Below are 112413 nucleotides of genomic sequence, written 5' to 3'. Positions count from 1 at the left end.
AGGCAAGTTTGCCAGTTGCTGTCGCAGAATCATATGCGCATGACAGATGCTCAAGCTCTTACCACGAGGATTGATCAGCTTGAACAACCCGTCGAAGCCAAATTGATGCTCGTTCGCCGAGGTTGACAACAACACAGGTTGTTGAGGCATCGTCCGATTTCATGCGGACGATGCTCCTTTTTATATTGGAGCATTTTCTCTTACCGAGAAGTCGACGCAGTCGACGCTTCGTTTGCCCTTGCCGTCAGACTGTTCGCCTAGATCATTCACATTTTGCCGTTCAATCTCCATCGGGAGGATAGGCACCGGGTTGAAAAGGCAGATGACCACTCCGTGTGGAAACTGCTCCGGGTATGCTCGCGCATAGCTCCACGCGTTGCGACGCAAGTTTGGCGGGTGGGCGGCAGCTTGTCACAAGCTGTTGCGTCGGTATGGAGAACTCCATGGACTCTGCCCGCATCACAAAGCGAAAGCTCGTCTACGACGATTGGTACAAGCTCTACCAGATTGTCATCCAGCTTCCTGACGGCGTGCTTACGCCGCGCCACCTCCTAGATAGCGGCTCAGCTGTAGCAGTATTGCCGTACGATCCAGATCGGCGAGTCTGCATGCTAATCAAGCAACCGCGGGCACCCGTGCTGGCAGCTGGTGAAGCGTCTCTCTATGAAGCCATCGCTGGACGTTTAGATGGTGCTAGCCCTGAAGACCGCATTGTGGAAGAGGCTCTGGAGGAAGGCGGTTTGCGCCTTTCAAAATTTTTGGAACCGATCACAAACATGTGGTCGCTGAGCCCGCTCTCGACCGAACGGGTCCAGCTCTACCTATCAACCTATCGTGCCGACGATCGGGTAGCCGAAGGCGGTGGCGCCCATGACGAAAACGAAGCGATCTCCGTTCATGAGATAAGTCTCGATTCGCTTCGTCAGATGGTGCTTTCCGGTGAGTTGACCGACGCGAAGACGCTCATCCTCGCTCAAGCGCTTCTCCTGCGTCATCCGGACCTATGGAACTGACGTGGGGCAGAGAGTGTGCTCAAAGATGGTTAGACACAGCCCGTGGGACGCCGCAGGAACGCGTGGGCAGTTCAGGCACCGGGGCCGGCGGAAATCCCCTACGCCATTCGATGGTGCTGTAATTATGACATAGAACGCGCCGTCGGTATCGACGCCATCGCCGCTTTCTGAGCCATAAAAAGCACCAATGATCGCGCCGTAGAGAACTCGTATCGGCTGCTTTCAGGTAGCTCATCTGAGGAGAGCGATATTTTTCTGGTTCATGCAGTCTACATATTGGATTTTCGCCATCTACTCAAGACGACCCGGGATAAAGTTATAATATAGATTTAATGAATTTAATCGTCGGTAAGCATTGTAAGGTATGGGTTATACCCCGACAGTTACGATTTGCTTGTACCGTCTTTCACAAAGGCCTGCGCTTACTTCCGTTAATGTGGTTTCATCCCGTCGACGATCGTAAAGCTGGGTGCCCTTGTTGAGCTGTGGTTTGCCGTGGCAGCAGCGGTCTCCAAGGTACCGCCATTTTTGAGAAATGTCGTAACGCCGCGGCAGGCTTGCCGTTGATGCCGCGCTCGATGGCAAAGAGCCGGTTCGATGATTTCGCGCGCTTTACTCGCCAGCAGCGAGATCAGCGGCGTAGCGCCCTTTTGACGGCGTTTGAGTTGCTGCCTGATATCGACGAGCTTGGCGAACTTCCGGGCGCGTGAACCCAGCAGTTGGGGCGGGTCATGGGGTTGTCCGCTTGGCCCTACTCGAACAGAGCATTGAAGCCAGCATACCGGTCGACCTAGGGGTGCGGATTCCGATGATCCCGGTCGCCTGTTCCAATCTGATCCCGGCCATCATTCCGATTTGATCCCGGCCGGGTAGAAGCCAGATCGTTTCGCTTGATGGCATTAGGGATTGACGGTGGTCAAGCGGCGGTTTGGGTCGCAGGCCGGCGCATGGATTCACCCTCGAGTTCGAGGCGGTGTGCATTGTGAACGAGGCGGTCCAGGATGGCGTCGGCGTATGTCGGATCGTTTATGGTCTGATGCCAGCGGGCCACGGGAAGTTGGCTGGTGACGAGGGTGGAGCGCTGACCGTAGCGGTCTTCGAGGATTTCCAGGAGATGATGGCGGGCGTTGCCGTCGAGCGGCTGAAGGCCCCAATCGTCCAGGATCAGTAGCTCCACCCGGGCGAGGCTTTTCAGGCGGGCGGCGATACGGCCGTCACCTTTGGCCAGCGTGAGCTCGTCGATCAGCCGCGGCAACCTCGTGTAGAGAACCGAACGATTATCACGGCAGGCCTTGTGGCCGATCGCACAGGCCAACCAACTTTTGCCGATGCCGGTCGGGCCGATGATGGCCAAGTTCTCGTGCCTGGATATCCAGTCACCGGCGAGCAGCGTTTCGAAGAGCCGGCGATCAAGGCTGCGGCGTGTTCGATAATCAACATCCTCAGGCACGGCGCGGTGCCGCAGTTTGGCGTGACGCAGGCGCAAAGCGAGGCGTCTGTCATTTCGGTAGGTGGCCTCGTGGTCGAGCAGCAGCGCCAGCCATTCGGCATGGCTGAGGCCATCTGCATCGTCGTTGCCTTCCATCTCGGCGAAGGCCTTGGCCATGCCGGCCAGGCCAAGCTGGCCCAGAAGGTCCAGAGTGGGATGCTTCAGCATTCTTGCTCCTTCAGTTGTAGTAGCTCGAGCCGCGGATGTTGGAGTGGATGATCGGCTCTTGCTCGGGGGATTGGGGAACAGGCACCTGATCGAGCCCCTTCTCGAGGATCGATTTGACCGACGGATAATTGCGCGCCTGGATTTCCAGCGCGCGCAGCGCCGCGGCTTCGAGCCGCTGGGCACCGAAGCGTTTCTCGAGCCCGATGATGCCCAAGCATGACCGGTAGCCCTGTTCGGGATGGGGCTTCGCCTCGATGACCTTCTCCACCAATAGGGACAACATCGGCCCGATCCGGCTTGCCTCTTCGCGGATCTTTGCCGGCGTCCATTCGCCGTAGCGCCGATGGCTGGAGGGCATGTGCTCGGGGACCGTAGTGTGCCGGCCATTCCCGCTGCCGCGCATGTGCACGGCGATGCGCTCGCCTCCCAGGAAGATCTCTACCGTGCTGGCAGTGAACCGAGCTTCGACCTCGCGGCGGGCGAAGCGATGCGGGACGGAGTAATGATGCCGATCGATCGCGATATGATAATCGAGCCCGACGCGGCAGCGGCGCCATTCGGCATGAACCCACGGCTCTGCCGGCAGCGGCTTGAGGTTTGGAACATCGACTTCGTTGAACAGCTGGCGGCGTGTCTTGCCGAACTGGCGCAGCACCCGCCGATCATTGAGATCGGCAAGGCATTCGGCGATCGCTGCGTTCACCTCGGCGAGGCTGTAGAAGATCCGGTTACGTAAGCGGCCTAATAGCCAGCGCTCGACGATACCGACGCAGGCCTCGACCTTGGCCTTGTCCCGCGGCCTGCGCGGCCGGGTCGGCAGGATCGCCGTGCCGTAATGCCGGGCCATGTCCGTGTAACTGCGGTTCACCTGAGGATCGAAGTGACAGGCCTTGATCACCGCCACCTTGGCATTGTCGGGCACCAGCAACTGGGGCACGCCGCGGAAGAAGGCGAAGGCAGCATTGTTACCCGCGATCCAGTCAGGAAACTGCTCGGTCCACGTCGCCAGCGCAAACGACAGGCTCGATCCGCCCATCACGGCGACGAAGATGTGGGCACCGCGGACTTCCCCGGTCCGCCGGTCCACCACGACCGGCACCGTATCGCCAGCGTAATCAAGGAACAGCTTCTCGCCCCCGGCATGGCTCTGGCGCATGACCAGCGGCAAGCGGCCTTCCCAGCGGCGGAACAGATCGCAGAATCTCGAGTAGCGATACCCGTCCGGATGCTCGGCCCGATACTCCTCCCAGAGCACCTGCAGCGTCACGTGTTTGCGCTTCAGTTCGCGCGCTACCACCGGCCAGTCCGGCTCCGGAAGCTTGCGTCGTCCCGGCTTTACGCCGGAGGCGCCATACAAGCGTCCCTCCAGATCTATGTCGCCGATCTCCGACGGAACCGGCCACGCCAATCCCGAGCGATCGAAGCGCACGATCATGTCGCGCACTGTTGATCGAGCAAGGCCAGTCAGTCGGGCGATCTCGCGCATCGGGACACAAGCCTCCCGATGCATTCTCATTACTTCGCGCACATGGCGCATCTTCGGCCTCCTCGTCGGCATCTCCATCCTCCGGCTGCTGCGCCGATAAGATGGACCCAACGATCGGGCTTCTCACTCCCTCCCGGGTGGCCGGGAATTGCTCGGAATGGTGGCCGGCATCATCTCGGAATCCCGGCCGGGATCAAATCGGAATGGTGGCCGGGATGACCCCGGAATCCGCACCTAGGGGATCCCGGCATAGCCTGTAAGGTGAGGGCGAGCATGCTCACCTCTGCGATCGCTTGAGTAGTCGTATAGCGCCGCCGGCGGAGCCGTGCCGCCGAACGGGCGATCGTCACGCACATAAACCCATATTCGCGCCACTCTGGTCTCGAGCTTCGCCAGAAGCGGGGCGGTGGTGTCGTCGGCATGCAGGTGATCTGCGGCAACCCATGAGCTTCCAGCAGCACGCATAAGGGGTTTACCGCTACGCAGATTGCGCCGATCTGATCGCCAAGGATCAAAAGGCTCAAGGGGATGCCTTCGGCCTCTAGCCTGTCCCGCTGGCTGTTGGGGAGCTGATGCAGGCCGTGCTTCTAGAAGGCAAGGTTGGTCAGGAAGTGCGGCTCGAACATTCCGCTCGGGGTTACGTGGAAGGGCGCGGATGGCTGGCTGATCTTCTCGTACTGGCGGCAGGAGCCCTTCTCGCGCACGGTCTGGACCACCTTGTACCGGGCCGGAACGCGCTTGAGCGTTCCGGTGACCGCCGCAGGCAGATGGCTCAGATCGTCCGAGCCGCAGCACGGACACAATTCCGGCGCGGGGATGACGACCTGCTCGCGCGGGAAAGTCGCGGCGGATGGATTGCTTGCGGATGAGCGCCTGGACCGTGGTGGTCTTGGCAGCTGCGATCTAGCTGGGCAGCTCGGCCTCGCTGGCATTGGCCTCCAGTTCCTCGAAGGCCAGTTCGAGCTGATCCAGCAGGCGCCGGCTGCGCTCGGAGCGCGCACCATATTTGTCGCGGCGCATCCATTCGTTCATCAGTTCGAGATGGGCGTTGCGGCCAGCAGGTCGGAATTGATCGCCCAGACTTTGGCGACCTCGGCCTCTGTCACCAGTACCTATTCACGCACCATGGCAAGTTCGGCGCGAAGCTGCACAACCTCATCGGCTGCGTTGCTGGAGACCATGCGCGGATCACAACCAGCAAGTCCTCAAGAACCCACCATCTATAAAATTTTGTGTCGGTCCTACTGCCGTTTTGACGGGGCCGGCATCACCCGACCTCCGTCGGGCGCCAGGTCTCCTGCGGGTTGCGCCAATCCACGCCTTCAAGCAGGCACGCCATAGCGAAAGCCGAGATTGCGGTCGTCCCGTCCTTTGTTGATGGCCAGACAAAAACACACTCTTTCCAAGCGTTTTGCATATAACGACATCTTAAGTCCGTCATGCCACGAGATCTTGCACAGCGAACCGCTTCTTCTCCTGAAGACGTACAGATCGCCGCCACGGGCGTGGGCACGGAGCTCTTGTCTTCCAGCACGGCAGCTTCGATGAGGCCATGGCCTTCCCGCGACGAGCGCCGCGCTCAGCTTGCGCCGCCAGGTATAGACTAACGCAGCGGAAACGTCATGCCGCCGAGCAACCTGCGCGACACACGCGCCCGGCGCAAACGTCTCTTCCAAAATACGCCACCGTTTCTCAGCATTCCAGCTACGGCGGCGTTCAGGCCCGCCGAGGACCGTGTTCCGGCCGCAAACACCGCTCCTGAATTCGCAAATAACTGCGACCTCAGGACCGATCCGATATCCTGCCGGCAAGGCGCCGCTCTGCGGATACGTACGCACAGGACACCGCTTACTCTGGATCAGAACTATGCCGCCGCTTCACCGGATGATTGTCACTCTCCTGACGGTAGGGCGGCTGCGAATGCAACGCCCTGCCGTCGGATTCTTGGAGATCGCTCTCCAGCGCCCACCCAAATGGTTTTCATTGGACCGCCGCGAAATGCCACGCCGATCTACCGAGAGCGGTTCCGATCCGACTACATTTGGCTCGGCCTCTCTAGTCTTCAATTTGTTACATTTTCCGATTCATCAGGCGACTTCACCTGATGAGAAACCCTCTAGCGATTGACGGTCTCCAGTACGCGCTTGTTGAGCGTGGCGGCCCGGTCCAGCGTAGCACTTTCGGTATAGCAGCGTAATTCAGGTGCGTTGCCGCTTGGGCGCAGGTGAATGATATCCCCGCCTTCAAACGTGATACGCAAACCATCGGTCTTATCAAATGCGGATGCCGGACCGGCCAGTCCTCCGAACATCTGAGTCGCTCGCGCCAGCACCTCAGCCTCGTTGCCCTCCTGAAACCGCGCGAGCAGTGCCTGACTTTCAGCGGTCGGAAAATCTTTCAGGCGATCACTAAACGTGTAGCGCGGCGGCAGCGCGGCCTGCAGCCCAGAGAGGGTTACATTCTTCCGTTGCGCGTCGGTCAAAATCGCAAGCATGGGCAGCACGGCATCCCGTGTAGGGAGCGCAGGCAGCTTCCGCCCATTGGCCGTGACAGGCGTAGCAAGCAGGAAACCGCCGTTCGCTTCGTAACCGCAGACCGAGATCGATTCATCGTTCAGGTCATTCATCGCCTCAATCACAAACGGCGAGCCAATGCGGGTTCGGCGCGTTTCACGGAACGCATTTGATAGCTCAAGCGCGGTATTGCAACTCACCGGTGTCGCTACCGCATCAATGCCCAAGGCTTGGGCGCACAAGATACCCATTACATCACCGCGCATCCACGCGCCGGTCTCGTCCGCCAGCAAGGGTCGATCGGCATCACCATCGGTGGAAAGGATCGCATCAAGGCCAAACTCAGAAACCCACTGGGAGGCCAGAAGTTGATCCTCGGGACGGATTGCCTCGGTGTCGACGGGAATGAACGTCTCCGAACGGCCAAGGCGAACCACCTCACCACCCAACTGGCAAACAATCTGTACCAGTAGATCGCGACCAACCGCAGAATGCTCGTATATGCCTAGCTTTTGGCCTTCCAGAGCGTTTGGCCCGAAGAAGTTGACATAACGAGCAACATAGCCGGTTTCGACGTCAATCAAGTCTCCGCAATCCGATGAAACTTGGAACATGTCCGCTTCGTCGAAGATATCTGGAAGCACCACGCTCTGCGCGCGCATCGCGAGTTCATCAGGCTTGAGTATCTCGCCATCGACCCGATTGAACTTGATGCCATTGCGGTCATCTGGAATATGGCTGCCAGTGACCATCAGCGAAGGTATCCCCTCCGAAAAACCATAGGCGGCAACCGCCGGTGACGGCACAAAGCCACAAAACGCAACCTTTCCCTCGTTGTGCCGGATCGCTGCGGCACACGCCGCCAGAATGCTCGGTGTGGAAGGTCGCAGGTCTCCCGCGATCGCCACCGCCTTGCCAGGCGCGAACTGTCCAATGCTCTCGAGGTGTTTCAGGAAGGCGCAGGTATAAGCGAAGCACACAGCGTCGGTCATCGCACTCACCAAGCCGCGCGCGCCGCTTGTTCCAAATGCGACGCCTGAGCTTTCCATCAAATCGGCGATGGAGACGGTGCGTATCATGATCTCACTCCGCGGCCTGCATTGCTGCATTTTTTAGCGCTTCAGTTACCTTGCGCACCTTTTGGGATTCGCCACGGCGCAGGATCATCACCTCGCCTCCCGAAACAACAACAATCAGATCGTCGACGTCGACCAGCGTGACACGGGGTCCATCGGTGTGGACTAGGCAGTTAGTTGCCCCCAGCGGCAACGCCTGGCCGCGCACCGCATTGCCGTCAGCATCCTTTTCACTGATGGCATGCAGAGAGTCCCAACTGCCAACATCAGACCAGCCCATGTTGACCGGCACGCAAGCAACCTTTGCCTCACGCTCCATGATGGCGTAATCGACCGAGTCCGACGGACAGTCATGAAATGTCTTCGGATCGGGGGAAATATGCCTGCCACTGCGCTGGGCGCCTGCAAGTGAGGCTTGAACCGCCGCCAGCATCTCGGGCTGATGGCGAGCGAGAGCGGCCAGATAGGCCTCGGCGCGGAACAAGAAAATGCCTGCGTTCCAGGCGTGACCGCCCTGAGCCAGCATTTCTGCCGCCCGTTCAGCATCCGGTTTTTCGACAAACCGGTCAACTTCGTGCACCATCTCGGCGCAAGTGGCGCCCATCTTGATGTAGCCGTACCCGGTTTCTGGGGAATCTGGCGTGATGCCAAAAGTGACGAGCCAACCTCGCTCAACGAGCGTCAACGCGCGGGAGATGGCCTCATGGAAAGCAGGCAGATCAGCAATCGTGTGATCGCTCGGCATGACCAGCAGAGCATCCTCCGGCCCGGCCTCAAGCGCAGCGAGCGCGATCGCGGGAGCTGTGTTACGGCCAAATGGCTCCAGCAGGACCAAATAATCCTGAATGCCGGCATGCTCGAGTTGCTCGTCAATGATCGTGGCATGCGCCGCATTGGCAACGAGGATTGGGCGACCGACCTGTCCCGCCGTACAACCTTGGGTCCGCAGGATAGTGAGCTGGAGCATGCTCTGCTCTGCGGTCAACGCAAGCAATTGCTTCGGGCGTTCTGGCCGCGATACGGGCCAGAGGCGAGTTCCCGACCCGCCGGACAAGACAACAGGAACGATCTTCGAGGTGCTAGTCATATAACTCACAATGCCGAGAGGGTCGCGGCTATGAACCGAAACTTGGAGAAATTCTCTCTAAAACAAGCGTCAAGCCTATTTAACAGCGTTCCCAATACTGACGATGGAGAAAGCCGTTGACGAAATGACCGTGACGAATTTCTGGATGTCAATAAGCGGTGCATTGGAGACATAGAGTACGTCTTGGTTCTGGATGTGGAATCCCTGCGCGACGAAGAAGGTCGCCGGATTGGACATGTCCACACGATAAATCACCGGGACCTTGCCGTCGGGCGTCGTTCTGGTTGCCGGCGTCACCAAGTCACCGAGAACCGCAGGGTCTTCGAGCCTGAAAATGAAAACGCCTTTAACATCGGCACGGTTGTCTTGGAGGCCGCCGATCCGGCCTAAAGCTTGGGTAAGGGTAAGGCCAGTGGCTTCGAAGTTGATTTCCGCGTTGATATTGAAAGCGCCCAGCGCCTGAAAGCTATAGGGCTGATACAAGGCAGTGATGACATCGTTCGGCCGTAAGAGGATGTTTTCCTGAGGCTTGCTGATCACTTCAGCCAAAGGTTCGGAGGCGACGACGCCGCCTCGCGAAACCTGGATTGTCATCTTGTTTACCGGTTGCTTCACTCCGCCCACGCTTGCGATAGCATCGAGCAGGCGTTCGCCCTTCGTCGTGAGCGGCATCAAGCCGCTTTTGTCCACCTCGCCCACCACCGTCACGTTTGCAGCTTGGTTATTGGCAATCCGCACAATGACCTGAGGGTCATGCGCCTTACCTCTGAGGCGCAGAGTGATTTCCCGCGCAATGTCGCGCGGAGTACGACCAACCGCGGTGACGACTCCTACGAAAGGCACCATGACCTGGCCGGAGCTATCGACCATCTGTTCCGGAATGTCAGCCGAACGCGCCATAGCAGGGGCCGTTGTAACGTTCTCTGCCAAACGGCTATCTACTGATAACGTACCAAAAAGTGCAGCGGGTGGAGCTTCCCATATCGCTATATCGAGAACGTCGCCGGGACCAACGATCTGTTGCCCAGTCGCCGTATCTCCGAAGACCTCGTTGAAAGTCTTCGGGCGACGATTTTGGAAAACCTGCCGGGCCACCTGATCATTAAGATCTACCAGCATGATACCGGCAGCATCGCTTTCGACACTCTTTACCGACCTCGCTGAAGGGCCGGAACTTCCCAATGACGTACAGGAGGCAAGGAGGAACGGTACGGTCAGCAATGCTGCCGTTTTGATCCAGCGACGATTTCCAATGCAGTTCAAGTCAAGCCTCTCGCGTCTGATCCGCGGCCTATAAGCCGATCGGCAAACCACGACCAGTGGTTTGCTTCAGGCTTCACGCAAATCAGCGTGATGCTCCAAAAACCAGCGGTAGGTCTGCCTCACGCCTTCCTCAAGCGATATTCTTGCCCTCCATCCCATGGCCGCGAGTCGGCTGACGTCCATCAGCTTGCGCATCGTCCCATCGGGCTTGGTGGCATCAAAGCCGATGCGGCCCTGGAAGCCGGTGACTTCAGCAATCAAGCTCGCCAGTTCGCCAATTGTAACGTCATGCCCGAAGCCGACGTTGATATGACTGAGCATTGGCTCCGTGTTTGCGAGATAGGTTTCCTTGTCGAGGTCCAACACGAATAGGGAGCCGGCTGCCATGTCCTGCACATGCAGGAATTCGCGTCGCGGAGTCCCCGTCCCCCAGATGACCACCTCGTCGCGCCCGTCGTGAGCCGCCTCATGGAAACGGCGCAACAATGCCGGTAGCACATGGGAGTTTTCCGGGTGGAAGTTGTCACCGGGACCGTAGAGGTTGGTCGGCATCACGCTGCGATAGTCGGTGCCGTACTGCCGGTTATAGCTCTCGCAAAGTTTTATGCCCGCAATCTTGGCAATCGCGTAGGGTTCGTTGGTAGCCTCCAGCGTCCCGGTCAGCAATGCATCTTCGCGCATCGGCTGCGCGGCATCACGCGGGTAAATGCACGAGGAACCGAGGAAAAGCAAGCGTTCCACTCCAGCCGCATAGGCTTCGTGCACCACATTGCATTCCATCATCAGGTTTTCGAAGATGAACTGAGCGGGGTAGGTATTGTTTGCGAGAATGCCGCCCACCTTAGCGGCAGCCAAGATCACCGCATCTGGACGTTCGGAAGCCATGAAGGTGCGAACAGCACGCTGATCGAGCAGATCGAGCTCCGAACGCGAACGAGTGATAACGTCATCTCCGCGAGCGGCGAGCTGGCGCGAAATGGCGCCTCCCACCATGCCCCGGTGCCCGGCAACGAATACCTTCATGGCCTTATACTCACCCTTCCGAAGCGACTGGAATTTCCAGACCGTGCTGCTTGAGCAGGGCATGCCGCCTAGCCGTCTTGAGATCCTCGGCCACCATTTCCGCACACATCTCTTGCGCGGTGATTTCCGGAACCCATCCCAACCTGTCCTTGGCCTTCGTCGGATCGCCCAGCAGGGTCTCGACTTCGGCGGGGCGGAAGTAACGTGGATCGATACGTACGATAACGTCTCCCACGGCCAGCGCAGAGGCCTTGTCCCCCTCAATGGCAGCCACCACACCCACTTCGTCGAGTCCACTGTTCTCGAAGGACAGAGTCACGCCCAGTTCGGCTGCAGACCATTGGATAAACTCACGGACAGAATACTGCACGCCTGTAGCAATCACGAAATCCTCTGCCACATCCTGCTGCAGCATCATCCACTGCATGCGTACATAGTCCTTGGCGTGTCCCCAGTCTCGCAACGCGTCGATGTTGCCCATGTAGAGGCACTGCTCCAGGCCTTGGCTAATATTGGCCAGCCCACGAGTGATCTTGCGCGTCACGAAAGTCTCGCCGCGGCGGGGGCTCTCATGATTGAACAACACACCATTGCAGGCATACATGCCGTAGGCCTCACGGTAGTTGACCGTGATCCAATAGGCATAGAGCTTCGCGACCGCATAAGGCGACCGCGGATAAAAAGGCGTCGTTTCGCGCTGCGGGATCTCTTGGACCAAACCGTAGAGCTCCGAAGTCGAAGCCTGATAGAAGCGCGTCTTCTTCTCCAGGCCGAGGAAGCGGATGGCCTCCAGCAATCGTAGAGTGCCGACGGCATCGACATCCGCAGTATACTCCGGTGCCTCAAAGCTGACGGCAACATGGCTCTGCGCGCCGAGGTTGTAAACCTCGTCCGGCTCGATCTCAGCGATCAAGCGGGTGAGATTGGATGTGTCGCTCAGGTCGCCGTAGTGCAGACGAAAACGCGCCGATTCCACATGAGGATCGGCATAGATATGGTCGATACGCTGCGTATTAAAAGACGAGGCCCGGCGTTTGATACCATGGACCTCATAGCCCTTCTGAAGAAGAAATTCCGCCAGGTAGGAACCGTCCTGCCCCGTGGCCCCGGTAATGAGAGCCTTTTTCTTTACCATAATACACTAGTCCACTATCTGAAGAGAGCAACTTGCGGACAAGTCCGTGATGGTGCCACTGCACAATCCGAACCGCCCGGTCGAGCCGATAATTTGCTATCCGGCGGAAAATTCGAACCGCTTAAAGCATACGGACAGCAAGCGAGTATCGGTCGGCAGCGTCGTCGCCTTGTCAAAACATAGGATGAGATCGTTTTCATCGCGCAGCAAATCCGCATCAAAGTCAAAATGGTAATCGGACCAGCCAGATGTCACCCGTCCTTCGAAAACCACCTGTTCGTTGAGCAGGATAGTGCACTGCACCCATTTGCCTAACTGCGATAGAGCCGAAGCAGCAAAGCGGGCCTTAACCCTCCCCTGCGCCACATCAAGGCCAGAAAAATGCAGTTCTGAACGATAGCCCAGCGCCCAACGCCACTCCTTTTCGGTACTGCTCCAGCCCCTGCCTCCAATGAACCGATCATCTTCTCGCGTAAGATCCAGCAGGCCCTCGCTTTCAAGCTCACAGTCCCGGGCAGGCGGCAAACTCACGATCTCCTCAGGCCGTGCCTCGCCGATTACGTCCAGCAGCTTTTCGAACGGCAAGTCTGTCAGCTGCGCAAGCAAGCTGAGATTGCGCGTCAGAAACGAGATGTAGGCATCAAGCGAGGCATAGTAGCTGTGCCACAACTCCTTGAAGAAGGCTCCGTGATCCATCTCGATGGCAGGGCTTGGCTGCACGCCATCAATCCAGTCAAGAATGGCAGGCTGCGAAGCCAGCCACTGCTTGCGCCCTTCCACAACGGAACGCCAGCCCAGCTTTGCCATCTGCGCAGCATGACTGCGAATCGAGATCGGTCGCGCGTGATTCTTGTCAAACAGGATGCCGTTCGACCAGTTGCTGACGTACTCGCTGTTGGTCGGTGCTCCGTGGGCGAGCACCAGCTTCCCTTCAGCCATCGCTTCGAGCAGGGCCATGCCGATGCCCTCGGCGACACGAGGAGCAACGAAGACATTGGCCCGGCCCAGACACTTGGCATATTCTGCCTTGTCCCTAAACCAAGTGCTCTGGGTATATTTGTACGGCGCATCGCGGCGCGGCTTAGGCGAAAAGTTTCCCGGAATGTCCGCGACATTGTGGACATGTATGCTGTCCACTTCGTTTCCGATCAGAGTATCAACCAGCTTGAAATCGATCCCATGATCGGGCCGGCGTTGCCAGAAGAACGCATGCAGCTCGTCGAAGTGGGGAAGTGTTGCCTCGTCCGCCGCTTCCGGGAAATAGCGCAACAGCATGGTCTTGCCGCCAGCCATACGGATGCGCTCATTGAGCACGAGACAGAAGTTGAAAAAGCGCGCCTTGTGAGCGAACAGCCAATGGATATCGGGCATGCCGCCCGAACCATCGAACATCGGAATGACGATTACCGACTTTCCCATCGACAGAAAGACGGGGGCCAGAAAATCCATCTGCCACAGGATGACAACATCCGCGCCCCTTGCCGCGCGCAGGACGCCCTCATCCGGCCGCTGTTCAGGCGCGAGGTAGTAGGTATCGACGTGAAAGCCCGTGCGAAGGACATCGACGAAAAAGTCTGCCGAACGCGTCTTCTTGTGAAAATGATGATCTACGAAGAGAGCTTTCTTCATCTCAGATCACCCAATCCCGATAGCTTGTCACAAGGTCCCGAACGAACCGACCCCGCGCCTGGCGCGCGCTTGCATACCGCCTGACCGGTGACTCCTTGCTGTAAGCGATGACCTTATCCGCCATTTCCGCGATGCTAGAGCAAACCGTTCCGGCACCAAAATAGCGCATCTGGTCGACGAACGCCGGACCTTCCAGCGCCAGACAATGACGCCCACTCAGCATCGCTTCGATCAGGACCGCAGAACCGCGGAATTGATAGACGTCATGAGCATAAGGCAGAAGAACGAGATCGGCATTTTCGTACATAGTCACCAGTTCCTCGGCAGGCAGCTGCGAAGGCAGGATTGTCGTTCCCGGGACAGCATAAAGCCGGATCAGATAGTCGATCTGATGTTTCAGATCCCGATCCGGCAGGACCTGGGTGCGGAAGCGAATCCGCATTTCGGGATCACGCTGGCGTACGCTGGAAAACAGATCCGCCAGATTAAGGAAACCTTTATCGTAGCGTGCAGAACCTGGGCAAATCACCGTAAAATGCTCACCTTCCGGAAGGGGAGACTGTTCACGCATTTCGATGTTCGCGGTAACCGAGACCGGGCGATCCAATTGCATCGCCAGATATTCTGCATAGCGCGGAGTCTCTGCAGCAAGCCTCACAGGGAGACCGGCCTCGCACAGACGATTGATGAGAGCCAGTGCCACAGTGAGAGGCTTAGCGTATTGCGCCGTCGAAGCGGTTTCCATAACGCCGATCAATCGGATCAGTAGCTTGGGACTGCCGGCCTCTTTCAACTCGTCAATCGCCTCAGCCAGCGCAAGCAGTGAGTAGAAGTCGATTGAAGGATAACACAGCGTGTCGGCGGAGCCGACTTGCAAGCGCTTAAGTAACCGCGTCAGGTCTTCTTTTGCCGCGACCGCCTTTTGGGCGTGCGTACGCAAGATCGTTGCATCCATTTCAGATTTCGGCAGAGGCATAGCGTCATTGTAATAATATTCAAACGCTTGCTCGATGCCGTAACGGCCGGAAATATCGTTAGGCAGCCGCCGACAACCGAAGCACAAGACTTCGTCATAATATTTACCGACAAATTGTTTGAAATTTTCCATAGCAGCCACATTATGGCCGTAAGGAAATACACAAACCGGATCACATATCAGCAACCTCGAAGAATATTCTGAAAATCCATCCTCAGTGGAGGAAAGATTTTCATTGAGACTTCCAATAATATCACCTGACATACACTAAAACCACCCATTGCGACTTTGACCGAACCAGCATGGATAAAATCTAATTTTTCGCATGCAGAAAAGCCTTCGCAAGCGCAAAACTCCTAGACGTTTCCACACTCCCGCGGCAAGCGGAAAATACGCGGATAAGCCTTACACCAACCGTTAGATTTTCAAGAAAGAAGCGGAGGCGGAGTGTCCGCCAGGAAAGATGAGGGGAGCATCGCAGAACCTACGCCCCATCCTCTTCACGGCACAGAATTACGATCTGACTAACTGCTTAATTTGGTGACCTCGACCCGCTGAAGCGTCGTCATCGACGGATTGCCACACAGGCCGAAAATTCGGAATTCCACCGCGCTCTCTGGATGGTCATGCGCAAATTCCATAGACACGCAAAAATTTGCCAACTCAATTCCAGACCGCTCCTGGGCCGCATATCGACGCGTGCCCAATTCGGACGCAATCTCAAAAAGAAACCGCGTCATTTTAGGCGCCTGATCCGACCTTCCGATGAATGAAGCGTGATAGCGACCAGCAGGGAGCGTCAAATAGGGACCAAAAACAAGCGCGTGATCTGCCGAGTAGATTGCCCCGAAAGTAATGCCTTCAGCCGTCTTGTGCGATCCAGGCCCTCCGGTGAGTTGCTCACCATGAATTTCCCATCGCTCCCGCTTCGGCACGATAGCACTTAATTCCCGAGTGATTTCGAAATCATCGACAATAGCATCTTTGATCGACGGAAGCATATGCCACTGATAGCTTCTCAATGCCTCAAATAAGGCCCGTCGCGGCTGTCCATCCATGATCTCCTTAACGCTTTCTACATTCAGGTTACCAAGCGGTTGGCGTCGTAAAAAATCATCACACTTGGCGAGGACCACCCCATCCCAATCCACGACCAAGATGTCTAAGAGATCCGCATCCCAAAAGCCGCCCGTAGCAGCGAGATTAACTCGCTTCGCGAGCGTTCGATCCGTAGACCTTGTCTGTAGGGGCAGGAACCTGACATCCGTCCCGCGACGCGACCATCGCTTCTTTAGTCGGGTAACCTCGTGAAGTTTGGCTTGATGCAAGGGTGTTGTCACAGCGATTTTCGACCCAAATCGCCGGATTAAATTATCTACATGCGGGAAAACATCGCGCGCTTTTAGCGGCGACATAAGCTTGTCGTATAATTCCGACGTTGCCGCCTCTACGTGTACAGAAATTCTTCTTACAAATTCAATTATATCAGAAACTCTATCAAATGTTTGCAAGTATTCCATTTGTTGTGATATCGATATTGTTATCTTGACGAATATACTTAGTAAGTTTTATCTTTTTTTCTAGCAGAGGATCTTCAAAAGGATCGCCAAAAACGCCAAATAATATACCATCACTCGCAGCTATATCACTCAAACCTCTGATTATTTTCATATATCTTTATGCTCATAAAGCCACGTTCAAGATGAGACGTTATCTTTTTGTATGTAGGGCAGTGCGGGCAGTTGGCATTGCAGATATTTGTCGACCCAACGAACACAGCTTTTAACGCTCGTGCATTGAACCTGACACTATCATCTTGAAACGTATTAAGTAATATCGGCCCTTTATCACGTAAATTAATCACCTTCAAATGCCTCAACCTGATGGATGAAGGAGATAAGGACGTCCTTGCCAAAATCTCAACAGGCGCCGTAGAACTTAAATTTATCTCTATAATTATTTCATCCAAATCTTTAGATTTGGAATTACTCAATCGACATTCACCTTTGCTTCGATTTGATTAGACATTAAATTTACGACCATTAATTCAAGTTGAGCATGCTCTAATTTCATTTCATCCAGTTGTATTTGCACGAGAATTCCGCTCCGCCCCATTGGGACAACGAAAGCCGAACGAAAAATAGAATATTTGCAAAAAGAATTATCTTCAAAATCGGCGATGAAGTGTTTTTTTGAAATTTGGTGTATTACACTAATTGATCGATGATCGCCTCCCAAATTTGATAAATTAAATTTGTTCTCCTTGGCAACAAAATCGGAAATTACGTTACCAATAAACTCGGATTTCATCGCTACAGAAGAAATAATACTCATGTCAGCGCCTCGATAACTAATGCTCAGTTATCACTTTGTTAAACAACAAACTACTTATTCATATTTTTCTAAAACGCAAATTTTTGAGCGCCCCGTTATCATAGTAGAATTTTCAAAAGATTGATTATGACTCGATCGCATCTTGATTTGAACAAAATCCGATTGGCTGGCTGGCTTGCCTTCCCCCCCGTTGCCTAAATAATGAGCGGTGATATTCCCCAAAACCGTGGGCAGGGAGATAGAAGCCCTCTCCAGAGTACAAAAATTTTAAAGCAAGGGTGCGGCATGCTAAAGCGGTTAATCAGCTTTCTTGATCGGAATAGGATTTTCAACAATCGGGATACCGACGCCGATTGGAAGTTAATTGGGGAAGATGAGCCCTATTTCGGCGTATTAACTTCTGAAGAATTCAAAAGATCTAACTTCGATAACGATGCCCGAATAAAGTTTTACGGCAGTGGCTGGCATGACGTTACAAACGATCTCGAACACATGCGGAAACTGTTTGGCGAATTTAATCCTCGGTCAGCTTTGGACTTTGGCTGCGGAGTTGGCCGGCTCACTATGCCACTCGCTGAAATCACCGGCGATGCGGTTGGGGTTGATATCTCTCCGGGGATGTTGGCCGAGGCACGGGTGCACGAAGGGCCACGCCTCGCTTTTATGGAAAAAATTCCGGATAGGAAATTTGCCTGGGTCATGTCCCGTATTGTCCTGCAGCATATTCCTCCAGAACGAGGCTATGCGTTATTAAAACAACTGCTTACTAGCGTTGAGAATGCAGGTGGTGCGACCATTCAAATCGTTTTTGCAAGAACCCAAGTTCATGCGCGCTCGGCCGGGGCGCGCTTGATTCATAGTAATGACGATTCGTATTACGCCAGGCCACCTCGCCATCACCAGATACCTCCGGGATCTATGCTGATGCATGATTATGATCTGTCACTGGTGGTCTCGTTGTTTTTCGCTGCGGGCTTTCGGAGTTTACACCTTGAACACACAGATCATGGCGGCATGATAGGAGCCGTGATATATGCGCGAAAGTTCTCTGACTAACAGGCAAGTGGCTTCTAACGTGACTTCCGGAATTCCAAAAGCGCGGGCTAGAGCCGGGCAGCTTTGTTGCGCCTGAGCGCGGGTTGAGCAATGGCCTGCGCAGCTCCGCTGCGCAGGCCATTGCTCATGCAGTTCACCGGCCAAGGCGGCATGGGTTTCATAGCCAAGGAAAGAGTGCGGCCTCTCTTGGTTGTAGTCCCCTACCCAGGCGGAGATCACCACGCGAACATGCTCCAGGCTCAGGAACAGCGTCTTATTGGGCAGCTCGTCGCGCGTGCGACCGTTAAAGCTCTCGACGTAGCCATTTTGCATCGGCTTGCGCGGGGCGATATAGTGCTACTACCCCCCAACTTCCCCGCACCAGGCGAGGACGGCGTTCGAGGGCAGCTCGGTCCCGTTGTCGCTGACAATCATCCCCGGTGCGCGCATTGCCTCACCCATTTTGCTCCCGAGTGATGGGCTGTTGCCTCATCTAGAATGCTCCCGGCAATGGTCGGGAGGGAACGATGAGGAAGGTGAGCATGGCAACGCGGAAAGAATTGATCGAGGCGGTCGGCACGCGATACCGGGCATGCGATCGGTCGAGTAAGGGCAAGGTGCTCGACGAGTTCGTTGCGGTCACGGGGTTCCATCGCAAACATGCGATGCGGGTTCTCCGGCAGGAGGCATTGGACCGAACTGGACACCTCGAAGAACCCTCTGATTTCGGCATGGTGGGTCGTGAAGGCTCACGAGCGAAGTACGGGCCTTGGTTTTGGAGGCTGATCTGCTCATTTTTGTAGCGGGGGCGCTTGCGCAGGCCGTTTTCGGCGTCACGCGGGCGCAATTCGTCCCTCGAGCCAAGCCAGTCGCTGGAAGTTATAGGCGAGGTTCGCCATCCCGATCTTGATGCGGGCGCGAGCGATGCCAATGGTGCGCACCATGAGGCCCATGCGGTGCTTTTGCCCGGCGAAGACGTGCTCGACGGCAGAGCGAACCACCGACCGTTTCGCATTGGCCCGTGCAATACGCTCGGGCATCGGACGGCGATGCGGCTTGCGCTGGTGGATGTGGCTGGTGAACATGCCCTTGGCCAGCAACGCCTCGTTCTTCTTGGATCGGTAGGCCGTATCGGCCCAGACGCCGGAAGCCGTGTTGTCTGGACTGATCAACACCGGCAGCCTTGCGCCATCGTGGGCATTGGCGGCGCTGGCATCCCAGGTGCGGATCAGGCCATGGGTACGATCGATCCCTATGTGGTTTTTGTAGCCGTACATCGGAATAGCGAGATCGACCGGTTTGAACGCCTTGGGATCCCCGCCTTCCTTCACCTTCGCCTTGGTATACTTGACGCTCCAGCGGGCATCGCAATCCTTCTGCCGGACCTTCGCGGGATTGCCCTTCCAGCGCTCGGGTATCCGGCCTTCTTTGATGGCCGCCTTCTCCTCCTCGGTGTTCCGCTGCTTCGGGGCCGGCACGACGGTCGCGTCGATGATCTGCCCGCCCATGGCAAGGTACCCCCGCTCGGTGAGCGCGGCATCGAAGCGGGCAAATAGCCTGTCGATCGCCTTGGCCTTCACCAGACGCTCCCGGAACAGCCACACTGTCGTTGCATCGGGCACCGTACCGTCGAGGCCCAGCCCCAGGAAGCGCTGAAACGAGAGCCGGTCCTTGATCTGAAATTCTGTCCCTTCGTCCGAAAGCGAATAAAGCGCCTGCAGGATCAGGATCTTGAACATGAGCACAGGGTCGAATGGCGGACGGCCACCCTTGCCGCGAGGACTGCGACGCAGCGCCGCCACCAGCGCGCCCCGGAAAACCTCGAAGTCCACGACTGCCGCCAGACGCTCCAGCGGGTCGCCCGCCGCGCTCAACGCTTCATATCGGTCCGAAAGATCGAAGAAACCCGGCTGTCCTGCCATCATCGCCTCCGCTGTCGCGCAGAGGTAGTGAATCACTTCACGCCGTCAGACGCCACAAGTTTTTCGAGGTGTCCAACTCCTGCGCGTGCCGGGCGCAGGATCTACGATGAGGCCGTGCGCACTGCGCTAGTGGTGTTGTGGGAGGCGAGCGACCGCCTATGCGGCAAGCGGCTAAGGCCGCTCATTCCGATTCTTGTCGAAGCGATGGAAGGTCATGGCCACCTCGATCTGGCACCGCAGGTCAAGGCCAGTCTGTTCCAGATGAGCCCGGCGACGATCGACCGTTCACTGCGCGCCATACGCGAGGCAGGCCAGACGAAGGTTAACGGTGCGAGCGCCCCACGTAGACGGCGCTGATTGCTGAGCCAATGACCCTGTCTTTGCAATGGCAGCGGAGATGGCAAGATGTTCGATAATGGCGACAGCGGCTTGAACGGCGATTTAAACAGTGCCGCACAGTGTGCGAATACGCATTGGGACGGTGTGCGGCACAGTGCGAAGTCGGATTTAGCCGAAGCGACAATCCTTTCCCCGCAGAAGCGCAACCGACGGTGGGATCCACGCGAGAAGGCGCGGATCACGGCGGAGAGCTTTGAGCCGGGCGCCAATATCAGCGCGGTGCCGCGGCACCATGGTGTGAGCCCTGGACTGCTCCATTATTGGCGGCGAACGGTGCGCGACCGGGCAGCGATGGAGCCGATCTCGTTTGTGCCGCTGGAAGTCGATGACGGCGTGCAAGCTCCAGAAGGAAGCCTCGAGATTGACTTCGAAGGTGCCCATGTCCTGGTGCGCGGCGCGGTGGATGCGGGTGTCTTGAAAATTGTGTGCGAGGCGCTGCGGCAGGGATGATCGGAGGGCATAGCGATCTGAAGGTCGTGCTGGTTGCGGGACCGATCGACTTTAGGGCCGGTATCAACAAGCTCGCATCTCTGGTGGCCAACGAGTTGGGCCGCGATCCCTATTCCAACGATGTCTTCGTCTTCCGGTCGAAGCGGATGGACCGTTTGAAGCTCCTGCATTTTGACGGATCGGGAACCATCATGGTGACGAAGTGGCTTGAGGCTGGAAAGTTTTTCTGGCCCCCCGTGACAGGCGGGGTGATCAAGCTGACCTCGGCGCAGATGACGCTGCTTCTGGCGGGAATGGACTGGCGCCGGCTCGAGCAGAACCCTGTAAAAAAGCCCGAGATGGCGGGCTGAAAGTGCCGGATTTATTGGGTTTTGACACGATTTTGTGGTAACAAAATCAAGTGACCCTCCCTCCGGAAAATCAGGCTGCCGCACTGGATGCGATGACCCGCCGGGTGGCGGAACTGGAGGCCGAACTCGAGGCGGCCTCCAAGCTGCTGAACACCTACAAGGCGATGCTCTTCGGCTCGCGCTCCGAGAAAGCGCGCATCGTTCTGGACGGCCAAGGCAGCCTCGATCTGGATGACCTGAGTGCCGTTCACGTGGCTCCCGCGGCCAATGACGATCCGATGCCCAAGGGGACAAAGCCTCGTGCCAGGCGCAACATCGGCGCTCTGCCCAAACATCTGCCCCGCCTCGTTCACGTCATCGAACCTGAAAGCACGCAGTGTGCCTGCTGTCAGGGCGGCATGCACAGGATCGGCGAAGACGTAAGCGAGGCGCTCGACATCGTGCCCGCCATCCTGCGGGTGATTGCCACCGTCCGTCCCAAGTACGCTTGCCGGACCTGCGTGAGCGGCATCGTCCAGGCGCCGGCGCCGCGCAGGATGATCGAAGGCGGAATGGCAACAACCTCGCTGATCGCCTGGATCGTGACACAGCGCTTCGCCTGGTACCTTCCGGTTTATCGCCAGGCCCAGATGCTGGCAGGGCATGGCCTGCAGATTGATCGGTCGACGCTAACGCGCTGGCTGAAGTGCGCGGCCTGGTGGCTGGAAGGTCTCTACGATCTGCAACTGCGGGCAATCCATAGTCACCCCCGCATCCACGTCGACGAAACCCGAATGCCCGTGATTGGCGGTGGCAACGGCAAAGTCCGCATCGATCAGTTCTGGGCCCACGGCACGGACGACCGTCCCTGGAACGGGCCGGCGCCACCGGCAGTGTGCTACGTCCACGCCAGATCCCGAAGCCATCGCACGATATCCGAGCAGCTTGGCCGCTATCAGGGCGTGCTCCAGGTCGATGGCTATACTGCTTACAAGGGCCTGGAGAGCCCGGACGGGTTATCCGGAGGCATCCGGCTCGCGTTCTGCCTTGCCCACCTGCGTCGGCGCTTCGTCGACCTGCATAAGAGTACCCGATCGCCGATTACCGCCCAGATCATCGCCCTGTTGGGCCACATCTACCGGATCGAGGCGGAAATCCGTGGCACCAGTGCCGAGCACCGGCTGCTCACGCGGCAGGAGAAATCCAGGCCTGTCATGGAAGAGCTCAAGGCACTGCTCGACGATACCTTGCCGCGCGTCTCGCAGGTCTCGGATCTGGCAGGGCACATCCGCTATGCTCAGGGCCACTGGCGCGGCCTCACCCTGTTCCTCGAAGATGGCCGCGTCGAGGTCGATAACAATATGATCGAGAGGCAAATGCGCCCGATTGGAATCGGGCGCCGCAACAGCCTATTCGCTGGCAACGAAGGCGGGGCCCATACATGGGCGGTGCTCGCTTCCTTGCTCCAGACAGCAAAATTGAACGGGATCGATCCGTTCACCTGGCTGAGCGATGTGCTGACCCGGATCATATCGGGCGAGGTCCTTAACAACGATCTGGACCAACTCCTGGCGTGGAACTGGCGGCCTGCCGAACCTACGGTTATGCGACTGGCCGCATGAGCAGCACCAATCGCTTCAAGCGCCCAAAGAAGCCCAGAAGAGCGCGCATCCTCACGCATGAAAAGCTTGAGGAATGGCTGGCCACTCGCGAGCATCCGATGCCGGGAGTATCGATGATCGACGGCTATCTCGCGGCACTCGTCGTATCGCCCCAGTTCATTCCTCCTGAAGACTGGCTGCGTCCCATAGTCGGAGACGGCATCGCCTGGGCGCCGGACGGCAGTATCGAGGAGGCCGTGCGCAACACGATCTTCCAGCGGTATAGCCAGATTGGCGCGACCCTGTCCGGTGGTCCGAAGCGCTATGCCCCCATCTACATGCGCACGGACGCCGGCGAAGTTCTCCTGGAGGACTTCGCCAATGGCTTCTACCTCGGCATGCGGCTCAGCATCGACGACTGGAAGCCGCACATATCCAATCCGGAAATCGGCCACCCACTGACCGCCATCCTCGGCCATTGCACGACCATGATGCCTGAGGATAAACGCCAGAACGCACTACGGGGCCAGGCCGGTGAAATCCTGACCCAGTCCTGGAAGGTCGTTCCAGAGCTGGTCGAGATGCTTCACGTCAGCATCGGCGGCGCGCGAAACGTCGAAATCCGATAATCAGCAGCGTCCACGTGGGGTTCTCGCACCGCTCTGATGTCCGCTGTCAACGTTTCAAGCACGCGGAAGCGTTCGCCCTGGTGAGCGGCCTATAGTCAGCCGCGCATAGGTGGGGGAGGGACCTGAGAGACGTCGGTGATCAAGCTCTGATACGCGGGTTGGATACCGCATTCCCGATTTTGCGTCCGGGGCTTATCCTGTCTAACATCGGGCGTCGGCGATGCCGGCCACATAGCGCTGACGGATGTTCCCCTGCCGTGGTCCCACCCCCGCCTGTGCGCGGTGGTGGCGGTCTATCTCAAGCGGGCTGCGCCTCCCGGGCGACTGCCCACATAAACCCCGCCAGTTCGCGGGCGATCGCTGCACACACGACGGTCGATTTCTTGCCTCTGGCGCTTAGTGTCCGATAGCGGGAGGTCAGCCGGCTCTGGGCCTTCCATGCGATCTCACGCACCTCAGGGGTGGTTTGTTCGAGGCGGTAGAGCTTCTTAGGTCCAATCCGTGGGGGCATGCGATAGCTCCACGCGCTTTCCACGAGCATGTGACGGACGCGTTTATTGCCAGCCTTTGTGATGCCGCCTCGCCGGATTGTATCGCCCGTGGAGCGTTCGCTCGGTACCAAGCCGACATAGCCCATCAGTTGGCGGGGACTGTCGAAGCGACGCACATCGCCAATCTCGGTTGCGAAGGTGACGGCAACAATCAGGTCTACGCCGCGCAAGGCTTGAAGAGCTCGAACAACCGGCGCTAGCGACCAGGCAGGCAGGAACTCCTCTATTGCCGCTTCAATCCGTTTGATCCGTTCCGTGGACACCCGAACAGCATCAACGAGTTCCTGCAAAGCGAGTTGGTGCGCAGGATGATCGAAGCGTTGCTCCTGAAGCCAGCGGAGGTAGCGCATGCTCCACGCAACCTTGCGCGGATAAATCCGCCCATGCTTCAACATGAAACCACTGACCTGTTGGCGGTTCACGCGCTGAGCTTCGACCGCCGCAGTGCGCGTGCGAACCAGATCGCGCATCGCTTCATGGCCCTCGTCTGGGACCCATACTGGCGTAAGTTCTCCCGCGCGAAGCAGCTTCGCCAGACCCACCGCATCCCGCCTGTTGGTCTTTATCCTGTCGCCCGGCTTTCTGGGGATCAATGATGGCGCCACGACTTCGCACGGATGGCCCATGGATCTGATGAGGCGGTAGAGGCCGTAACCCGTAGGCCCCGCCTCGTAACAAAAATGGGCGCCACCATGCTTGTCTACAATCCGCTGTATGACACGCCGCATCGAGTCAGGCGACGCGTCAACTTCGCCCAGATACCGAACTTCACCTCCTCGCTCGTTATCAGCGATCGCGATCGCATTGCGCGACTTGGCGGCGTCGATTCCGACGAAAACACCTGTATAGTTCTCCACGGCTCGTCCTCCTGCGATGAGGATCGGCTCGGCCGGCCCGAGCAACCCTCGGAAGCACAGTGTAGGGCGAGCCACCCTGCATGCCGATGGCGGACATACGGTCTAACGTTGAAGGCGTGGTTCGAGGAGGAGCCATGGCGCACCGGTCGGCAGTTGCTCGAGAAGCTACAGGCTGAGCAGCCTGGCGATTATCCGGATGGTTTGCTGCGGACCGTGCATCGCCGGTTGAAGGTGTGGCGATCAGATCAGGCGCGTGCCTTGGTATTCAAGCCGTCAGCTAACCCCGCTGGCAGGCGCTTGGGGGCAGAGACCGTCTCTTCGTTGCCGCGCGACTGGGTACCGCTCCGCGTCACCTCCGGCTCCGCAGCGCGGCACCCAGTCGCGCAAGGAATAGTCCGTGAGGCCGATCTCCTGTAGGGAGCATTTACGTGAGGCAATGACTATGCCGCTCGGGAACATCGCTTCATGAGGCAACACGACCGGACTCTGTAATCGTCGCGCTACACCCCGGTTTGCCGCGTTCGGCGATCAGATTGCGGAGTTCGCGCACCATCCGACGCCCCGAGATCGAGGTGTCCGGCACCGCGCGCAGACACTCGCGGGTTACATCGTCGACGATGTTGAGCACTCGGAACGGGCGTCCCGTAGCCAGCTGATCATGGACGAAGTCCAGGCTCCATCGCTGGTTGGGTAGCACCAGCACGCGTGATCTGATCCCATGGCACTACGGCGGTTTACCTCGCCGTACTTCTAATTCAAGCGTATGCCTTAGAATCGAGCGTCTGTGCGCATCAGGTTCGCGGGCAGTACATAACAAGCCCGAGAATGTGCCATCCCCTCAGCATAGTTCAATGTGGCTCGGTGCCTCAAAGCGATCAAATTCGTAGGGCGTAAAGGCCAGTGAAGACTCAAAAGCATCCATAATGCGGTTACTGTGGCTGCGTGTTCGGGCGACATCGACGAAGCTCGGGACACCAATTCGAAAGCCGCTTTTTTCACGAACTGTGAGGGGGTGCTTCGGGATACCCGTTTCGTGCGAGATCGCGTTCAAAGATTCCTCGAGATGTTCATACCGGAAAATTCGCTTCACAAGCAGAGCACCGTTCCTGTCGACGTATTTTGGCGTGTCTACAGGAAATTCACCGCGCTCCACGTATTCATCCCAAGTTTTCGGATTGTCAGGAGATTGATGGGAAGGGGAATTTTTAAGCATAGCGAAATATGACAAGCACTTACTAATTGGATGCCTTTCAAAACAAAAAGAAAATAATCCTACAAAATCGGCGCCCAACAAATCTCTTATTTCAACAATAGGCATATGATTGTAGAATAAATTTCGTCCATTTGACTCAAAATTTCTTGGATGATGATTTGAATTTGGCGGAATGATAGGAGTAACTATATCCAAATCATTCATCCACTGCGACAAATGAACCTCTAACGATGACCCTGCAGTTTTTGTCGTTTTAATGAATATAAACTTCTTACTTAACGCTATAAGAGCCATTCGCCAAAAAACCTATTAAATCGCAGGGTAATCATTTTTATTAACGGGTATATTATATTTAATTAATACATACATCAATAATTTTTAACAAGGCCCTTACTGTAATAGAATTCTATAAAACGAACATACCAATTTTCATTTTCGCCAGCGGCCACATTAACATGAAGACTTTTGACTTTTCCGTCTGCACAGCGGAGCGTTAAGCTTAGCTCACGCGGCTTTTGAGCATTGTCTCGAAGAGTTAGCTGGCCAAGCGTCTTTCCAACTCTTGCCTCATGCGCTCTGCCTGGATGAGCCGCCCGGTTAGATCGAGATGCGCCGCATCGACATTAGCAAGACTGTTTTCAAGCTGCTGAATCCGGACCTGCAAGCCAGCTGCGCGCGTTTCGGACGCGTCAAGCCCAGATCGAAGATCTTCGATTTCCCTCAACGCTGCTGCGATTTCGTCTTCCCGGCGCATTGCCTGCGCTCGTTCAGCCTCAAGTTCACCCTGGGAACCCTCCAGCGTCTCGCGGGTGTCCTTTAATGCGTTGCAGATGGATGCGAGATCTTCCCGGGCCTTAATGCCTTCCGCAAAAAGCGTCGCCTCCCGCTCCTTCAGGCGCGCTTGCATTTGCGCTAGTTCGGCCTCCCGCCCTTCCCGACTTTGGGCCAGTTCAGAACCTAAGGCGTCAAACGCCGCCGCCAATGCTTCACGTTCAGCACCTGCATCCGCCGCCTGTTGCGCAGCTTCATGCTGGGCGATCTGCAATCTGTGTTCGAGCAGGGCGATATACTCAACGGCTCCAGCCGTCTGGCGCGAGAACATCGCCTGCTCCTCCCAGAGCTCTGCAACGAGACCGTCGATGAAGGCCTCTTCGTTCGCACTTAAATCGCATGATGATTTGATGATGGCCGCAATTTCGTCGATTAGAATGGTGCAAGTCTGCCGATCAGAAACAGGATAAATAGGAAAATCACTACGCTCGCTTGCGTCTTCGAGATCCAGTTCGATATCAATGCCCTGAGAAATCTTTGCGACAATCTCTCGTCGATACTGCGGATCGGAAGCCGCCAATCTATTTGCATGCACAACCAGATCAGCTGATCGCTTCGCCAAAGTAAGAAAATACAGGTGAAAACCGACAAAATAGCAGAATACTCGATCAAAATTACCTTGCGCCACCCATGTCTCAAGACTGACACATGTTTCTTTTGGGAAGAATTTGACCAAGCGCGCAATTATCGGGTCTCGTTCGGCTAGTCCCAACGTTTCAAATAAGCTCTGAAGAAAATACCAATTCCCAAATCGAGCTTGTCCAGCATAAGAGTTCCATTGATGGAATAGATTTCGCACCAACAAAATGTGGTAGCCCCCGAACGCTTCCTTCAGGCCTTGGGTGCGACCTAGCAAGCGGGTACAAGCTAGAACTGGCACCCGTCCGCGCTGATGGGCGTGATCAACAAGTCCCTGAACGTAAGCTGTAACGTCGTCGTCCAAGGGACCCTTCACACCTAACGTGCTAATATAGCGCTCACCAAGATTCTTGGCTACCGGAAAGCCGGGAACGCCCGCTGCATCTCCCAGCATACCCGCATATTCTAGCACATATGGAGCGCCATTCGGATGGTGAGACCGCCAACCGTCCGGGCGATCCATTCCTATGTTAGGAAGAGTCAAGCCGACGAGCTGCTCATTGAAAGGCTCATAGAAGCACAGCAGCTCCTCGTGAACACGGAATTTACTCCAAAGCCACGTGCTGGAGGCGCGAAAACCGGAGTAGATAAAAATTGGAGCCGGACGCGCCTTTGCAGACAATTTCTCCTTGCGGACCCGCGTCGATGGCCGTGCACTTCCCGATACTTGCCCTTGCATTTACGTTTCCCATCTGTGTCATTGTCACCACACTCGTTGGTGTAATGACCCTTTTTTTGCTAAGGGCGACCAGCTTGCCCGCCTCATCAACGACTAATCAATCTTCCTAGCACGAGTTATGGCTTGTGCGGTTGCAATGGACCGAAATTGGTGCAAAGGCCCCCGTCTAGTGCAGTCGTCATTGCAAGGGTGGCAACGCTTATCCTGCTGACTGAATTTTGAAACAGGCAGGATATGTATCAGAATAAGTTTACCAATCTCCTCAAGAAGATCGATTGGCTTTTCCTGCTCTCCGTAATCCTTCCGACTACCCTCGCCATAATTTACTATGGGTTGCTGGCTTCGGATGTATACATTTCGGAATCTCGCTTCGTAATTCGCAGTCCAGAGAAGCCCGCTTCCTCAGGTTTAGGAATTATTCTTAAAACCGCTGGATTTTCGAATGCCGGAGATGAAACCCAAGCGGCCAAATTCTATATCAATTCACGGGATGCCTTAGCAAGCATTAACCGCAACGGAGCCGTGGCCAAGTCGTATGCCGCACGCTCTATTTCAGTCTTTGATCGTTTCGACCCTCTTGGAATGGGTGGCTCCTTCGAGGACCTTCACAAATATTTCAGTGGCAAGGTCAGCGCCGAGTTCGATTCGGGATCCTCAATCACGACGCTGATGGTCAAGGCCTACAACCCACAGGATGCACAACGCTTCAATCGGGAGTTGCTGGAGCAGTCTGAGAGCTTGGTGAATCGGCTCAACCAGCGTGGCCGCAAGGATTTGATCGAGTATGCCCAAACCGAGGTGAGCGAAGCTCAGCACGAGGCTGGGCAATCTGCCGCGAGGCTTGCCGAATACCGTAACAGTACCGGCGTGGTCGATCCCGAACAGCAGGCCACGGTCCAGCTGCAAATGATCTCAAAGCTGCAGGACAAGTTGATCTCGGCACGCAACCAGCTCGCAGCACTGGAATCTAGCGTTCCCGATAATCCGCAAATTCCCAGCATTAAAACGCAGATTGTAGCTCTGTCGCGAGAAATCGACCGTGAAATGGGCAAAGTTGCCGGCGACCGCTCCTCGCTTTCCGCCAAGGCTGCTCGCTATGAACGCTTGGTCCTCAACAACGAGATGGCTACAAAGCGACTGGCAGTCGCGATCTCTGCCTTGCAGGAAGCACGCAGCGAAGCTTTGCATCAGCAGGCCTACGTCGAGCGGATTGCCCAACCTAACCTGCCGGACGAGGCGCTCGAGCCCCGACGGCTGCGCGGTATCTTCGCCGCTCTTGCCCTTGGCCTGATTGCATGGGGTGTGCTCAGTATGCTCTTGGCGGGCGTACGGGAGCATCGCGAATAATGTCTGGTTCGGTTCGCGAAACCCCGTTCCGGACCTCGCTTGCGATCCAGGGGCGGGTTATCTGGGCACTCCTCATGCGAGAGGTGCTGACCCGCTATGGACGCCACAACATCGGATTTTTGTGGCTGTTCGTGGAACCAATGATGTTCACACTCGGCGTCACGGCACTGTGGACGGCAACCAAAGCCGTCCACGGGTCGGACCTGCCGATCGTCGCGTTTGCAATCACCGGCTATTCCTCCGTGCTATTGTGGCGCAACATGCCAGCACGGTGCATTGATGCAATCCTGCCCAACGCCTCCCTACTCTACCACCGGAATGTCCGGGTAACAGACATTTTCTTTTCGCGGATTCTGTTGGAGGCTGCGGGCGCAACAAGCTCGTTCCTGGTGTTGAGCACGTTCTTCATTGTGATCGGTCAAATGGGCCCGCCAGAGGACATTTTGCAGGTGATCGGGGGATGGCTGATGCTTGCTTGGTTCGGCGCGGCGCTTGCCATTTTCCTGGGCGCGGCATCCGAGAAGTCGGAGATGGTCCACAAGCTGTGGCACCCGGTGTCCTACATCATGTTCCCACTGTCTGGCGCAGCCTTCCTCCTCAGCGCTATGCCCCCGCAAGCCCAGGCGATCCTCAAATATCTGCCCATGATCAACGCAACCGAATATTTACGCGAAGGGTTTTTTGGTTCAAAGATTCACGCAATGTACGACATGTCCTATCTGGCTGGCTTCAATCTTCTTCTCACTGCACTGGGTCTTGCCATCTTGCGTGTCGTAGCTAACGAAGTGACACCTGAATGATCGAAATCGGTAACGTCGTTAAGGAATACCAGACCCGTTCGGGACCGGTCCGTGTGCTCGACAACATCGATCTAAAGGTTCTCCCGGGGCAGCAGCTTGGCATCTTGGGAAGTAACGGTGCGGGTAAGTCGACGATGATCCGCCTTATTTCCGGTTCCGAGCTCCCCACCTCCGGATCTGTACGGCGGTCCATGAGTGTTTCCTGGCCGTTAGCATTTGGTGGCGCCTTCCAGGGGACGCTGACTGGCTACGACAACCTGCGTTTCATCTGTAGGGTCTACGGTGTTGATCCCGATAGCTGTGTCAATTTCGTTGAAGAATTCTCCGAGCTCGGGAGATATCTGCGCGAGCCTATCCGATCCTACTCGTCCGGTATGAGGGCGCGCCTAGCGTTCGCTATCTCGATGACAGTGGATTTTGATTGCTATCTGATCGACGAAATCATTGCAGTGGGTGACGCACGCTTCCACGCGAAGTGCATGACTGAGCTTTTCGAAAAACGAGCCGATCGGGCAAAAATTATCGTTTCACACGATACCAGTTACGTCCGACAGCACTGTGACAACGCCGCCGTTTTATCCGGCGGCAAGCTTACTTATTTCGAAGACCTAGAAGAAGCCTTCGAATTCTACGCGAAGGCGGCCGCCATGCAGGTCCCCCGCTAGGCGATGGCCAATATCTTTAGCCGCGTGCAAGCGAAGTTAACGGATCTACGCTGGCGGCAGCGAGACGTTATTGACCGCCTGATGTTTCCGCATTGGTTGGAGGCTTGGAAAGTAGCGCGAACCCGCGCTGTGCTTTCGTCGCCGCCACACAGGCCAAAACGACTGCTGGTCGATCTGTCCGTAATACACAAGCACGATGCGGGTACGGGCATTCAACGGGTCGTTCGCTCAGTTCGAGACCGCCTGCCTTCGGCAGTGCGGAGCGACGTGGCTATCGAACATGTCGTCGTGCAAAAATTGCGCGAGGGCTATGTTACCATGTCCGGTGATGAACTTCCTGGTGGTCCCGAGAGTTTGTTCCTAGGTTTGGATTTTGCCACAGATGCGGTTCACCGCGCACGGCATCAGCTTCGTGCCTTGCGGCGCACAGGAACCCCGATGTGGTTTTTGATCCACGACATCTTGCCGATAAGCCATCCACAATGGTTTACTTATCCTTCCCGCCTTAAATATCGGCGCTGGATGCGGACCTGCGCGGCACTGGCCGACGGCATTTTCTGCGTATCTCCGGAGGTGGCACGTCAAGTTACCGATCTGATGATCAACCGCTATGGCCGCAAGGATCTTCCCAAGATCGTCACGGTCACGCCAGGCTCCGATATCACCATGGCCAACCGGCAGGTCAGTCCCGACAGATTGCCTCGCGCTTACGGCCTTGATGCAGAAGCTTTCGCACGCTCGGTTTTAATCGTGGCCACGCTTGAACCACGTAAAGGCCATGCCGACGCACTTGCCGCCTTCGACTTGCTCTGGCGACAGGGTCATGCCGTCCCGCTGATTCTGATCGGTCGTCCCGGGTGGAATACCGCCAATCTGCAAACCGCAGTCAGGCAGCACCAACAATATGGCCGCTTGTTGTTCTGGTTCGATGATGTGTCGGATGAAGCGCTTCATGCCGCCTATCGTTACTGCCGACTGACACTGGTGCCCTCGTTAGCCGAGGGCTATGGCCTGCCGCTCGATGAAGCGCTTGCTCTCGGTTCTTCGGTCTTGGCGCGGGATATTCCGGTGTTCCATCGCCATCGGGAAAGTGGCATCCGCTATTTTCCGGAGCACGCGGATGCCCCATCCTTGGCCGAAACAATCCTTTCATCTCTTTCCGAACCCGTTGGGAATCGCTGCACGTCGGTGCTTCCCGACTGGGACGCAACCGCTCACGAATTTGCAAGAGCTATTGACTGCGCGGCGTCGTCCCCCGCCCCGCTTTCACATCAGGATAACAAACGATCAGGAAACTTGGGCACGAACCGGGAAGGTGTGCAAAGGGCATAGTTGCGCGCCACGGCCTCTATCAGGGCCGCTTCGGTCCAGCGCATAGACATCGTCTCGCTTTCCTGGTCCAGCCATTCAGCCAGCCTCACAGCGTAGGCTGCGGGATCTGCAGATGCTAGACACTCGCTCCCCCGCTGCGCGATCGCCGGAAGATCTATCCGACCGGCAGCCAAGGCTTCAAGCAACTCCAGCAGATCATCATGCTCGCGTTCGATACTTATTCGCAATGCCGAACCTTCCGGTAGCAAGCCATACCATCCAGTATCCGAGACGACGGAAGGCGCTCCATTCGCCCAGATGCGCATTTGCGAACCAGACGCCTCGCCCATCGTGGGGTTTCGCAAGTTGAGCACCAGGTGGGCTTGCCCTATCAATGCGTCCAGTTGGTCGTCGGGAAGGAAGCCGTGATGGCGGATCTGTCTGTCCAGCGCCGTTTCCGCCATTACCGCCCGAACCTCTGGTCCGTTGTTCATCTCCCCGGCAAGATCCAGTTCGAAACGCTCTCTCCAAGGCGAGCATGCCCACGCCCGCAGGAAATCACACAAACGGCGGTTGGGGTTGAGATAGCCGAACATGACCAAACGAATGGGGCTATCTGCCGACAATACTGGCCTAGCCTGCATGGACGGCGCCTTAATGTCGTAAGGCAAGCTCAGCGTGGCAACAGGCATACCGGGGAAGCGCTCCGCGATTTCCGCTGCGACTTCGGGGTTGTGTGTCACGGCGCCTAAGGCGCCTTGGAGCGCAAACTCGAACAACGGGAATTCCTGGGCAAGATTAGAAACAGGAACTTCGCCGGCCAAAACCGCCCGCGCCGCCTCGCGGCCTGCACATCCATACCAATGCGACATTGCGGTCTGGTAGGAGCCAACGCCATCCTCTGTGTACGCATCGTCGAAGAAGGCATGACAAAGATCCTGCAACGAACGATCGTGCAGGACTACGACCCCCGGATGTTGCTTGGCCAAGCGAAAGATCTGCCCATGGAAAAGCGGGTTATTTCCTATATTATAAATGCTTACCCGGGATGCATTGAGGCTGCGTAAGGTTAAGCCAGTCGCGGGTCGCGAAATTAGTTCCTGCTCCCCTTGCCCAACTGTCTGATTGTCAGGACGAATGACCTCTAGATCGATTAGCCCATCCAGATGGGGAACGATGCGGCGACAATACTGGGCTATGTCAGTACGTGCCGGAGGCACGGGGCTGAACCAGAATGTACGACTCATGCTGTCAGAACCTCGACCACCCTGTCCCATGATATGCTGAGCGAATCATAAAACCCCCGCCCCGCCTCTCCCATCCGGGCCGCGATGCTGCGGTGTCGCCACAATTCGTCCATCTGTGCGGCCAATGCTGCCGCATCAGGCGCGCAGACCAGACCGGTCCGATCATGCTCGACAAACTCGAGCGGCCCACCCGAGTCGAGGGTCGTGATCACCGGCTTGCGCGATAGCATGGCTTCAAGCGTTACGTACCCGTAGTCCTCATCTACCGGAGGATATATGATCCCTAGACTCTGGGCATAAAGATCTAGCTTTTCCGCATCCGACGTAAAACCCTTGAACGTGACGCGTGCCCCTAGCCCTGCCTCGCGGCAGAGTTGCTGGAGTTCCGCCATATACGAGGCGACTTCGGCAGCACCGGCGAAGACCACCCGTACCGGTTCTTTGCACAAGGCCATGGCTTCAATCACTAGGCGCTGCCGCTTGAGTGGAGTGATGCGGCTTGGGAAAAAAAAGTAATCTTGCGCGTCGGCGGACCGGAAATGCTCCGCTCCGTTTGGTGGATGGTACAGCGGTTTCGCGGCGATGTTGTTGTAGCGCGCCAGCCTGTCTGCAACATTGCGCGAATTGGCATAAATCGCTGCGGCTTCTGGAATGAAGCGCCGATCGGCATGATGCACGGCAGCACGCACGGCTTGGCCATGTGGCAGGTTGATCAGATCACCGTGCTCAGGATGATCCCAAAGATCGTAAGCCGAGCGGTACTGGTGCAAAATCCACAAGACCTTGTCCGGGTGCGGGGCAAGATAGATCGGAAATTTCAGACCGATCAGCCGATCAATCCGGACGCCGTTGGCTTCTGACAGGTCCAACATGCGCGCTATGGCGATGCTTTCCAGCAATCGCTCAGGCGGATACCACTTGAATGGGATCGTGATGAGTTCCGTCTCGAAACCGCGCTGGCGCAGTTGCTTGACAAGGTTGTCTGCATGAACTTCCGCGCCGCCATGGACGAACGGAACCTGGACATTAGCTACCCCGATACGCACGTCTGGAATACCGTCCTATGTTTCGCGTGCCGATTCCGATGAACCCGGCCGCCTGTTCCAATCTGATCCCGGCCGGGCAGAAGCCAGATCGTTTCGCCTGATGGCACTCGGGATTGGCGATGGTCAAGCAGCGGTTTGCATTGCAGGTCCGCGCAGAGATTCCCCCTCGATTTCGCGCCGGCGCGCGTTGTGAACGAGGCGGTTTAGGATTGCGTCGGCGTAGATCAGATCGTTTATGGTCTGATGCCAGCGGGCCACGGGAAGCTGGCTGGTCACGAGCGTAGAACGCCGACCGTAACGGTCCCCGAGGATTTCGAGGAGATGATAACGGGGCGTGGCCGTCGAGCGCTTGAAGACCTCAGTCGTCCAGTATCAGCAACTCGACCTTGGCGAAACTTTTTTTTCATGCAGGCGGCGATACGGCCGTCAACTTTGGCCAGCGTGAGTTCGTCAATCAGCCGCGGCAGCCGGGTTTAGAAAGCCGAACGGTTGTCGCGGCAGGCCGTATGGCCGATCGCACAAGCCAACCAACTTTTCCGATGCCGACCGGGGCGATGATGGCCAAGTTCTCATGCTTCGATAGCCAGTCACCGGCGAGCAGCGTCTCAAAGAGCCGTCGATCAAGATTACGGATGGTTCGATAATCAATATCCTCAGGCATGCCGGGGTTCCGCAGCTTGGCATGTCGCAGGCGCAGAGCGAGGCGTCTGTCATTTCGGTAGGTGGCCTTATGGTCGAGCAGCAGCGCCAGCCATTCTGCGTGGCTGAGACTGGCTGCCTCATCATTACCTTCCATCTCGGCGAAGGCTTGGCCATGCCGGCGAGGCCGAGCTGGCCCAGGAGGTCCAGAGCGGAATGCTTCAGCATCCTTGCTCCTTCAGTTGTAATAGCTCGAATTGCGGATGGAGTGGATAATCGGCGCTTACTCGGGGGATTGGGGAACCGGGACCTTATCGAGCCCTTCTCGAGGATCGATTTGACCGGCGGGTGATTGCGCGCCTGGATCCCAGCGCGCCCAGCGCCGCGCGTTCGGGCCGCGGGGGAAAGCGTTTCTCGAGCCCGATGATACCTAGACAGGATCGGTAGCCCTGTTCGGGTTGGAATATTTGCATCGATGACCTTCTCCACCAGCAAGGACAGCATCGGCCCGTTCCGGCCCGCCTCTTCGCGGATCTTCGCCAGCGTCCATTCGCCGTAGCGACGATGGCTGGATGGCATGTGCTCGGGAATTGTGGTGTGCCGGCCATTCGCGCTGCCGCGCATGTGCACGGCGATGCGCTCTTCGCCTGCGAAGATTTCGACCTTGCTGGCAGTGAACCGGGCTTTGACCGGGCGGCGCGCGAAGCGATGAGGGACCGCGTAATTATGCCGCTCGATCGCGATATGATAATGGAGCCCGACACGGCAGCGGCGCCATTCGGCGTGAACCCAAAGCTCTGACGGCAGCGGCTTGAGGTCTGGAACATCGACTTCGTCGAACCGCTGGCGGCCCTTCTTGCCAAACTGGCGCAGCACCCGCCGATCATTGAGCTCGGCAAGGCATTCGGCGATCGCTGCGTTCACTTCAGCGAGGCTGTAGAAGATCTAGTTACGTAAGCGGCCCAATAACCAGCGCTCGACGATACCGACGCAAGCTTCGACCTTGGCCTTGGCCCGCGACCTGCGTAGCCGGGTCGGCAGGATCGCCGTACCGTCATGTTGGGCCATGTCAGTGTAACAGCGGTTCACCTGAGGATCGAAGTGACAGGCCGTGATCACCGCCACCGTGGCATTGTCGGGCACCAGCAATTGGGAATCCGCGGAAGAAGGCCATGGCGGCATCGTTGCCCACGATCCAGTCAGGAAACTGCTCGGTCCATGTCGCCAATGCCAACGACAGGCTCGATCCGCCCATTACAGCGACGAAGATGTAGGCACCGCGGACTTCCGCGGTCCTGCGGTCCTGCGGTCCTGCGGTCCAACACGACCGGCACCGTATCGCCAGCGTAATCAACGAGCAGCTTTTCGCCCCCGACATGGCTCTGATGCACGACCAGCGACAAGCAGCCTTCCCACCGGCGGAACAGATCGCAGAACTGGCTGTAGCGATATCCGTCTAGATGTTCGGGGGGGTTCTCCTTTCAGAGCACCTGCAGCGTCACGTGTTTGCGCTTCAGTTCACGCGCTACCACCGGCCAGTCAGGTTCACGCAGCTAACGTCGCCCGGGTTTGACGCCGGAGGCGCTACACAAGCGCCCTTCGGATCTTTGTCACCGATCTCGGACGTAACCGGCAATGCCAATCCCGAGCGATCAAACCGCTCGATCGTGTCACGCACTGTAGAACGAGCACGGCCAGTCAGTCGGGCGATCTCGCGCATCGGGACACAAGCCTCCCGACGCATTCTCAGCACTTCGCGCACATGGCGCATCTTCGGCCTCCTCGTCGGCATCGCTATCCTCCGGCTGCTGTGCCGATAGGATGGACCCAATGATCGGGCTTCTCACTTCCTCCGGGGTGGCCGAGAATTGCTCGGAATGGTGGCCGGCATCATCTCAGAATCCCGGTCGGAATCAAAGCGGAATGGTGGCCGGGATCACCCCGGAATCCGTTTTTCGCGTCGAGCGCGGATGAGGGCGTTCTCAAATATCTTGTCGCCTCTTTCCCCACCCTTTGTCTCACCGCCGTCCTGGACTTCAGATATGAAGCCAAATGGTTCTGCAGCACCCAAACTGGCCATTTCCTCTCGCAGGTTGGCGACCTGCTGCGCCAGTAGGTGCTGGTTCAACGCAATTTGGTCGAACCGCTGACGAATCCTGCGCTGTCTTGAAAACCATCGCCCTGCAATTGGAAGGCGTGTGGACCAGCCAGTTCTCGCATAAGCACGCAAAGCCTCGATCCGGGCCAGCCTTCCTCCGCTTTTGCGAACAGCTTCCCCGGACACCTGCAGGTTCGCAACCACCTTACGTCTACCATTCCGTTTGGACGCGATCCGCCGGTAAGTGGCAAGCCCCTCCTCATCCGGCCATCGTCCCAGAATGTCTTGGTAGACACGATTGACGAAATCATCGACCGGCAGGCCGGGCGCCTCGATCGATGAATGTCGATACTCGCGGGAGCGCAACAGGCGCTGTACAATGACGCGTCGCGACATGCCGCCGCGAGCCAACTGGCGGTAGTGGGCTAGGCCTTCGCGATCAGGATCTCGTTTCAGGAGAACGACGTAGACGTATTCTAAAAAGCGGTCGAAACGGACAAGGTCGAGCAGGATACCAATTTGGTCTGCCGGGCAGCGGCGCAAATCGATATCAGCTTCGCTGTCTCCAAAAACGTCCAAATTGATCCCTTTCATCGCAACCCTCTTCCACGACATGCCTTGAATACGCAAGCGGGGCGCAGCCGGGCAGTGTGGACAGCCGCTCACGCACGCCCGCCCTTTTCCTGAAAGTCGGTTCGGGAATGGTTTAGGAGGGGCCTTCTGGCGCCCTCCTTTCAAGCATCCGCTGCTCAGAACCCCGCCATCCGAACAGGGGTCGCTCGGCTTCAGTTCATTGCAAATGGTCTGTGATGATGTCCTACAACGGGCAGTTTGCCTGATTGAAAGCTGACCCGGTTGACGTCCAGATCACGCACCGAAACTGCCCGGAATACCATTCCGCCTCGAAATCATCGCGGCCATCGTTGTTGGGATCGGAGACAAAGATCTTATCTACCGCGCCATAGCCATAGATCCATTGACTTTCCTGCAACAGTCCATTCGGACCACCAAGGGCAACCAAGTACGCCAGGCGCGATGGATCCACCCGCATCCGGTCGATCCAACCATCGCCATTGAAATCGCCCCAGAAATCCGCGTCGTTGCTCGCGCCCAGCGCCGTCTGGCAATAATCCAGAACGAAACGTCCGTCTTGTGGGAATGACCGCATGTTGAGACAGAGGCCATTGTCATTAGTCGCCTGAATATACAGCGGCGCCGAAGCCGACGTGCGAGGAAGAGTCGTGAAAGTCGTTGCGCTGCCTACCCGACGCGCCCATTCCCCTTGTGTATCTTGAAGGCCTCCGCTGACCCGGATTGAGACCCAGAGTGAGCCGGCAGCATCAAGATCAACGATATCTTTAAAGCCATCGCCGTTCAGATCGGCGTCCAGCACATTCAGTTTTTCATCGACAAGGGTGAGCCCCTTGTCGGCAAAAATAAAAGCAGCGTAATCGAAGACGATCGCCTTTTGGGGCGTTATCTTGCCGCGCACAGAGAGCACGTCCCCAGGCTGAAGCAATACGTCGATCGGCACGATGAAGGGATCGAGCGGAGTACTAGTGCCTGGTACATGAGGGCTAAGCGGCACACTCACCTTCAGTGCACCGTTTACATACACGTCGGTTTGATGCTTGGATGGCTCGGAGTCGGTCAAGTTGCTAATGAAGGTCGTGATACCATAGACCTTGATCGGCTGATTAGTCGTATTTTTGAAATTGGTGAATGGCGCCGTCGTTCGCGCGGGATCGGCCACATAGGAACGATCACGGTAAGGGGAGCGATAGCTGGCCACTTCGGGTTCGGCGACGAGGTCCGAACGAACGATCTCTGCCGAATAACACATTCGCATGAACTTGCCGTCTGCGATGCGATCGTCGGGCAATTCAACCGCACCGCCACCCGTTTGCGGGAAAATGCCGCTGACGGATCCGGCAGACAGGCGAGAATCGTTCGGAATTGCGATGCCACCCTGCTGCAGCGTCATTGTCGAGACGCCCCGATCCATGGGAGCGGCGTCATATTGGTGCGTAATCAGCGTCTCTTCGCCACTGTTCAAAGCGACCACCTCGGTGCTTGGGAGGATGGTGAAGCCGATGTCAGATTCAGCTGACTCCCCGGGCAGAAGACCGCTGTTATCAAGAATGTAGCTGAATTTCGTTACTCTATATTCGATGCCACTTTCGTTCGTCATAAAGTGCGCAGCGCCAAGAACCCGACGATCACCGGTCTTCTGCTTGACCAGACAGCCAGAGAAAGTGAAGCGTCCAGGTTGCTGCCTCAGGGTCATCGTACCGGAACCCGTACTCGCCATCGCGATGAACTCCGCCGTTGTTTGTGCCGGCGTAGGTGTAGGGGTCGATGTTGGAGATGCGGTTGGATTTGGAGTCGGCGATGAAGTGCTTTCGTCTCCGCCACACGCGCTGAGACCAAGAAGCAGCATCGCTGCGATAGGACTGTAACAGTGCTTCAACATTCCCCCCGGGATTCAGATTATTTTCAGCTCACTTGGGCGAGTTTCATTCAAATCGCAACAAGCATGGCCAACAGGCACCGCGTAAGCAAAGCGATAAAGGTCGTCATGATGCGCAAGTACGAGACCTGAAACTAAAATTATAAATATCAAATAGATCGATCTTACACCGGAGTTTCTCGAATGACAGGTATTCGCATGGTCTTCGCCCCCCGTTTCCGGCGATCCTTAGCATGCCTTGGCCGGACACTTTGGCGGCACCCGCCCCAACCGAGAATGCCCCCTTATGCCCGTTGAAAAATGCGCACGGGAGTTGTTTCTACTTTTTCGTATATTCCAGATTTCCGGAAATAGTCGAGGTAGACGAAAAATTGCCTCTAGTTAGCGCGACCGGCCCGGCTTCACCCTGACTATACAACTTGGCGGCAGCATCGCCTGGAACGACTTGTAAAATGATCGTTCCTTTCACGCCGCTCATGCCGCTTGCCAGGACGGCGCCCACAGCTCCGTCCTGCCCTTCACCTGCGTCAGCTGCAAACGGCAGGGCGTTTAGCACCGCCGCGCCAGCGTAAGATCCGAGCGAGGAAGGACTCAAACGAAAGGTCATGCGCACTTGCCGGCCCTGGACCTCATATTGGCAAGACCGGACCGCATAGGTGAGTCCCTCTTTTCCTCTGCTTCCATCCCCAAAGGCAAGTTTAGGATCGCAGGTAGACACCCCCCCCCATATTGAATTGCCATGATATGGACCAATTTCAGATATTCCGTTATACCCCGTTGGGTATTTTGACTGATTATTAGTCGCCCAAACGGTGTTATCTGCTCCGCCATCGATCACTACGGCATAAGATTTATTGTTTCCATTATTATAATCAGCCACATTTGTGCTAATTTTTACGTTATTGCTGTTGTGGAGATAAACTCCATTGTCCGCCCGAGTGATATGAATTTTATCGAATTGACTATAGGTAACACCCGCCAGGTAAAGGGCCCGGCCAATGGAACTGCCAATCCATACATGATCGAACATTATGTTGTTTGCCGGATTAGCGTTTACACCTTGATCCACCACGATGCCTGGCCCGGTAGTTGTATCCGCAACGATATTTGCGAAATGCCCGAACTGGCAGGTCTGACTAGAAATTATGTAAGATTCTCCACATAATTTCCATCCGGTCACTCCATTCATAGCTTCATCATTAATAAATTTTGATCCAGCAAAATACACCAACTCATACCCATATTGCTCGACATTTTGCATCGTCGAATTCGACATAATGACCGCATTATTGGGCGCCTTATTTGCTACATCCGTAGGCGGCCCCATATACACTCCAACTTTGTTCTGTTGGGTGCCACGGCCATCCGCCGTGACGTTGTCAATGCTTGTCTGCCATTGATCGTAAAGATCCAAGGCATGATAACAGCCGTTGAAATATAGATCTCTCAGCTTGCCTCGGTTTACATAAACCATTCTCACGCCCATGGCGTTTGCATTCGACATCCCCGCACAAACGACGCTCATGTTCTGCACGCCGACGCCGGTGAGGCCATGAGCATAGGTGCCGATCGCGGAAATCGCCGGGAAATTCCCGCCTGGCACGATCTTCGTCGCCCGCATCGAAGCCCCAACCAGTTCGATATCCGAGGGCAATGTGATCGTTGCCGTAGTCCGGTAGCATCCATCGGGCAGGACCACCCGGCCGGAGGTGCTGGCCGCTGCAGCCCCTACCGCTGCTTGGATGCCGAACGTTACATCGCTGGCAAGACGGCACGAGCGGACGTCATCTCGCTGCTGCGGACTTAGATAATCAAAAACATTTACGCCCCCGCGGACGAAATCAATCCCGTGTTCGGCGTCGGCGCCAAGCGCTTTGGGCGCCGCCGCTCTGTCAGGCGAAGCATTTAACGTAAATTGGTTGTTGGCAACAGATGTCGCCAGCGCCAACGGGACAATCAAGTGTGTTTTCATCTGCGCCGGTTTACCTTCAGCAGTCAGCAGATCAAAGGGTAGAAAATGCCACCTCCGGGGTATCAGTCCCGCCGGTATCCCTAATATATGATCGGTCGAACGCGCCGTGTCCCGCGACACTGGGGACAAGACCAGCGCCATCGACATCGCCCGCATCGAAGCGCCCGCTCTTGCTCCATACCTGCCAGAGCGTTCTCTCGAACGCGGCCGGTGAACGTTGCTTTTACAAAGCACCGCCGCAGACAGGCGGCCGAATTTGCTTCATCGGCCGGGATTAATCCCGGCCGATGAAAAGCCGGATCTCTCATTCTACCGGGTGACAGAACTGGGACAGCGCCAAAAGCCGCGAGACACTAATCTGCGCTGGTGGAAGCCCGGGATCACGTCAGAAAAGGTCAATCCCCTCATCCTAATGGCATTCTGCAACCGGAGTACTATGGACTATTCACTGTCCTAGAAAGCACCAATGCCAAAAGGAGTTATACTGTGTTTTCATATTCTCGCCTTTGAGACGGCATTAAGAGTCGCACGGAGCCGATGAGTGGAGATCACGACTCTCAACATGTCCGGTTTGGCGTTGATCTTGCCTCAGCGCATCGGCGACGAACGAGGCTCGTTCGCGGAAATCTTTCGCCGTGATTGGCTCACGCAAAACATCGGTGATTGGACCTTCGTGCAGGAGAACGAAAGTCACAGCCGGAAAGTCGGCACCATTCGCGGTTTACACTTCCAAACGATGCCGCGCTCACAGGGCAAACTGGTGCGCTGCACTGCTGGCGCGCTGTTCGATGTGGCGGTGGACATCCGAAATGGATCACCGACGTTCGGACAATGGTTTGGAGCAACACTGACTGCCGGGGATGGTAAGCAAATCTGGATCCCTCCAGGTTTCGCCCACGGGTTTTGCACAATCGAGCCAGATACGGTCATCTGCTACAAAGTCACGGACTACTATGATCGCGAATGCGACTGTGGCCTGGCTTGGGACGATCCCTTGATCGGTATCGCTTGGCCGGACGTTGCCGACCCGGAAACTCTTTCAATTAAGGACTGCAGGCAACCTGCATTCAATAAGTCGCTTGATTATTTCAGCTGGAGCCCGTGATTCCATGTCTTTGCGCGTTATCGTCACTGGCGGTGCAGGCTTCATCGGCTCGGCTCTAGTTCGTTATTTGGTTCTGGAAAAACTGTATGATGTTCTCACCATCGATGCGCTAAATTACTCGGGCTCTGAGGCCTCTTTAAGGGCGGTCAAAGAGGCGGCCAACCATCAGTTTTGCAAAATCGATATTCGCGACCGCGCAGCGCTTGAAGCAGCTATTGTTAAATTCCGGCCTAGTCGCATTATGCATCTAGCTGCCGAAACTCACGTAGACCGCTCGATCACCGGAGCAGCTGACTTCATCGAAGCTAACGTGCTGGGAACCTTCACGCTGTTGGAAGTCGCCCGAAGCTATTGGAACAATCTCAGCGGAGCCGCAAGGACGGCGTTTCGGCTTCTTCATGTTTCCACTGACGAAGTGTACGGGTCGCTCAGCGATGAAGGCCTGTTCACTGAGCAGACGCCCTACGATCCCAGTTCTCCCTATTCCGCCTCCAAGGCAGCCTCGGATCATTTGGCCAAAGCATGGCACCGGACCTATGGATTGCCCGTGGTCGTTTCCAATTGCTCGAACAACTACGGGCCGCACCAATTCCCGGAAAAGCTCATTCCACTAACAATCGTCAACGCCCTCGCGGGAAGGCCCCTGCCCATTTATGGTGACGGCAAAAATGTCCGCGATTGGCTATATGTAGACGATCACGTTCGCGCCTTGGAAACCATCATTGAGAGGGGACGGCTCGGCGAAACCTACAACGTGGGCGGCCGTAACGAGCGCCGGAACATAGATGTGGTACGCCGCATCTGCAAATCCCTTGACGCTTTTGCTCCGGCCCAGGCTCGATATGAAGATTTGATTGCATTCGTAGCGGACCGGCCCGGCCATGACGCCCGCTATGCGATTGATGCCACCAAGCTGGAGAACGAACTGGGCTGGCGAGCTCGCGAAACTTTCGAGAGCGGTATCGAGAAGACGGTACGGTGGTATTTGGAAAATTCCTGGTGGTGGCAGCCATTGCAGGAGCGCTATGATGGCGAGAGGCTGGGGCTTGCTGCGATTGGAGTTGCTGCGTGAGATTTGCCGTCACTGGCAAGTCCGGGCAGGTCGCCACGGCGCTGCAAAAACTTGGCAGCGTTTACGGACATGAAGTGATCGCATTGGGGCGGCCTGAGCTGGATTTGCTTCATCCATCTTTCGTCTTTCGCGCCTTGGAAGCGGTTGCTCCTGATGTCATTGTCGCCGCAGCAGCCTACACGGCAGTCGATATGGCAGAACGTGAAAGCGAGCTCGCTTTCGCCATCAACGAAGTGGGAGCTCGAGCAGTGTCCAGAGCAGCAGCAGCTCTTGGGGTGCCACTGGTCCATCTCTCGACCGATTATGTTTTCGACGGTCAATTGGATCGCCCCTATGTCGAAAGCGATGCGCCTCGTCCCACCAGCATTTATGGAGCTTCAAAGCTGGCGGGTGAACGGGCTGCGCTGCTGGAGCAGCCGGATTCAGCGGTGCTACGTGTGGCTTGGATCTACAGCCCATTCGGCGAAAATTTCGTAAAGACCATGCTCCGCCTCGCGAGCCAAAATGGCGAACTGGCGATCGTAGCCGATCAGGTTGGAAGTCCGACCAGTGCCGAGGATGTCGCTCATGGTATCCTGTCCGTGGCCAGCAATCTTGTGAGACGCCGTGATGCTGCGCTGCGCGGAATATTCCACATGACCGCGGCCGGCGAAACCAGCTGGGCAGATTTTGCGAAAGCAATTTTTGCCATTTCGTCCCAGCATGGCGGCCCGTTCGCCCGCGTCAGGCCGATTGGCACCGCAGATTACCCCACCGCAGCTGCGCGGCCAGCCAATTCGCGCCTCGACTCGACGTTGATTGAACGCAGGCACGGCATCGCTCTACCAAACTGGCGGACGTCGCTGGAAACGGCCCTGACATGCCTTTTGCCCGCATGAGGCTGAAAGAAGGACTATCATGAAGGGCATCATTCTGGCTGGCGGCAGCGGAACCCGTCTTTACCCCATGACGCTGCCCACCTCGAAGCAGCTCATGCCGGTCTACGACAAGCCGATGATCTACTATCCTCTGAGCGTGCTCATGCTCGCAGGCATCCAAGAAGTTCTGATTATCTCTACACCGCGTGACCTGCCGGCTTTTCGCGCGCTGCTGCGGGATGGATCACAGTGGGGCATGTCTTTTGAATATGCAGAACAGCCAAACCCTGACGGGCTGGCACAGGCCTACATAATCGGCGCGGATTTCGTGTCCGGAGAGCCTTCGGCGCTTATCCTCGGAGACAATATCTACCACGGCCATGGCCTGCCTGACCTGCTAAATCACGCAGCGGCGCGCCCGCGTGGAGCGAGCGTGTTCGCATATCATGTGAACGACCCAGAGCGATATGGCGTGATAACCTTCGATCAATTTTCGAAAGCTCTTGATATCGAAGAAAAACCGGAAAAACCACGTTCCAACTGGGCAGTAACTGGCCTTTATTTCTACGATACACAAGTGGTGGATATTGCCGCCAATCTAAAACCCTCGTCACGAGGTGAACTTGAGATCACAGACGTCAACCGGGTTTACTTGGATCGCGGCCAACTTTCGGTAGAGATCATGGGGCGAGGCTATGCTTGGCTCGACACTGGCACTCCCGACAGCCTGCTCGACGCCGCCGAATTCGTGCGTGTCCTGGAAAAGCGGCAAGGTTTCAAGATCGCCAGTCCTGAGGAAGTTGCCTTCCGACAGGGATTCATCAGCGCTTATGAGCTGGAAAGGGCGATCGGCCATCTCGGCAACTCCGATTACGGTCGCTATCTCCGCGGAGTTCTGTCCCAAAGCATGGCCATTCACGCATGACGTGATGTGAACGTAAGAAAGTACCAGGACGATCCGGCGTGCCGATGCTTCGCGGCAAAAAGGCCTGCTTTAAAAATTCGTAGCTAAAACGTTAACACTGTTTTGATGGTGTCTTCAACGGTTATGGTTTAAGCGCTGGCAGTTTACGAGACGCCGCGCAATGTTACTATCGAGTGCGCGATAATACTAGGCATAGCTGCCGTCCAATACACTTTTCGATTTCAGTCGCGCTTGCCCTTCCTGTTCCACGTGAATCAGACCTTAGATCGGCATGGGGAATCGATCTGACCGCCCCGTGCTGCGCACGGCCGCGCTCTACCCTCGCTGACGCTCGGGCCGAGCCGCCTCCAGCGTCTCGTCGGCATAGCCGTGACGATCGCTGGCGGGGCTGGACGCGCTTGCGCGTCTCGTCAGCGGTCTCCGCGGCTGCGCCGCGTCGGAGCTTGCCCTGCTCCTGGCTGGCGGGGGGCGTCACGGCCCCTTGGCCCCGCCATGGCGCGCCGCAAGGCGGGCTCTGCCCGCCTCCTCCATTTCATTTCGGCCCTGCGGGTGCGCCCCGCCATTCGAGGCGAGGCCTGTGGTCCGCTCCTGCCGCCCCCCGCCACCCCGGCGCCGGTCAATGGCGGTTGGAGAAAGGAAGCAGGAGAAATGAAAAGGACCGATCGTCAGAGCCTTTACGGCGAAGTGACCGCACGGATCATTGCCGAGCTCGAGGAGGGCAGGCTTCCCTGGGTGCAACCGTGGGACAGTTCGCGGTGTCCCTGCATGATGCCGTGTAATGCGGCATCGGGGCGAGCCTACTCCGGAATCAATATTCTCATCCTGTGGTGCGAGGCAGCGGAGCGGCAGTTCACGTCGCAGCGCTGGCTGACCTACCGGCAGGCCCTGGCGGCTGGCGGGAATGTGCGGCGGGGCGAGAAAGGCACGGTGGTGTGCTACGCGGATCGGTTCACCCCGAAGGACGAGGCAGAGAAGGCCGCAGATGGCGACCGGGAGGCGAGGACAATCGCGTTCCTGAAGCGCTTTGTGGTCTTCAATCTCGATCAGGTGGAGGGGCTGCCCGAGCGCTTGATGGCGGAACCCAGGCTGCCAGATCCGGTGATGCAGATTGCCGAGGTGGACCGGCTGATCGCTGCCAGCGGAGCAGACTTCCGGATCGGCGGCGATGAGGCGTTCTATTCACCGGCGCAGGATTACGTGCAGGTGCCGCCGCAGGCTGCCTTCCATGAACCGATAAACTGGTTTCGCACGGCCCTTCACGAGCTGGGTCATTGGGCTGGCGGGAAGGCAAGGCTGAACCGGGATATGTCCGGAAAGTTCGGCTCTGCCCAATATGCGAGGGAGGAACTCGTTGCCGAGATGACGGCGGCGTTCTCCTGCGCGTCGCTCGGTATCCAACCAACGGTGCGGCACAGCGATTACCTGGGGGCGTGGCTCGAGGTCATGCGCGCTGACGAAAAGGCGATTTTCCGGGCGGCGAGCGCGGCCAGCAAGGCGGCCGATTTCCTCCTCGCCTTTGCGGAGGACGCGGCATGAGGTGGCATCTCTACAGGATCGAGCAGTGGGTTCGCGAGGCTTTCCTGCGGGATGCCTTTGCCCAATACGAGGATCCGGAACTGCGCCGGCTGGCGCGGGCGGTCTATTCGCTTCCCTGGCTACCCAAAAATGTGTTCGGCATGCTGCGGTACGATGGGCTCACTTATGAGCAGATTGCCGAAAAGCTGCGTATCAGTCCCCGGCGGGTGCAGACCGAGGTGGGGCGAGCCATGGCCCTGATCATTCGCTCGCGAGACCGGCAGCAGCGCAAGGGATGGTGAAGACATTGGGGCGCGCCCGCAAATGCGGGCGCGCCCTGGTTATGCTCGTCGACGACTTAGCGTTCAGGGCCGAGGCGCGATGTCATCGACCGAATAGGAGATCGGACTGTTCATCCATTCGTTGACGGCGCTCTCGCGCCAGCCGCAGCACCTTTCGGCGAGGCGGACCTGGGCCGGGAAGGTCCCGGTCTGGATCTTGCGATAGAGGGTGGCACGCGACAGGCCCGTGCGGTTGAGCACGGCTTCGAGGCGCAGGAAGCGTTCAGGGGGCGTCATGTTCATGTGGCATGTCCTCGCATTAAGTGAAGTGGACTGGCCGGCCACGAGTAAGTTTGGCTCAGATCTGCGGGCTTACAAGTGCGCTGAACAGCGCTGAACGGCGCGGAACAGCGCGGAACAGGTAAAAAACGGGTCCCAGTTCACCGGGTGGCACCAGCGAGGATCTTGCGTGCCCCGAATCGACCCCGCAAAAAAATTTGCGCGTCGGAGCCTTGGTTTTTCGCATTTCACTCTCATGCCGTCTCGGCGGCCCCCTGACGCGAAGGTCTGGCCCTCGCGCGAGGAGGATCGGCAGCCGAATCGCATCGGGCTACCGCTATGCCCCTAGCCTTCGGCCTTCGCCGATCGCCTCCAACACGGGCGAGATCAGGACGGTGTCGTTCGACGCCGCGAACGGGCATGGCCGGTGACGTGGCAGACATGATCGACGAGCCCGCCGACCAGGGTCCGCACCTGATCCCCAGTGAAGCCGCCATCGTCAGGATGCTTGCCGTTCATGAGGTGCCGCCGGTTCCATTTCCAATACGGCGCCAGCACCTGGACCAGCCGCGCCGTCTCGGTGCAATCGTAGCCGAACGCAGTGACGTTGGCGTAAGCCAGCGAACGGTCGACATTGAGGCTGATGTGCCGCGCGCACCAGCTGTCCGGAAAGCCGACATCGAGCAGGTGTGAGGACAGCGCGAGTTGGACGACGATGCCGGTCGAGTAGAGGAAGTCGGGCCAGTCACCGGGCGCTTCAGGCGCCAAGCTGCCCATGAATTCCTCAGCGCGATGGTAGCGGGCGAGGCTGAGCTTGCGGCCCTCCTGCGTACGGACGAGGCGCACCGGCTCGGCGCCATAGATTTTCCACAGCGCGGCGAGCGCGGAATTGTCATGCGGCAGGGAGTTCAGCGCCGCCGAGACGGCGGCCATTTCATCGGGTGAAGTCGCAGGAACAAGATTGTTCATTTAGCACCTCCGGGTCCGCATCTGGGCGGGCTGGCGGAAGGCTGAGGACCATGCGGACCAGTCCCGAACTCCCGCACGCTAACGCGCGGGAGCCGCCGGAGCTGGTAACATGCGAAAGCACATGCGCCGCCGTCTTTCACCCGAAGGTTTGGACATGCACGACGGCACCCCGGAAAACCTAGTTTTCCGAGTTCGTTTGCTTTCGCAGGATTACCAGTCCCGGCGCTGCCCTTTGCGCAGCGCCTTGGCAGGATAACAGACGGGAATCCCTAGGCCAAGGACTGACTGGATCGCGCCGATTGTGCGTGCCTCGGACAGGTATCTGGGAAGTCGCGCTTGCACACCGATTAGAAGTGAAAGCGCATCCTGCGCCGATGCGAAAGATGACCGCGATAAGGCTCGCAAGCAGTGCCATCTCCGTCGGCATCGAGCTCGGCGCGGTACCCCGGCTCTCCAACATGAATCGGCGCCTGGCCGGCTGCGCGCGCCGCGTCGCAATCGGCATAGAAGACCCAGCTGTCAGGGGCGGCTGAGGAGCGGCCTTCCGGCAGCAGGCGCGCCGCGGCATTGCCGATGTCGCCGGCGTGCAGGCTGATGTACCCAGCGCCCCCGCCTACAAGCCCGGCGAGCATGAACCACGAGCAGATTTTACCGACATTCGTCTGCCGCTTTCTAATGAGGCGACGCTCCCGAAACCGCCGGCCGCGCTCAATTGGGATCGCTCGAAACGGCCTGTCTTTTGCCATCGGTCTTCCACCCCGCTGTTCGCCCCCTCGAGAGTGCGCGGCTACGCGCGCACGCCGAGGCGCCGAACCTGGTTTTGCCGCTAACTGCCTAACGGATCGCTAAACGCCCGAAGTCCTCGCCGCCGCCATAGCGTCAGCGCCTGGTCGCGATCCTCGCCGCGCAGCCTGGCTGCCGCTTCGACCAGCAGGCCGAGGATCACGGCACGGTCGTCGTCGGTCAGCTCGACCAAATCGGCTTTGACGACAAGCCCGCCGAGCTCGATGAGCTGGCGGGTGCGTTCGCGCCGCTTCACTTGCCACGCGCGGCGGTCATGCCGGGCCCGGCTCGCCGAGAGGCAATTGTGCGCTGCCTGGCTGCGTCGCAGCGCCGCGCGGCTTGTTGCCAGTTCCTGCGCCAGGGGTTTTGCCGCCTGCAGAAAAGAACGCGGCGCCGCGCCCCCGCCACGCCTCCTTCCTGGCCGCGTCGCTCATGGAGGCAGCCTCGAGCAGAGCGCCGGCCAGCACCTCGGCGGCAAGGGCATCGGCGCCGGTTGCATTTACCAGCTCGCCGAGCTGAGTGATCCTGCGAAGTTTAAGTTGCCGCGCCTTGTCGGTAAGGGCTTTGAGCTCGGCATCATAGTCACGGGGTTTGCGCATTGTCCGTCCTTTCGTTGATGGAGGCGGACAGTTCAGTTATCGGGAGTCTCATGCCCAAACAATAGCGTGAAATCTTCTGGGATTTCGTGTTCCCGAGAGCGATGAAATCGTTCGAGGGCGCGCTTATACGTCGTGCCGACGCGCTCTTTGCAGTGTAAATGGTATGCCGTCATGGCGATCTACCATTTCTCGGCCAAAGTCATTTCCCGCGCCGCCGGCTCTTCGGCGGTGGCGGCTGCCGCCTATCGCTCCGCCTCGCGGCTGCACGATGAGCGACTTGAGCGCGATCATGACTTTTCGAACAAGGCGGGCGTCGTCCACTCGGAGATCCTGCTGCCCGAGAACGCCCCCGAACAATGGCTCGAGCGCGAGCGTCTGTGGAATGACGTCGAGGCGGCCGAGAAGCGCAAGGACGCGCAGCTGTGCCGCGAGGTCGAGTTCGCCATTCCCCGCGAGCTCGACCAGGCCGAAGGCATTCGTTTGGCCCGTGACTTCGTTGCCCGTGAGTTCGTGGCGCGTGGCATGGTCGCCGATCTCAATGTGCATTGGGACATGGGAGAAGACGGAAGCCCCAAGCCGCATGCCCATGTGATGCTCGGCATGCGCGAGGTGAGTGAGGAGGGGTTCGGTCCCAAGGTGCGTGAGTGGAACCGCACCGAGCTCCTCACCCATTGGCGCGAAGCCTGGGAGATCCACGTCAACCAGCGGCTCGCCGAGCTCGATATCGACGCACGGATCGATCATCGCTCGTTGGAAGCCCAGGGCATCGACCTCGAGCCGCAGCACAAGATCGGCCCTGCTGCCTCGCGCATGGCGGGACAGGGGCTGGAGAGTGAACGGCTCGAAGAGCATCACGCGATTGCCCGTTCCAACGGCGAAAAGATCCTTGCCAACCCTGCCATCGCGCTCGATGCGATCACGCACCAACAGGCGACCTTCACCACCCGTGACCTTGCCAGGTTCGTGCACCGGCACAGCGACGGGAAAGAGCAGTTCGACCAGGTGGTGGGGGCAGTCCGCTCCTCGCCCGAGCTGGTCGCGCTGGGCAAGGACGGGCGCGGCGAGGATCGTTTCACTTCCCGCGCCATGATCGAGACCGAACAGCGGCTCGAGCAAGCCACCATCAGGCTCGATGCCGGCCGGCGGCACGGCGTCAATCGCGCTATCCAGGAAAAGGCCCTCGCACGCGCCGAAGCACGCGGGCTTGTCCTCTCAGGCGAGCAGCGCGGCGCCTTCGAGCAGGTGACTAACAACCGGGGGCTTTCCTCGGTGATTGGCTACGCCGGCACCGGCAAGAGCGCGATGCTCGGCGTGGCCCACGATGCCTGGCGCTCGGCAGGTTACGAGGTGCACGGTGCTGCGCTCTCCGGGATCGCAGCCGAGAACCTCGAAAGCGGTTCGGGAATTGCCAGCCGCACTATCGCCAGCCTGGAGCGGCAATGGGGGCAGGAGCGCGAGCTGCTTACCGATCGCTCGGTGCTGGTCATTGATGAAGCCGGCATGGTCGGTACCCGGCAGATGGAGCGGGTAATCCGCGAGGCGGAAAAGCGCGGTGCCAAGGTCGTGCTCGTCGGCGATCCCGAGCAGCTTCAGGCGATCGAGGCAGGGGCCGCCTTCCGCAGCATTGCCGAGCGGCACGGCAGCGTCGAAATCATGGAAGTGCGCCGTCAGGGCGAGGAGTGGCAGCGTCAGGCCACGCGCGATCTGGCCACCGGGCGGACCGGTGAGGCGCTGCTGGCCTACGAGCGGACCGGGCATGTCCATCATGCGCCGAGCCGTAATGCTGCGCGAAAGGCGCTGGTCGGGCAATGGGACCGCGATCGCCAGGCGCATCCCGAAGCCAGCCGGATCATCCTCACGCATACCAATGACGAGGTCGGCGAGCTGAACCAGGCAGCACGCGCTCGCCTGCGGCAGGCCGGCGAGCTTGGCGAGGATGTGACGCTCAAGGTCGAGCGCGGCGAGCGCAGCTTCGCGGTGGGCGACCGGGTCATGTTCTTCCGTAACGAGCGCAGCATGGGCGTGAAGAACGGATCACTGGGCACACTGCGCAGTGTCTCGCCCTTCAGCATGGCCGTCATGCTCGACGATGGTCGCTCCGTCGTCTTCGATCTCAAGGACTATGCCGATGTCGATCACGGCTACGCCGCGACCATCCACAAGGCGCAGGGCATGACCGTCGACCGCGTCCAGGTGCTCGCGACGCCCGGGCTGGATCGGCACGGGGCCTACGTGGCGCTATCGCGCCACCGGGGCGAGGTCGAACTGCACTATGGAAAGGACGACTTTGCCGACCGCGCAAAGCTGGTGCGGGCGCTGAGCCGTGATCGCTCGAAGGACATGGCCTCCGATTACGGCCCCGCCTTCGAGAAGAAGCGCGAGCCGGAACCCGCCATCGCTGAGAGGCGTGACCCCTTCGCCGGGCTCAGGCTGAAAGCGCCTGGGCAGGTGCGGCAGGCAGCGCCGCTCGAGATCGCGGTGCAGCGCTATGGGCGCGCGGCGCAGGACATCTTCAGGATGCGTGAGCAAGGGCTGAAGCCGATCGGTCTGCAGCATCAGGAGATGACCAGAGCGGCCGACAATCTCGACCGCGTGCAGGAGCACGGCGCGCGCGATCTCTATGCCGCGATCCGGAAAGAGCCTGAACTCGCCGATGAAGCCGGCAAGGGACAGACCCGGCGCGCTATCCAGGCGATGATGGCTGAAAGCGAGATTCGCATCGCGGCCGATCTGCGCGCCGACCGCTTCGTGAACGAATGGCAGACCCAGACCCGGCAGTTCATGCGTATGCAGAAGATGGGCAACGCGCGCGGGGAAGAGCAGGCCATGGCGCGAATCGATCACCTCGCCAAGAGCCTTCACCGCGACCCTGAACTCGAGTCGCGGCTGCGCAAGCGCGGCGCCGAAATGGGTTTCGGATCCTTTGAGAAAAAATCGCTATCTCAGGAAATCCAGGGTTGGGTAGACCGCTGGCGTTCGCGCGGCCTCGGGCTTTAGGCTGGCTGGATGCCCCAGAACCAGACCCCCGAAGAGCTCGATCCTGCCGCTGCGTTTGAAGCCATGGGCCAGCGCCTGGCAGGACTTACCGCCGCCATCGACGGCCTCGCCGTCAAATTCCAGGAGGTGAACGGACGTGACTATAGCCCGGAACTAGCCAAGATTGATGCGCGGTATGAGTCCGTGCGCGGCTTTGTTGACCAGCTGATGCAGAAACCGGCGATGGCGCTGACTCCTCAGAAAATAGCGGATCAGATCGAGGCGGCTGCGCAGCATGGACGGCTAGCGGATCACGCGGCGTGGCATCAAGCCCAGACACAACTGAATGCTGCGGCGAAATCCATCAGCAGGGTCGTTGGTTCTGCGCTGGAGAAACAGAGGCAGTTCAAGTGGCTCATGATTGCCGCTGGCGTTGCCCTTATCTCAGGCTTCTTACTTGGGGGTATCGTGCCGCCTATGATCGACCGCCAGATGCCCGAGAGTTGGCAGTGGCCGGAGCAGCGGGCGGCGGACATCCTCAAGCGGGACCGCTGGGCAGCTGGCGAACGTCTGTTGGAGGTTTCTGATCCGGCGCGGTGGATTAAGGTAAAAGCTGCCATGGAAAGGGCGGAGGACGAAAGTCCGGAGATTAAAGCGAGAGGCGAGCCGAAGGCAGCGCGTCGCAAGGGCCGCACTGCCAAAGATCATGGTCACGCGTCAAAGTGACACGAGCCGGTCTTGAAGGGACTGCCGCTTCAAACCCAGGACATCCATCGTGCCGCAATCAATACTCAGGCGATGGCGTTGCTAAGACGCCTTGCCGAGAGGAAGCGAAAAGGGCCGTGCGGCCTTGACTTGACGCCCTTAGAATGGGTCCGGCTAACGTCTGCCGCAGAGCTTTTGGCGTTAACATGGCGCGACACGGATTGATCCACTTTGGCCGCGCAACGGCCTAAATACCTACAGACAGGGAGACAGTACGGTGCCGAAATTCAGCAGCTTCCGGAAGGATCATGGTGCCGGCATATCAATCAACAGCGCCATGGCCGTTGCGAAACACAATCAGATCATCTCGATTAAAATTCTGCAATGAGGTTAGGCACATTGGGATATCGTCAATTTTAATATTGACCATTGTTGATGAATTTTGATGCCGACCAGAAATAACGGGACTTTTAATAAATATCCAAGCTCATTCAGCTTGATTTGCAGGCCTCAAATAATAGGGATCGCTCACCGACAATCGGCGGCACTTTTTTTTGGGGACTTACATTGAAAAAGCATATCGCAGCAGCGACACTCGCGCTGATCGCCTCACCGGCTTTTGCGCAAGACGTTACCACCGCAAGCGGCGTTAAGGCCGGTGTCGTGGTGGGCTACGACAGCACCAATCTCAGCTACGATGATCTGGACGAAAGCAAAGGCGGCTTTCTGTATGGCGCAACGCTTGGTTACGATTATGACACTGGTCCTGTAGTCGTAGGCGTTGAAGGCGAGATCACCGGCGCGACAACCAACCAGAGCTATGACAATCTGCTGTTTGCCGACGACCGCTGGAAGCTTTCGGCGGGCCGCGATCTCTACGTCGGCGCGCGCATCGGCTTCCACGTTTCCCCCAGCGTATTGCTTTATGCCAAGGGCGGCTACACCAATGCACGGGCCAACCTTAGCATCCGCTACGAAGGCGAGAAGTACAAAGATCACGATAATCTTGATGGTTTTCGGCTCGGCGCAGGAGCGGAAGTCGCGGTCACGCAGTCGACTTTCGCTCGTATCGAATACCGCTACAGTGACTACGGCAACTACGGCTACGATGATGTAGATAGCGGCATCGGCGTCTCCCGCCATCAGGTAGCTTTAATCAGCGGCTTCCGCTTCTAAGCCGGGCAATTAGTTTGAAGCTGGGCGGGGGTGAATGCGAGATTGCAAATTCGCTCGTCCAGCCTCAGCCTCCGTGCGGCGCTTTCGTGGCGCCAAATTGAGATATGCAGACTATAGGCAAGCTTCCGCGGCAATGAAAATGAGTTTTCAATGCTTCAGAAATCTTAAACGACCCAAAATGGTGTCCGTGCGACTAGCTTTGCAAGAATTTAACCCGGAAAGCTGACCAGCAGGAAGAGCTCCATGGCGGCCATAAGGCTAAGTTGCAGCTTCATCCGGAAGCTGCCATTGAGTCGTGCATGTTTGAGCGCGTGCTTACCCAACAATATGGAAAAAGGCTTCGATTGACGGGGCTTTTGCTCATCTGGGCTTCATCGACGTGGATTGTCGGCTATTTCGCCAACGAATTAAGCAACCCGATCCACTTCGCAGCGGTCATTCCCGTATGCGCGATCTACATTCTAGAGAAAGCCGGATTTATTTCGTGGTTCTCGGGGATGACGCTTCCCACTTTGGCAGTGGTCATATCCTCTCACCTGTTTCTTTGGACAGGGCACAAGGTTTCGTACAGCCCAACGTGGGCGATTGTCGGAACAGGCATCGCTCTGGCTTTATCTCTCTGCTTCCTAATTGTCCGCCTATGGACATGGGACAGCAGAAACCAGCAGGTCATCTAACCACCCATTCCTATTCGGGAAGACGCGCAGCGGCGGTCTCAAACTGGAATGGCAGATTTGCCAGATTTCAATTCAAAACCGGCCCGGCGTCAGACGCCAACAAAGCCGCCATTGACTCAGGCCCTATGCTAACCAGAAATCACGTCATGCCCCTTCAAACCGTAGCAATCTGGTTTGCTGTCACGGCGACACCTTTTTGGCCTGTTGTTTCATGATGGTTCGTCTTCATTCTCAGTCGGTGACGCCCCCGCAAAATTTGGCACGAGTAAGCCATTGACTCCTGCAACCTTAGGGTCTCTGTGAAAATTTAAGTATGAACCACCTCAAAGGCCTTCATTTGACCTCGCCATGTCGAGTCGGATAGACCCGACAGGCACTCCCAAATTTTTCGAGTTTAGCTGGATCGCAGCCGTCGAGAATACCCTTGATATTGGCCTCGTAGGAAACGACCGTCGTCGGTTGCAAATCCCCAACCTGATTTGCCTCCTGGATCGCTGTCTGAAACGACGTGCGAGATCGAGAGCCGCTGTTCCCTTGGGTTTGAAGCAGTCGCCATTGATCTCGGCGCCACGGCCGGAAAACGGCTCACACGCGTAGATCGGGTTCAACGCCCTATAAAGCTTGCCTTGGTAGTTCATTGAGTAGGCTAGGCGTAAACGCCCGTATCCACCGCATCTATGTATTCGAGCACTTCGTTGACCCTACCTGCCTGGACAAGCTCCATCGCGGTCTGGCCCGAAAAGCCCGGCAGCGGTTCAGATCGATACCAAGCGTAGGCGATAAGGTTCGACCCGAAGCGAGGGGTCGCCTTGTTGATGACTTCGATCATTTCCCGCAGCCGGCGCTGGGTTTTGTCGGAACGCAGCCGCTCCTTGCGCTGAACGGCGTCACGGCCGAGGCCTGCGGAACGAGCTACTTCGCCGCTGGTCGTGCGAAATTCCGCCGCGATTTTGCTCGGAGCAAAAAGCCCGTGATCGGTATACTCCAATAGACCCATGACACGTGCCTTACGCAATCATTTCGCCCATCGTAGCGTCACCCATGGCGGCATCCAAGGTTTGAAAGCATTTGAGGCCTGAGCGCGCCTTGATTTTCAAACCGAAACCTTGGTCGCCGCTACTTGGCCTAACACAAAATGCTGCAAACCTTCGCCCAGACGCTGCGCTGCGCCCGATGCGGCGTCCCGCGGACTGCACCTGTCTACACGAGCGTCAGCTTCGGCCCTCTCCGACCGAAGTCAGGGCGAATGACCTCAGCGCCTCCCCGCAGCTGATCAAGGTAATCCGACCAATGCTGCATCATTCGAACCCGCTCATCCCAGTGCTGGCCTCGCGTGTAGGCCCTGCGAACGGAATTCGGCTCCGCGTGGGCAAGCTGGCGCTCAATTGCATCCGGGTTCCAAGTGCCCATTTCGTTCAGCAAAGTGGCCGCCATCGCGCGGAAGCCATGTGCGGTCATCTCATCCTTTTCGTAGCCCATCCGCCGCAACGCCGCATTGATCGTGTTGTCCGACAGTGGCCGCTTGGTCGAGCGCATTCCCGGGAATAGATACATGCTGAAATTCTCCCCGTGCTCGATCTCGCCGATGATTGCGAGCGCTTGACGGGAAAGTGGGATCGTATGCGGGCGGCGCATTTTCATTTTGTGCGGCGGGATAATCCAGACAGAGCGGTCAAGATCGAGCTCCTTCCATTCGGCATGCCGTAGTTCGCCGGGACGGACGAACGTGTGGGCAAGCAGGCGCAGCGCAATGCTGGTGTACTTTGCGCCGTCATAGTCGTGGATTGCCCGCATGAGCGCTCCGACTTGTTTGGGTGCCGTGATGGCCGGCCGGTGCACGACCTTGGGGGTCACGAGGGCGCCGCGCAGGTCGACACACACGTCCCGCTCCGCTCGCGCCGTCGCAACGGCATAGCGAAAGATCTGGCCGCACAGTGCTCGCAGGCTGGTCGCAGTGTAGAACTTTCTCGTGCTTTCGATTTTCTTGAGTGACAGCAGAACCTCGTGCGCAGTGATCTGCGAGATCGGGCGATTGCCGATATCGGGCATGACGAGGCTCAGCTGCCATTCGCACTTCCTGATCGATTTGGCCGATTTTTCTTCCAGCCGCATCTTCTCCAACCACTCCTCTGCCACGGACCGGAACGTGTGGCCTGCTGCGATCGAGGCGGCCATTTTGTTGAGCTTGGCTTGATAGACCGGATCGATGCCCTGCTTGAGCTGCCGGCGTGCTTCAAGCAGCCGCTGGCGCGCCTCCGCAAGGCTGACTTCCGGATAGCGTCCGAAAGAGGCCGTGCGTTGGAGCTGATGCAATTTGAAATTCATCCGCCAGTAGCGGGCGCCGGAAGGCTTGACGAGCAGGTAGAGCCCGTCACGGTCAGACAGCTTGTAAGGTTTTTCCCGCGGGCGGGCGCGATCGACCGCCGTGGCCGAGAGACCAGATCTTTGTGATTCGCGCGTCATCGCGATGGTACCTCCAACAGCTCAACAGAACCGCAGGGCCATTCATGGCGCCAACTCTGACTGAGATGTTGGTGAACATATCCGGAACTGCCCGGACATTATAACACCCAGGAATGGCGGAAAACAGCCATTCCCGAGCCCTTTTGGGCACTTGTGAGAAACGCAATGGAGCGGGTAGCGGGAATCGAACCCGCATAGCCAGCTTGGAAGGCTGGAGCTTTACCACTAAGCTATACCCGCCCATCTCAGGGCCAGTCCGGATCGAGGGACTGTGTCCAGCGTCGTGGCAGCCGCTTGCCACGACAGGACCGGCCTCGTCAACGTCTTCCTTGCAACTTGTTGCGAAGGAAAACGGGCTTCGGCCTTAGTGGCCGGGAAAATTCAGGAGTGCGTGAGGCGTGATGCCGGCGGTGCGCAGGCGTTCCGCACCGCCAAGGTCGGGCAGGTCGATGGCGAAGAGGGCGTGGTCGACCGTCGCTCCCGCGCGGCGGAGCAGTTCGACGGCGGCCAGCGCGGTGCCGCCCGTGGCCAGCAAGTCGTCGATCAGGATCACGCGGTGGCCCTCTCCCACGGCCTCGGGATCGACTTCCAGCGTGTCGGTGCCGTATTCCAACGCATAGTCGATGGCGATGACGGGGACCGGCAGTTTGCCCGGCTTGCGGATCGAGACGAAGCCCAGGCCCAACCGCGCCGCAATGGCGGCGCCGAAGATGAACCCGCGGGCCTCGACACCGGCGATGACCTCGGCGCCGGAAGCCTTCACGGTCTCCGCCATGAGTTCCACGGCCGCGGCGAAACCGGGGCCATCGCCGACCAGCGTCGTCACATCGCGGAACAGTATGCCGGGCTTGGGGAAGTCCGGCACGGTGCGCACCAGCGCCTTGATCTCGTCGAGGGTCATGACCCCACTCCTTAGGTGGCTTGGCGGACAAACGAAAGAGGCCCCCGCCATCGCTGGCGGGGGCCTCTTTCCTCAGGGTTCTGGCGGAAGCCTCAGTGCTTCTTGCCGGCCCAGATGTTGCGGTAGGACATATAGCCCAGGATCGTCGCGAAGAGCAGGAAGCCGAGCACCGGCCAGCCGGTCTGCTTGCGCTTTTCGAGCTTGGGTTCGGCCGTCCAGATCAGGAACGCCGAGACGTCCTTGGCCATCTGGTCCTTGGTGGCCTTGGTACCGTCGCTGTAGGTCACCTGGCCATCGGCGGTGAGCGGCGGCGGCATCGCGAGGTTGAGGTTCGCGAAGTAGGGGTTGTAGTGAAGGCCATCGGGCGTCTTCGAATCCGGGAACTTCTTCAGAAGCTCGGCCGGCTGGTTCTGATAGCCGGTCAGCAACGAATAGACGTAGGCCGGGCCTTCGTGGCGAGCCTTGGTGATCAGCGACAGGTCGGGCGGGGTGCCCTGGCCGCCGTACATCACCGGCGGGAAGTAGTCGGTCGTCATGCCTTCGCGGGTGTTCACTTCGCCGGTCGCGTTATTGTAGACCGGAACCTGGAAGCCCTTGGCGATGGCCTTCACTTCGGCGTCGTTGTAGCCGAGCGCAGCCAGGTCACGGAAGGCGACGTGGCGGATCGCGTGGCAGACCGAGCAGACTTCCTTGTAGACCTGGAAGCCCCGCTGAAGCTGCTGGCGGTCGAACTTGCCGAAAGCACCGTCGCTGGCGAAGCTCACTTCCTTGGGGAGGAGGTGGAACTCGTGCTCCGCGGTGGCGGCCGGCGGTTCGGTGATCTGCTGGTAGGCCCCTTTGCCGAAGGACCACGCCAGGGCTACCGTGAAGAACAGCCCGACGAGGATCGAGAGAATGCGTGCCATGTCTATCGTCTTTCGCTCTAGCTGTTGATCACGCTTCGCCGTGAACGGCTTCGGTGGCGCCATGGGCAGGGCGCAATTGCGCGCCTTCGTCATGGCCCAGCACCGATTCCGTAATGGAGAAGGGCAGCGGGTCGGGCTTCTCGATGGCCGAGACGATCGGGATGACGATCAGGAAGTGCGCGAAGTAGTAGAGCGCCGCGATCTGGCTGAACATCACGTAGGGTTCGGCCGCAGGCGCACCGCCGCAGTAGAACAGCACCGCCATGGCCGGGATCAGGCCGAAGAAGAAGAACTTGCGATAGAGCGGCCGGTACGAGCCCGAGCGGACCGGCGAACGGTCGAGCCAGGGCAGGAAGAACCACACGAGGATCGCGCCGAACATCGCCAGCACGCCCATGAGCTTGGCCGGGATGAAGAAGAAGTCCTGGGTGAAGGCACGCAGGATCGCGTAGAACGGCCAGAAGTACCATTCGGGAACGATGTGCGCGGGCGTGCTCATCGGGTTGGCCGGAATGTAGTTGTCCGGGTGGCCCAGCGCGTTCGGGAAGAAGAACAGCGCGGTGCAGAACAGGATCGCGAAGACGCCGATCGCCCAGCCGTCCTTGGCTACGTAGTAAGGGTAGAAGGGAACCGTATCGCTCTCGGTCTTCACTTCGACGCCGGTCGGGTTCGAGGAGCCCGGGATATGCAGCGCCCAGATGTGCAGGATCACCACGCCCACGATGACGAAGGGCAGCAGGTAGTGCAGCGAGAAGAAGCGGTTGAGCGCGGCATTGTCCGGGGCGAAGCCGCCGAGCAGCCACTGCTGGAGCGGTTCGCCCACGAAGGGAATCGCGCCGAACAGGCCGGTGATGACCTTGGCGCCCCAGAAGCTCATCTGGCCCCAGGGAAGCACGTAGCCCATGAAGGCCGTGGCCATCATCAGCAGGAAGATCACGACGCCGAGCAGCCACACCATCTCGCGCGGGGCCTTGTACGAACCGTAGAAGAAGCCGCGGAAGATGTGGACGTAGATGACGACGAAGAAAGCCGAGGCGCCGTTGGCATGCGCATAGCGCATCATCCAGCCCCAGTTCACGTCACGCACGGTCTGTTCGACAGTGTCGAAGGCGACCTGCGTATTGGCCGCGTAGTGCATGGCCATGACGATGCCGGTGACGATCTGCAGGACGAGGCAGAGCGCGGCGAGGAAGCCGAAGTTCCAGAAATAGTTCAGGTTGCGCGGCACCGGATAGCCGCCGCCGACCGAGTTGTAGACGAGGCGCGGCAGGGGCAGCCTGTCGTCCATCCACTGCATGAAGGGATGGCTCGGTTTGTATTCCTTGGCCCAGGGAAAGCTCATGTTCTTGATCCTCTCTCTTGGCCTCAACCGATCTTTACGACCGTGTCGGTGGTGAACGCGTAGTCCGGAACTTCGAGGTTCTTGGGCGCGGGGCCCTTACGGATACGGGCGGCAGTGTCGTAGGAAGAACCGTGGCAGGGGCAGAAGTAGCCACCGAATTCACCGCGTGGCTCCCCTTCGCCGGCGCCGAGCGGGACGCAGCCGAGGTGGGTGCACACGCCCATGGTGATGAGCCAGTTTTCCTTGCCTTCCTTGGTGCGTTCCTCAAGCGTCTGCGGGTCGCGCAGCGAGGAAACGTCCACCTTGTTGGCTTCCGTGATTTCATGCGGCGTCAGGTTCCGCACGAAGACCGGCTGCTTGCGGAAGATTGCCTTGATGGCCTGACCGGGCTGGATCGACGAGATGTCGATCTCGGTCGAAGACGCCGCGAGAACGTCCGCGGATGCGGACATCTGGCTGACCAGCGGGACGACGATGCCCACGCCGGCGACACCCGCCGCGCTTACCGCGGCGATATTGATGAAATCGCGCCGCCGCACGCCATCTGCTTCTGCCATGATTGCCCTTGCCTTGTTATTGACAACCTACTCCCGGGATTCCGGTAGCAAGCCCAGATTCCTGACCAATTCTATTTTTTGTCTGGTATCCCCGTAAACGGCCCCCCGTTGACGGTTAGATGCCTCGGGAGCGACCCGAAACGAATACCGACTTTGCGGCCCTGATATACAGGGAAGCCAGCCCTGCCAACCGCCTTTTTGGTTGGGCAGGGATGGATCGTCATCAACAAATTCAAGGTATAACTGTTCGGCGACGCCCTCTGTCGGGCCGTGAACGGGGCAAGCTCAGGCCAGTCCGATCACCGAAATCTGGCGTCCGTAGCTGGCCTCGGCCCGGTGGGTGGCCCTGCGGTAGGAATAGAAACGCTCCGGCGCTGAATAAGTATCGAGGCCCAGGCGCTCCACCGCGCCGATTCCGGCCGCTTCCAGCCGCGCGGCGACATAGTGCTCCAGGTCGAACTGCCAGTACCCTTCCCGCCCGGACGAGAAGAAGCGCGCATTGCCGTCTTCCCCGGCCAGGAAGCGGCTGCGGAAGCCTTCGTCCACTTCGTAGGAAGCCTGCGAGATGCAGGGGCCGACTGCCGCGACGATGCGCGAACGCGCCGCGCCCAGCGATATCATCCGAGCGATGGTGCTGTCGGTGACGCCGCCGATGGCGCCTTTCCAGCCGGCATGGGCCGCGCCGACGACGCCGGCCTCCCGGTCTGCAAGCAGCACCGGCGCGCAGTCCGCCGTGACCACGCCGATCAGCACCCCGGGGCGATCGGTGACAAGGCCATCGGCATGGGGCCGCTCGGCATCGGACCAGAGCGCCTCTCCCAAGGTCACGCAATCGGGCGAATGCACCTGGTAGACCGAGGCCAGCGGTGCGCCGGGCAGCACGGCATCGGCGGCGCGGCGGCGGTTTTCCGCCACCGCCGTCGGTTCGTCCCCCGAACCGAGGCCGACATTGAGGCCCTCGACCTCCCCGCTGCTCACCCCGCCGCGGCGGCCGAGGAAACCGTGCGGCAGCCCTTCCAGCACGCCCGCCCGGTTGACTTCGACAGCCTCGGCCACGGAATCGCCCGCCGATTCAGCCAAGGCTCTTGCTCACCTGTTCGCGCACATCGCGCGAGAGGTTGGGTTCGGCGGCGATCTTCTCCAGTTCCGCGCGCATCATCGCCGCGCGGCCCGGTTCGATCCGGCGCCAGCGCCCGAGCTGCGGCACGAAGCGCGCGGTGGTCTGCGGATTGATCGGGTCGAGCTGGCGGATCAGATTTCCGATCATCCGGTAGCCCGCGCCGCTGGCGTCGTGGAAGGCTTTCGGGTTCACCGCCGCCGTCATGTAGAGCGCGCGGGCGCGATTGGGGTTGTTCAGCGTGAACTCTGGGTGCCGCGCCAGCGCCTCGATATGCTCCAGGACCTGTGCATGGAACGAGCCTGCCTGCAGCGCGAACCACTTGTCGATGACGAGGGCATTGCCCTGATAGCGGCGCAGGAAATCGGCCAGGGCCTCCTCGCGTTCGGGGCCGTCGAGGTTGCAGAGCACGGTCAGGGCCGACTGGCGGTCGGTCATGTTGTCGGCCGCGCGGTACTGCGCGATGGCGCGGCGCGCGCCCTCGGCGGCATCGCCTGCGGCGATCAGCACCAGCGCCTGGGCCTTGGTCTTGCGCGCGCCGCGGGCGGCGGCATCGCGGCTGTAGGGCAGCGCGGAGACGCGGTCGTGCAGCGTTCCCAGAAGTTCCGCCAGTTCGCCGCCCAGCCAGGCCTTGAGAGCCTCGCGCTCCTCATGGATCGCGGCAGGATCGGCCACGAGCACTTGCTCGGCCAGGTAAGCGACGCCCGGCAGGACCATGAGTTCGCCGCGCATCAGGTCATCCAGCGCCGCGTCGGCCAGCACCGCGGCGAAAGCCTCGCCGATCGCCCGGCGGCCTTCGGCGCGGGCGGCATCCGCAAGCCCGCCGCCCACGGCCGCTACCAGATGCTGCACGACCAGGCTCTGCATCGCCTCGTAACGGGCGAATGGATCGTCGTCGTGCGCGGCCAGGAAGACGAGATCCTCGTTCGAACGCTCCATGTCGATGGCGACGGGCGCCGAGAAGCCGCGGTTGATCGAAACGACCGGCGGGCGCGCGAAGCCTTCGAAGGCAAAGCTGTCGCTGCCCTTGTCCAGCACGACGAGCTGCTCGCCCGAATGACGGCCGCTGTCGCGATCGAACAGGGCGACGCGCAAGGGGATCGGCACGGGCTGCTTCTCGGGCTGGCCGGGCGTGGCGGGCACGATCTGGGTCAGCGTGAGCGTGGCGGTCTCGCCCTCGTGCGCCAGTTCGACGGCCACTTGCGGAGTGCCGGCCTGCGAGTACCACAGGCGGAACTGCGCGAGATCGAGCCCGGTGCCGTCCTCGATGGCCTTGACGAAGTCCTCGCAGGTCGCCGCCTCGCCGTCGTGGCGGTCGAAATAGAGGTCGGTGCCCTGGCGGAACGTCTCCGGCCCGGCCATGGTCCGCATCATGCGGATCACCTCGGCGCCCTTGTTGTAGACGGTGGCCGTATAGAAGTTGCTGATTTCCTGATAGGAATCAGGCCGGATCGGATGGGCGAGCGGCCCGGAATCCTCAGGGAACTGGGCCGAGCGCAGGACGCGCACATCCTCGATGCGCTTCACGGCCTCACTGCCCATGTCGGCGCTGAACAGCTGGTCGCGCAGGACGGTGAAGCCTTCCTTGAGCGAGAGCTGGAACCAGTCGCGGCAGGTCACGCGGTTGCCCGACCAGTTATGGAAATACTCGTGGCCGATCACGCTCTCGATACCGTCGTAATCGGCGTCGGTGGCGGTTTCCGGCTCGGCAAGGACGTAGCGGGTGTTGAAGACGTTGAGGCCCTTGTTCTCCATCGCGCCCATGTTGAAGTCCGACACGGCGACGACATTGAACAAGTCGAGATCGTACTCGCGCCCGAAGGCCTGCTCGTCCCACTGCATCGAGTGGATCAGCGAATCCATCGCGTGCCCGGTGCGCTGCTCGTCACCCGGGCGCGCCCAGATGTTGAGGTCTACCTTGCGGCCCGAGCGGGTGGTGAAATCGGCATGGTTGGCAACGAGATCGCCTGCGACGAGCGCGAAGAGGTAGCTCGGCTTCGGCCAGGGATCGTGCCACTCCGCCCAGTGCGTGCCGTTCTCGCCCTCGCCCGTGGCGGTGCAGTTGCCGTTGGAGAGCAGGATCGGGAAGCGCGCCTTGTCGCCGCTCATGCGCACCGAATAAGTCGAGAGCACGTCCGGCCGGTCGGGGAAGAAGGTGATGCGGCGGAAACCTTCGGCTTCGCACTGGGTGCAGAGCATGCCGTTCGAGGCATAGAGGCCCATGAGCTGGCTGTTGGCCGCGGGATTGACCGCGGTCTCGATCTCCAGCTCGTGCGCTTCGCCGCTGAGTTCCACCAGCAGGTCGGCACCGTCCATGCGCCAGTCGTTCACGGATTCGCCATCCACGCGGATCGCCAGCGGGGTGAGCTGGTCGCCGTTCAGGCGCAGCGTCGCGGTGCCGTTGCCTTGCGGATTGCGGCGGACCGAAAGCGTGGAGAGCACATGCGTCTCGTCGATGCCCAGGCGGAAATCGAGCGCGATCTGCGGCACCAGCCAGGCCGGGGCCAGATAGTCCTCCCGGTGGATGACCGGCGGCGCCTGCGGCGCGGGGGCAGCATCGGCGATCTGCGGATTGGCGTCGGGCGTGGCGGGGGTGCTGGCAATGTCCATGCCGCTAAACTAGAGCCTTGTGCATCGAATGCCAGTCATGGCGCGACGAATTCACACGCGAATCAAGAGGAGTGCCCCGCCGATGCCCGCCGCGATACCGAAGCGACTGTTCATCTTCGGGCTGGGCTATACCGCGCGGGTGATCGCGGATCGGGCCTCGGCCCGCGGCTGGGAAGTGATCTCCACCGGCAGCGAGGGTACGCTCTCCTTCGAAGACGAAGGCAATGTGCGCCTGGCCCTGGCCGATGCCGATCATGTGCTGTCCTCCGTTCCGCCCGGCAAGGAAGGCCGGGGCGAGCCGCTCGATCCCGTGCTGGAGCGCTACGGCGATGCCTTGAAGGGGCTGGCGCTCTCCTATCTTTCCTCGACCGGGGTCTACGGCGACACCGGCGGCGCCTGGGCGGACGAGAGCGCGCCGGTCGGCACGGGGCGGCGCACCGCCAGGGCCGAGGCGGACGGCGAATGGCTGAAACTGGGCGCGCGGGTCTACCGATTGCCCGGCATATATGGTCCGGGTCGCTCGGCACTGGACCGGGTTCTCGAAGGCCGCGCGCACCGGATCGCCCTGCCCGCGCAAGTGTTCAGCCGCGTCCATGTGGCAGACATCGCTTCCGGCGTGATCGCCGGCCTGGAAGGACCGGCCGGGGCCTACAATCTGGCCGACGACCTGCCGTGCAGCCAGAATAGCCTGGTGGAGGAAGCCTGCCGCCTGCTCCGCCAGCCGCTGCCGCCGATGCAATCGGTGGAGGAAGCGCGGCTGTCGGCCATGGCGCGAGGGTTCTATGCCGAGAACCGCCGCATAGCCAACGGCAAGGCGAAACGCGTGCTTGGCTGGCGCCTGCGCTTCCCCACTTACCGCGAAGGGCTGCGGGCCCTCAGCGCCACGACCAGCCCGACCGTCGCCAGCGCCGCCCCGGCAATCGCCAGCAGCGACCAGCGATAACCCTCGAACGCGGTCGAGATCAGCATGGCGATGATGATCACCATCACCCCGTTGTAGGCCGCCTTGCCCGCTCCCAGTTGGCGGATCAGCGTGTAATAGAGCGGGAACGTCACCACCGAACCGAGAATGGCCAGATAGGCCGTGCCCATCCAGTATTTCGGATCGGCGGGGATCACCGGCGGACCGGCCAGAGCCCAGGCAATCGCGACATCGGCCAGCGTTCCGTAGAGCATGGCCCAGGACAGCAGGCTCACCATCGGCAGCGCCTTGCCGGTGTCGTTGGCCTGGATCACGTTCGAAACCGAAGCGCACATCATCGCGATCAGCGCGAAGACGGTGCCGAGCAGGACCTTGCCGCCCAGCGGGGCCTCGTGCGCTTCGTGCAGCAGCAGCAGCGCCAGGCCGGCGATGGCGATCGCGCTGCCGATGGCAAAGCGCCAGGTGATCGGCTGGCCCAGCAGGAGGCGTGCCAGGATCGCATTGGGCACGAGCAGCAGCCCGATCATGACCGCGACGATACCCGAAGTGAGGTGCATCTCGGCGCGGTAGACGAAGTTGTAGTTCCCGCAGAACTGCGCCACGCCCACGGCCAGAGCCAGCAACTGGCCCGCGGTGCCGAGCCTCAGGCTCTTCTTCATCACCACCGCCACCAGGAACATCGCCGGCGTCGCCAGCACGAAGCGCCAGGCGACCGACCAGCTGGCGGGCACTTCCCCGATCTGCCCGGTGATGACGAACCAGGTCGATCCCCAGATCAGCGCGACCAGCAGGAACGGCAGCGCCACGGCAGGCTTCATGAAGCCCGGTACAGGCTCGGCCGCGCCGCTCACAGCCCGGCAATCGCTTGGGCGAGGGCCGCGACATGGTCTTCGCGCGAATCCCAGGCAGTGACGAGGCGGGCGGCGTGATCGCCCCAGTCGTAGAACGCGAAGCCCTGTTCGCGCAGCGCCAGCCGCTCCGCCGCGGTGGACGTCAGGAATATCTCGTTGGCTTCCACCGGATGCAGCAGACGGTCCCCGGCGGCGACGGCGATCTCGGCGGCAGCCGCATTGGCCGCGCGGGCATTGTCCAGCCAGAGGTCGCTTTCCAGCATGGCGAGGATCTGCGCCGCCAGATAGCGGCCCTTCGATTGCAGGTGCCCTGCCCGCTTGCGGCGGAAGCGCACTTTCTCCGCCATGGAGCGATCGAAGAACACGATGGCCTCCGCGCTCATGGCGCCGTTCTTCACCATGCCGAAGCTGAGCGCATCCACGCCGCCCGCCGTCATCTCCGCGCTGCCGCCGAGAAACGCCGCGGCATTGGCGAAGCGGGCGCCGTCCATATGCAGGCCCAGCCCTCGATCGCGTGCGAAATCGGCAAGGGCGGCCAGTTCGCCCGGCCGGTAGACGCGGCCATATTCGCTGGCCTGAGTGATCGAGATCGCATGGGGCTGCACCTGGTGCACGCCGTCGCGAATCGGGTCGATCACTTCGGCGATGGCATCGGGCGCGATCTTGGCGCCCTCTCCGCCGGCCAGCAGCAGCTTGGCGCCGTGGAGATAGAAGCCGGGCGCACCGCCCTCGTCCATCTCGATATGGGCCTCGCGGTGGCAGATCACCGCGCCGTGCGGCTCGACCATGGCGGAAAGCGCCAGGCAGTTCGCCGCCGTTCCCGTCGCCACCCAGAGCGCCGCGCAGTCACGCCCGAACAGCGCGGAAAAGCGCGCGTCCAGCTCCAGGCTCAGCCCATCGCCGTCGTAAGGCGAATCGGGAGCGTCTGCCGCCATCATGGCTTTCCAGACCTTCGGGTGGACCCTTGCGGCGTTGTCGGAGAGGAATTTCATGACCATATGCCCTGTAAGCGGACGCACGCGCCGTCAAGCGGACCTTTTCAGGAGACATGTCCATGGTAGGCGTCACCATCACCAAGCACGAGACCGCAACCGGCGGCGAATACCAGGCGCACCTTGCGGACAGCGACGCCACCGGCCAGCTGACCTGGCAGACTCGCGACGGCGTCCACTATGCCGACCACACCTTCGTTCCTTCGGAAATCGGCAATCGCGGCGTGGCGGCACGGCTGGTCGAGGCGATGGTCGCCGACGCGCGGGAGAACCACTTCAAGATCGCCCCTTTGTGCAGCTACGTGGTCGCGGCCTTCCGGCGGCATCCCGAGTGGGAAGACGTGAAGGCCTGATTCGCTGAGCGCATGCCTCGGCCGAGGGCGTCGTCTGCCTTAGCTGAAGCCGCGCGCGAGCCAGTCCTGCGCGAGGCCGGCCAGGAAGGCCGAACCGCGCGGGAGGGCGCTTTCGTCGACCATCATGCGGGTGGAATGGATGCCGCAGCAGTGCTTCCAGTCCGCGCCTTCCGGGGCAACGCCCAGGAAGAACATCGCGCCCGGCACTTTTTCAAGCACATAGGCGAAGTCCTCCGCGCCCATGATCGGATCGGGCAGGCGCCGGAACGCCTCGCTGCCGAACAGGTCCCGGGCCACGCCCTCGCCCAGGGCCACCGCGCGCGGATCGCAGATCGTCACCGGGAAGCCGTCGAGGATCGTCGTGTCGCCGGTCAGCCCATGCGCCCCGGCGATTCCCGCGACCAGCCGCGGCAATTCGTCCTTCAGCCGCGCGCGATTCTCACGCGAGAGCGTGCGCATCGTGCCGGTCAGCCGCGCGCTGTCGGGAATGACGTTGTGGGCGCTGCCCGCCTCGATGCGGGCGATCGTCACCACCACCGGATCGAACACGCTGAAACGCCGCGCCACCATGGTCTGGATCGCCGAGACCACTTCGCAGGCGACGGGCACGGGGTCCGCCGTGTCGTGCGGCATCGAGGCGTGACCGCCGCGCCCGGTAACAGTGATGCGCAATTCGTCGGCCGCCGCCATCAGCGGCCCGGCGCGCCCGCCGATGACGCCATGCGGGGCATTGGGCATGATGTGGAGCGCGAAGGCGGCATCGGGCAGAGCCCGGTCCTGCCCCTCGCCGCCCAGCAGCCCATCTTCCAGCATGAAGCGGGCGCCGTGATGGCCTTCCTCCCCCGGCTGGAACATGAAGCGCACTTCGCCGGGCAGGCTTTCCGCGCGGGCGGCCAGGATTTCCGCCGCGCCCGCCAGCATGGCGACATGAGTGTCGTGCCCGCAGGCATGCATGACGCCGGGCACGGTCGAGGCGAAGTCAAGCCCGGTTTCCTCGGGCATGGGCAAGGCATCGGTATCGCCGCGCAGGAGCACACAGCCGCCGCTTCCCGCGCCGCCCTTCAGCGTGGCGACGAGGCCCGTGGTCGAGGGCCCTTCGCGCCATTCGAGCGGGAGATGGGCCAGCGCCGCGCGGATCTTGTCGCGCGTCCTGGGGTTGTGCAGCCCGATCTCGGGTTCGGCGTGAATGGCGCGGCGCAGCGCGACGATGCGATCGGCGAGGCCCGCAGCCTCCTTGGCCAGAGTGTTCGCGGTAGAGAGCATCGGGGCATGATACCCCTCCAGCCGCGCCTGTCGAGCGTCAGGTCACGGCCGAATCGGCCACGGGCAGATCGCCCTCGGGATCGGGCATGATGCTGATCTCGTTCCGGTCGATCTGCTGGAGCGTGCGCCAGGCCATAAGGCCCATGACGATGTAGGACACCGCGCCGCCCACCGCGACCGCCCAGGCCGCACCGCTGGGGCCGACCGGAAGCAGGAACACCAGCCCCACCGCCAGGCCGATCAGCGCGATCAGGCGGGCCACCAACGAATGCCGCGCCCGGCCGGTGGCATGGAGCACCGGTTCGAAGGCGACACTGGCAAGGTCGAAACTGGCCGCCAGCGTCAGGGGCACGAGGATCGCGGCGCCCTGTTCGAAATCGTCGCCGCCGATCACTTCCAGCATCTGCTTGCCCAGCAGCACTGCCACCGTGACCACCACGATCCCGGCCAGGCCGGCGATCTTGCTGGTCTGGAGCGCCAGCTTGCGGAACTCCGCCGCGGCCGAGGAGACGCGCGCGCGCGCCACTTCCGCATAGACCGAGCGCGTCAGCAGCGAGGACAGCTTGCTCAGCGCCTGCGACAGCTGCGAGGCGAGGCGATAGAGACCCGCCGCCTTGGTGCCGACCCAGGCGCCGACGATCAGCAGCGGGCCGTTCTTCATCGCCGCATCCAGCGTGGACGCAACGTAAGTCTGCATAAAGAAGCGCGTGACGCCGGGATTCTCGTCGATCGCCTTGCGCCAGTTGCGCAAGTTCGAAAGGTTCACGGCCTCCGGGCAGAGCCGCCGCGCCATGATCCAGTAGAGCAGCGCTTCGAGAATATCGATCGCGGCCCAGGCGAACAGGAAGCGGCCGACGCTGGGGCCGGTCATCCAGATGACGAGCGACGCCGCCAGCCGGCCGCTGGGCACGATCGCCTCTACATAGACGGCCATGTCGAAGCGGTTGAGCGCGCGGACGATGCCGGTGGGCGCGGAGACCAGCGCCCAGAGCGAACCCACGCAGAACCAGAAGGCCACGTCGATGAAATGCGGGTTCAGCTCCAGCATATGGGCGAAGCCGTAGATCAGGACCGCCGCCAGCCCGCAGCCGATGATCGCGCCCACGGCATCCAGCAGGCCGCAGAGCATGCCCAGGCGGCCCAGCTTGCCCCAGTCCTTTTCATGGACGTGCTCGCTGCCGTAGCGCACGACGACGCGCCAGGTCTGGAAGCTGGCCAGCGCGATCAGCGCCTGCGCCGTTCCGAAGATCAGCGAAAAGTGGCCGAAATCCTTGAGGCCCAGCGAACGGGTCTGGATGGCGAGGTAGGCAATGCCGCAAACGGCGCCGAAACCTTTGCCGCCCAGCAGCCAGGCAGTGTTCTGGAGTATCCGCCCTAGCGGAGATTTGCTCTCACGGCGGTGAAATTTGGCGGACATCGCGGCTGCATGTGAACGAGGGGGAAGGGACTTGCAAGCTGTGCCGATCAGGGATGTCCCCATGCTGAATGAATTAATACCCGCGGCCCCGGCTCAAGCCTTTCCCGCCGCATCTTTTCCTTTTGGCCGGCAATCCCTAGATGCGGGGCATCTCCCCCCTTTGACGAAGCGCGAAAATCCATGATCGAACACGCCATCCTCCTCAGCGCCGGCCAGGGCTCGCGCCTGCTCCCCCTCACCGCCGAGCGGCCCAAGTGCATGATCGACTTCACCGGCAAGTCGCTGATCGAATGGCAGATCGAAATGCTCGCGCGCGGCGGGGTGAAGCGGATCGACGTCGTCACCGGCTTCATGACCGACATGCTGGAAGAGCATCTGAACCGCATCGACGATCCGCGCGTGGAAGTGACGGTTCGTTTCAACCCCTTCTTCAAGGTGGCCGACAACCTCGGCTCCTGCTGGATCGCGCGCGAGGCCATGCGCGGCGACTTCCTGATCCTGAACGGCGATACCCTCGTTTCGGAGGAAATCGTGAACAAGGTCCAGCAGGGCGCTACCGATCCGAACGGCAAGCCCTGGCCGATCACCGTCACCGTCGACGTGAAAGCCGAGGGCTACGACAGCGACGACATGAAAGTGGAGCGCGAGGCGGACGGCCGGCTCGTGCATATCGGCAAGACGCTGACGGCCCGGCAGTCCAACTCCGAATCGATCGGCTTCCTCGCCTTCCGCGGCGAAGGGGCGGACCTGTTCCGCGAAACCGTGCGCCAGGCCATGCGCACGCCCGAAGGCGTCCAGCACTGGTATCTCAAGGTGATCGATTCGATCGCGCCCACCGGCAAGGTCGGCACCGTCTCCATCGAGGGCCTCGACTGGGCCGAAGTCGATTTCCTCAACGACATCGAAATCGCCACGAAGCTCACCGATACCTGGTGAGCCGAGCGTCTTGATCGTCCCGGATCATGTCCGGGACGATGCTTTGCGGTCGATCAGCCGAAGTGCGCCTTCAGCCAGGCCACGAGCGCTGAAAGGTCATCCCCTTCCAGCGCCACGGCGTGGCCGAGATCGGGCACTTTCGGCCAGCCGCAGTCCACGAACTCGCGGCCCTGCCACTCGCGCGCGCCCTCGTAGCGGGGGATGACGTGGAAGTGGACATGGGGATCCACCATCATCAGCATGAGATAGTTGAGCCGGGCATAGCCGACCGCCTCCCCCAGGGCCGCTTCGATCGCGGCCGTGGCGACCTTGAGTTCGGCATGCGCCTCTCCCGGAAGATCCCCAAAGGCGGTGGCATCGGATTTCGCCGCCAGCACCAACGATCCCAGCGTCGGCTGTGCCGGACGGGTCAGCACCACCCAATGCGCGAATTCCGCAACGAGGGTATGCGGGTGCCCGAACTTTTCCATCGTCGCATTGGCTGCGACATTGCCCTGCATCGCGTTCATGGCGGTTCCTTCTTCAGGCGTCCGAGAGCCAGGAGGTGATCGTACCGCCTCGCGCCCGCACGATCCATGCCTGGACCAGCCGCACGGCGTGGATGAGGCAGGAAATCGCCGTCCACCAGGCCACCGCGATCAGGCCGATGTCGGGACGCGCGAACAGCATCGCCACGAACAGGATGACCATGTTCGGGTTGCGGCGCGCGGTAATCAGGCGGAACTGGCTGTCGAACTTGCGCCATACGTGGATGTGCATGAGGCCGTTCTGACGCATGAACACGCCCTCGATCAGGCGCTGCACCACGTAGCCGCCCTGGATCGCGCCCTGCACCCACCAGAACGTCGCGTCATCGTAGGCCAGGCCCCAGGTCGCCAGGCCCGTCGCCCAGAACCACCACCAGAACGGCGGATGGACGAGATCCATGCCGTGGTCGGCCACATTGCCCCATTCCGAGGACGTGATCGTGCAGCGCGCCAGCTTGCCGTCCACGGTATCGAGCACCATGAACACCAGTCCCAGCGCCATGCCCAGCCAGTAGTGCCCGTAAGCGAAAAGCACCGTGGCCAGCACGCAGAATGCCGCGCCCACCGCCGTCACCATGTTCGGGGTGATGTGCAGTTTCGCGCAGATTCGCGTCAGCACCAGCGCCCATTCGGGCCAGAGGTACTTGGTCAGCACATCGGTCACGCCCTTGTAGGCGCCGAAGTAGCTGGCACGCTCGATGGTGCGGACGGTCTCGGGCGTGAGCGCCATGAGGAACGGCGTCTCGCGCTTGCGGAGCGTCTTGTTCTCGATGGTGGGCCCGCTTTCGTAGGTCACGACATCGAGGCCCGCCGTATCGGCGAGCGGCGTTCCGGCGGTCATCGCGGCGGTGATTCGCGCGGCCTGGCCGGCGTCGGCCGCATGCGCCAGGGCGGGGATGCCGCCCAGCGTCAGGACCATGCCGGGCCGCGCTGTGACGTATTTGAACCAGGCCGGATCCCACGCAAAGGCGGCATTGGACAGGATGGAAGGGCCGGACGAGGCGTCCTTGCCGAAGGAGGCGCCGTTCGCCCGGGCGATGCGTGCAACGCGCTCGGCCATCGTCAAACCCCAGAGCTGGACGGGGTTCGCGCCGATGGTTGCGGCGTGGGGGGGAGTGTCCTGAGTGACCATGTTTTCGGCCGTAATCCGTGGAACCGCGGGACGCAACGGCGGGACTTGCGGAAAACGCGGCAGATTTTGCCGGTCTTGCAAGTGGCGTAAAAACGCCATACAACTGTAACCTTAATGTGTCAGTGAATGTTTCCTGATGATTTTCGTCTGCGGCATCCCTACATAGGGCCCGTGTACGGAACCATTTACGAATTCGAAACGCTGCCGACCTTCGGTGAGCACGGCAAGCGCAAGGCCACTGGTCCTGCGCGTGTGGCGCGTCGTGGGCGCGCCGTTCCTCTCGTTGGCATCATTCGCAATCCTCGTAGCCACCGGAACAAGGGCCGGGCGGCAGAGATGGAGGATTGCTCCAACATCCTGACCGAGACCCCGCGCACCCGCTCGGAACTCTACAGCGTGCTTGACGGCTTTGCCCGTCGCGGTGTGGACTATCTCGTGGTCGACGGCGGCGATGGCACCGTTCGCGATGTGCTGACGTGCGGCGCGGACATCTTCGGTGACGAATGGCCCACGTTCATCATCCTGCCCAAGGGCAAGACGAACGCGCTGGGCGTAGACCTCGGCCTGCCGACCCACTGGTCGCTGGCAGAGGCGCTGGCGGCTGCGCACAAGGGCAATACCCTCACGCGCCGTCCCTTGCGCATTTCCGCCAATGACGGCAGCAGCGGCTGCATGCAGGGCTTCATCCTGGGCACCGGCGTATTCACGCTGGCGACCGAGGCCGGTCAGGAAGCGCACCGCCGCGGCGCCTTCAACAGCTTTGCCGTGGGCCTCAGCATCCTCTGGAGCATCATCCAGTCGCTGTTCGGCCGCGACGGCAATCCGTGGCGCGCCTGCACCCCGACGCGCCTGGTCGATCGCCACACCGGCCGCGACCTGCCCTATGACGGGCCGGGCCGTGCGGACGAACGCTTCATGGTCGTCGCCACCACTTTCGAGAAGTTCCCGCTCGGCGCGCGTCCCTTCGGCCGCGATGTCGCCCCGGGGATGAAGCTGGGCGTCATCGACTGGCCGGTGCGCTGGGTCATGGCCCTGCTGCCGGCGATCCTCTTTGGCCTTTCCGGCAAGTTCCTGGAACGCCGCGGCACCCACCGCGTCTGCGCCAGCGCGGTAGACCTGGAAATCGGTGGCTCGTTCATTCTCGATGGCGAGGTTTTCCCTGCGGGCGACTACCTGCTCGAGGAAGGGCCGCAGCTGACTTTCGTGGTCCCCTGATCCGCCGGATCCGGCCCCTCTCCTCTCACTTTTTGGCCAGGTTTGTGGCACCGGCATGCTTGCTTTTACCACGCCGGTGCCCGAGCATGCTTTCATGACCCAAGACTTGGAAGGGCGCATTGGCCAGGCGCTGCAGCGCGCCGTGGTGCCCGAAGTCCGTGCTTTCGCGGAACGCCTTGCGCTGGCTGCCGGCAATGCCGTGGCCGTGCTGTTCTACGGCTCGAACTTGCGCACCGGATCGCTGGAAGGCGTGCTGGACTTCTACGTCCTCACCGAAGGCCCCCAGGCCGAGAAGATCTGGCCGCGCGTCAGCTATCACGAATGGACCTTCGAAGGCGTGCCCTTGCGCGCGAAAGTGGCGACCATGGCGCTGGATACGTTCCGCGCCGCTGCGGCCGGCGAGCGGCTGGACACCACCATCTGGGCCCGCTTCGTCCAGCCGAGCGGCATCGCCTGGCAGCGTGACGAGGCCGCGTTCGGCCGCGTGACCGCCGCCGTATGGGGCGCGGCCCGCACCGCCGCCAGGCTGGCCGTGGCGCTCGGCCCGGCGACGGGCACTGCGGAGGACTACTGGCGCGCCCTGTTCCGCGCGACTTACGCCGCCGAGTTCCGGGTGGAGAAGGCCGGGCGCGAGGATTCGATCCTTTCCGTCAACCGCGAGCATTTCGACGGCTTGCTGCCGCTGGCCCTTGCCGCCGACGACATCGCCTTCGAGCGCCTGCCGAACGGCGCCTTCCGCCCCGAACTTTCCGAGCGCGACCGCACCCGGATGCTGGACTGGTGGAAGCGCCGCCAGCGGCTGGGCAAGCCCTACAACGTCCTGCGCCTGCTGAAAGCCTCGACCACGTTCGAAGGCGCCGCGCGCTATGCCGCCTGGAAGATCGAGCGCCACACCGGCGTGGCGGTCACCATCACGCCCTGGCGCGAGCGGCATCCGGTGCTTTCCGCGCCCGGTGTGCTCTGGCACGTCTGGCGCACCCGCAAGGCCATGGAGCGCAAACCGGCATGACCCCCTCTCCCTTGCCCGCCGCGCTGATTCTTGCAGGTTCCCGCCCCGGTAAACCCGATCCGGTCGCAGCGGCCGAAGGCCTGAGCCACAAGGCCTTGGTAGAGCTGGAAGGCCGGCCGATGCTGGCCCATGTCGTTCAGGCCTTGCGCGATGCCGGCATCGCGCGCCTGGCGGTGGTCGCCAACGATCCCGCCGTGATCGCGCTCGCGGAACTGCTGGGCTGCGAGACGATCCCCGCCGCCGCCGGTCCCAGCGCCAGCGTGGCCGCGGGCTTCGCGCGGCTCGGCGCGCCGATGCTCGTCACGACCTCCGACCATGCGCTGCTGCGCGGCGAATGGGTGCGGGACTTCCTGCTCGACACCCCGGAGGAAGCCGACGTTTCCGTCCTGCTGGCGCGGCGGCAGGCGATCGAAGCGGCCGTGCCGGGATCGCGCCGCACTTATCTGCGCTTTGCCGACGGCCACTGGTCGGGCTGCAACCTGTTCCTGCTGAAGACGGCCCGCGCCGAAGCCGCGATCGAGACCTGGAAGCTGGTGGAGGCGGACCGCAAGCGCCCTTGGCGCATCGCCGCCAGGCTCGGGCTCGGCATGTTGGCAAGCTATGTGCTCGGCCGCCTGACCCTGGCGGCCGCGCTTGCACGACTGGGAACCCGGATCGGCCTCAAGGCCCGCCTCGTCGCCGCGCGCGACGGATTGGCGGCGGTCGACGTCGACAAACCCTCCGACCTCCTGGACGCACGCGCCATCCTGGCCGAGCGCCGCGAAGCCGCCGCCGGATCCTGAGAACGCGCTCGCGCCGAAATGCCCCCGAGGGGGCATTCCATCCGGGCTGTTACATGTAGCGCATCTGGATGCGGATCGACTTCACGTCATTGCCCACCGGCACGCCGACCTTGGTGTAGCTGGGCTTGCCGAGGTTGAAGATATTGATCGAGGGGTTGTTCGACATCGCGCCGCCGTCAGTGCTGATGTCCGTCGAGCCATTGCCGTTGACGTCATGCCTCACGGCGATGCCGTAAGTGCCCGGCGCCGGGACGGGGACGCAGAACGTCATGGTCCCGCCCCTGGCGGCCACCTCGATCCGCTTCAGCCACTTGCCCTTGGCCAACCACTCGCCGGACGTGGCGCGGTAGGACTGGACGCGCAGGCGTCCCTGGGACGACTTGATGCCGTCCACCGTAACCATGATCGCGGGGCCGCCGCCGGAACGGCACTGGCTCATGTCATTGCGGATTTCGTCGCGATACTGGGCCGCGGCCGGCGCCGACAGGGCCAGCGCGGCCAGGCCGGCGGCAGCTGCGATGGGGGCCTTGGGGAACTTCAATCTCATCTCCGGTTCCGTCACTCGTTCACGAGGGTTGCAGGGAAGCAAACCCGTGAAATGTCTGGCGCCGCACTGCCATCGAGGCCGTGAATGCACTCTGAACTGGCGATCGACAAGCACCGCGCCGGAGCGGCTGCAGGGGGCGGGGCCCGGTCCGCTCGGTCGATTTAGGGAACCTCCTCCATATGGCGTGTGGAAAACGGGCCGGGCGCGCTTGTACCCCCCAGATATGGTGGCCTATCCTTCGCATCGAGGAGTACCGTTCTTAACCATGACCACGCCGCTGATCTCGCCCTCCATCCTTTCCGCCGACTTTGCCCGCCTGGGCGAAGAGGTTCGCGCGATCGACGAAGCCGGCGCCGACTGGATCCACGTCGACGTCATGGACGGCCACTTCGTACCCAACATCACCATCGGCCCGGCCGTGGTGAAGGCGCTGCGCCCGCATTCCGCCAAAGTCTTCGACGTGCACCTGATGATTTCGCCGGTGGACAGCTATCTCGAAGCCTTCGCCGAAGCCGGTGCGGACTACATCACCGTTCATCCCGAAGCCGGCCCTCACGTCCACCGCACGGTGCAGACGATCCGCGGCCTGGGCAAGAAGGCGGGTATCTCGCTGAACCCGGCCACCCCGGCCAAGATGCTGGACTACCTGATCGACGATATCGACCTCGTCCTGATCATGAGCGTCAACCCCGGCTTCGGCGGCCAGAGCTTCATCTCCAGCCAGCTTCGCAAGATCGAGGCCGTGCGCAAGATGATCGAGAAGTCGGGCCGCGACATCCGCCTCGAAGTGGACGGCGGCGTCGATGCCAAGACCGCACCTCTCTGCGTTTCGGCGGGTGCCGACGTGCTCGTCGCCGGTTCGGCCACGTTCCGCGGCGGCCCTTCGCAATATGCCGCGAACATCCGCGCCCTGAAGGGGCTCGATTGAGGCGGTGAAGCTAGACACCCCTCCGCGTCCCCGAAACGGGAACCCGGACGGGCTCCGGGCCATTTCCCCGGGAAGTGAGGCAGCCGATGAGTCGGGCGACATGCTTGCAGGCGGGCTCACAGGCAAGTCGGGGGGCGGGCCTCAGGGCGGTAACGAGGAGGGTGTCTTGAATCAAAGCGTTACCGGATCGCCGGCCGTGACACGTTCCGAAACCGACATCACCGATATCACCGCCTTCACTGGCGACGACTTCCACGATTCCGACCTCCTGCCGCCCCGCGCGGAAGTCCAGGTGGAAGTCGCGCAGATCGAGGGCGGCCGGGCGCTGGCCCTGGCCGACTTCTCGCCGCCTTCGGTCGGGCCGGGCGAGCGGCTGATCCGCTTCGCCTATCGCCTGGGCATTCCCGGCACCATGCTCTCGGCGCCGATGGGCAAGAAGGCCCGCACCCGGCTGCTCGCCACGGTCAGCAACACGCTACCGGGCAATGCCGCCGCCGGAACCGCCCTGCGCGCGGGACATTTCCTGATCCACGGCGCCCGCACGCCCGTGGCCCAAGTCGATTTTGCCGGCCCGTCGCGCGTGACGCCGCCGCTGGAGCGCGTGGTCCACAGCTTCTCCTGGCTCACCGACCTGGAGGCCTGCGCCCCGCGCGAGCAAGGTACCGCGGTTGCCGAGCGCATTCTCACCGCGTGGCTCCAGGCCAATCCCAAGCCGCCGGCCAAGCCGGGCAAGGGTCCGGCCTGGGACGTGGGCAACACCGGCGCGCGGCTGATGAACTGGCTGGCCCATGCCCCGCTGATCCTCTCCGGCGAGAAGACCCTGCGCAACCGTACTTTGGCGCACATTTCCGAGACCGCGCGCTGGCTGGACCGTCATGTCGGCCGGGCGGAAGACGGGATCGCCGAAGTCGCCGGGTGGAGCGCCATCGTCGCTGCCGGCCTGCTGCTCCCCGAAGGTCGCCCGCGCCGCCTCTACGGCGAGGCGGGGTTGATCAAGGCCCTGGGCGAACTGATCGGCGACGACGGCGGCGTGCTCTCGCGCAGCCCGCTGGCGCAGATGGAAGCGATCGCCCTTCTGGTGCGGCTGCGCAACTGCTATCACGCCACCCGCCGCGACGCGCCCAAGGCGGTCGAGCGGGTGATCGAACTGCTCATCCCGCCGCTCCTGGCGCTGACTCACGGCGACGGTTCGCTGGGTTCGTGGCAGGGCGGCTGGGCGATCGACGGAGAGGACGTCAACGCTCTCGTCAAGGCGACCGGCGTGCGCACCCGCCCGCTGCGCGATGTGCGCCAATGGGGCTATCAGCGCGTGCTGGCGCACAAGTCGATCCTCCAGTTCGACACTGCGCCGCCGCCGCTGCCCGCCCATGCCCGCTACGGCTGCGCTTCCACGCTGGCCTTCGAGATGTCCCACGCGGGCCACCGCCTGGTCGTCAACTGCGGCGGCGCGGCGAGCGGCGGCGGGCTGGTGCCGGTGCGCCTCGAACAGGGCCTGCGCGCGACCGCCGCCCATTCGACGCTGACGCTGGACGATGCCAATTCCACCGCCGTCCTCATCAACGGAGCCATCGGCGGCGGCGTCAGCGAGGTCGATATCGATCGCAAGACGCTGACGCAGGAAAACGGCGGCAACGCCACCCGCATCGAGGCGAGCCACAACGGCTACGAGGCGCGCTACGCCCTCACGCACCGCCGCATCCTGATCCTGCGCGACGACGGCAGCGAACTGCGCGGCGAGGACGTGCTGATCCCCGCGGGCCGCAAGGCCCAGCGCGGCAAGGTGGGCTTTGCCATTCGCTTCCACCTCGGCCCGGAAGTCGAAGTCGCCCTCACCGAGGACGGCCAGGGCGCCGGCATGGCCCTGCCCGACGGCAGTCTCTGGCAGTTCCGCAGCAGTGCCGGCGAAGTGATCCTGGAAGATTCGCTCTGGGTCGACGGCCAGGGCCGTCCCCAGGCGACGCAGCAGCTGGTGATCCAGGGTCTCGTCTCGCGCGGAGGCGGGAATTTCGGTTGGTTAATCAAGAAAATGGGGTGAAATGCCGCGACCGGCCCCACGGCTTGTGGCACCCTGAGCTAGCGGCCCCTCTTGCGACCCGGGCGCTGCCGACCTAGAGGGCGCGGAAAATCCCTCTCCGCTAGTTCCAGAACGAGGCCATCCGCATGACCGATACCGTCCAGATCCGCCGCGCATTGCTGTCGGTTTCCGACAAGACCGGCCTCGCCGATCTCGGCAAGGCACTGTCCGCCCGCGGCGTGGAACTGGTTTCGACCGGCGGCACCGCCAAGGCGCTGCGCGATGCCGGCCTCGCGGTGAAGGACATTTCGGAAATCACCGATTTCCCCGAGATGATGGACGGCCGGGTCAAGACGCTGCACCCCAAGGTCCACGGCGGCCTGCTGGCGGTGCGCGACAATCCCGAACATGCCAAGGCCATGGCCGATCACGAAATCGGCGCGATCGACCTGGTGGTCGTCAACCTCTATCCCTTCGAAGCCACCGTCGCCAAGGGCGCCGACCGGGACGAAGTGATCGAGAATATCGACATCGGCGGCCCGTCGATGGTGCGTTCGGCCGCGAAGAACCATGCCTTCGTCGCCATCGTCACCGATCCCAACGACTATGCGGGCCTGATCTCCGAACTGGAGACCACCGACGGCGGCACGACCTTGGCCTTCCGCAAGCTACTGGCCGCGCGCGCCTTCGCGCAGACCGCCGCTTACGATTCGATGATCTCGCAGTGGTTCGCCTTCACCGACCAGGGCCTCGAATTCCCCGAGATGCTGAGCGTCAACGGCCGCCTCGCCACCACGCTGCGCTACGGCGAGAACCCGCACCAGAAGGCCGCGCTCTACACGCCGGTCGGCCCGTTCACCAAGGGCCTGGCCCAGGGCGAGCAAGTGCAGGGCAAGGAACTGTCCTACAACAACTACAACGACGCCGACGCCGCCTTCGAACTCGCTGCCGAGTTCAAGGGCCAGGACCCGGCCGTGATCATCGTCAAGCACGCCAACCCTTGCGGCGTGGCGCAGGGTTCCAGCCTGCTCGAAGCCTGGCAGGGCGCGCTGGCTTGTGACGACGTTTCGGCCTTCGGCGGCATCGTTGCCGTGAACACCACGCTCGACGGCCCGACGGCCGAAGCGATCTGCCAGATCTTCACCGAAGTGGTCGTCGCCCCCGACGCCGACGAGGAAGCCCGCGCCTTCTTCGCCAAGAAGAAGAACCTGCGCCTGCTGCTGACCGGCGGCCTGCCCGATCCGCGCCGCCCCGGCCTGACCGTCAAGCCGATCACCGGCGGCCTGCTGGTGCAGGGCCGCGATGCCGGCGCCATCGGCGTGAGCGACCTGAAGGTCGTGACCAAGCGCGCGCCGACCGAGCAGGAACTGAAGGACTGCCTGTTCGCCTGGACCGTGGCCCGCCACGTCAAGTCGAACGCGATCGTCTATGCCAAGGACGGCGTCACTGCCGGCATCGGCGCGGGCCAGATGAACCGCCGCGATTCCTCGCGCATCGCCGCGATGAAGGCCGCCGAAGCCGCCGAGAAGTTCGGCTGGGCTCAGGCCCGCACGGTCGGCTCTGCCGTCGCTTCGGACGCGTTCTTCCCCTTCGCCGACGGCCTGCTGGCCGCTGCCGAAGCGGGCGCTACGGCTGTGATCCAGCCGGGCGGCTCGATCCGTGACGAGGAAGTCATCGCCGCTGCCGACGAGGCGGGCCTGGCCATGGTCTTCACCGGCATGCGCCACTTCAAGCACTGAGGTTCGATATTTCAGGGCCAGATTCGATCCAGGAGGCGAATATGTGGGTGATGTGGCTTGGACCGCTGGTCACCCTCGCCTTCCTGATCGGGCTGGCCACGGCGGCCGTGCTCGTGCGCCTCGGCCGCATCCGCAAGCCCCACCAGGTCATCGGCGCGCTGGCACTGCCGTTCGGTTGTGCCGCGCTGCCCGTGGCCGGGCTGGTTGTGGTCTCCGTCGCTTCGGCAGTGATCGCGCGCACGATCCCTTGACGAGATTGTGACGGTTCCCCCGTCCACCCCGTGCGATCAACGGTTCATCGCAGAATGGGGCGCGGCTCGTCGCCATTCACTGGACGTCAAGGCGATTCGCTCCAAGTGAGCGGCACGCAATCGTACATCATCAATATGAGCTGATTTTCGTCATGGGACTCTTCAAGGCCGACTTCTACCGCTTCTTCGCCCTCGGCTTCGCCGGTGGTACGCTGCTGGTGCTGGGCGTGATGGGCATCGGAACTCACTCGATCGGCAACGGCCTCGTGCCTCCCGCCGAAGCGGCTGCGCAAGTGAACTGACCCAGGCAGGCTGATCCGGGGTCTATCGGACCCCGCGGCCTGATCCGGCGCCGTCCTGGGCGCCCCTCCAGCTTTCAATTGCACGCAGCCCTGCCAATGCCCATATGGGCGGCATGGCTAATGCGCATCATCATCACGAACATTCCGGCGAAGGCCTTGTAGAGGCTGCCCGCGCCGCCCTTCTCGATGCCGGCGAACAGTGGACCGAGATGCGCGCCGACGTCTTCGGCGCTCTGGCGGAACGCGAACGTCCGGCTTCAGCCTATGACTTGGCCGAAAGCGTTTCGGCCCTGCGCGGCAAGCGCGTGGCGCCCAACAGCGTCTATCGCATTCTCGACCTCTTCGTGCGCACCAACCTCGCCCGCCGGGTCGAGAGCGCCAACGCCTACCTCGCCAACAGCCATCCCGGCTGCCAGCACGACTGCATCTTCCTGATCTGCGATGTCTGCGGCCAAGCCGTCCATATCGACGACGACAAGCTGACCGGCGCCCTCATCGCCGCCGCCAGGCAGGCCGGTTTCGCCGGGGTGCGCCCGGTGGTCGAGCTGCGCGGAACCTGCGCCACCTGCAGCTAGGTCGGCAGGGCCTGCGAACCGGCCGCTGACGCTGGCCGGCTTCCCGCAGGATTCGCATGTCTGGCGGGGGTCGAGCGGTGCCGGAAGTTGCCGGCGATGGCTCGGAGAGTCGCAGCAAAGCAACAGGTGCCACGTTTTTCCTGTCCTTTCGGACGGCTCCGGCATATTGCCCACTGCTTAATTCGACACCAGAACATGTAGCGTGTAGAAGCAGAACATGACAGCCAACCCGGCAACGCCACTCCTCGACACCGTCGATACGCCTGACGATCTCCGCAAGCTCAAGCCTTCGGACCTGCGTCAACTGGCCGACGAACTTCGCACCGAGATGATCTCTGCCGTCGGGCAGACCGGCGGCCATCTGGGCTCGGGCCTGGGCGTGGTCGAACTGACGGTGGCGATCCACTACGTGTTCGATACGCCGGTGGACCGGCTGATCTGGGACGTGGGCCACCAGGCCTATCCCCACAAGATCCTCACCGGCCGCCGCGACCGCATTCGCACCTTGCGCCAGGGCGGCGGACTCTCCGGCTTCACCAAGCGTTCGGAAAGCGAATACGACCCCTTCGGCACGGCCCATAGCTCCACCTCGATCTCGGCCGCGCTCGGCTTTGCCGTCGCCAACAAGATCAAGGGCACGCCCGGCCGCGGCATTGCCGTGATCGGCGACGGCGCGATGAGCGCCGGCATGGCCTACGAGGCGATGAACAACGCCGCGGACGCCGGAAACCGCCTGATCGTGGTCCTCAACGACAACGACATGTCGATCGCGCCGCCGGTTGGCGGGCTGTCGTCCTATCTCGCGCGGCTCGTTTCCTCGGGCCGGTTCCTCGGCCTGCGCGACCTGGCCCGCAAGTTCGCGCGCCGCCTGCCGCGCCCGCTCCACGCCGCCGCCCGCAAGACCGACGAATTCGCCCGCGGCATGGCCATGGGCGGCACCCTGTTCGAGGAACTGGGCTTCTATTACGTTGGCCCGATCGACGGCCACGACCTCGATGCGCTGGTTCCGGTCCTGGAAAACGTGCGCGATGCCGCCGAAGGCCCGATCCTGGTCCATGTCGTGACGCAGAAGGGCAAGGGCTACGCGCCCGCCGAGGAAGCGGCCGACAAGTATCACGGCGTGCAGAAGTTCAACGTCGTCACCGGAGAGCAGGCCAAGGCCCCCGCCGGCCCGCCGAGCTACACCGGCGTCTTCGCCAAGGCGCTGGTCGCCGAGGCGGAACAGGACGACCGCATCTGCGCCATCACCGCCGCCATGCCCTCGGGCACGGGGCTCGACAAGTTCGCGCAGCAATTCCCGAACCGCAGCTTCGACGTCGGCATTGCCGAACAGCACGCGGTGACTTTCGCGGCCGGCCTGGCGGCGCAGGGCATGCGCCCGTTCTGCGCGATCTATTCCACCTTCCTCCAGCGCGCGTTCGACCAGGTGGTCCATGACGTGGCGATCCAGAACCTGCCCGTGCGCTTCGCCATCGATCGCGCCGGCCTGGTCGGTGCCGACGGTGCGACTCACGCCGGTTCGTTCGACGTTACTTACTTGGCCACCCTGCCGAACATGGTGGTCATGGCCGCGGCCGACGAGGTGGAGCTGGTCCACATGGTCCACACCGCCGCGCAGTATGACAAGGGCCCGATCGCCTTCCGCTATCCGCGCGGCAATGGCGTGGGTCTGGCCCTGCCGGAAACACCGCAGCTTCTCGAAATCGGCAAGGGCCGCGTGGTCCGCGAAGGCAGCAAGGTCGCCTTGCTCTCGCTGGGCACCCGCCTGGGCGAAGCGCTCAAGGCCGCGGACCTGCTGGACGCCAAGGGTCTTTCCACCACCGTGGCAGACTTGCGGTTCGCCAAGCCGCTGGACACCGAGCTGATTCGCAAGCTGATGCTCAGCCACGATGTGGTCGTCACCGTCGAGGAAGGCGCCATCGGCGGTCTCGGCGCCCATGTGCTCACCATGGCCAGCGACGAGGGCCTTACCGACGCGGGCCTCAAGATCCGCACCATGCGCCTGCCGGACGTGTTCCAGGACCACGACAAGCCCGAGACGCAGTACGACGAAGCCGGCCTCAATGCGCCGCAGATCGTCGACACCGTGCTCAAGGCGCTGCGCCACAACAGCGCCGGCGTGAACGAAGCCCGCGCGTAAAACGCGTAAGATCGAGGCGTGCCTGGGTTGCCGGGCACGTCCCTGGTGACGCCGCGCCCTTTTTCGTCATCAACGGGCTAGCGAAATCCGGGTCAAGCCATCGCGGACGGCCTTGCGCGCCTCTGGATCGCTTCGGACCATCACCTGCTTCCGGGTATTTTCGAGGGCCCGGGGATCATCCCCAGGCCCTCGTTTTCCTTACCAGTCGTAAGCCTTGGGCAGATAAGTCCGGTCCAGGCTCTTGTAGCGCTGTTTCAGGCGGCTCTGGTGGTTGTCGAGCGGCTGCTTGATCCCGTCGATATAGACTTCGACCGGGGCCGAGGACAGTTCGAGCGGATCGCCGTCCCAGATCACGACGTCGCCCACGGCGCCCGGCGCCAGCACGCCTTCCTTGCCGCCCATGCCGCTGATTTCGGCCGGAACCGAAGTGATCGCGGCCAGGGCCTCGCCCCATGTCAGTCCCGCCGCGCCCGGCAGCTTGTTCAGGGCCACGAGGTTGCCGGCCTGCTGCGGCGCATAGCGGGGCTGGTTGCTGCCCGCGAACATGCCGATGCCGACTTTGACGCCGGCCTTCTTCATGCGCCCGACGTTCGACTGGGTCGCCGCAAGGCTTTCGAAGCTGGCGGGAAGGTCCCGCAGCGGCATCGCGATCACCGGCACTTTGGCCGCCGCGATCTGGCTCGCCACGAGCCAGCCTTCGGTAGCCCCCACCAGGACGAGATTCAGCTTGGGAAACTCGCTCTTGAGCGCCAGCACGCTGCGGATGTCGGCTGCCCGTTCGACCCCGACGTAGAGCGGCTGGCGGCCATCGATCACCGGGGCCAGCGCCGCCGCGTCCGCGCGGGTGAGCAGGGCATCGCTGCTGCGCGCGGCCGTGGGTGCGGCCGCCAGTTCGCGTGCCTCCCGCAAGGCGCTGCGCAGGGCGACATGGGCCGCGACGCGGCTGCCGCCGGCGAGCTTGGCCCCCGCCTCGCCCAATTGCACGAACTGGAAGGCGCGCGGCAGGTTCACCGCATCGGAGCCGGCGCGAAGATCGATCAGCGCCCCCTGCCCGGCGAAGATCGAATCGCCGTTGACCGGCGCGACGCTGGCGCGGGTGACGCCGCCTTCGCGGCTCACGGCGATGTGCTCGCTGGCGGGATTGATCGCGGGAGTCACGTCGAGCGCGGCATTGAAGGGCGATTTGTCGGCCTCGGTATCGTTGCTGTTGGGCACGCCTTCCACGTCCCAGAGCCCAAGATCGGTGACGGCCGAGAACAGGCCCGGCGTCACCCACTTGCCGGTACCGTCGACGCTCTGCATCCCGGCGGGAACGGCAACGCCGGCGCCCGCGGCGACGACCTTGCCGGCCCGCACGACGACGGTGCCGTGCTCGATCGGGGCGCTGCCATCACCCGTGCCGACGGTGGCATTGGTGATCGCGAAGTCCTGCGCCGCGGCCAGGCCGGGAAGCAGGGCGGGAAGGGCGGCTGCCGTCAGGGCAGCAAGAATGGTGGCGCGGCGGCTCATTTCACGTCTCCTTCGCCGGGTTGCCCCAGTTCGAAATCGCTGACCGGGCGCCGCCGGGTATCGAGGGCGTCGAACATCAGGGCGCCGTCGATCCACACTTTCTCGGGCCGCGAATAGACCGAGAGCGGATTGCCGTTCCACAGCACCACGTCGGCCATCTTGCCCGCTTCCAGGCTGCCGGTCCTCTCGCCGATGCCCATGGTCTTGGCGGCATTGTAAGTGAACCAGCCGATGACCTTGGCATCGGGAATGTCGATGCCGATGCGGCGACCGTCGGCCTGGGCCTTGGCGGCTTCCTGGTTGAGGCGCTGGATGCCGTTCTCGTCGTCCGAGTGGATCACCACGCAAGTCCCCGCATTGGCGAGCAGCGCGGCGTTTTCGGGGATGCCGTCGTAGGCTTCCATCTTGAAGCCGTACCAGTCGGCCCAGACGGCCACGCAGATGTCGTTCTCCCGCAGGAGATCGGCGATCTTGTAGGCTTCCACCGCGTGGTGGAAGGCGGTGACCTTGTAGCCCATCTCCTTGGACATATCGATCACCTGCGCCATCTCGTCCGCGCGGTAGCAGTGGTTCTGGACCAGGATCTCGCCCTTGAGCACGCCTTCCAGCGTGTCGTTGCCAAGGTCGCGTTCGGCATGGTCGCCGTCCATGTACTGGCGCGCGTCGATCCAGGCCTGGCGGTCGACAGAGAAGTTGCCCATCCGGGTCGAGGGCTTCTGGCCCTTCTCGCCATAGACGCGCTTGGGATTCTCGCCGCAGGCCATCTTCAGCGAATAGGGCGCGCCGGGGAACTTCATGCCCTGCACGGTGATGCTGGGCACGTTCTTCAGCGTCACCGCGCGGCCGCCGATCAGGTTGCCCGAACCGGGCAGGATCTGAAGGCTGGTGACGCCCCCATTGGCAAGCGCGCGGGTGAAGCCGGGATCCTGCGGCCAGACCGAGTGCTCGGCCCAGACATCGGGCGTGGTGGGGCTGGTCATCTCGTTCCCGTCCGCCAGCGCTTCGACGCCGGGCGAAGGATAGACGCCGAGGTGCGAGTGGATGTCGATCACACCGGGAGTCACGAACTTGCCGGTACCGTCGATGCGCGCATAGCCTTCCGGGATCGGCATGTCGGCGCCGCCGACGGCCTGGAGCTTCCCGTCCCTGAACAGCACGATGCCGTTGTCGATCCGGCCGCCGCGCCCGTCATAGACAGTGGCGCCGACCAGCGCGGTGGGCGTGCCCGGATAGGACTTGTAGGTGGAGGGATAAGGATCGGCGACGATCGGCGCCGCCTTCTTGTCCTGCTTCTTCGCATCGGCGCCCGTAGCGCCCAGCGCCAGTGCCGCGCCCAGAACGAGCGTGGACGACCAGCGCCGCAATGCCGGCGATACCCTCATGTCGATTTCCCCTGTTCAAATAAGATCCGGCCCGGGAAACGCTGGGTTTCCCGGGCCGGTCGATGGTCAGTGCGGCTTGGTTACCGGGTGAAACCCGGCTTCCTGAGCCTCCAGCCCCATTTCGCTCTGGCCCGCGAGATCGCGGTCGATCGCGCGATCCTCCAGCGTGTCGATGTGCATCCAGCGCCGCACCAGCGGCGAGAGCGCCAGGACCACCACGGCAACGCCGATCGTGGTCCAGCCGATCGTGGAATAGATCCCCAGCGTGACTTCCTTGTTCATCACGCCGCTTTCGCCGCCGGTGGCCTCGCCGATCTTGCCGGCCACGAAGTTGCCCACGGCGGTCATGTAGAACCACGCGCCCATGATGAAGCTGCCGAGGTGCAGCGGCGAGAGGCGGGTCATCGCGGACAGGCCCACGGGCGAAAGGCACAGCTCGCCGGTGGTGTGCAGCGCATAGATCAGGAACACGAAGAGCACCGAGGTCATTGCCGCCGGATCGCCGCTGTTCGCACCCCAGACGAAGACCAGGAAGCCGAGGCCGACCTGGATCAGCGCCAGGCCGAACTTGGCCGGAGCCGAAGGCTCCAGGCCCTTGCGGCCAAGGAACTGCCAGAGCGCCGCGAAGATCGGGCCGAACAGCACGATGTAGATCGGGTTGATCGACTGGAACAGGCTGGTCGGCACGCCGCCGCGGTCCACGAACTTGTCGGTATAGAGGCTTAGCGAACCGCCGGCCTGCTCGAACAGGCCCCAGAAGATCGGATTGAGCGCGATCAGGAACAGGATCGCGAAGATACGCTCGCGGGGTTCCTTGGGCAGCTTGAACGCCTCGTACAGCGTGTAGCCCAGCATGGCGATGCCGGAGACCACCAGCAGCGACTGGATCACGCTGACGTATTGGATCAGGGTCCAGATCACCGCGACCGAACCGAGGCCGATGCCGTAAAGCGTCAGTTCGCCCTTCTTCGCCAGCGGCCTGGGCGGTTCGCCCCGGCCCTTCAAGGCGGGACGGCCGGCCACGAAGATCAGCAGGCCAAGCAGCATGCCGATGCCGGCGAGGCCGAAGCCCCAGGACCAGCCAATCGTCTCGCCCAGGTAGCCGACCAGGATCGTACCCAGCGCGGCGCCCGTGTTCACGCCCATGTAGAAGATCGTATAGGCCGAATCGCGGCGGGAATCGGTCATCTTGTAGAGCTGGCCGACGATCACCGAGATGTTCGCCTTGAGGAAGCCGGAGCCGACGATGATCAGCGCCAGCGCCAGCCAGAACACGTTGATGGCCGGGTCCGCCTGCTTCACCGCCGGATCGGCGACGCCGTGCATGCCCTCATAGGCCATGAACAGATGGCCCACGGCCAGGACGATGCCGCCGAACAGCACGGCCTTGCGCTGGCCGAGATAGCGGTCGGCCAGATAGCCGCCAAGCACCGGGGTGATGTAGACCAGGCTGGTATAGGCGCCGTAGATCAGGTTGGCGCTGCCGTCATTGAACAGCCAGAACTTGGTAAGGTACAGGATCAGCAGGGCGCGCATGCCGTAGTAGGAGAAACGCTCCCACATTTCGGCATAGAACAGCACGAACAGACCGCGAGGATGGCCGACGAATTCGTCGCTCTTGCGCGTGGCGATGACGCCGCCGATGGCCAGCACGGCAAACAGGAGAATGGCGCCGATCGCGGCAATCCAGTCTCCCTCGTTCCAGGTTGCTATTTCTTTCATGCGCCCTTCTTTTGTCCTGTCGCCCGAAAAGCTTGTCTCGCAAGCTTGAAAGCGGGAACGTTAGCGGCCAAATCGGGCATGTAAATGGGGTGAGGACACGCAAAAGGGCGGCCTGGCAGGCGGGAACCGACGGGTTTTCCCTACCTCCGGTGAGCCATTGCGCGAAAACCACCGGAATGGCATTTTCTTGAGATGACGGAACCAAGTCACGCGAAATATTATGATTCGCAGTGACCTCGGGAATTTTCCGAAGGGCATTTTGAAAGGGAAGCACGCGATGATCAGATCCGAACTGCTGCTTGCTATGGCCAAGGAGAACCCCGAGCTGCGCGCAGAGGATGTCGAGCGCGCCGTGGACACGTTCTTCGACGAGATCGCCCAGCGCCTGGCTGACGGCGGCCGCGTGGAACTGCGCGGTTTCGGTGCTTTCTCCACCCGCCACCGCGAAGGCCGCACCGGCCGCAACCCGCGCACCGGCGAAAGCGTGGACGTGCCGGAAAAGCGCGTGCCCTATTTCAAGCCCGGCAAGGAAATGCGGGCCCGTCTCAACGTCGAGTAAAGTGGTGAACCGGGCGGCATAACGCGTTCATCGCGGTTGCCCCGCCGCGCGCGATCTGCCAGATCGCGCGCACCGATCATCGTGCGGACGTGGCGGAATGGTAGACGCAGGGGACTTAAAATCCCTTGATCCTTGATCGTGCGGGTTCGAGTCCCGCCGTCCGTACCAGGATTGCTTTCGAAGCCGGCCGTCAGCGGCCGAAGCCGCGCAGCCAAATCCGGCGAGGCTTCGCCCGGCCGCCCGGCCCGGACTTCATCACCCGCGACCGGAACAGCCGCGCGCCGCCGCGCACCAGCAGTGCCACCCAGAGCACCTGCCAGCCGATGGCCATGATATGCGGCAGCAGCGCGGGATCCCGCGCCGCGCGCGCGAGCATCGCGAAAGGCGAGCTGAAGGGCACGAGCACCGCGGCGATCTCCACCGCGCTGCCCGGCTGGGTCATCGCGAAACTGGCGAAGAAGAATACCATGAGCTGCGCCATGGTCACCGGCATGGACAGGGTCTGCACTTCGCGCACGGTCGTCGCCATGGAGCCGATAGCCAGGAAGACCGAGCCGAGCAGCAGATAGGCCATAGCGAAGTAGATCACGCCCAGGCCGATCAGCAGCGGCCAGCCGACGGCCGGATCGGGCAGTCTTTCCGGCGATATCCCTCCCCCGAGCCAGAGCAGGCCGCCCGCCGCCGCCCAGGTTGCGATACCTACCAGCGAGACGCCGAGCATGGCAAAGAGCTTGCCCAGGAACACCGCGTCCATCGGCACGGCGGCCGCCAGCACTTCAATGATCTTGTTGCCCTTTTCCTCCACGAGGTTGGACAGGACCATGCCTGCCAGCATCATCGTCAGCAGGAACAGCAGGGTCTGCGCCCCTTGCGCCGTGGCGAAGCGCCCCTTGCGTTCGGCCGCACTGCTGCGCACGACCGGCTGCAGCGCCACGGCCGGATAGCTCAGTGCCGCTCCCGAATGAACCTGGGCGGAGAGCATCGCCACCGGCCCGCCCCAGGCCTGGATCAGGCCCTCCGGACCGGTCAGGACCGGCGCGGCCGGCGTCCCCGTCAGTATCGCGGCAGCGCTGGCGTTGTGCGAGGACAATGCCTGGCGGGCGTCGTAGCGTTCGCCTGGGGCCAGCCTGCGGAGCACCACCAGCCTGGGCAGGTCGTCACCAAGCGCGGGCGCAAGCTGGGCGCGGGCGCGCTCGAGCGCCGCTGCGTCCGCCGCCTGCATGACCACGCCCAGCACCGGGCGTTCCTGGCTGGCATCCACGCGCGATCCCAGGCTGCCCGCCAGCACCGCGATGACGGCGGGGAACAGCGGCCCCAACAGGAAGAAGAAGAAGCTGCGGCTGAACAGGATCGCCGTGAAGTCGCGCCGGGCGACGACCCAGGCGGCAGCGAGGACGGAAAGACGGCCGGAACCCTGCCTCATCGCCCGTCCTCCAGTCCGGGGCTGGCCGCAAGGTCGCGCGCGGCGGCCTCTCCGGCAATGGCGACGAAAGCATCGTGCAGACCCGCCCGCTCGATCGACAGCGAGAGAATGCCCGCATCGCCTTCGATCAGGGCGCGCAGCAAGGGCTCCACACCGCCTTCCGGCAGCGAGAAGTGCCACACCGCCCCCTCGCGCCGGGCATCGGCCGGCAGGGCCGCTCTCCACAAGCCGTCCTGCGCGCGCGTTTCGAGGCGGACCTGCTGGGGGATGCGATCGCGGGCCACGTCCACCGGGCCGGCAAAGGGCACCTTGCCGCCGGCGATGATCGCCACGTCGTCGCAGAGCCGCTCGGCATGGGCGATGACGTGGGTGGAGAAGATCACCGTCGTCCCGCCTTCGGCGAGCTGGCGGATCATGCGCTCCAGCTTGCCCTGGTTCAGCGCGTCGAGACCCGAAAACGGCTCGTCCAGAATCACCAGGCGCGGCTGGTGAACCAGCGTGCCCAGGATCTGCACTTGCTGCGCCATGCCCTTGGAGAGCTGCCGAATCTGCCGGTCCGCGGCATGGCCGAGGCCGTGGCGTTCGAGCAGCTCGTGCGCGCGCCGCCGCCCTTCCCGCAGCGGCAGCCCGCGCAAGGCGCCAAGGAAAGCGATGGCCTCGGTGGCTTTCATCGCGGGATAGAGGCCGCGTTCCTCGGGCAGGTAGCCAATGGCGTGGGCAACGTCGTGCGGGCGCTCGGAGCCCAGAATCCTGCGGATGCCGGCATCGGGATCGATGATGCCGAGCAGCATGCGCAGGGTCGTGGTCTTGCCGGCGCCATTGGGCCCCAGAATGCCGTAGACGGCCCCCATCGGCACCCGGAGATCGACACCGTCGACGGCCGCGAACCCATCGAAACGCTTCACCAGCCCCTGTGCCTCAATGGCGAGGGAGGGCATGGGGGAAGGCGCCGAGGAAAGTGCTTCCGAGTTGCTGGCCAAGGACCAATCTCCTACTGCGACGTTCATTCAAGGCACCCGCTGGCCGTTTCCAAGGCCTGCCTATGAACCGAAGAGTCCGCAAGCTTGGTTAACGATGCGCTGAATGTCCTGACCCGCGATCTCGAGGCGCAAGCCCGCGAGCTGGGATTCTGCGCCTTCGGCATAGCCTCGGCCGAAGAGGATGCGGACCGGGCGGCGCGGCTGGATTCCTGGCTGGCGGAGGGCATGGAAGGTTCGATGGGATGGATGGCGGAGCGCGCCCATCACCGCCGCTCGCCGCAAGGGCTCTGGCCCGAGGCGCGGCGGGTGATCGCGCTGGGCATGAGCTACGCCCCCGCAAGCGATCCTCTGCAGCTGGCCGAAGTGCCGGAAATCGGCCGCATCTCGGTCTATGCGCAAGGCGCGGACTACCACGACTGGGTCAAGAAGGCGCTCAAGAACCTGGCGCGCTGGCTGGTTTCGGAAGCCGACCGGCGCGGGCTGGGTCCGGCGGGCGTGAAAGTCTTCACCGATACTGCGCCGGTCATGGAAAAGCCGCTGGCCGCCGCCGCCGGGCTGGGCTGGCAGGGCAAGCACACCAATCTCGTCAGCCGCGAGCATGGATCCTGGCTCTTCCTGGGCGAGATCTACACCACGCTGGACCTGCCGCTGTCCGCCGAGGGTCGCGATCGCTGCGGTTCGTGCCGGGCTTGCCAGGACGTCTGCCCGACCCAGGCCTTTCCGGCGCCCTACCGCCTCGATGCCCGGCGCTGCGTCAGCTACCTCACCATCGAGCACAAAGGCCCGATCCCGGAAGAATTCCGTGTGGGGCTGGGCAATCGCATCTATGGCTGCGACGATTGCCTGGCGGTCTGCCCGTGGAACAAGTTCGCAGAGACCGCCAGCCGCCTGAAAGCCTTCCTGCCGCGCGCGGAACTGACCGCGCCCGAGCTGGCCGACCTGCTGACACTGGACGATGCAGGGTTCCGCCAGCTGTTCTCCGGCTCCCCGATCAAGCGCATCGGCCGCGACCGCTTCGTGCGCAATTGTCTCTATGCGGCCGGAAACAGCGGGAGCACCGCGCTGATGGCGCAAGTGCGGCCCCTGCTGGACGACCCGGACCCCGCCATCGCCGAAGCCGCGCAATGGGCCGCCGTGCGCCTCGGCACCTCCCCGCCGCCCGGCGAGGAGGATGGTCCGGCGGTTACAGCAGTTCCTTGAGCGGCTTTTCCTTGTCGGCCAGCGCCGCGAGATCGGGTTTGGCACCCGCTTCCACCAGCTTGCGGCCCTGGACATAGTCCTTCACCGCGTTCACGCAGTCGAGCGCCAGGACCTTGCCTTCCTTGAGGTAGATCACCGAGAAGCTGCGGTCCTCGGGATTGCCCCGGATCACCGTCTGGTCGAAGCCCAGGTTGATGCCCGCCGTCTGCAGCCGCAGGTCGTACTGGTTGGACCAGAACCACGGGAACGCCTTGTAGGGCTTGGCATCGCCGCAGATCGCCTTGGCCACGCACGTCGCCATGTCGTTGGCGTTCTGCACCGATTCCACGCGCATCACCGTGCCGCCCGCAAAGTCGCAGGCAAAAGCCGCACAGTCGCCGATGGCATAGATGTCCGGCAGCGAGGTGCGGCAATATTCGTCCACGTCCACGCCGTTGGCTCCGGCCGCGCCGGCCAGGATCAGCGGCCCGACCGCCGGGACGATGCCGATGCCCACGATCACCGCCTCGGCGCTCAGGACTTCGCCGCCGGCAAGCTGCACGCCGGTGACCTTGTGGCCATCGCCCACCAGGCAATCGACCGCGACGCCGGTGCGCAGGTCGACGCCGTGCGTCCGGTGCTCGTCTTGGTAGAATTCCGAGAGCGGCTCCCCGGCCACGCGCGCCAGCACCCGCGGCAGCGCTTCCAGCAGCGTGACCTTGAGGCCCATCTTCGAGAGCACTGCCGCCGCTTCGAGGCCGATGTAGCCGCCGCCGATCACGACCACGTTCTTCGTGCCCGCATCGATTTCGGCCATCAGCGTGTCGCAATCCTCGCGGGTGCGCACGGCATGGACCCCGGCCAGATCCGCGCCCGAGCACGACAGCCGGCGCGGATCGCCGCCCGTCGCCCAGACCAGCTTGCCGTAGCCGTAAGTCTCACCGTCCGAGAGCGCGAGTTCCTGCGCCGCCGGATCGACTTTGGTCACTTCGGTGCCGAGCTTGAAGGTGATCTCCTTCTCGGCCCAGAACGTCGGCGGGCGGATGTAGAGACGGTCGAAGGTCTTCTCGCGCGCGAAGTATTCCTTGGAGAGCGGCGGCCGCTCGTAAGGATGCTCCGGCTCGCGGCCGATGACGGTGATGGTCCCCTCGAAACCGTTCTGGCGAAGGGCGATCGCGCATTGCGCACCGCCGTGCCCGGCTCCCACGATAACGACGTCTGCCTTGCTCATGGCCGGTTGGGTTCCAGCAATTTTGCCTCCGGGTCAATGCCCCGGCACGAAATTGAATTGCCGTGGAAGACGATATCGCGATTTCGAAGGACGGCCCTCAGGCCCGAGCTTCCTCGAAGGCACCCATCGTCAGTTCCAGCGAACGGATCTGGGCATCGGGATCGAAGATCGCGCCGGAAACGATCAGCTCGTCCGCCTGGGTGCGCTCCACGAAGGCCCTGATCTCGTCCCGCACCCGCGCCGGGGTGCCCACCGCGCTGACCGAGCGCACTTGCTCCAGCATCGCCTTGGCGGCGCCCGGCAACCCTTCGCGATAATCGCGGATCGGCGGCGGCAGGCGGCCGGGCGACCCGGTGCGCAGGGCGACGAAGCTCTGGTCCGTGGAGGAGGCAAGATAGCGCGCCTCCTCGTCGGTATCGGCGGCGACGACATTGATGCCGGCCATGAAGTGCGGCTTGTCCAGCACTTTGCCGGGCTCGAAGCGCTCGCGGTAGATCCGGGCGGCCTCATCGAGCATGGCGGGCGCGAAGTGCGAGGCGAAAGCATAGGGCAGGCCGAGCATGGCCGCGAGTTGGGCACCGAACAGGCTGGAGCCGAGGATCCACATCTGCACGTCCGCGCCGTCGGCCTGGGGCGAGGAAACGCCGCCCACCGCCTGTCCGGCGAAGCGGGCCTGGAGTTCCACGACATCCTGCGGGAACCGCTCGGACGCGCCGTGGATGTCCTTGCGCAGGGCATTGGCGAGCCGCCCGTCCGCACCCGCCGCGCGGCCGAGGCCAAGGTCGACGCGGCCGGGGAACAGCGCAGCCAGCGTGCCGAACTGCTCGGCGATGATGTAGGGCGTGTGATTGGGCAGCATGATGCCGCCCGCGCCGATGCGGATCGTGGAGGTGGCCGCGCCGATATGCGCGAGCACGACCGACGTGGCTCCGCCCGCGATCCCGTCCATGCCGTGGTGTTCCGCCACCCAGTAGCGCGAATAGCCGGCCTTTTCGGCGGCCTGCGCGGTGCGGGCGGAAATGGCGAGCGCTTCGGCGACAGTGCCGCCTTCGCGCACGGAGACGAGATCGAGGACGGAGAGTGGCGTCATGGCTTCGATGTTCCTTCCGGCCCAAGCTGGGCGAGATATTCCTTGGCGGTGGCGGCGGACGGGCTTTCAGGACTCATCGTGACCACGGAGTTCCAGCTGCGCCGGGCGGCATCGTCGCGCCCGCCGAGCACGGCGATCACGCCAGCTTCCAGCCCGATCTCCGCATCCTGCGGGGCGAGCTGCGCAGCCTTCTCGATCTGGGTCTGTGCCTCGATCAACTGCTTCTGGCGGCGCGCAAGCGTGGCGGAGAGCAGCCAGGCCTGCGGATTGTCGGGATCGGCGGTGCGGGCATCGGCAAGCGCCCGCCCGGCTTCCTCGTTCTGGCCCAGCGAGACGAGCGCGCGGGCGCGGTCGAGCGCGATGGACGCGCCGAGCGAGCCGTCGCTGGCGGTCTTGGCCTCCACTGCGGCGGGCGCCAGCAGGGTCAGCGCCTCGCCTGCCTTGCCGTCGGCCAGGGCGGCATTGCCCGCCATGGCGCCCAGCCGGGCGCGGCTGAGATGGTCGCCGGGATCGGCGGCATCACGGGCCTGGACGAAGACCGTGCGCGCCTCGGCCCAGCGGTCGAGATCGGCCAGCGCCACGCCCAGGCACAACCCCGCACGCACGCGCTCGCGGCCCTGGGCGCTGGAAAGCGCCTTGCGCGCCACTTCGGCCGAGCGCTCGGGATCGGCCTCCACCGCCAGCAGGCAGCCGTTCTCGGCGCGGAGCGGCAAAGGCCCTGCGAACTGCGCCGATTCGGTGCGGCGCTTGCGTTCCTCGTCCTCCTTCTTCTCGACGATCTCACGCGGGAGCGCCGAGGCGTAAGGGCTGGAAATGCCCCCCGCGTCGAGGGTGGATTGCATCAGCATGAGGGGAAGAAGGATGGGCATGGAAAGACGGTCCTAGCAGGATCAGGGCAGGATCAAGCCGCCGGATCGCGGGCGAGGACCAGTTCGGCAACCGTGCGGAGAAGCAGGTGGATGTCGGACTCGCGCGAGAGGCGGTGGTCACCGTCCTTGATCAGCGCGACCTGCACGTCGGCTGAACGCAGGCGCTCGGCCAGTTTCACCGAAACGTCCCAGGGCACCTCGGCGTCGCGCTGGCCGTGCAGCAGGCGAACCGGACCGTCGAAGGCGATTTCCTTGCCGAGCATGAGGTTGGCCTGGCCGTCCGCCCAGAAACCGGGGTGACTGGGGGTAGGTTCGGGACCGTAGGGATTGTCTTCCCAGAGCGTTTCGCCATCCGCCAGAATGTTCTTGTCCATCTGGGCGATGCCCCAGTCGGTGAAGTCCGGCGCGGCCGCCACGCCGATCAGGCCGCGCACCTTGCCGGCCAGCGCCTCTGCCACCATCAGCATGAGCCAGCCGCCCATGGACGAGCCCACCAGCACCACCTGTTCCAGCGCGGCGGCGGCGATCACGGCAAGGACCTCGTCCCGCCAGCGGGAGAGCGTGCCTTCGGCGAAATCGCCCGGACTGTCGCCGCAGCCGGAATAGTCGAGCAGCAGGCAGGGGCGGCCGCTGGCCTGGGCCATCTCGAACAGGGCCGTGGCCTTGCTGCCCGCCATGTCCGACATGTAGCCGGGCAGGAACACGATCGTGGGGCCGGTGCCGGGGGTGAAACGGTGGGCGATACGGCGCCCGTCGGGCAGCTCCAGATAACGTGTCTCGGTCATGGCCGCCCATCTGGGGTCGCGCGGCAGCGAGGACAAGGCCCGGATATCGGCAGAGTTCCGGTTGCGGCCCACACCGATCGCGGCTTAAGAGGCCATCTGGAATTTGCCGAGGGCGAATTTGGCGGACAGGCGCCGATCGTAAGATGCCCTGAAGGCATCTGCACCAGGTCGCGGCCCGAGCGCCGGAAACAGGAAGTCGTCCAAGAATGTCCGCGCAGATTCTCGACTTTCCGACCCGCCCCAGCCGGCTCGCCCTGCGCCTCGAATGGTTCGCCACCGAGCGGTCGGTGCTGCTGGCGATCTGGGCGCTCTATTTCGCGCTGCGCGTGGCGGTGCTGCTGATCGACGTGACGCCCACATCCGACGCCGCGTCCTACTTTGCGCGCGCGGCGGGTCTCGCCGCTGGGCAGGGCTACATGGACAAGGGCCTGCCGACCGCGTTCTGGCCCCCGGGCCTGCCGCTGGCGCTTTCCGTGATGTTCCACCAGTTCGGCATTTCGCAAGTCTCGCTGGGACTGTTCAACCTGGGCGCCTCGATGCTGACCGGGTTGCTGACGCTGGCGCTGGGCCGCCACATCTTCGGCAGCGAGGCGGCGGCGCGCGGCGGCCTGCTGCTGCTGGCGGTCTATCCCAATGCCATCGCCTACGTCCCGCTCGCGCTGACCGAAGTGTTCTACACCATGCTGCTGCTCGCGGGCTGCTGGGCGGTGATGGCGCGCACCAACCGCTGGCAGCTGATCGGCGCGGGACTGATCTTCGGTTTCGCGACCCTGGTGAAAGCGCAGACGCTGGTGGTGGTACCTCTGATCTTCGCCATCGACTGGCTGCGCGCGCGGGGCATGTGGCGCCGGCTTCCCGGCCTGCTGGTGGAGGGCTTGATCGTCATCGCCGTCGCGGCACTGGTGGTGGCGCCGTGGACGGCGCGCAACCACGCCCGGCTCGGCCACTGGGTCGCCGTCTCCACCAATGGCGGCTACACCCTGCTGACCGGCAACCATGACAGCGCCACCGGCGATTTCACGCCGAACGCCCCGGTCGTGCAGCGGTTCATGGCGCGGACCGACCTCGACGAGGTGGCCAGCGACAAGGAGGCCGCGCGCATGGGTCTCGCGTGGATCCGCGAGAATCCCGTCAAGTTCGCCGCTCTGGCGCCCAGGAAGCTCATGCGCCTCTGGCTGCCGGACGGAGAGGCGGAATGGGCCTATCAGGGCGGCGCACCGAACTATCCCCGCTTCGAGGCATTCTACCGCGCGGTCCGCTATGCCAACCAGGGCTACTACGCGCTGCTGATGATCGGGTTCGCGGCGGCTTTCGCGGTAATGACCTTGCGCCGCCTGCGCGAAAGGACGCGCTGGGCGGGATGGTGGCTGCTGCCTTACGGCGTGGCGCTCTATCCGACGCTGATCTGCCTGCTGTTTTCCGGGCAGTCACGCTTCCATTATCCGGTCATGCCCTTCATCTGCATGACCGTGGGCTGGCTTGTGGCAACCGGGGTGGAGCGCCTGGCCTGGGCGCGGCGCAAGCCGACGATCCACTGAAGGATCGGCAGCCGGCCATATCAGGAGCAGATCAGAGCAGCGCCGGCCCGATCACGCGCACGATCACGGTTCCAGGCGTGGCCTCGGCGCTTTCGACCTTGCGATGGCTGGAGGTGCGCGCATCGAGCAGGATCAGGCCGATGGCGAGCGCAAGCGCCGCCGCCATCCACAAGCCTATCCCGCCAATTCGACCCGACATCGCTCACCCCTTCAGGAATATTTCCTCGATCCTCATAGCAAAGACCTCGGCAATGCGAAATGCCAGTGGCAGCGAGGGGTCGTACTTGCCGGTTTCGATGGCGTTCACGCTCTGACGGCTCACCTCCAGGCGATCGGCGAGGTCTTGCTGGCTCCAGCTACGCTCGGCGCGCAGGACCTTGAGGCGGTTCTTCAAGAGTGATCCGCCCCGGCCTTCATGCTTCCGAACGTCAGGCGATTGAACAGAGCTCCAACCGCCAGCCCCAGACACCATAGCGGCATTACGAAGAACACGGGAAACCGGGGAACTTCCGGCGAGTAGAGTTCGAGAATGCCCCACATGCTCGTCGCCGCCAGGGTCATGCCGGTGGCGACCAGAAATTTGCGGACTTCCAGCATGCGCAGATATTCGTCTTCCAGTTCGACGAGCAGGCGGCCCATCGCCCAGAGCCACCCGATCACGGCAAGGCCTGGCAGGATGGAGAGCGAGATAGTCCGCACGTCGGCCGGTGCATGATCGGGAATCAGCGCCGTCGCCAGCGCGATCCCGGCCACATAGGCCAGAGTGATCGGCAAGAAGCGCATCATGTAGCGGCGACGCGCCTGCTGTGTGCCTGCCATCTGGAGTTCCTTTCTCAGTCTCTAGGTCAAGGGTACATGACCATGTGTAAAGGACCATTGTCATGACGACTCCATTTAGTCAAGGAGCCTTTACATCACCTCGGTCGCTCTGGCGGGGTGACTTTTCGCGCGGGAATTGCTACATGCTCGGGCGATGACGCAGCTGCGCACCTTGACCACGACTACTACCACCCGGTGCTTCCGGGGACGGTTGGTCGCGGGCTGAAGGCGCAGCCACCGTCGCCCGGCGTTCGGGCGAGCGGCGTCACTCTCCCGAAAATAGCGCCGATCCTGCTGACGCCGCACCTTCACCCGGCGGTCCGCCTGTGCCATGGCGCCCCAAAGGTTTTCCGCCCGCATGCTCTGGTATGGCATGGGGCAAACGAGAGATGAGTTCGTCCATGTCCGAGATGTTCAAGATCAGCCTGCCCGACGGTTCGGTTCGCGAAATGCCCGAAGGCTCCACCCCGGCCGACGTCGCCGCCGCTATCGGCCCCGGCCTTGCCAAGGCCGCGCTGGCCGCGAAGATCGACGGCGAACTGGTGGACCTGAGCCTGCCCTTCAAGGGCGACGCCAATCTCGCGCTCGTCACCAGCCGTGACGAGGAAGAGGCGCTGGACCTGGCCCGGCACGACTTCGCGCACGTCCTGGCCGAAGCGGTGCAGGCGCTGTTCCCCGGCACGCAGATCACCTTCGGCCCCTCGACGGACGACGGCTTCTACTACGACTTCGCGCCCAATCCGGAGCGCGGGCCGTTCACCGACGACGACCTGCCCGCCATCGAGGCGGAGATGCGCAAGATCATCGCCGCCAACAAGCCGCTGCGCCGCGAGGTGTGGGACCGCGAGACGCTGATCAGCCGCTGGAAGCAGCAGGGTGAGAACTTCAAGGCCGAATGGGCCGCCGAACTTCCGGGCGACGAGCCGCTGACGGTCTACTGGTCGGGCGAGGACTGGCTGGACATGTGCCGCGGCCCGCACCTGCCCTCCACCGGCAAGCTGGACCCGGCCGCCTTCAAGCTGACGCGCGTTTCCGGCGCCTACTGGCGCGGCGACCAGAAGAACGTGATGCTCAGCCGCATCTACGGCACCGGCTGGCTGAACAAGAAGCAGCTCGCCGCGCACCTGACGCGCCTTGAGGAAGCCGCCAAGCGCGACCACCGCAAGCTGGGTAACGAGATGGACCTCTTCCACCTCCAGGCCGAAGCGCACGGCTCGGTGTTCTGGCACCCCAAGGGCTACGTGATCTATCGCGCCCTCGAAGACTACATGCGCCGCGCGATCGGCCAGGCGGACTGCAAGGAAGTGAAGACGCCGCAGGTCATGGACGCGCGGCAGTGGGAAGCCTCCGGCCACTGGGGCAAGTACCGCGAGAACATGTTCGTCATCCCCGACGAAGTGCCCAACACCGAGGACGACGGCCCGATCATCTCGGACGACGCCCAGTGGATGGCGCTCAAGCCGATGAACTGCCCGGCGCACATCCTGATCTTCAAGCAGGGCATCAAGTCCTACCGCGATCTGCCGCTGCGCTTGGTCGAGAACGGCTGCTGCCACCGCAACGAGCCGCACGGCGCGCTGCACGGGCTGATGCGCGTGCGCCAGTTCACGCAGGACGACGGCCACATCTTCTGCCGCGAAGACCAGATCGTCGGCGAAGTGCAGGCCTTCTGCGAGATGGCGGACCGGGTCTACAAGGACTTCGGCTTCACGTACGCGATCAAGCTGGCACTGCGCCCCGATAACCGCATCGGCACCGACGAGCAGTGGGACAAGGCCGAGGCCGAACTGCGCGACGCCGTCGTGCGCGCGGGTCTCGCCACCGAGGAATATGGCTGGGAAGAACTGCCCGGCGAAGGCGCCTTCTATGCGCCCAAGCTGGAATGGCATCTTACCGATGCGATCGGCCGCACCTGGCAGGTCGGCACGATCCAGTCCGACCGCATGCTGCCCGAGCGTCTCGACGCCAGCTACATCGGCGAGGATGGCGCGCGCCACCGCCCGGTCATGCTGCACCGCGCGATCTTCGGTTCCTATGAGCGCTTCATCGGCATCCTGATCGAGCACTTCGCCGGCAAGCTGCCGATCTGGCTCGCCCCGGTCCAGGCCGTGGTCGCCACGATCGTTTCCGATGCCGACGACTATGCGCAGGAAGTGACGAAGAAGCTCAAGGCCGCCGGGGTGCGCGTCGAGACCGACGTGCGCAACGAGAAGATCAACTACAAGGTGCGCGAACACTCGCTGAAGAAGGTTCCGCACCTGCTGGTCGTCGGCAAGCGCGAGGCGGAGGAACAGACCGTCGCCCTGCGTACCCTCGGCGCCGAGCACCAGAAGGTCATGACCCTCGACGAGGCGATCGCCCTGCTCAAGGTCGAAGCCACCGCGCCCGACCTTCGTGCGGACATGCCGGCATGATCAAGCGCGAACTGATCGACACCGCGTGGATCCCCGATGGGGAGAAGCTGGAACTCTACAGGCACGATCAGGACTACATGATCGTGCTGGGCCACAACGAGCTGATGTCCACGCGCAAGTGGGGCAGCGAGGAAGCGCTCGCCACCATGGCCTGGGATCGCATCAAGGGCGTGACCAAGCGCCCGCACATGCTGATCGGCGGCTACGGCATGGGCTTCACCCTGCGCGCGGCGCTGCGTACCCTGCCTGAGGATTCCAAGCTCACCGTCGTCGAACTCGTGCCCGAGATCATCGAATGGGCGCGCGGGCCGATGGCCGAACTGGCGCAGGGCTGCCTGGACAATCCGCGCGTGAACCTGGTGATGGGCGATGTCGCCCACATCATCGACGGATCGCGCGCGGCCTACGACGCCATCCTGCTGGATGTCGACAACGGCCCCGACGGCCTCGTGCGCGAGGACAACAACCAGATCTATTCGAAGGTCGGCCTGCGCGCGGCGCGCAATGCCCTGACGCCGGACGGCGTTCTGGCGATCTGGTCTGCCGGTGCGGACCCCGCCTTCACCCGCCGCCTGGAACGCGCCGGATTCAAGGTGGACGAAGTGAAGGTCTCCTCGCGCAGCAACGGCAAGGGTCCGAAGCACGTCATCTGGTTCGCCACGCCGGAGTGACCGGGCAGCAGCGCGATCGGCGCTGCCGGCCTCTCGCTCACGCGGCCGCGCATTCTCCGTCGCCCCCCATGAAGGCGGGGCGACGGTTCCTCGTTTCCCGTAAAAGGCTTTGAAAGAGCGCAATTCCCGCCCCCCGCGGGCATGGCGGTAAACGCCCGCGCGCATCGCTCCCGCGACAATCAGTATGGTAGCGAGCGATCCCGACGCGCCGCCACCCGCCGCGCCTTAGCGCGTCCCGCGGCGGCGACCAGAACGCTGGTGCTCAGCAGAATCCCGGAGACCAGCACACCCACGGCGATCAGGCCCGCAGGACTGAAATCGGTGCGCGCATCCAGCTTGACCCAGTTACCCAGCTCCACGCTGGCCTTGGCGGTTTGGCGATCCTGGGAGAGACGCTTGAGCGAGCGCATGAGCCGGTGATTCCCTTTGCTGAAACGCCGCCAGCCTTAGCACGAAGGCGAAACGGCGATCAGCCCCCCGCGAGTCAGCCCCCGCGAAATCACCCTTCGCGAGTCAGCCGCTCCAGCCAGGCCTGCGCCTGCTTGGGCTCGCCAACGGCGTCGGATTGCACCGGCCCGCGCGCCGCAAGCAATTCGCGGTGAAGTGCGAACGGCTCCATGTCCAGCTGGTCGCGCAGATCGTCGATCTCGTCGGCCATCTCGCCAAGCGCATCAAGCATCGGCGCCGCCTTGGCCTTGTGCTGCTTGTCCTTCGTGTGGCCGAACAGGCCCCACTGCCCCGCCGCCGTCGCCTGCAAGGCTTCGATCAGCGCGGCGCGGTAATCGGTTTCAAGGTCGGCACGGCGGTTGTCCATGCGTTCGAGGCGGTCTGCTCTGGCCATGTGACCGCCCTAGGCGCGCCCGGCGTTCATCACAAGACGTTCACCACGAGCGGCTCACCACAGGACGCCGTGCTTGTCGGCCACGATCGGCGGCGGCGCTTCTTCGCCGATGGACTGGAGAAGGTCGATCTCGATCGTGCGGCACATCGCATTGAGCGGCAGGTCGTGCACGGTGTTGGCGAAAGGATCGACCAGGTCGTCGCCGATGGCGAGTACCGCCAGGAACATGATGCCCGCGATCGTCGAGCCCAGCGGCGTCGCCACGCCCAGCGTCTCCACCAGGCCGATCGGCAGCAGGATGCAGAACATGTGCGTGAAGACGATCGGGAAGAAACGGTACTGATAGGGCAGCGGCGTGTTCTTGAGTCGCTCCATCCCGCCTTGGGAATTGGCGATATCGACCAGAACGGCCTCCATCTGCGCCTGCTGGATCGTGTCGATCCAGCCCTTGCGCCGCGCTTCGTCGATGCGGTGGCCGGTCTCGTCGAGAATGCCGTTCGCCACGTTGGCGCGCTCCAGCGAAGCATCGGCGTCCCCGCGCGACAGCATGCGCAGGACTTCGGCATCGGGCTTGATGCGGCGCAGCTGGCAGCGCAGCGCGTTGACGTAGGCGATCTGGCGCAGGACGATGCGGCGCTTCAGTTCGGCCGCCTCGGGATCGGGCATGAAATTGCGGGCCGCACGCGCGATGTTGCGGCTGGCATTGATCATCAGCCCCCACAGGCCGCGCCCTTCCCACCAGCGCTGGTAGGCGGAATTGCTTCGGAAGCCGAGGAACAGCGCCAGCGCGGAGCCGAACAGCGTCACCGGCAGTTCGGGCGCATGGAAGGGCAGCACGAAATAGGTCACCGTGACGATGATGTCCCACACGAACAGCAAGGTCAGCGGTTTCCAGATTTCGCGGAAGATCTGGACAGGTTGCAGCGAGGCAGTGACGATCATTGCTTGGCGGAATCCCCTCCATGCGCCGATGTGGCGGCATGCGACAGCGCGACAGAAGTGCCCGAAACCGGCCTCAAGGTGAACCAGTCCGCCCTGTCGATGGCGACGAGAAAGCCCAGCACGCCCAGACCGAAGAGCAATAGCAGAAAATTACCGACAAGCGATTGGCGAAGGCGAGTCCGCTCGGCGTCAGACATGTGGCGCATGGTGAGTCTCCTTTTCCAGATACGCGAACGGGTAAACTGGGGAAGGATAATTTCGATTGCATCGAACTTGCGTGACATTTCTTTGCTGCAACGCAGCAGACACGATGTGCGGTGCAGCAGAAACGGCAGGCCGCCGGCCGCTATCGAAAATATTTTGAAATGAAATGGAAATTGTCCGGCATCCGACGCGGTCCGGTTGGACCGGCGGTCAGAAAGGCAGGACATCCTTGGCCAGAATCAGCGCCAGTGCGCAGCCGCACACAAGCGCGGCGCGCAGAAGTTCACCCTGCCGGAGGTTCTGAGCGCCATGCGCAAGTGCGACGATACGAGCCATGCATGCGGTAATGCACGCCAACCCCTTGCCAATCCGTTAAACCCCGTGGTTCCGGGATCGCCCGCGATCAGCGCGACGGCATCTGCTGGCTGGAGCAGTGGAACGAGCCACCGCCGGCCAGAACCGCGTCGGCCATGATGCCCACGGTATCGCGGTCGGGGAACAAGTCCGCGATCGCCGCCACGCCCGCTTCGTCATGCTCCGTGCCGTAGATCGGCACGACCACCAGTTTGGAGGTGATCGCGAAGTTCATGTAGCTGGCAGGCTCGATCCGGCCGTCCGTTTCCACCCGCCCGGGCGAGGGGACTTCGCGCACGGTCACGCCCATGGCCTCGGCACGGGCCTTGGCGTCGGCATAGATGGCGGCATTGGGGTCGTTCGGGCCCGTCGCCCGCGGCAGGGCCAGGACGTTCGCCGCCACGAAGCGGGCGAGGTTGTCGACATGGCCATCGGTATGGTCGTTGATAAGGCCGTCACCCAGCCACAGCACCCGGTCATAACCGAGGTCGCGCCGGAGCCGCATTTCCAGATCGCCGCGCGTCAGGTGCGGGTTGCGATTGGGATTGAGCAGGCATTGCTCGGTGGTGGCGACCAGGCCGGTGCCGTCCCCGTCGAGCGCGCCGCCTTCCAGGATCCAGTCCGCGGTCTCGACATCCAGCCCGGCATCGCGCGCCAGTTCGGCGCCGATCTCCTGGTCGCCGTCCATCAGGTACTTGCCGCCCCAGCCATTGAAACCGAACCGCATCGCCTTCAGCGCACGGTTGCCGTCGGCCACGACCAGCGGCCCGGTATCGCGCAGCCAGACATCGCCATAATGGCGCACTTCCAGCTTCACTTTCGACGAGGCCAGCGAGGCCGCCCGCGCCCGGTTGGCCTCATCGCGCACGACCAGGCGCACTTCCTGCCCCGATTCGGCAACGGCGGATGCGAAAGCAGCCATCTGCTCCTGCGCGGCTTCGAGGAAACCCGGCCATTCCACGGGATCGTGCGGAAATCCGATCCAGATCCAGTCCTGGGCATGCCATTCGGGGGGAAGGGCGAACGTCACGGGGCAACCTCCTTCAGCCGCGGAGCAAGGCCTGCCGCCGCGAATGGCCGAGCCGATAGAAGAGCGCCGCCTTCGGGGCAATGCCGCAATGTCACCGGGTACGCCGGCCTGCCGCCCCGAATTGGCATTCCCGTGGCCGCAGGCGCTTGCCCTGCGCGGCAGCGGCGGGCAGGAAGCCGGGATGGATGCCGAACCCAATGCCGCACCTCAGGCCGACTGGACCGGCGCGATCGCCCGTGCCCGCGCCCATGCTCCCTACCTCTCCAGCGCGCTGGACCGCCTGCCCGCGTTGACCGAAAGGCTCGCCGCCGGACAAGGCGATGCCGCCCTGGACTGGGCGCGTGCCGCCGGCGAAGGCGCGCCCAGCGTCGGCGCGGCTTTGCGGCGCGAGAAGCAGGCCCTGGCCCTTGCGCTCGCCATCGGCGACCTGGCCGGAGCCTTCCCGTTGCTCAAGGTAACGGGCGAACTGTCCGCCCTGGCCGACCGCGCGCTGGACGCCGCCATCGCGGAAGGCATCCGCCGCCGCGTGCCCGATGCCGAGCCGGCCGGTTTCCTGGCCCTCGCCCTCGGCAAGCACGGCGCGGGCGAGCTGAACTACAGCTCGGACATCGATCCGATCCTGCTGTTCGACCCCCAGCTGCTCCCCCGCCGCGAACGCGACGAACCGGGCGAAGCGGCCCAGCGCGTGGCGCGCGCCGTGGTGGAAACGCTGGCCGGCGTGACCGACGAGGGCTACGTGTTCCGCACCGATCTGCGCCTGCGCCCGGCCTCCGAGGTCAGTCCGCTGGCGATCTCGATCAACGGCGCGCTGACTCATTACGAATCATCCGCCCTGGCCTGGGAACGCGCCGCCTTCATCCGCGCCCGCGCCTGCTCGGGCGACATTGCCGCGGGGGAGGCTTTCCTCGCCGCGATCCGCTCGTTCGTCTGGCGCAAGAGCCTCGATTTCGGCGCCATTGCCGAGATCGGTCGCCTCACCGCGCAGATTCGCGCCAATAGCCGCGGCAGCGTGACGGTCGGCCCCGGCTTCGACCTCAAGAAAGGCCGCGGCGGCATTCGCGAGGTGGAGTTCTACGCCCAGACCCACCAGCTCATCCACGGCGGCCGCAACCCCGCCCTGCGCCTGCGCGGGACGCGCGCGACCCTCGATGCCCTGGCCGAAGCGGGCCTGGTCCCGCCCGAGGATGCCCGCCTGCTGGGCGAAAGCTACGACCGTTTGCGCACTGTCGAGCACCGCCTGCAGATGATGCAGGATCAGCAGACCCATTCGCTGCCCGTGAAGGAAGACCTGCTTGACGAAGTGGCCCGGCTCGACGGCCTGCCGGACGGCGCGGCACTGATCGCCGAACTGACCCGGATCACCGATGCCGTGGGCGAGCGCTACGATGCACTGGTCATGGCCAACCTGCCGCCGGGCAGTGGAACCGGTGCAGGCTCCGCGGTAGCCGTGCCGGCGCCGGCTCAGGAGGATCTGCGCGACGAACTCATGCGCATGGGTTTCGCCGATCCCGACGCCATGGTCTCGCGGATCGAAGGCTGGCTCTCCGGCCGGATGCGCGCCTTGCGGTCCGATGCCGCCAGAGTGGCTTTCGAGGCGATCCGCCCCGGACTGCTCGCCGCCCTGGCCGCCGCTCCGGAACCTGAGCGCGCCATGGCGCGGTGGGAGCAACTGCTCAACAACCTGCCCACCGCGATCAACCTGTTCCGCCTGCTGGAGGCGCGCCCCGCCCTGATCGAACGGCTGGCGCGGATCCTCAGCCTGGCCCCGCCGCTGGCCGATGCACTCGCCCGCCGCGCCGACCTGCTGGACCCGCTGATCGACGCCAGCGCCTTCGACCTGCCCGGCACCCTGCCCGAGCTGGTCGACGAATTCGGGCGATTCGAAGCCGGTGACGATTACGAGCGCAAGCTCAACACCGTGCGCCGCAAAGTCGGCGATCGCCGCTTCGCTCTCGGCGTGCAGCTGATCGAAGGGGTCAACGATCCGCTGGAGATCGGCCATGCCCTCGGCCGCATCGCCGAAGCCGCATTGGTGGTTCTCACCGATGCCGCCGTGGCGGAATTCCGGGAGGTTCACGGCGAAGTGCCGGACAGCGTGCTGGCAGTGCTGGGCCTCGGGCGGATGGGCGGCGGCGTGCTCACCCATGCCTCCGACCTCGATCTCATCTACCTGTTCACCGGCGACTTTGCGGGCGAATCGAACGGGCGCCGGCCGCTTGGCGCCACGCTCTACTACAACCGCCTGTCCCAGCGCGTGACCGCCGCGCTCTCCGTGCAGACGGCCGAAGGCGCGCTCTACGAAGTAGACACGCGCCTGCGCCCCTCTGGCGAGCAAGGCCCCCCCGCCGCCAGTCTCGAAAGCTTCGCCCGCTACCAGCAGGAACAGGCCTGGACCTGGGAGCACATGGCGCTCTGCCGCGCGCGGGCGCTCTACGGCAGCGAAGAGGCGCGCGGCCGCCTCGCCGCGATCGTCCGCGACGTCCTCACCGCGCCGCGCGATCCGGTGAAACTGCGAACCGATGTCCTGGAAATGCGCGCGCGCATGGCCGAGCACAAACCGCCCAAGGGTCCGCTCGACGTCAAGCTGATGCGCGGCGGGCTGGTCGATCTCGAATTCCTGGTTCACTTCACCCAGCTTCGCAGCGGCGCCGGCCTGGATGCGGATCTGGGCGAAGCGCTGCGCCTGCTCACTGCGCAGTCCCTGCTCCCGGCCAGCCTGCAGCAGGCACATGACGTGCTGACCCGCCTGCTCGTGGCCGCCCGCCTGCTGGCGCCCGATTCGCTCAAGCCGGTCAGCGCCGCCTGCATGGCGCTTGTTCGCGCATGCGGCTATGGCGACTGGCAGGACCTCGAAACCAGCCTGGCCCAGGCCCGCGCGCAAGTGGCGGCAGCATGGGCGGAGGCCTTCGACGAAGCACTGGAGATTTCCCGATGACCACCCGCCTTCCCGAAACCGGCGACACTTTCCCCGACGTCGCGCTCGAAACGCCCGAAGGCGGCAGCATCAAGGCCTCGGACTTCGCAGGGCGCAAACTGGTGGTGTTCTTCTATCCCAAGGACAGCACCCCGGGCTGCACCACCGAAAACATCGAGTTCTCGGCCCTGAAGGATCAGTTCGAAGCGGCAGGCACGGCACTGCTCGGCGTCAGCAAGGACTCGGCGAAAAGGCACCAGAACTTCATTGCCAAGCACGATCTCAAGGCCCCGCTCGCCACGGACGCAGAGGAAAACGGCCTCTCCGACGCGCTCGGCATCTGGACCGAAAAGCAGAACTACGGGCGCACCTATATGGGCATGGTGCGCACCACCTACCTGATCGGACCGGACGGGAAGATCGCCCGTGTGTGGAACAAGGTGAAGGTCAAGGACCACGCCCAGCAGGTGCTGGAGGCCGCGAAGGCCCTCTGATGTCCCGTTCGCCGGTAATGACCCGATCCGTCGCTTCCGCGATCCGCGAGGCGCTGCTCGAATGCGATCCACGCGCGAAGGCCATGATGACGCGCAAGGTCGCGCGCGATTGGCGGCTCGGCCGGCTTTCCTTCGCGTTCGACGTGGCCATGCCCACGGTCCCGGGACGGCCGGAAGCGCCGGAACTTCTGCCCCCGAGCCGCATGCCCAAGCGCGGCAAGGGCGGCTCGGAACGCGGGCGAATCGCACTCTGGCACGCCCTCGCCCATATCGAATTCGTGGCGATCGACCTTGCACTCGACATGGCGGGTCGATTCGGCGGCGAAATGGACGAACGCTTCGTCGGCGATTTCCTCTCGGTCGCCGCCGACGAGGCCATGCATTATGCGCTGATCGACCGTCATCTGCGCGGCCTCGGCAGCCATTACGGCGCCCTGCCCGCCCATGACGGCCTTTGGGAAGCGGCGGGAAAGACGTCGCATGACGTGGCCGCCCGGCTCGCCGTCGTGCCGATGGTGCTCGAAGCACGCGGCCTGGATGTTACCCCGGCCACCCTCGATCGGGTGAAAGCCAATGGCGACGAGCGCGGCGCGCGCATCCTCCAACGAATCCTTGACGATGAAATCCGGCACGTTCGGTTCGGCGCAATTCATTTCGCCGAGGTCGCCGAACGGTTGAACGAGAGCCGGAACGACCTCTGGAAAACCCTGGTTTCCCGCCACTTTGGAGGGGCTGTTAAGCCGCCGTTCAACGACTCGGCGCGCCTCGCAGCCGGTTTACCGCGCGATCTCTACGCCAGTCTTGCTTGATCGCAATCGTTCGGCATAACCCCAGATCACGAGACGGCGGGGGGTTCCGACCATCTCCAGTTAAGGGTTTGCGCGACGCGCCGCTGTGCGTGTTCGTCATAAATACAGGCGTCGCAGGCTAACGCTCGCGGCGGATAACAAGGTATTGCGAGTGGTCGTAACGAAATTCTTCGCCAAGTTCCGCGCAGTGACCGGTGCCGTCGCCGTCGCAGGATCTCTTGTCGCCGCTCACCCGGCGATGGCCAACAGCAGCGCTGCCGCTGCCGACATTTCCGCCTCGCTTCGCTCGGCCCAGGCCGCGAACCAGTCGGCCGGCGGAGAAGACGAACAGTTCCACAACCTTTTCAGCTCCTGGCAGAACTTCGAGGAAACCGGTCTGGCTTCGGCCAAGGCCAAGCCTTCGATCCCCGGTGCCGCCAAGCTTGGCGCGGTCTCGATCCCTTCGCGCACGCCGCTTGAAGGTCTCAAGCTGACCAGCAGCTTCGGCATGCGCAACCACCCGATCCTCGGCGGTCGCCGTGCCCACAAGGGCATCGATCTCGGCGCCCCGATCGGCACGCCCATTTATGCCACTGCCGACGGTGTCGTCGGCAAGGCCGCCTGGTTCGGCGGCTATGGCCTCTTCGTTGCGCTGGAACACGGCGGCGATCTCGAAACCCGTTACGGCCATATGTCGCGCCTCAACGTTGCCGAAGGCCAGATGGTCCATAAGGGCGACGTGATCGGTTTCGTCGGCACCACCGGCAATTCGACCGGCCCGCACCTCCATTACGAAGTCCGCGTCGACGGTGAAGCCGTCAACCCGATCCCCTACATGCAGGGCGATCGCATGGCGGCAGCCGACTCCGATTCGACGGGCGGCTGATAGAGTTCCAGATCGGCCAGGGACTGCGCAAAGACAGCCCGGCCAACACGGTTTGGAGAGGAGGGAAGAGGCGGCCGAAAGGCCGCCTTTTCTTATGCCCGCAGCACGAATGCGGCGTTGGATATCGTTCGACTGGCGGATGCCGGATCTGGAGCCAT

107 protein-coding genes, 2 tRNA genes and 6 pseudogenes (1 of these 115 only partly in view) are annotated in these 112413 nt (G+C 62.1%); 47 read left to right on the top strand and 68 right to left on the bottom strand.

The genetic code is table 11. The annotated features are described in order from the left end of the window. The 3 genes from ACZ1J6_RS19235 to ACZ1J6_RS19225 all read left to right on the top strand — a co-directional run. Positions 1-126, top strand: partial view of an FkbM family methyltransferase gene (locus ACZ1J6_RS19235; protein ID WP_465127794.1) — the end only. Its footprint begins 807 nt before the window's first position; the window shows 126 of its 933 coding nt (coding positions 808-933); the start codon falls outside the window, past its left edge; it ends in the stop codon at positions 124-126. Between the two features lie 317 nt (positions 127-443). Continuing rightward, a complete protein-coding gene (locus ACZ1J6_RS19230; protein WP_465127793.1) occupies positions 444-1013 on the top strand; it encodes an ADP-ribose pyrophosphatase in 570 nt (189 codons plus the stop codon). A 566-nt stretch (positions 1014-1579) separates the two neighbouring features. Then, a complete protein-coding gene (locus ACZ1J6_RS19225) occupies positions 1580-1723 on the top strand; it encodes a hypothetical protein (RefSeq protein WP_465127792.1) in 144 nt (47 codons plus the stop codon). 206 nt (positions 1724-1929) lie between these two features. Here the strand turns inward: ACZ1J6_RS19225 and istB are convergent, their stop codons facing one another. From istB to ACZ1J6_RS19145, 16 genes are all read right to left on the bottom strand, one after another. Then, positions 1930-2670: an IS21-like element helper ATPase IstB gene (gene istB / locus ACZ1J6_RS19220; RefSeq protein ID WP_021235376.1), complete on the bottom strand. Its 741-nt coding sequence runs from the start codon at positions 2668-2670 to the stop codon at positions 1930-1932. A 10-nt stretch (positions 2671-2680) separates the two neighbouring features. Then, entirely contained in the window at positions 2681-4207 is a 1527-nt protein-coding gene (istA, locus tag ACZ1J6_RS19215; RefSeq protein WP_465127791.1) for an IS21 family transposase, read from the bottom strand. 183 nt (positions 4208-4390) lie between these two features. Then, the gene (locus tag ACZ1J6_RS19210) at positions 4391-4621 is read right to left on the bottom strand and encodes an IS66 family transposase (RefSeq protein WP_465127790.1); all 231 of its coding nucleotides are present in this window, start codon (positions 4619-4621) and stop codon (positions 4391-4393) included. Between the two features lie 122 nt (positions 4622-4743). Continuing rightward, complete coding sequence (locus ACZ1J6_RS19205) at positions 4744-4959, bottom strand: IS66 family transposase zinc-finger binding domain-containing protein (protein ID WP_465127789.1); 216 nt, start codon at positions 4957-4959, stop codon at positions 4744-4746. Positions 4960-5059: 100 nt separating this feature from the next. After that, the gene (locus ACZ1J6_RS19200; RefSeq protein WP_465127788.1) at positions 5060-5188 is read right to left on the bottom strand and encodes an IS66 family transposase; all 129 of its coding nucleotides are present in this window, start codon (positions 5186-5188) and stop codon (positions 5060-5062) included. Positions 5189-5478: 290 nt separating this feature from the next. Beyond that, positions 5479-5994, bottom strand: coding sequence for a transposase (locus tag ACZ1J6_RS19195; RefSeq protein ID WP_465127787.1), 516 nt, complete (start codon positions 5992-5994; stop codon positions 5479-5481). A 278-nt stretch (positions 5995-6272) separates the two neighbouring features. Then, positions 6273-7748, bottom strand: coding sequence for a phosphomannomutase (locus tag ACZ1J6_RS19190; RefSeq protein WP_465127786.1), 1476 nt, complete (start codon positions 7746-7748; stop codon positions 6273-6275). Between the two features lie 4 nt (positions 7749-7752). Next, positions 7753-8832, bottom strand: a complete 1080-nt coding sequence (locus ACZ1J6_RS19185; protein WP_465127785.1) for a mannose-1-phosphate guanylyltransferase/mannose-6-phosphate isomerase — start codon at positions 8830-8832, stop codon at positions 7753-7755. 75 nt (positions 8833-8907) lie between these two features. Next, the gene (locus tag ACZ1J6_RS19180) at positions 8908-9951 is read right to left on the bottom strand and encodes a polysaccharide biosynthesis/export family protein (protein WP_465127784.1); all 1044 of its coding nucleotides are present in this window, start codon (positions 9949-9951) and stop codon (positions 8908-8910) included. Between the two features lie 210 nt (positions 9952-10161). Then, positions 10162-11118 carry a GDP-L-fucose synthase gene (fcl, locus tag ACZ1J6_RS19175; RefSeq protein ID WP_465127783.1) on the bottom strand — a complete coding sequence of 319 codons (957 nt, stop codon included), beginning with the start codon at positions 11116-11118 and terminating at the stop codon, positions 10162-10164. A gap of 10 nt (positions 11119-11128) precedes the next feature. Further along, the gene (gene gmd, locus ACZ1J6_RS19170; RefSeq protein WP_465127782.1) at positions 11129-12253 is read right to left on the bottom strand and encodes a GDP-mannose 4,6-dehydratase; all 1125 of its coding nucleotides are present in this window, start codon (positions 12251-12253) and stop codon (positions 11129-11131) included. Positions 12254-12349: 96 nt separating this feature from the next. Continuing rightward, positions 12350-13882 (bottom strand): glycosyltransferase, encoded by a 1533-nt coding sequence (locus tag ACZ1J6_RS19165; RefSeq protein ID WP_465127781.1) that lies wholly within the window; start codon positions 13880-13882, stop codon positions 12350-12352. A 1-nt stretch (position 13883) separates the two neighbouring features. Continuing rightward, positions 13884-15122: a glycosyltransferase gene (locus ACZ1J6_RS19160; protein ID WP_465127780.1), complete on the bottom strand. Its 1239-nt coding sequence runs from the start codon at positions 15120-15122 to the stop codon at positions 13884-13886. Positions 15123-15382: 260 nt separating this feature from the next. Then, positions 15383-16378 (bottom strand): SPASM domain-containing protein, encoded by a 996-nt coding sequence (locus ACZ1J6_RS19155; protein ID WP_465127779.1) that lies wholly within the window; start codon positions 16376-16378, stop codon positions 15383-15385. Further along, positions 16356-16529: a hypothetical protein gene (locus tag ACZ1J6_RS19150; RefSeq protein WP_465127778.1), complete on the bottom strand. Its 174-nt coding sequence runs from the start codon at positions 16527-16529 to the stop codon at positions 16356-16358. The genes ACZ1J6_RS19155 and ACZ1J6_RS19150 overlap by 23 nt, the downstream gene beginning before the upstream one ends. Before the next feature lie 318 nt (positions 16530-16847). Beyond that, positions 16848-17192 carry a hypothetical protein gene (locus tag ACZ1J6_RS19145; RefSeq protein ID WP_465127777.1) on the bottom strand — a complete coding sequence of 115 codons (345 nt, stop codon included), beginning with the start codon at positions 17190-17192 and terminating at the stop codon, positions 16848-16850. Positions 17193-17393: 201 nt separating this feature from the next. Between ACZ1J6_RS19145 and ACZ1J6_RS19140 the strand changes: the two genes are divergently transcribed. Then, entirely contained in the window at positions 17394-18248 is an 855-nt protein-coding gene (locus tag ACZ1J6_RS19140) for a class I SAM-dependent methyltransferase (protein WP_465127776.1), read from the top strand. 47 nt (positions 18249-18295) lie between these two features. Here the strand turns inward: ACZ1J6_RS19140 and ACZ1J6_RS19135 are convergent. Continuing rightward, positions 18296-18668, bottom strand: a pseudogene (locus ACZ1J6_RS19135) (integrase core domain-containing protein); the annotation flags it as partial. 86 nt (positions 18669-18754) lie between these two features. Between ACZ1J6_RS19135 and ACZ1J6_RS19130 the strand changes: the two are divergent. After that, positions 18755-18913, top strand: a pseudogene (locus tag ACZ1J6_RS19130) (transposase); the annotation flags it as partial. A 147-nt stretch (positions 18914-19060) separates the two neighbouring features. Here the strand turns inward: ACZ1J6_RS19130 and ACZ1J6_RS19125 are convergent. Continuing rightward, positions 19061-20149, bottom strand: coding sequence for an IS5 family transposase (locus tag ACZ1J6_RS19125; RefSeq protein WP_465128277.1), 1089 nt, complete (start codon positions 20147-20149; stop codon positions 19061-19063). A gap of 84 nt (positions 20150-20233) precedes the next feature. Here ACZ1J6_RS19125 and ACZ1J6_RS19120 point away from each other — a divergent pair. The 5 genes and pseudogenes from ACZ1J6_RS19120 to ACZ1J6_RS19100 form a co-directional block, all read left to right on the top strand. Continuing rightward, a pseudogene (locus tag ACZ1J6_RS19120) lies at positions 20234-20455 on the top strand (transposase); the annotation flags it as partial. A 99-nt stretch (positions 20456-20554) separates the two neighbouring features. Further along, positions 20555-20998 (top strand): IS66-like element accessory protein TnpA, encoded by a 444-nt coding sequence (tnpA, locus tag ACZ1J6_RS19115; protein ID WP_465127775.1) that lies wholly within the window; start codon positions 20555-20557, stop codon positions 20996-20998. Continuing rightward, positions 20995-21348, top strand: coding sequence for an IS66 family insertion sequence element accessory protein TnpB (gene tnpB, locus ACZ1J6_RS19110; RefSeq protein ID WP_395393757.1), 354 nt, complete (start codon positions 20995-20997; stop codon positions 21346-21348). The genes tnpA and tnpB overlap by 4 nt, the downstream gene beginning before the upstream one ends. 92 nt (positions 21349-21440) lie before the next feature. Beyond that, a complete protein-coding gene (tnpC, locus tag ACZ1J6_RS19105) occupies positions 21441-22949 on the top strand; it encodes an IS66 family transposase (protein WP_465128276.1) in 1509 nt (502 codons plus the stop codon). Further along, positions 22901-23557, top strand: a complete 657-nt coding sequence (locus tag ACZ1J6_RS19100) for a UPF0149 family protein (RefSeq protein ID WP_465127774.1) — start codon at positions 22901-22903, stop codon at positions 23555-23557. The genes tnpC and ACZ1J6_RS19100 overlap by 49 nt, the downstream gene beginning before the upstream one ends. A gap of 298 nt (positions 23558-23855) precedes the next feature. Here ACZ1J6_RS19100 and ACZ1J6_RS19095 read toward each other — a convergent pair whose 3' ends face one another. From ACZ1J6_RS19095 to ACZ1J6_RS19080, 4 genes and pseudogenes are all read right to left on the bottom strand, one after another. After that, a complete protein-coding gene (locus tag ACZ1J6_RS19095) occupies positions 23856-24965 on the bottom strand; it encodes an IS110 family RNA-guided transposase (RefSeq protein ID WP_465127773.1) in 1110 nt (369 codons plus the stop codon). A 505-nt stretch (positions 24966-25470) separates the two neighbouring features. Further along, positions 25471-25656: pseudogene (locus tag ACZ1J6_RS19090) on the bottom strand (DDE-type integrase/transposase/recombinase); the annotation flags it as partial. Positions 25657-25803: 147 nt separating this feature from the next. Continuing rightward, entirely contained in the window at positions 25804-26472 is a 669-nt protein-coding gene (locus ACZ1J6_RS19085) for a hypothetical protein (protein ID WP_465127772.1), read from the bottom strand. 241 nt (positions 26473-26713) lie between these two features. Beyond that, complete coding sequence (locus ACZ1J6_RS19080; protein ID WP_465127771.1) at positions 26714-28327, bottom strand: hypothetical protein; 1614 nt, start codon at positions 28325-28327, stop codon at positions 26714-26716. A gap of 234 nt (positions 28328-28561) precedes the next feature. On the opposite strand from ACZ1J6_RS19080, the gene ACZ1J6_RS19075 reads away from it, so the two are divergent. Genes ACZ1J6_RS19075 through ACZ1J6_RS19060 form a run of 4 tightly spaced genes read left to right on the top strand, consistent with a single transcriptional unit; the run spans position 28562 to position 32471 of the window. After that, positions 28562-29674 (top strand): KpsE/RkpR family capsule polysaccharide export protein, encoded by a 1113-nt coding sequence (locus tag ACZ1J6_RS19075; protein ID WP_465127770.1) that lies wholly within the window; start codon positions 28562-28564, stop codon positions 29672-29674. Further along, positions 29674-30474 carry an ABC transporter permease gene (locus ACZ1J6_RS19070; protein ID WP_465127769.1) on the top strand — a complete coding sequence of 267 codons (801 nt, stop codon included), beginning with the start codon at positions 29674-29676 and terminating at the stop codon, positions 30472-30474. The genes ACZ1J6_RS19075 and ACZ1J6_RS19070 overlap by 1 nt, the downstream gene beginning before the upstream one ends. Beyond that, positions 30471-31139, top strand: a complete 669-nt coding sequence (locus tag ACZ1J6_RS19065; RefSeq protein ID WP_465127768.1) for an ABC transporter ATP-binding protein — start codon at positions 30471-30473, stop codon at positions 31137-31139. Before ACZ1J6_RS19070 ends, ACZ1J6_RS19065 begins: the two co-directional genes overlap by 4 nt. 3 nt (positions 31140-31142) lie before the next feature. Next, on the top strand, positions 31143-32471 hold the full coding sequence (locus ACZ1J6_RS19060) for a glycosyltransferase family 4 protein (protein ID WP_465127767.1): 1329 nt from the start codon (positions 31143-31145) through the stop codon (positions 32469-32471). Here ACZ1J6_RS19060 and ACZ1J6_RS19055 read toward each other — a convergent pair. The 7 genes and pseudogenes from ACZ1J6_RS19055 to ACZ1J6_RS19025 form a co-directional block, all read right to left on the bottom strand. After that, entirely contained in the window at positions 32411-33697 is a 1287-nt protein-coding gene (locus tag ACZ1J6_RS19055; protein ID WP_465127766.1) for a glycosyltransferase family protein, read from the bottom strand. The genes ACZ1J6_RS19060 and ACZ1J6_RS19055 overlap by 61 nt on opposite strands. Next, positions 33694-34743 carry a glycosyltransferase family 4 protein gene (locus ACZ1J6_RS19050; protein WP_465127765.1) on the bottom strand — a complete coding sequence of 350 codons (1050 nt, stop codon included), beginning with the start codon at positions 34741-34743 and terminating at the stop codon, positions 33694-33696. Before ACZ1J6_RS19050 ends, ACZ1J6_RS19055 begins: the two co-directional genes overlap by 4 nt. A 123-nt stretch (positions 34744-34866) precedes the next feature. Further along, positions 34867-35610 (bottom strand): annotated as a pseudogene (locus ACZ1J6_RS19045) (ATP-binding protein). Positions 35611-35620: 10 nt separating this feature from the next. Continuing rightward, a pseudogene (gene istA, locus ACZ1J6_RS19040) lies at positions 35621-37153 on the bottom strand (IS21 family transposase). A gap of 165 nt (positions 37154-37318) precedes the next feature. Beyond that, complete coding sequence (locus ACZ1J6_RS19035; RefSeq protein WP_465127764.1) at positions 37319-38074, bottom strand: DUF4214 domain-containing protein; 756 nt, start codon at positions 38072-38074, stop codon at positions 37319-37321. Between the two features lie 223 nt (positions 38075-38297). After that, a complete protein-coding gene (locus ACZ1J6_RS19030; protein WP_465127763.1) occupies positions 38298-39767 on the bottom strand; it encodes an FG-GAP repeat domain-containing protein in 1470 nt (489 codons plus the stop codon). Positions 39768-40269: 502 nt separating this feature from the next. Then, on the bottom strand, positions 40270-42069 hold the full coding sequence (locus ACZ1J6_RS19025; RefSeq protein ID WP_465127762.1) for a glycosyl hydrolase family 28-related protein: 1800 nt from the start codon (positions 42067-42069) through the stop codon (positions 40270-40272). A gap of 394 nt (positions 42070-42463) precedes the next feature. Between ACZ1J6_RS19025 and rfbC the strand changes: the two genes are divergently transcribed. From rfbC to ACZ1J6_RS18995, 6 genes are all read left to right on the top strand, one after another. Beyond that, positions 42464-43027, top strand: coding sequence for a dTDP-4-dehydrorhamnose 3,5-epimerase (gene rfbC, locus ACZ1J6_RS19020; protein ID WP_465127761.1), 564 nt, complete (start codon positions 42464-42466; stop codon positions 43025-43027). Between the two features lie 10 nt (positions 43028-43037). Continuing rightward, complete coding sequence (gene rfbB, locus ACZ1J6_RS19015; RefSeq protein ID WP_465128275.1) at positions 43038-44099, top strand: dTDP-glucose 4,6-dehydratase; 1062 nt, start codon at positions 43038-43040, stop codon at positions 44097-44099. Beyond that, complete coding sequence (gene rfbD / locus ACZ1J6_RS19010) at positions 44096-44977, top strand: dTDP-4-dehydrorhamnose reductase (RefSeq protein WP_465127760.1); 882 nt, start codon at positions 44096-44098, stop codon at positions 44975-44977. The genes rfbB and rfbD overlap by 4 nt, the downstream gene beginning before the upstream one ends. A gap of 19 nt (positions 44978-44996) precedes the next feature. Beyond that, the gene (rfbA, locus tag ACZ1J6_RS19005) at positions 44997-45881 is read left to right on the top strand and encodes a glucose-1-phosphate thymidylyltransferase RfbA (protein ID WP_465127759.1); all 885 of its coding nucleotides are present in this window, start codon (positions 44997-44999) and stop codon (positions 45879-45881) included. 648 nt (positions 45882-46529) lie between these two features. After that, the gene (locus ACZ1J6_RS19000) at positions 46530-47417 is read left to right on the top strand and encodes an ArdC family protein (RefSeq protein WP_465127758.1); all 888 of its coding nucleotides are present in this window, start codon (positions 46530-46532) and stop codon (positions 47415-47417) included. Beyond that, positions 47414-47698 carry a sigma factor-like helix-turn-helix DNA-binding protein gene (locus tag ACZ1J6_RS18995; protein WP_465127757.1) on the top strand — a complete coding sequence of 95 codons (285 nt, stop codon included), beginning with the start codon at positions 47414-47416 and terminating at the stop codon, positions 47696-47698. Before ACZ1J6_RS19000 ends, ACZ1J6_RS18995 begins: the two co-directional genes overlap by 4 nt. A gap of 63 nt (positions 47699-47761) precedes the next feature. On the opposite strand, the gene ACZ1J6_RS18990 is transcribed toward ACZ1J6_RS18995, so the two are convergent. The 5 genes from ACZ1J6_RS18990 to ACZ1J6_RS18970 all read right to left on the bottom strand — a co-directional run bounded on the left by ACZ1J6_RS18990 (position 47762) and on the right by ACZ1J6_RS18970 (position 50307). After that, the gene (locus ACZ1J6_RS18990) at positions 47762-47980 is read right to left on the bottom strand and encodes a helix-turn-helix transcriptional regulator (protein WP_465127756.1); all 219 of its coding nucleotides are present in this window, start codon (positions 47978-47980) and stop codon (positions 47762-47764) included. Between the two features lie 363 nt (positions 47981-48343). Beyond that, positions 48344-48925, bottom strand: a complete 582-nt coding sequence (locus ACZ1J6_RS18985; RefSeq protein ID WP_465127755.1) for a hypothetical protein — start codon at positions 48923-48925, stop codon at positions 48344-48346. A 347-nt stretch (positions 48926-49272) separates the two neighbouring features. Continuing rightward, entirely contained in the window at positions 49273-49671 is a 399-nt protein-coding gene (locus ACZ1J6_RS18980; protein WP_465127754.1) for an excalibur calcium-binding domain-containing protein, read from the bottom strand. Positions 49672-49751: 80 nt separating this feature from the next. Further along, on the bottom strand, positions 49752-49964 hold the full coding sequence (locus ACZ1J6_RS18975) for a conjugal transfer protein TraD (protein WP_465127753.1): 213 nt from the start codon (positions 49962-49964) through the stop codon (positions 49752-49754). A gap of 16 nt (positions 49965-49980) precedes the next feature. After that, positions 49981-50307, bottom strand: a complete 327-nt coding sequence (locus ACZ1J6_RS18970) for a conjugal transfer protein TraD (RefSeq protein ID WP_465127752.1) — start codon at positions 50305-50307, stop codon at positions 49981-49983. A 171-nt stretch (positions 50308-50478) separates the two neighbouring features. Between ACZ1J6_RS18970 and traA the strand changes: the two genes are divergently transcribed. The 4 genes from traA (at position 50479) to ACZ1J6_RS18950 (ending at position 55841) form a co-directional block, all read left to right on the top strand. Further along, positions 50479-53304 (top strand): Ti-type conjugative transfer relaxase TraA, encoded by a 2826-nt coding sequence (gene traA / locus ACZ1J6_RS18965; protein WP_465127751.1) that lies wholly within the window; start codon positions 50479-50481, stop codon positions 53302-53304. Positions 53305-53313: 9 nt separating this feature from the next. Next, complete coding sequence (locus tag ACZ1J6_RS18960) at positions 53314-54009, top strand: DUF6118 family protein (RefSeq protein ID WP_465127750.1); 696 nt, start codon at positions 53314-53316, stop codon at positions 54007-54009. A gap of 546 nt (positions 54010-54555) precedes the next feature. Then, positions 54556-55164 (top strand): outer membrane protein, encoded by a 609-nt coding sequence (locus ACZ1J6_RS18955; RefSeq protein WP_465127749.1) that lies wholly within the window; start codon positions 54556-54558, stop codon positions 55162-55164. Between the two features lie 299 nt (positions 55165-55463). Next, complete coding sequence (locus tag ACZ1J6_RS18950; protein ID WP_465127748.1) at positions 55464-55841, top strand: hypothetical protein; 378 nt, start codon at positions 55464-55466, stop codon at positions 55839-55841. Between the two features lie 646 nt (positions 55842-56487). Here the strand turns inward: ACZ1J6_RS18950 and ACZ1J6_RS18945 are convergent. The 9 genes from ACZ1J6_RS18945 to pepN form a co-directional block, all read right to left on the bottom strand. Beyond that, a complete protein-coding gene (locus ACZ1J6_RS18945) occupies positions 56488-56838 on the bottom strand; it encodes an antitoxin Xre/MbcA/ParS toxin-binding domain-containing protein (RefSeq protein ID WP_465127747.1) in 351 nt (116 codons plus the stop codon). A 203-nt stretch (positions 56839-57041) separates the two neighbouring features. After that, entirely contained in the window at positions 57042-58304 is a 1263-nt protein-coding gene (locus ACZ1J6_RS18940; RefSeq protein ID WP_465127746.1) for a tyrosine-type recombinase/integrase, read from the bottom strand. Positions 58305-58470: 166 nt separating this feature from the next. Then, positions 58471-58544, bottom strand: a tRNA-Gly gene (locus ACZ1J6_RS18935). A gap of 124 nt (positions 58545-58668) precedes the next feature. Then, positions 58669-59205, bottom strand: coding sequence for an adenine phosphoribosyltransferase (locus ACZ1J6_RS18930; RefSeq protein ID WP_465127745.1), 537 nt, complete (start codon positions 59203-59205; stop codon positions 58669-58671). Between the two features lie 92 nt (positions 59206-59297). Then, complete coding sequence (locus ACZ1J6_RS18925; RefSeq protein WP_431567107.1) at positions 59298-60110, bottom strand: cytochrome c1; 813 nt, start codon at positions 60108-60110, stop codon at positions 59298-59300. Between the two features lie 28 nt (positions 60111-60138). Then, on the bottom strand, positions 60139-61452 hold the full coding sequence (locus ACZ1J6_RS18920; protein ID WP_132269765.1) for a cytochrome b: 1314 nt from the start codon (positions 61450-61452) through the stop codon (positions 60139-60141). A gap of 23 nt (positions 61453-61475) precedes the next feature. Further along, entirely contained in the window at positions 61476-62009 is a 534-nt protein-coding gene (gene petA, locus ACZ1J6_RS18915; RefSeq protein WP_132269763.1) for a ubiquinol-cytochrome c reductase iron-sulfur subunit, read from the bottom strand. Between the two features lie 285 nt (positions 62010-62294). Beyond that, the gene (pgeF, locus tag ACZ1J6_RS18910; RefSeq protein ID WP_465128274.1) at positions 62295-63065 is read right to left on the bottom strand and encodes a peptidoglycan editing factor PgeF; all 771 of its coding nucleotides are present in this window, start codon (positions 63063-63065) and stop codon (positions 62295-62297) included. A 16-nt stretch (positions 63066-63081) separates the two neighbouring features. After that, entirely contained in the window at positions 63082-65736 is a 2655-nt protein-coding gene (pepN, locus tag ACZ1J6_RS18905; RefSeq protein WP_465127744.1) for an aminopeptidase N, read from the bottom strand. Positions 65737-65818: 82 nt separating this feature from the next. Here pepN and ACZ1J6_RS18900 point away from each other — a divergent pair, with 82 nt between their 5' ends. Beyond that, positions 65819-66679, top strand: coding sequence for a Rossmann-fold NAD(P)-binding domain-containing protein (locus ACZ1J6_RS18900; protein WP_134096266.1), 861 nt, complete (start codon positions 65819-65821; stop codon positions 66677-66679). Here ACZ1J6_RS18900 and ACZ1J6_RS18895 read toward each other — a convergent pair. Beyond that, on the bottom strand, positions 66589-67476 hold the full coding sequence (locus tag ACZ1J6_RS18895; protein WP_134096295.1) for a DMT family transporter: 888 nt from the start codon (positions 67474-67476) through the stop codon (positions 66589-66591). The genes ACZ1J6_RS18900 and ACZ1J6_RS18895 overlap by 91 nt on opposite strands. Before the next feature lie 29 nt (positions 67477-67505). Next, the gene (locus ACZ1J6_RS18890) at positions 67506-68501 is read right to left on the bottom strand and encodes a threonine aldolase family protein (RefSeq protein ID WP_465127743.1); all 996 of its coding nucleotides are present in this window, start codon (positions 68499-68501) and stop codon (positions 67506-67508) included. 62 nt (positions 68502-68563) lie between these two features. Here ACZ1J6_RS18890 and ACZ1J6_RS18885 point away from each other — a divergent pair, with 62 nt between their 5' ends. Next, the gene (locus ACZ1J6_RS18885) at positions 68564-68854 is read left to right on the top strand and encodes a GNAT family N-acetyltransferase (RefSeq protein ID WP_132269755.1); all 291 of its coding nucleotides are present in this window, start codon (positions 68564-68566) and stop codon (positions 68852-68854) included. A gap of 39 nt (positions 68855-68893) precedes the next feature. Here the strand turns inward: ACZ1J6_RS18885 and ACZ1J6_RS18880 are convergent, their stop codons facing one another. After that, positions 68894-70117, bottom strand: coding sequence for a M20 metallopeptidase family protein (locus ACZ1J6_RS18880; RefSeq protein WP_465127742.1), 1224 nt, complete (start codon positions 70115-70117; stop codon positions 68894-68896). Positions 70118-70154: 37 nt separating this feature from the next. After that, positions 70155-71534, bottom strand: coding sequence for a lipopolysaccharide biosynthesis protein (locus ACZ1J6_RS18875; protein ID WP_132269751.1), 1380 nt, complete (start codon positions 71532-71534; stop codon positions 70155-70157). A 180-nt stretch (positions 71535-71714) separates the two neighbouring features. Between ACZ1J6_RS18875 and ACZ1J6_RS18870 the strand changes: the two genes are divergently transcribed. Further along, the gene (locus tag ACZ1J6_RS18870) at positions 71715-72470 is read left to right on the top strand and encodes a phosphocholine cytidylyltransferase family protein (protein ID WP_431567103.1); all 756 of its coding nucleotides are present in this window, start codon (positions 71715-71717) and stop codon (positions 72468-72470) included. Positions 72471-72523: 53 nt separating this feature from the next. Here the strand turns inward: ACZ1J6_RS18870 and ACZ1J6_RS18865 are convergent, their stop codons facing one another. Further along, complete coding sequence (locus ACZ1J6_RS18865; protein ID WP_465127741.1) at positions 72524-72979, bottom strand: HIT family protein; 456 nt, start codon at positions 72977-72979, stop codon at positions 72524-72526. Positions 72980-72992: 13 nt separating this feature from the next. Next, complete coding sequence (locus ACZ1J6_RS18860; protein ID WP_465127740.1) at positions 72993-74129, bottom strand: CDP-alcohol phosphatidyltransferase family protein; 1137 nt, start codon at positions 74127-74129, stop codon at positions 72993-72995. A gap of 171 nt (positions 74130-74300) precedes the next feature. On the opposite strand from ACZ1J6_RS18860, the gene ACZ1J6_RS18855 reads away from it, so the two are divergent. The 3 genes from ACZ1J6_RS18855 (at position 74301) to ACZ1J6_RS18845 (ending at position 77135) form a co-directional block, all read left to right on the top strand. Continuing rightward, complete coding sequence (locus ACZ1J6_RS18855) at positions 74301-75344, top strand: diacylglycerol/lipid kinase family protein (protein WP_132269745.1); 1044 nt, start codon at positions 74301-74303, stop codon at positions 75342-75344. 94 nt (positions 75345-75438) lie between these two features. After that, on the top strand, positions 75439-76353 hold the full coding sequence (locus ACZ1J6_RS18850; protein ID WP_465127739.1) for a hypothetical protein: 915 nt from the start codon (positions 75439-75441) through the stop codon (positions 76351-76353). Beyond that, the gene (locus ACZ1J6_RS18845) at positions 76350-77135 is read left to right on the top strand and encodes a nucleotidyltransferase family protein (RefSeq protein ID WP_465127738.1); all 786 of its coding nucleotides are present in this window, start codon (positions 76350-76352) and stop codon (positions 77133-77135) included. Before ACZ1J6_RS18850 ends, ACZ1J6_RS18845 begins: the two co-directional genes overlap by 4 nt. Before the next feature lie 49 nt (positions 77136-77184). On the opposite strand, the gene ACZ1J6_RS18840 is transcribed toward ACZ1J6_RS18845, so the two are convergent. After that, positions 77185-77682 (bottom strand): DUF2141 domain-containing protein, encoded by a 498-nt coding sequence (locus ACZ1J6_RS18840; RefSeq protein WP_431567098.1) that lies wholly within the window; start codon positions 77680-77682, stop codon positions 77185-77187. Positions 77683-77947: 265 nt separating this feature from the next. Between ACZ1J6_RS18840 and rpe the strand changes: the two genes are divergently transcribed. The 7 genes from rpe (at position 77948) to dxs (ending at position 85631) form a co-directional block, all read left to right on the top strand. Continuing rightward, complete coding sequence (gene rpe / locus ACZ1J6_RS18835) at positions 77948-78610, top strand: ribulose-phosphate 3-epimerase (protein ID WP_431567097.1); 663 nt, start codon at positions 77948-77950, stop codon at positions 78608-78610. Positions 78611-78614: 4 nt separating this feature from the next. Then, on the top strand, positions 78615-80645 hold the full coding sequence (locus ACZ1J6_RS18830; RefSeq protein ID WP_465127737.1) for a heparinase II/III family protein: 2031 nt from the start codon (positions 78615-78617) through the stop codon (positions 80643-80645). A 125-nt stretch (positions 80646-80770) separates the two neighbouring features. Further along, positions 80771-82363, top strand: coding sequence for a bifunctional phosphoribosylaminoimidazolecarboxamide formyltransferase/IMP cyclohydrolase (gene purH, locus ACZ1J6_RS18825; protein WP_465127736.1), 1593 nt, complete (start codon positions 80771-80773; stop codon positions 82361-82363). Positions 82364-82404: 41 nt separating this feature from the next. Further along, a complete protein-coding gene (locus tag ACZ1J6_RS18820) occupies positions 82405-82614 on the top strand; it encodes a hypothetical protein (RefSeq protein WP_132269731.1) in 210 nt (69 codons plus the stop codon). 152 nt (positions 82615-82766) lie between these two features. Continuing rightward, positions 82767-82916 carry a hypothetical protein gene (locus tag ACZ1J6_RS18815; RefSeq protein WP_165921541.1) on the top strand — a complete coding sequence of 50 codons (150 nt, stop codon included), beginning with the start codon at positions 82767-82769 and terminating at the stop codon, positions 82914-82916. A gap of 104 nt (positions 82917-83020) precedes the next feature. Further along, a complete protein-coding gene (locus tag ACZ1J6_RS18810; protein ID WP_442047377.1) occupies positions 83021-83491 on the top strand; it encodes a Fur family transcriptional regulator in 471 nt (156 codons plus the stop codon). A gap of 217 nt (positions 83492-83708) precedes the next feature. Continuing rightward, on the top strand, positions 83709-85631 hold the full coding sequence (dxs, locus tag ACZ1J6_RS18805; protein WP_314469073.1) for a 1-deoxy-D-xylulose-5-phosphate synthase: 1923 nt from the start codon (positions 83709-83711) through the stop codon (positions 85629-85631). Positions 85632-85829: 198 nt separating this feature from the next. Here dxs and ACZ1J6_RS18800 read toward each other — a convergent pair whose 3' ends face one another. The 3 genes from ACZ1J6_RS18800 to ACZ1J6_RS18790 all read right to left on the bottom strand — a co-directional run bounded on the left by ACZ1J6_RS18800 (position 85830) and on the right by ACZ1J6_RS18790 (position 90244). Beyond that, positions 85830-87140 (bottom strand): amidohydrolase family protein, encoded by a 1311-nt coding sequence (locus ACZ1J6_RS18800; protein ID WP_465127735.1) that lies wholly within the window; start codon positions 87138-87140, stop codon positions 85830-85832. Then, positions 87137-88522: an amidohydrolase gene (locus ACZ1J6_RS18795; RefSeq protein WP_465127734.1), complete on the bottom strand. Its 1386-nt coding sequence runs from the start codon at positions 88520-88522 to the stop codon at positions 87137-87139. Before ACZ1J6_RS18795 ends, ACZ1J6_RS18800 begins: the two co-directional genes overlap by 4 nt. 66 nt (positions 88523-88588) lie before the next feature. Then, on the bottom strand, positions 88589-90244 hold the full coding sequence (locus ACZ1J6_RS18790) for a peptide MFS transporter (RefSeq protein ID WP_134096280.1): 1656 nt from the start codon (positions 90242-90244) through the stop codon (positions 88589-88591). 277 nt (positions 90245-90521) lie between these two features. Here ACZ1J6_RS18790 and ACZ1J6_RS18785 point away from each other — a divergent pair, with 277 nt between their 5' ends. Beyond that, the gene (locus ACZ1J6_RS18785; RefSeq protein WP_132269721.1) at positions 90522-90803 is read left to right on the top strand and encodes an integration host factor subunit beta; all 282 of its coding nucleotides are present in this window, start codon (positions 90522-90524) and stop codon (positions 90801-90803) included. Positions 90804-90886: 83 nt separating this feature from the next. Continuing rightward, positions 90887-90971: transfer RNA gene (locus ACZ1J6_RS18780), tRNA-Leu, on the top strand. 22 nt (positions 90972-90993) lie between these two features. Here ACZ1J6_RS18780 and ACZ1J6_RS18775 read toward each other — a convergent pair. Both ACZ1J6_RS18775 and ACZ1J6_RS18770 read right to left on the bottom strand, forming a co-directional pair. Then, on the bottom strand, positions 90994-92226 hold the full coding sequence (locus tag ACZ1J6_RS18775; protein WP_465127733.1) for an ABC transporter permease: 1233 nt from the start codon (positions 92224-92226) through the stop codon (positions 90994-90996). Continuing rightward, complete coding sequence (locus tag ACZ1J6_RS18770) at positions 92223-93164, bottom strand: ABC transporter ATP-binding protein (RefSeq protein WP_243841284.1); 942 nt, start codon at positions 93162-93164, stop codon at positions 92223-92225. Before ACZ1J6_RS18770 ends, ACZ1J6_RS18775 begins: the two co-directional genes overlap by 4 nt. A 126-nt stretch (positions 93165-93290) precedes the next feature. Between ACZ1J6_RS18770 and queG the strand changes: the two genes are divergently transcribed. Beyond that, on the top strand, positions 93291-94406 hold the full coding sequence (gene queG, locus ACZ1J6_RS18765; RefSeq protein ID WP_314469065.1) for a tRNA epoxyqueuosine(34) reductase QueG: 1116 nt from the start codon (positions 93291-93293) through the stop codon (positions 94404-94406). Here the strand turns inward: queG and ACZ1J6_RS18760 are convergent. From ACZ1J6_RS18760 to ACZ1J6_RS18745, 4 genes are all read right to left on the bottom strand, one after another. Continuing rightward, complete coding sequence (locus ACZ1J6_RS18760; RefSeq protein WP_465127732.1) at positions 94390-95616, bottom strand: NAD(P)/FAD-dependent oxidoreductase; 1227 nt, start codon at positions 95614-95616, stop codon at positions 94390-94392. The two genes, queG and ACZ1J6_RS18760, sit on opposite strands and share 17 nt — an antisense overlap. Before the next feature lie 97 nt (positions 95617-95713). Next, a complete protein-coding gene (locus ACZ1J6_RS18755) occupies positions 95714-96706 on the bottom strand; it encodes an LLM class flavin-dependent oxidoreductase (RefSeq protein WP_132269712.1) in 993 nt (330 codons plus the stop codon). Continuing rightward, positions 96703-97575, bottom strand: a complete 873-nt coding sequence (locus ACZ1J6_RS18750; protein ID WP_465127731.1) for a tetratricopeptide repeat protein — start codon at positions 97573-97575, stop codon at positions 96703-96705. Before ACZ1J6_RS18750 ends, ACZ1J6_RS18755 begins: the two co-directional genes overlap by 4 nt. 32 nt (positions 97576-97607) lie before the next feature. Continuing rightward, a complete protein-coding gene (locus ACZ1J6_RS18745) occupies positions 97608-98360 on the bottom strand; it encodes an alpha/beta fold hydrolase (RefSeq protein WP_465127730.1) in 753 nt (250 codons plus the stop codon). A gap of 206 nt (positions 98361-98566) precedes the next feature. Here ACZ1J6_RS18745 and ACZ1J6_RS18740 point away from each other — a divergent pair, with 206 nt between their 5' ends. Beyond that, positions 98567-99898 carry a glycosyltransferase family 39 protein gene (locus ACZ1J6_RS18740; protein WP_465127729.1) on the top strand — a complete coding sequence of 444 codons (1332 nt, stop codon included), beginning with the start codon at positions 98567-98569 and terminating at the stop codon, positions 99896-99898. A 31-nt stretch (positions 99899-99929) separates the two neighbouring features. On the opposite strand, the gene ACZ1J6_RS18735 is transcribed toward ACZ1J6_RS18740, so the two are convergent. From ACZ1J6_RS18735 to ACZ1J6_RS18725, 3 genes are read right to left on the bottom strand one after another with little or no spacing between them, the layout of a single operon-like run. After that, the gene (locus tag ACZ1J6_RS18735; RefSeq protein ID WP_165921540.1) at positions 99930-100097 is read right to left on the bottom strand and encodes a hypothetical protein; all 168 of its coding nucleotides are present in this window, start codon (positions 100095-100097) and stop codon (positions 99930-99932) included. Between the two features lie 3 nt (positions 100098-100100). Then, on the bottom strand, positions 100101-100292 hold the full coding sequence (locus ACZ1J6_RS18730) for a helix-turn-helix transcriptional regulator (protein ID WP_132269704.1): 192 nt from the start codon (positions 100290-100292) through the stop codon (positions 100101-100103). Then, complete coding sequence (locus ACZ1J6_RS18725; protein ID WP_132269702.1) at positions 100289-100717, bottom strand: hypothetical protein; 429 nt, start codon at positions 100715-100717, stop codon at positions 100289-100291. Before ACZ1J6_RS18725 ends, ACZ1J6_RS18730 begins: the two co-directional genes overlap by 4 nt. 401 nt (positions 100718-101118) lie before the next feature. On the opposite strand from ACZ1J6_RS18725, the gene thrS reads away from it, so the two are divergent. Both thrS and ACZ1J6_RS18715 read left to right on the top strand, forming a co-directional pair. Then, positions 101119-103131 (top strand): threonine--tRNA ligase, encoded by a 2013-nt coding sequence (gene thrS / locus ACZ1J6_RS18720; protein ID WP_465127728.1) that lies wholly within the window; start codon positions 101119-101121, stop codon positions 103129-103131. After that, positions 103128-103802 carry a spermine/spermidine synthase domain-containing protein gene (locus ACZ1J6_RS18715; RefSeq protein ID WP_134096289.1) on the top strand — a complete coding sequence of 225 codons (675 nt, stop codon included), beginning with the start codon at positions 103128-103130 and terminating at the stop codon, positions 103800-103802. The genes thrS and ACZ1J6_RS18715 overlap by 4 nt, the downstream gene beginning before the upstream one ends. A 179-nt stretch (positions 103803-103981) precedes the next feature. Here ACZ1J6_RS18715 and ACZ1J6_RS18710 read toward each other — a convergent pair whose 3' ends face one another. The 6 genes from ACZ1J6_RS18710 to ACZ1J6_RS18685 all read right to left on the bottom strand — a co-directional run bounded on the left by ACZ1J6_RS18710 (position 103982) and on the right by ACZ1J6_RS18685 (position 107173). Further along, entirely contained in the window at positions 103982-104212 is a 231-nt protein-coding gene (locus tag ACZ1J6_RS18710; protein ID WP_465127727.1) for a hypothetical protein, read from the bottom strand. Positions 104213-104301: 89 nt separating this feature from the next. Beyond that, on the bottom strand, positions 104302-104643 hold the full coding sequence (locus ACZ1J6_RS18705; protein WP_465127726.1) for a hypothetical protein: 342 nt from the start codon (positions 104641-104643) through the stop codon (positions 104302-104304). Positions 104644-104697: 54 nt separating this feature from the next. Beyond that, entirely contained in the window at positions 104698-105585 is an 888-nt protein-coding gene (locus tag ACZ1J6_RS18700) for a bestrophin family protein (RefSeq protein ID WP_132269694.1), read from the bottom strand. Next, positions 105582-106016: a hypothetical protein gene (locus ACZ1J6_RS18695; RefSeq protein ID WP_243841285.1), complete on the bottom strand. Its 435-nt coding sequence runs from the start codon at positions 106014-106016 to the stop codon at positions 105582-105584. The genes ACZ1J6_RS18700 and ACZ1J6_RS18695 overlap by 4 nt, the downstream gene beginning before the upstream one ends. Beyond that, positions 106000-106125 (bottom strand): hypothetical protein, encoded by a 126-nt coding sequence (locus ACZ1J6_RS18690; RefSeq protein ID WP_279587461.1) that lies wholly within the window; start codon positions 106123-106125, stop codon positions 106000-106002. The genes ACZ1J6_RS18695 and ACZ1J6_RS18690 overlap by 17 nt, the downstream gene beginning before the upstream one ends. A gap of 67 nt (positions 106126-106192) precedes the next feature. After that, complete coding sequence (locus ACZ1J6_RS18685; protein WP_465127725.1) at positions 106193-107173, bottom strand: agmatine deiminase family protein; 981 nt, start codon at positions 107171-107173, stop codon at positions 106193-106195. Between the two features lie 181 nt (positions 107174-107354). Here ACZ1J6_RS18685 and ACZ1J6_RS18680 point away from each other — a divergent pair, with 181 nt between their 5' ends. The 4 genes from ACZ1J6_RS18680 to ACZ1J6_RS18665 all read left to right on the top strand — a co-directional run bounded on the left by ACZ1J6_RS18680 (position 107355) and on the right by ACZ1J6_RS18665 (position 112255). Beyond that, positions 107355-110108, top strand: a complete 2754-nt coding sequence (locus ACZ1J6_RS18680; protein WP_465128273.1) for a bifunctional [glutamine synthetase] adenylyltransferase/[glutamine synthetase]-adenylyl-L-tyrosine phosphorylase — start codon at positions 107355-107357, stop codon at positions 110106-110108. Continuing rightward, positions 110105-110581: a peroxiredoxin gene (locus tag ACZ1J6_RS18675; protein ID WP_132269691.1), complete on the top strand. Its 477-nt coding sequence runs from the start codon at positions 110105-110107 to the stop codon at positions 110579-110581. Before ACZ1J6_RS18680 ends, ACZ1J6_RS18675 begins: the two co-directional genes overlap by 4 nt. 17 nt (positions 110582-110598) lie before the next feature. Continuing rightward, a complete protein-coding gene (locus ACZ1J6_RS18670; protein WP_465127724.1) occupies positions 110599-111390 on the top strand; it encodes a ferritin-like domain-containing protein in 792 nt (263 codons plus the stop codon). A 151-nt stretch (positions 111391-111541) separates the two neighbouring features. Beyond that, positions 111542-112255 carry a M23 family metallopeptidase gene (locus ACZ1J6_RS18665; RefSeq protein WP_465127723.1) on the top strand — a complete coding sequence of 238 codons (714 nt, stop codon included), beginning with the start codon at positions 111542-111544 and terminating at the stop codon, positions 112253-112255. The last annotated feature ends 158 nt before the right edge of the window (positions 112256-112413 follow it).

The organism is Novosphingobium sp. BL-S-21 (assembly GCF_055521655.1).
Note: the sequence above shows the minus strand (reverse complement) of the source record. Positions and strands in the feature narration are given on the sequence as shown.

What these genes read in the sequence shown, in the direction of transcription:
- ACZ1J6_RS19230 (WP_465127793.1), top strand. Translation starts at nt 444, where the DNA reads ATGGACTCTGCCCGCATCACAAAGCGAAAGCTCGTCTACGACGATTGG.
- ACZ1J6_RS19225 (WP_465127792.1), top strand. Translation starts at nt 1,580, where the DNA reads ATGCCGCGCTCGATGGCAAAGAGCCGGTTCGATGATTTCGCGCGCTTT.
- istB (WP_021235376.1), bottom strand. Translation starts at nt 2,670, where the DNA reads ATGCTGAAGCATCCCACTCTGGACCTTCTGGGCCAGCTTGGCCTGGCC.
- istA (WP_465127791.1), bottom strand. Translation starts at nt 4,207, where the DNA reads ATGCGCCATGTGCGCGAAGTAATGAGAATGCATCGGGAGGCTTGTGTC.
- ACZ1J6_RS19210 (WP_465127790.1), bottom strand. Translation starts at nt 4,621, where the DNA reads ATGCGTGCTGCTGGAAGCTCATGGGTTGCCGCAGATCACCTGCATGCC.
- ACZ1J6_RS19200 (WP_465127788.1), bottom strand. Translation starts at nt 5,188, where the DNA reads ATGAACGAATGGATGCGCCGCGACAAATATGGTGCGCGCTCCGAGCGC.
- ACZ1J6_RS19190 (WP_465127786.1), bottom strand. Translation starts at nt 7,748, where the DNA reads ATGATACGCACCGTCTCCATCGCCGATTTGATGGAAAGCTCAGGCGTC.
- ACZ1J6_RS19185 (WP_465127785.1), bottom strand. Translation starts at nt 8,832, where the DNA reads ATGACTAGCACCTCGAAGATCGTTCCTGTTGTCTTGTCCGGCGGGTCG.
- ACZ1J6_RS19180 (WP_465127784.1), bottom strand. Translation starts at nt 9,951, where the DNA reads ATGCTGGTAGATCTTAATGATCAGGTGGCCCGGCAGGTTTTCCAAAAT.
- fcl (WP_465127783.1), bottom strand. Translation starts at nt 11,118, where the DNA reads ATGAAGGTATTCGTTGCCGGGCACCGGGGCATGGTGGGAGGCGCCATT.
- gmd (WP_465127782.1), bottom strand. Translation starts at nt 12,253, where the DNA reads ATGGTAAAGAAAAAGGCTCTCATTACCGGGGCCACGGGGCAGGACGGT.
- ACZ1J6_RS19165 (WP_465127781.1), bottom strand. Translation starts at nt 13,882, where the DNA reads ATGAAGAAAGCTCTCTTCGTAGATCATCATTTTCACAAGAAGACGCGT.
- ACZ1J6_RS19160 (WP_465127780.1), bottom strand. Translation starts at nt 15,122, where the DNA reads ATGTCAGGTGATATTATTGGAAGTCTCAATGAAAATCTTTCCTCCACT.
- ACZ1J6_RS19155 (WP_465127779.1), bottom strand. Translation starts at nt 16,378, where the DNA reads ATGGAATACTTGCAAACATTTGATAGAGTTTCTGATATAATTGAATTT.
- ACZ1J6_RS19150 (WP_465127778.1), bottom strand. Translation starts at nt 16,529, where the DNA reads ATGAAAATAATCAGAGGTTTGAGTGATATAGCTGCGAGTGATGGTATA.
- ACZ1J6_RS19145 (WP_465127777.1), bottom strand. Translation starts at nt 17,192, where the DNA reads ATGAGTATTATTTCTTCTGTAGCGATGAAATCCGAGTTTATTGGTAAC.
- ACZ1J6_RS19140 (WP_465127776.1), top strand. Translation starts at nt 17,394, where the DNA reads ATGAGCGGTGATATTCCCCAAAACCGTGGGCAGGGAGATAGAAGCCCT.
- ACZ1J6_RS19125 (WP_465128277.1), bottom strand. Translation starts at nt 20,149, where the DNA reads ATGGCAGGACAGCCGGGTTTCTTCGATCTTTCGGACCGATATGAAGCG.
- tnpA (WP_465127775.1), top strand. Translation starts at nt 20,555, where the DNA reads ATGTTCGATAATGGCGACAGCGGCTTGAACGGCGATTTAAACAGTGCC.
- tnpB (WP_395393757.1), top strand. Translation starts at nt 20,995, where the DNA reads ATGATCGGAGGGCATAGCGATCTGAAGGTCGTGCTGGTTGCGGGACCG.
- tnpC (WP_465128276.1), top strand. Translation starts at nt 21,441, where the DNA reads ATGACCCGCCGGGTGGCGGAACTGGAGGCCGAACTCGAGGCGGCCTCC.
- ACZ1J6_RS19085 (WP_465127772.1), bottom strand. Translation starts at nt 26,472, where the DNA reads ATGGCTCTTATAGCGTTAAGTAAGAAGTTTATATTCATTAAAACGACA.
- ACZ1J6_RS19080 (WP_465127771.1), bottom strand. Translation starts at nt 28,327, where the DNA reads ATGCAAGGGCAAGTATCGGGAAGTGCACGGCCATCGACGCGGGTCCGC.
- ACZ1J6_RS19075 (WP_465127770.1), top strand. Translation starts at nt 28,562, where the DNA reads ATGTATCAGAATAAGTTTACCAATCTCCTCAAGAAGATCGATTGGCTT.
- ACZ1J6_RS19070 (WP_465127769.1), top strand. Translation starts at nt 29,674, where the DNA reads ATGTCTGGTTCGGTTCGCGAAACCCCGTTCCGGACCTCGCTTGCGATC.
- ACZ1J6_RS19065 (WP_465127768.1), top strand. Translation starts at nt 30,471, where the DNA reads ATGATCGAAATCGGTAACGTCGTTAAGGAATACCAGACCCGTTCGGGA.
- ACZ1J6_RS19060 (WP_465127767.1), top strand. Translation starts at nt 31,143, where the DNA reads ATGGCCAATATCTTTAGCCGCGTGCAAGCGAAGTTAACGGATCTACGC.
- ACZ1J6_RS19055 (WP_465127766.1), bottom strand. Translation starts at nt 33,697, where the DNA reads ATGAGTCGTACATTCTGGTTCAGCCCCGTGCCTCCGGCACGTACTGAC.
- ACZ1J6_RS19035 (WP_465127764.1), bottom strand. Translation starts at nt 38,074, where the DNA reads ATGAAAGGGATCAATTTGGACGTTTTTGGAGACAGCGAAGCTGATATC.
- ACZ1J6_RS19030 (WP_465127763.1), bottom strand. Translation starts at nt 39,767, where the DNA reads ATGACCCTGAGGCAGCAACCTGGACGCTTCACTTTCTCTGGCTGTCTG.
- ACZ1J6_RS19025 (WP_465127762.1), bottom strand. Translation starts at nt 42,069, where the DNA reads ATGTCGATGGCGCTGGTCTTGTCCCCAGTGTCGCGGGACACGGCGCGT.
- rfbA (WP_465127759.1), top strand. Translation starts at nt 44,997, where the DNA reads ATGAAGGGCATCATTCTGGCTGGCGGCAGCGGAACCCGTCTTTACCCC.
- ACZ1J6_RS19000 (WP_465127758.1), top strand. Translation starts at nt 46,530, where the DNA reads ATGAAAAGGACCGATCGTCAGAGCCTTTACGGCGAAGTGACCGCACGG.
- ACZ1J6_RS18995 (WP_465127757.1), top strand. Translation starts at nt 47,414, where the DNA reads ATGAGGTGGCATCTCTACAGGATCGAGCAGTGGGTTCGCGAGGCTTTC.
- ACZ1J6_RS18990 (WP_465127756.1), bottom strand. Translation starts at nt 47,980, where the DNA reads ATGAACATGACGCCCCCTGAACGCTTCCTGCGCCTCGAAGCCGTGCTC.
- ACZ1J6_RS18985 (WP_465127755.1), bottom strand. Translation starts at nt 48,925, where the DNA reads ATGAACAATCTTGTTCCTGCGACTTCACCCGATGAAATGGCCGCCGTC.
- ACZ1J6_RS18980 (WP_465127754.1), bottom strand. Translation starts at nt 49,671, where the DNA reads ATGGCAAAAGACAGGCCGTTTCGAGCGATCCCAATTGAGCGCGGCCGG.
- ACZ1J6_RS18970 (WP_465127752.1), bottom strand. Translation starts at nt 50,307, where the DNA reads ATGCGCAAACCCCGTGACTATGATGCCGAGCTCAAAGCCCTTACCGAC.
- traA (WP_465127751.1), top strand. Translation starts at nt 50,479, where the DNA reads ATGGCGATCTACCATTTCTCGGCCAAAGTCATTTCCCGCGCCGCCGGC.
- ACZ1J6_RS18960 (WP_465127750.1), top strand. Translation starts at nt 53,314, where the DNA reads ATGCCCCAGAACCAGACCCCCGAAGAGCTCGATCCTGCCGCTGCGTTT.
- ACZ1J6_RS18950 (WP_465127748.1), top strand. Translation starts at nt 55,464, where the DNA reads ATGTTTGAGCGCGTGCTTACCCAACAATATGGAAAAAGGCTTCGATTG.
- ACZ1J6_RS18945 (WP_465127747.1), bottom strand. Translation starts at nt 56,838, where the DNA reads ATGGGTCTATTGGAGTATACCGATCACGGGCTTTTTGCTCCGAGCAAA.
- ACZ1J6_RS18940 (WP_465127746.1), bottom strand. Translation starts at nt 58,304, where the DNA reads ATGACGCGCGAATCACAAAGATCTGGTCTCTCGGCCACGGCGGTCGAT.
- ACZ1J6_RS18930 (WP_465127745.1), bottom strand. Translation starts at nt 59,205, where the DNA reads ATGACCCTCGACGAGATCAAGGCGCTGGTGCGCACCGTGCCGGACTTC.
- ACZ1J6_RS18925 (WP_431567107.1), bottom strand. Translation starts at nt 60,110, where the DNA reads ATGGCACGCATTCTCTCGATCCTCGTCGGGCTGTTCTTCACGGTAGCC.
- ACZ1J6_RS18920 (WP_132269765.1), bottom strand. Translation starts at nt 61,452, where the DNA reads ATGAGCTTTCCCTGGGCCAAGGAATACAAACCGAGCCATCCCTTCATG.
- petA (WP_132269763.1), bottom strand. Translation starts at nt 62,009, where the DNA reads ATGGCAGAAGCAGATGGCGTGCGGCGGCGCGATTTCATCAATATCGCC.
- pepN (WP_465127744.1), bottom strand. Translation starts at nt 65,736, where the DNA reads ATGGACATTGCCAGCACCCCCGCCACGCCCGACGCCAATCCGCAGATC.
- ACZ1J6_RS18900 (WP_134096266.1), top strand. Translation starts at nt 65,819, where the DNA reads ATGCCCGCCGCGATACCGAAGCGACTGTTCATCTTCGGGCTGGGCTAT.
- ACZ1J6_RS18895 (WP_134096295.1), bottom strand. Translation starts at nt 67,476, where the DNA reads ATGAAGCCTGCCGTGGCGCTGCCGTTCCTGCTGGTCGCGCTGATCTGG.
- ACZ1J6_RS18890 (WP_465127743.1), bottom strand. Translation starts at nt 68,501, where the DNA reads ATGAAATTCCTCTCCGACAACGCCGCAAGGGTCCACCCGAAGGTCTGG.
- ACZ1J6_RS18885 (WP_132269755.1), top strand. Translation starts at nt 68,564, where the DNA reads ATGGTAGGCGTCACCATCACCAAGCACGAGACCGCAACCGGCGGCGAA.
- ACZ1J6_RS18880 (WP_465127742.1), bottom strand. Translation starts at nt 70,117, where the DNA reads ATGCTCTCTACCGCGAACACTCTGGCCAAGGAGGCTGCGGGCCTCGCC.
- ACZ1J6_RS18875 (WP_132269751.1), bottom strand. Translation starts at nt 71,534, where the DNA reads ATGTCCGCCAAATTTCACCGCCGTGAGAGCAAATCTCCGCTAGGGCGG.
- ACZ1J6_RS18870 (WP_431567103.1), top strand. Translation starts at nt 71,715, where the DNA reads ATGATCGAACACGCCATCCTCCTCAGCGCCGGCCAGGGCTCGCGCCTG.
- ACZ1J6_RS18865 (WP_465127741.1), bottom strand. Translation starts at nt 72,979, where the DNA reads ATGAACGCGATGCAGGGCAATGTCGCAGCCAATGCGACGATGGAAAAG.
- ACZ1J6_RS18860 (WP_465127740.1), bottom strand. Translation starts at nt 74,129, where the DNA reads ATGGTCACTCAGGACACTCCCCCCCACGCCGCAACCATCGGCGCGAAC.
- ACZ1J6_RS18850 (WP_465127739.1), top strand. Translation starts at nt 75,439, where the DNA reads ATGACCCAAGACTTGGAAGGGCGCATTGGCCAGGCGCTGCAGCGCGCC.
- ACZ1J6_RS18845 (WP_465127738.1), top strand. Translation starts at nt 76,350, where the DNA reads ATGACCCCCTCTCCCTTGCCCGCCGCGCTGATTCTTGCAGGTTCCCGC.
- ACZ1J6_RS18840 (WP_431567098.1), bottom strand. Translation starts at nt 77,682, where the DNA reads ATGAGATTGAAGTTCCCCAAGGCCCCCATCGCAGCTGCCGCCGGCCTG.
- rpe (WP_431567097.1), top strand. Translation starts at nt 77,948, where the DNA reads ATGACCACGCCGCTGATCTCGCCCTCCATCCTTTCCGCCGACTTTGCC.
- purH (WP_465127736.1), top strand. Translation starts at nt 80,771, where the DNA reads ATGACCGATACCGTCCAGATCCGCCGCGCATTGCTGTCGGTTTCCGAC.
- ACZ1J6_RS18820 (WP_132269731.1), top strand. Translation starts at nt 82,405, where the DNA reads ATGTGGGTGATGTGGCTTGGACCGCTGGTCACCCTCGCCTTCCTGATC.
- ACZ1J6_RS18815 (WP_165921541.1), top strand. Translation starts at nt 82,767, where the DNA reads ATGGGACTCTTCAAGGCCGACTTCTACCGCTTCTTCGCCCTCGGCTTC.
- ACZ1J6_RS18810 (WP_442047377.1), top strand. Translation starts at nt 83,021, where the DNA reads ATGGGCGGCATGGCTAATGCGCATCATCATCACGAACATTCCGGCGAA.
- dxs (WP_314469073.1), top strand. Translation starts at nt 83,709, where the DNA reads ATGACAGCCAACCCGGCAACGCCACTCCTCGACACCGTCGATACGCCT.
- ACZ1J6_RS18800 (WP_465127735.1), bottom strand. Translation starts at nt 87,140, where the DNA reads ATGAGCCGCCGCGCCACCATTCTTGCTGCCCTGACGGCAGCCGCCCTT.
- ACZ1J6_RS18795 (WP_465127734.1), bottom strand. Translation starts at nt 88,522, where the DNA reads ATGAGGGTATCGCCGGCATTGCGGCGCTGGTCGTCCACGCTCGTTCTG.
- ACZ1J6_RS18790 (WP_134096280.1), bottom strand. Translation starts at nt 90,244, where the DNA reads ATGAAAGAAATAGCAACCTGGAACGAGGGAGACTGGATTGCCGCGATC.
- ACZ1J6_RS18785 (WP_132269721.1), top strand. Translation starts at nt 90,522, where the DNA reads ATGATCAGATCCGAACTGCTGCTTGCTATGGCCAAGGAGAACCCCGAG.
- ACZ1J6_RS18775 (WP_465127733.1), bottom strand. Translation starts at nt 92,226, where the DNA reads ATGAGGCAGGGTTCCGGCCGTCTTTCCGTCCTCGCTGCCGCCTGGGTC.
- ACZ1J6_RS18770 (WP_243841284.1), bottom strand. Translation starts at nt 93,164, where the DNA reads ATGCCCTCCCTCGCCATTGAGGCACAGGGGCTGGTGAAGCGTTTCGAT.
- ACZ1J6_RS18760 (WP_465127732.1), bottom strand. Translation starts at nt 95,616, where the DNA reads ATGAGCAAGGCAGACGTCGTTATCGTGGGAGCCGGGCACGGCGGTGCG.
- ACZ1J6_RS18755 (WP_132269712.1), bottom strand. Translation starts at nt 96,706, where the DNA reads ATGACGCCACTCTCCGTCCTCGATCTCGTCTCCGTGCGCGAAGGCGGC.
- ACZ1J6_RS18750 (WP_465127731.1), bottom strand. Translation starts at nt 97,575, where the DNA reads ATGCCCATCCTTCTTCCCCTCATGCTGATGCAATCCACCCTCGACGCG.
- ACZ1J6_RS18745 (WP_465127730.1), bottom strand. Translation starts at nt 98,360, where the DNA reads ATGACCGAGACACGTTATCTGGAGCTGCCCGACGGGCGCCGTATCGCC.
- ACZ1J6_RS18740 (WP_465127729.1), top strand. Translation starts at nt 98,567, where the DNA reads ATGTCCGCGCAGATTCTCGACTTTCCGACCCGCCCCAGCCGGCTCGCC.
- ACZ1J6_RS18735 (WP_165921540.1), bottom strand. Translation starts at nt 100,097, where the DNA reads ATGTCGGGTCGAATTGGCGGGATAGGCTTGTGGATGGCGGCGGCGCTT.
- ACZ1J6_RS18725 (WP_132269702.1), bottom strand. Translation starts at nt 100,717, where the DNA reads ATGGCAGGCACACAGCAGGCGCGTCGCCGCTACATGATGCGCTTCTTG.
- thrS (WP_465127728.1), top strand. Translation starts at nt 101,119, where the DNA reads ATGTCCGAGATGTTCAAGATCAGCCTGCCCGACGGTTCGGTTCGCGAA.
- ACZ1J6_RS18715 (WP_134096289.1), top strand. Translation starts at nt 103,128, where the DNA reads ATGATCAAGCGCGAACTGATCGACACCGCGTGGATCCCCGATGGGGAG.
- ACZ1J6_RS18710 (WP_465127727.1), bottom strand. Translation starts at nt 104,212, where the DNA reads ATGCGCTCGCTCAAGCGTCTCTCCCAGGATCGCCAAACCGCCAAGGCC.
- ACZ1J6_RS18705 (WP_465127726.1), bottom strand. Translation starts at nt 104,643, where the DNA reads ATGGCCAGAGCAGACCGCCTCGAACGCATGGACAACCGCCGTGCCGAC.
- ACZ1J6_RS18700 (WP_132269694.1), bottom strand. Translation starts at nt 105,585, where the DNA reads ATGATCGTCACTGCCTCGCTGCAACCTGTCCAGATCTTCCGCGAAATC.
- ACZ1J6_RS18695 (WP_243841285.1), bottom strand. Translation starts at nt 106,016, where the DNA reads ATGTCCTGCCTTTCTGACCGCCGGTCCAACCGGACCGCGTCGGATGCC.
- ACZ1J6_RS18690 (WP_279587461.1), bottom strand. Translation starts at nt 106,125, where the DNA reads ATGGCTCGTATCGTCGCACTTGCGCATGGCGCTCAGAACCTCCGGCAG.
- ACZ1J6_RS18680 (WP_465128273.1), top strand. Translation starts at nt 107,355, where the DNA reads ATGGATGCCGAACCCAATGCCGCACCTCAGGCCGACTGGACCGGCGCG.
- ACZ1J6_RS18675 (WP_132269691.1), top strand. Translation starts at nt 110,105, where the DNA reads ATGACCACCCGCCTTCCCGAAACCGGCGACACTTTCCCCGACGTCGCG.
- ACZ1J6_RS18670 (WP_465127724.1), top strand. Translation starts at nt 110,599, where the DNA reads ATGACCCGATCCGTCGCTTCCGCGATCCGCGAGGCGCTGCTCGAATGC.